Source organism: Prochlorococcus sp. MIT 1327, from assembly GCF_047304785.1.
Lineage (GTDB): Bacteria > Cyanobacteriota > Cyanobacteriia > PCC-6307 > Cyanobiaceae > Prochlorococcus > Prochlorococcus marinus_D.
The window spans coordinates 1,552,171-1,667,276 of record NZ_CP138972.1 but is presented as its reverse complement, the minus strand read 5'-3'; the positions used below and the strand labels follow the sequence as shown (position 1 = coordinate 1,667,276).

111 protein-coding genes and 3 tRNA genes (1 of these 114 running past the window's edge) are annotated in these 115,106 nt (G+C 46.9%); 52 read left to right on the top strand and 62 right to left on the bottom strand.

The genetic code is table 11. The annotated features are described in order from the left end of the window. Positions 1-5 precede the first annotated feature (5 nt). Positions 6-269, top strand: a complete 264-nt coding sequence (locus SIB80_RS08125) for a hypothetical protein (protein ID WP_328585655.1) — start codon at positions 6-8, stop codon at positions 267-269. Positions 270-401: 132 nt separating this feature from the next. Here the strand turns inward: SIB80_RS08125 and SIB80_RS08120 are convergent, their stop codons facing one another. Next, a complete protein-coding gene (locus SIB80_RS08120) occupies positions 402-1,508 on the bottom strand; it encodes a TIGR00341 family protein (RefSeq protein ID WP_063420298.1) in 1,107 nt (368 codons plus the stop codon). A 649-nt stretch (positions 1,509-2,157) separates the two neighbouring features. Here SIB80_RS08120 and SIB80_RS08115 point away from each other — a divergent pair. Together SIB80_RS08115 and SIB80_RS08110 are read left to right on the top strand one after the other, a co-directional pair. Then, a complete protein-coding gene (locus SIB80_RS08115) occupies positions 2,158-2,286 on the top strand; it encodes a hypothetical protein (protein ID WP_328585576.1) in 129 nt (42 codons plus the stop codon). Positions 2,287-2,426: 140 nt separating this feature from the next. Further along, positions 2,427-2,513: a hypothetical protein gene (locus SIB80_RS08110; RefSeq protein ID WP_328585579.1), complete on the top strand. Its 87-nt coding sequence runs from the start codon at positions 2,427-2,429 to the stop codon at positions 2,511-2,513. Positions 2,514-2,525: 12 nt separating this feature from the next. Here SIB80_RS08110 and SIB80_RS08105 read toward each other — a convergent pair whose 3' ends face one another. Both SIB80_RS08105 and SIB80_RS08100 read right to left on the bottom strand, forming a co-directional pair. After that, a complete protein-coding gene (locus SIB80_RS08105) occupies positions 2,526-3,623 on the bottom strand; it encodes a metallophosphoesterase family protein (RefSeq protein ID WP_063420297.1) in 1,098 nt (365 codons plus the stop codon). A gap of 1,337 nt (positions 3,624-4,960) precedes the next feature. Then, positions 4,961-5,194, bottom strand: coding sequence for a hypothetical protein (locus SIB80_RS08100; protein WP_236068998.1), 234 nt, complete (start codon positions 5,192-5,194; stop codon positions 4,961-4,963). 257 nt (positions 5,195-5,451) lie between these two features. Here SIB80_RS08100 and SIB80_RS08095 point away from each other — a divergent pair, with 257 nt between their 5' ends. Then, positions 5,452-5,646: a hypothetical protein gene (locus tag SIB80_RS08095; RefSeq protein WP_041384357.1), complete on the top strand. Its 195-nt coding sequence runs from the start codon at positions 5,452-5,454 to the stop codon at positions 5,644-5,646. A gap of 311 nt (positions 5,647-5,957) precedes the next feature. Continuing rightward, complete coding sequence (locus SIB80_RS08090) at positions 5,958-6,827, top strand: proton-conducting transporter membrane subunit (RefSeq protein ID WP_236066111.1); 870 nt, start codon at positions 5,958-5,960, stop codon at positions 6,825-6,827. A 485-nt stretch (positions 6,828-7,312) separates the two neighbouring features. Here SIB80_RS08090 and SIB80_RS08085 read toward each other — a convergent pair whose 3' ends face one another. The 4 genes from SIB80_RS08085 to SIB80_RS08070 form a co-directional block, all read right to left on the bottom strand. Beyond that, positions 7,313-7,543, bottom strand: a complete 231-nt coding sequence (locus SIB80_RS08085) for a photosystem I reaction centre subunit VI (protein ID WP_240951603.1) — start codon at positions 7,541-7,543, stop codon at positions 7,313-7,315. 1,239 nt (positions 7,544-8,782) lie between these two features. After that, the gene (locus SIB80_RS08080; RefSeq protein ID WP_063420291.1) at positions 8,783-9,226 is read right to left on the bottom strand and encodes a CopD family protein; all 444 of its coding nucleotides are present in this window, start codon (positions 9,224-9,226) and stop codon (positions 8,783-8,785) included. A 471-nt stretch (positions 9,227-9,697) separates the two neighbouring features. After that, a complete protein-coding gene (locus tag SIB80_RS08075; RefSeq protein ID WP_063420290.1) occupies positions 9,698-9,982 on the bottom strand; it encodes a hypothetical protein in 285 nt (94 codons plus the stop codon). Positions 9,983-12,323: 2,341 nt separating this feature from the next. Continuing rightward, positions 12,324-12,635: a hypothetical protein gene (locus SIB80_RS08070; RefSeq protein WP_063420289.1), complete on the bottom strand. Its 312-nt coding sequence runs from the start codon at positions 12,633-12,635 to the stop codon at positions 12,324-12,326. 535 nt (positions 12,636-13,170) lie between these two features. On the opposite strand from SIB80_RS08070, the gene SIB80_RS08065 reads away from it, so the two are divergent. From SIB80_RS08065 to SIB80_RS08055, 3 genes are all read left to right on the top strand, one after another. Further along, positions 13,171-13,479: a histidine kinase gene (locus SIB80_RS08065; protein ID WP_236066110.1), complete on the top strand. Its 309-nt coding sequence runs from the start codon at positions 13,171-13,173 to the stop codon at positions 13,477-13,479. Positions 13,480-14,100: 621 nt separating this feature from the next. After that, on the top strand, positions 14,101-14,556 hold the full coding sequence (locus SIB80_RS08060) for a hypothetical protein (protein WP_063420288.1): 456 nt from the start codon (positions 14,101-14,103) through the stop codon (positions 14,554-14,556). Between the two features lie 362 nt (positions 14,557-14,918). Then, positions 14,919-15,569: a ParB-like protein gene (locus SIB80_RS08055; protein ID WP_063420287.1), complete on the top strand. Its 651-nt coding sequence runs from the start codon at positions 14,919-14,921 to the stop codon at positions 15,567-15,569. Between the two features lie 12 nt (positions 15,570-15,581). Here the strand turns inward: SIB80_RS08055 and SIB80_RS08050 are convergent, their stop codons facing one another. Further along, positions 15,582-15,806, bottom strand: a complete 225-nt coding sequence (locus SIB80_RS08050) for a hypothetical protein (RefSeq protein WP_063420286.1) — start codon at positions 15,804-15,806, stop codon at positions 15,582-15,584. 364 nt (positions 15,807-16,170) lie between these two features. Then, complete coding sequence (locus SIB80_RS08045) at positions 16,171-16,701, bottom strand: hypothetical protein (protein WP_063420285.1); 531 nt, start codon at positions 16,699-16,701, stop codon at positions 16,171-16,173. A gap of 93 nt (positions 16,702-16,794) precedes the next feature. Here SIB80_RS08045 and SIB80_RS08040 point away from each other — a divergent pair, with 93 nt between their 5' ends. Both SIB80_RS08040 and SIB80_RS08035 read left to right on the top strand, forming a co-directional pair. Then, positions 16,795-16,920, top strand: coding sequence for a hypothetical protein (locus SIB80_RS08040; RefSeq protein ID WP_413351639.1), 126 nt, complete (start codon positions 16,795-16,797; stop codon positions 16,918-16,920). A gap of 128 nt (positions 16,921-17,048) precedes the next feature. After that, positions 17,049-17,633: a pyrimidine dimer DNA glycosylase/endonuclease V gene (locus SIB80_RS08035; RefSeq protein WP_236066109.1), complete on the top strand. Its 585-nt coding sequence runs from the start codon at positions 17,049-17,051 to the stop codon at positions 17,631-17,633. Positions 17,634-17,680: 47 nt separating this feature from the next. On the opposite strand, the gene SIB80_RS08030 is transcribed toward SIB80_RS08035, so the two are convergent. After that, entirely contained in the window at positions 17,681-17,905 is a 225-nt protein-coding gene (locus tag SIB80_RS08030; protein ID WP_063420284.1) for a hypothetical protein, read from the bottom strand. A gap of 531 nt (positions 17,906-18,436) precedes the next feature. Here SIB80_RS08030 and SIB80_RS08025 point away from each other — a divergent pair. Further along, the gene (locus SIB80_RS08025; RefSeq protein ID WP_063420283.1) at positions 18,437-18,709 is read left to right on the top strand and encodes a DUF1651 domain-containing protein; all 273 of its coding nucleotides are present in this window, start codon (positions 18,437-18,439) and stop codon (positions 18,707-18,709) included. A 78-nt stretch (positions 18,710-18,787) separates the two neighbouring features. Further along, complete coding sequence (locus SIB80_RS08020) at positions 18,788-19,579, top strand: transposase (protein WP_063420282.1); 792 nt, start codon at positions 18,788-18,790, stop codon at positions 19,577-19,579. 249 nt (positions 19,580-19,828) lie between these two features. Here the strand turns inward: SIB80_RS08020 and SIB80_RS08015 are convergent, their stop codons facing one another. Beyond that, the gene (locus SIB80_RS08015; RefSeq protein ID WP_236066108.1) at positions 19,829-20,098 is read right to left on the bottom strand and encodes a Nif11-like leader peptide family natural product precursor; all 270 of its coding nucleotides are present in this window, start codon (positions 20,096-20,098) and stop codon (positions 19,829-19,831) included. 95 nt (positions 20,099-20,193) lie between these two features. On the opposite strand from SIB80_RS08015, the gene SIB80_RS08010 reads away from it, so the two are divergent. Beyond that, a complete protein-coding gene (locus SIB80_RS08010) occupies positions 20,194-20,532 on the top strand; it encodes a hypothetical protein (protein WP_063420281.1) in 339 nt (112 codons plus the stop codon). A gap of 69 nt (positions 20,533-20,601) precedes the next feature. Here the strand turns inward: SIB80_RS08010 and SIB80_RS08005 are convergent, their stop codons facing one another. The 6 genes from SIB80_RS08005 to SIB80_RS07980 all read right to left on the bottom strand — a co-directional run bounded on the left by SIB80_RS08005 (position 20,602) and on the right by SIB80_RS07980 (position 24,163). Then, the gene (locus SIB80_RS08005; RefSeq protein WP_063420280.1) at positions 20,602-20,784 is read right to left on the bottom strand and encodes a hypothetical protein; all 183 of its coding nucleotides are present in this window, start codon (positions 20,782-20,784) and stop codon (positions 20,602-20,604) included. Between the two features lie 8 nt (positions 20,785-20,792). Continuing rightward, positions 20,793-21,059 carry a Nif11-like leader peptide family natural product precursor gene (locus SIB80_RS08000; protein ID WP_236066106.1) on the bottom strand — a complete coding sequence of 89 codons (267 nt, stop codon included), beginning with the start codon at positions 21,057-21,059 and terminating at the stop codon, positions 20,793-20,795. Between the two features lie 847 nt (positions 21,060-21,906). Then, a tRNA-Met gene (locus SIB80_RS07995) sits at positions 21,907-21,983 on the bottom strand. Positions 21,984-22,031: 48 nt separating this feature from the next. Next, a complete protein-coding gene (locus SIB80_RS07990) occupies positions 22,032-23,009 on the bottom strand; it encodes an asparaginase (RefSeq protein WP_063420279.1) in 978 nt (325 codons plus the stop codon). A gap of 157 nt (positions 23,010-23,166) precedes the next feature. Next, positions 23,167-23,535, bottom strand: coding sequence for a ribosome silencing factor (gene rsfS, locus SIB80_RS07985; protein WP_063420278.1), 369 nt, complete (start codon positions 23,533-23,535; stop codon positions 23,167-23,169). Then, positions 23,528-24,163, bottom strand: coding sequence for a DUF3318 domain-containing protein (locus tag SIB80_RS07980; protein ID WP_063400572.1), 636 nt, complete (start codon positions 24,161-24,163; stop codon positions 23,528-23,530). Before SIB80_RS07980 ends, rsfS begins: the two co-directional genes overlap by 8 nt. A gap of 120 nt (positions 24,164-24,283) precedes the next feature. Between SIB80_RS07980 and carB the strand changes: the two genes are divergently transcribed. Both carB and SIB80_RS07970 read left to right on the top strand, forming a co-directional pair. Continuing rightward, positions 24,284-27,592, top strand: a complete 3,309-nt coding sequence (gene carB / locus SIB80_RS07975) for a carbamoyl-phosphate synthase large subunit (RefSeq protein ID WP_063420277.1) — start codon at positions 24,284-24,286, stop codon at positions 27,590-27,592. A 35-nt stretch (positions 27,593-27,627) separates the two neighbouring features. Next, positions 27,628-28,302, top strand: a complete 675-nt coding sequence (locus tag SIB80_RS07970) for a DUF3386 domain-containing protein (RefSeq protein ID WP_063420276.1) — start codon at positions 27,628-27,630, stop codon at positions 28,300-28,302. Positions 28,303-28,841: 539 nt separating this feature from the next. Here the strand turns inward: SIB80_RS07970 and SIB80_RS07965 are convergent. Then, positions 28,842-29,078, bottom strand: a complete 237-nt coding sequence (locus SIB80_RS07965) for a DUF6447 family protein (RefSeq protein ID WP_063420370.1) — start codon at positions 29,076-29,078, stop codon at positions 28,842-28,844. A gap of 175 nt (positions 29,079-29,253) precedes the next feature. Further along, positions 29,254-31,011 carry an ABC transporter ATP-binding protein gene (locus SIB80_RS07960; protein ID WP_063420275.1) on the bottom strand — a complete coding sequence of 586 codons (1,758 nt, stop codon included), beginning with the start codon at positions 31,009-31,011 and terminating at the stop codon, positions 29,254-29,256. A gap of 37 nt (positions 31,012-31,048) precedes the next feature. Between SIB80_RS07960 and SIB80_RS07955 the strand changes: the two genes are divergently transcribed. The 3 genes from SIB80_RS07955 to folP are packed head-to-tail and all read left to right on the top strand — an operon-like array spanning position 31,049 to position 32,831. After that, positions 31,049-31,246 carry an RNA-binding S4 domain-containing protein gene (locus SIB80_RS07955; protein WP_063420274.1) on the top strand — a complete coding sequence of 66 codons (198 nt, stop codon included), beginning with the start codon at positions 31,049-31,051 and terminating at the stop codon, positions 31,244-31,246. Between the two features lie 33 nt (positions 31,247-31,279). Next, positions 31,280-32,011 carry a triose-phosphate isomerase gene (gene tpiA / locus SIB80_RS07950; RefSeq protein ID WP_063395962.1) on the top strand — a complete coding sequence of 244 codons (732 nt, stop codon included), beginning with the start codon at positions 31,280-31,282 and terminating at the stop codon, positions 32,009-32,011. After that, a complete protein-coding gene (gene folP, locus SIB80_RS07945) occupies positions 31,980-32,831 on the top strand; it encodes a dihydropteroate synthase (protein ID WP_370520994.1) in 852 nt (283 codons plus the stop codon). Before tpiA ends, folP begins: the two co-directional genes overlap by 32 nt. Positions 32,832-32,854: 23 nt before the next feature. Here folP and SIB80_RS07940 read toward each other — a convergent pair whose 3' ends face one another. Continuing rightward, positions 32,855-36,898: a magnesium chelatase subunit H gene (locus SIB80_RS07940; RefSeq protein WP_063420273.1), complete on the bottom strand. Its 4,044-nt coding sequence runs from the start codon at positions 36,896-36,898 to the stop codon at positions 32,855-32,857. Between the two features lie 115 nt (positions 36,899-37,013). On the opposite strand from SIB80_RS07940, the gene dapB reads away from it, so the two are divergent. The 4 genes from dapB to SIB80_RS07920 all read left to right on the top strand — a co-directional run bounded on the left by dapB (position 37,014) and on the right by SIB80_RS07920 (position 40,332). Beyond that, on the top strand, positions 37,014-37,865 hold the full coding sequence (dapB, locus tag SIB80_RS07935; protein WP_063414873.1) for a 4-hydroxy-tetrahydrodipicolinate reductase: 852 nt from the start codon (positions 37,014-37,016) through the stop codon (positions 37,863-37,865). Between the two features lie 17 nt (positions 37,866-37,882). Continuing rightward, entirely contained in the window at positions 37,883-38,539 is a 657-nt protein-coding gene (locus SIB80_RS07930; protein ID WP_011130191.1) for a hypothetical protein, read from the top strand. Positions 38,540-38,907: 368 nt separating this feature from the next. After that, a complete protein-coding gene (locus SIB80_RS07925) occupies positions 38,908-40,098 on the top strand; it encodes an FAD-dependent monooxygenase (protein ID WP_169189851.1) in 1,191 nt (396 codons plus the stop codon). Positions 40,099-40,119: 21 nt separating this feature from the next. Next, positions 40,120-40,332 carry a DUF2949 domain-containing protein gene (locus tag SIB80_RS07920; protein WP_011130189.1) on the top strand — a complete coding sequence of 71 codons (213 nt, stop codon included), beginning with the start codon at positions 40,120-40,122 and terminating at the stop codon, positions 40,330-40,332. On the opposite strand, the gene SIB80_RS07915 is transcribed toward SIB80_RS07920, so the two are convergent. Beyond that, positions 40,323-40,841, bottom strand: coding sequence for an adenine phosphoribosyltransferase (locus tag SIB80_RS07915; RefSeq protein WP_063420368.1), 519 nt, complete (start codon positions 40,839-40,841; stop codon positions 40,323-40,325). The genes SIB80_RS07920 and SIB80_RS07915 overlap by 10 nt on opposite strands. Positions 40,842-40,884: 43 nt before the next feature. On the opposite strand from SIB80_RS07915, the gene SIB80_RS07910 reads away from it, so the two are divergent. The 3 genes from SIB80_RS07910 to SIB80_RS07900 all read left to right on the top strand — a co-directional run bounded on the left by SIB80_RS07910 (position 40,885) and on the right by SIB80_RS07900 (position 42,633). After that, positions 40,885-41,484: a DUF3038 domain-containing protein gene (locus tag SIB80_RS07910; protein ID WP_011130187.1), complete on the top strand. Its 600-nt coding sequence runs from the start codon at positions 40,885-40,887 to the stop codon at positions 41,482-41,484. After that, the gene (locus SIB80_RS07905) at positions 41,484-42,101 is read left to right on the top strand and encodes a DUF4335 domain-containing protein (RefSeq protein ID WP_063420271.1); all 618 of its coding nucleotides are present in this window, start codon (positions 41,484-41,486) and stop codon (positions 42,099-42,101) included. Before SIB80_RS07910 ends, SIB80_RS07905 begins: the two co-directional genes overlap by 1 nt. Before the next feature lie 130 nt (positions 42,102-42,231). Further along, entirely contained in the window at positions 42,232-42,633 is a 402-nt protein-coding gene (locus tag SIB80_RS07900; protein ID WP_011130185.1) for a hypothetical protein, read from the top strand. Here the strand turns inward: SIB80_RS07900 and SIB80_RS07895 are convergent. Beyond that, entirely contained in the window at positions 42,630-43,145 is a 516-nt protein-coding gene (locus tag SIB80_RS07895) for an EF-hand domain-containing protein (RefSeq protein WP_063420270.1), read from the bottom strand. The genes SIB80_RS07900 and SIB80_RS07895 overlap by 4 nt on opposite strands. A gap of 151 nt (positions 43,146-43,296) precedes the next feature. Between SIB80_RS07895 and SIB80_RS07890 the strand changes: the two genes are divergently transcribed. The 5 genes from SIB80_RS07890 (at position 43,297) to SIB80_RS07870 (ending at position 47,503) form a co-directional block, all read left to right on the top strand. After that, positions 43,297-44,022, top strand: a complete 726-nt coding sequence (locus tag SIB80_RS07890; protein ID WP_205909676.1) for a response regulator — start codon at positions 43,297-43,299, stop codon at positions 44,020-44,022. After that, on the top strand, positions 44,022-45,356 hold the full coding sequence (locus SIB80_RS07885) for an ATP-binding protein (RefSeq protein ID WP_063420269.1): 1,335 nt from the start codon (positions 44,022-44,024) through the stop codon (positions 45,354-45,356). Before SIB80_RS07890 ends, SIB80_RS07885 begins: the two co-directional genes overlap by 1 nt. Positions 45,357-45,476: 120 nt before the next feature. After that, the gene (gene ppk2 / locus SIB80_RS07880) at positions 45,477-46,406 is read left to right on the top strand and encodes a polyphosphate kinase 2 (RefSeq protein WP_063420268.1); all 930 of its coding nucleotides are present in this window, start codon (positions 45,477-45,479) and stop codon (positions 46,404-46,406) included. 343 nt (positions 46,407-46,749) lie between these two features. Next, positions 46,750-46,899, top strand: coding sequence for a hypothetical protein (locus SIB80_RS07875; protein WP_169189850.1), 150 nt, complete (start codon positions 46,750-46,752; stop codon positions 46,897-46,899). A gap of 214 nt (positions 46,900-47,113) precedes the next feature. Then, positions 47,114-47,503: a carbohydrate porin gene (locus tag SIB80_RS07870; protein ID WP_236066104.1), complete on the top strand. Its 390-nt coding sequence runs from the start codon at positions 47,114-47,116 to the stop codon at positions 47,501-47,503. A gap of 448 nt (positions 47,504-47,951) precedes the next feature. Here the strand turns inward: SIB80_RS07870 and fldA are convergent, their stop codons facing one another. Beyond that, positions 47,952-48,476, bottom strand: a complete 525-nt coding sequence (gene fldA / locus SIB80_RS07865) for a flavodoxin FldA (RefSeq protein ID WP_063420266.1) — start codon at positions 48,474-48,476, stop codon at positions 47,952-47,954. 953 nt (positions 48,477-49,429) lie between these two features. On the opposite strand from fldA, the gene SIB80_RS07860 reads away from it, so the two are divergent. The 3 genes from SIB80_RS07860 (at position 49,430) to SIB80_RS07850 (ending at position 53,267) form a co-directional block, all read left to right on the top strand. Beyond that, the gene (locus SIB80_RS07860; RefSeq protein ID WP_063420265.1) at positions 49,430-49,843 is read left to right on the top strand and encodes a hypothetical protein; all 414 of its coding nucleotides are present in this window, start codon (positions 49,430-49,432) and stop codon (positions 49,841-49,843) included. A gap of 766 nt (positions 49,844-50,609) precedes the next feature. After that, positions 50,610-51,353 (top strand): type 1 glutamine amidotransferase, encoded by a 744-nt coding sequence (locus SIB80_RS07855; RefSeq protein WP_063420366.1) that lies wholly within the window; start codon positions 50,610-50,612, stop codon positions 51,351-51,353. A gap of 828 nt (positions 51,354-52,181) precedes the next feature. Then, positions 52,182-53,267 (top strand): fatty acid desaturase, encoded by a 1,086-nt coding sequence (locus SIB80_RS07850; RefSeq protein WP_063420365.1) that lies wholly within the window; start codon positions 52,182-52,184, stop codon positions 53,265-53,267. Positions 53,268-53,364: 97 nt separating this feature from the next. On the opposite strand, the gene SIB80_RS07845 is transcribed toward SIB80_RS07850, so the two are convergent. After that, positions 53,365-53,451 (bottom strand) — tRNA-Ser (locus SIB80_RS07845). A 474-nt stretch (positions 53,452-53,925) separates the two neighbouring features. Between SIB80_RS07845 and SIB80_RS07840 the strand changes: the two genes are divergently transcribed. Next, entirely contained in the window at positions 53,926-54,378 is a 453-nt protein-coding gene (locus SIB80_RS07840; RefSeq protein WP_063420364.1) for a hypothetical protein, read from the top strand. A gap of 43 nt (positions 54,379-54,421) precedes the next feature. Here the strand turns inward: SIB80_RS07840 and SIB80_RS07835 are convergent, their stop codons facing one another. The 3 genes from SIB80_RS07835 to nrdJ form a co-directional block, all read right to left on the bottom strand. Further along, positions 54,422-54,679: a hypothetical protein gene (locus SIB80_RS07835; RefSeq protein WP_063420264.1), complete on the bottom strand. Its 258-nt coding sequence runs from the start codon at positions 54,677-54,679 to the stop codon at positions 54,422-54,424. 357 nt (positions 54,680-55,036) lie between these two features. Further along, complete coding sequence (locus tag SIB80_RS07830) at positions 55,037-55,303, bottom strand: hypothetical protein (RefSeq protein ID WP_063394954.1); 267 nt, start codon at positions 55,301-55,303, stop codon at positions 55,037-55,039. A 172-nt stretch (positions 55,304-55,475) separates the two neighbouring features. After that, positions 55,476-57,818 carry a ribonucleoside-triphosphate reductase, adenosylcobalamin-dependent gene (gene nrdJ / locus SIB80_RS07825; RefSeq protein ID WP_268873946.1) on the bottom strand — a complete coding sequence of 781 codons (2,343 nt, stop codon included), beginning with the start codon at positions 57,816-57,818 and terminating at the stop codon, positions 55,476-55,478. Between the two features lie 126 nt (positions 57,819-57,944). On the opposite strand from nrdJ, the gene SIB80_RS07820 reads away from it, so the two are divergent. The 4 genes from SIB80_RS07820 to SIB80_RS07805 all read left to right on the top strand — a co-directional run bounded on the left by SIB80_RS07820 (position 57,945) and on the right by SIB80_RS07805 (position 61,782). Beyond that, on the top strand, positions 57,945-58,625 hold the full coding sequence (locus SIB80_RS07820) for a class I SAM-dependent methyltransferase (protein WP_063420262.1): 681 nt from the start codon (positions 57,945-57,947) through the stop codon (positions 58,623-58,625). Between the two features lie 412 nt (positions 58,626-59,037). After that, the gene (locus SIB80_RS07815) at positions 59,038-60,720 is read left to right on the top strand and encodes a peptide chain release factor 3 (RefSeq protein WP_370520991.1); all 1,683 of its coding nucleotides are present in this window, start codon (positions 59,038-59,040) and stop codon (positions 60,718-60,720) included. A 76-nt stretch (positions 60,721-60,796) separates the two neighbouring features. Then, on the top strand, positions 60,797-61,048 hold the full coding sequence (locus SIB80_RS07810) for a hypothetical protein (protein WP_063420261.1): 252 nt from the start codon (positions 60,797-60,799) through the stop codon (positions 61,046-61,048). Positions 61,049-61,086: 38 nt separating this feature from the next. After that, entirely contained in the window at positions 61,087-61,782 is a 696-nt protein-coding gene (locus SIB80_RS07805) for a CPP1-like family protein (protein WP_063420260.1), read from the top strand. Between the two features lie 377 nt (positions 61,783-62,159). Here the strand turns inward: SIB80_RS07805 and SIB80_RS07800 are convergent, their stop codons facing one another. Then, entirely contained in the window at positions 62,160-62,792 is a 633-nt protein-coding gene (locus SIB80_RS07800; protein WP_063420363.1) for an ABC transporter ATP-binding protein, read from the bottom strand. Between the two features lie 117 nt (positions 62,793-62,909). Between SIB80_RS07800 and SIB80_RS07795 the strand changes: the two genes are divergently transcribed. From SIB80_RS07795 to SIB80_RS07785, 3 genes are all read left to right on the top strand, one after another. Then, a complete protein-coding gene (locus SIB80_RS07795; protein WP_011130165.1) occupies positions 62,910-63,359 on the top strand; it encodes a DUF3531 family protein in 450 nt (149 codons plus the stop codon). 8 nt (positions 63,360-63,367) lie between these two features. Next, a complete protein-coding gene (locus tag SIB80_RS07790) occupies positions 63,368-64,144 on the top strand; it encodes a 16S rRNA (uracil(1498)-N(3))-methyltransferase (protein WP_063420259.1) in 777 nt (258 codons plus the stop codon). A 307-nt stretch (positions 64,145-64,451) separates the two neighbouring features. Beyond that, positions 64,452-65,204 (top strand): DUF92 domain-containing protein, encoded by a 753-nt coding sequence (locus SIB80_RS07785; RefSeq protein ID WP_063420258.1) that lies wholly within the window; start codon positions 64,452-64,454, stop codon positions 65,202-65,204. Positions 65,205-65,208: 4 nt separating this feature from the next. On the opposite strand, the gene SIB80_RS07780 is transcribed toward SIB80_RS07785, so the two are convergent. The 6 genes from SIB80_RS07780 to SIB80_RS07755 form a co-directional block, all read right to left on the bottom strand. Beyond that, on the bottom strand, positions 65,209-65,925 hold the full coding sequence (locus tag SIB80_RS07780) for a sigma-70 family RNA polymerase sigma factor (RefSeq protein ID WP_236066101.1): 717 nt from the start codon (positions 65,923-65,925) through the stop codon (positions 65,209-65,211). 166 nt (positions 65,926-66,091) lie between these two features. Next, positions 66,092-66,769, bottom strand: a complete 678-nt coding sequence (locus SIB80_RS07775; RefSeq protein WP_063404030.1) for a GDSL-type esterase/lipase family protein — start codon at positions 66,767-66,769, stop codon at positions 66,092-66,094. A 22-nt stretch (positions 66,770-66,791) separates the two neighbouring features. Further along, a complete protein-coding gene (locus tag SIB80_RS07770) occupies positions 66,792-68,357 on the bottom strand; it encodes a hypothetical protein (RefSeq protein WP_063420257.1) in 1,566 nt (521 codons plus the stop codon). Continuing rightward, complete coding sequence (locus SIB80_RS07765) at positions 68,354-69,097, bottom strand: ATP-binding cassette domain-containing protein (RefSeq protein ID WP_063420256.1); 744 nt, start codon at positions 69,095-69,097, stop codon at positions 68,354-68,356. Before SIB80_RS07765 ends, SIB80_RS07770 begins: the two co-directional genes overlap by 4 nt. After that, entirely contained in the window at positions 69,094-69,993 is a 900-nt protein-coding gene (locus SIB80_RS07760) for a putative selenate ABC transporter substrate-binding protein (RefSeq protein WP_063420255.1), read from the bottom strand. Before SIB80_RS07760 ends, SIB80_RS07765 begins: the two co-directional genes overlap by 4 nt. Before the next feature lie 23 nt (positions 69,994-70,016). After that, positions 70,017-71,195, bottom strand: coding sequence for a pyridoxal phosphate-dependent aminotransferase (locus SIB80_RS07755; protein ID WP_063420254.1), 1,179 nt, complete (start codon positions 71,193-71,195; stop codon positions 70,017-70,019). 309 nt (positions 71,196-71,504) lie between these two features. Between SIB80_RS07755 and SIB80_RS07750 the strand changes: the two genes are divergently transcribed. The 3 genes from SIB80_RS07750 to SIB80_RS07740 are packed head-to-tail and all read left to right on the top strand — an operon-like array spanning position 71,505 to position 74,720. Next, positions 71,505-72,104, top strand: a complete 600-nt coding sequence (locus SIB80_RS07750; protein WP_063406944.1) for a uracil-DNA glycosylase — start codon at positions 71,505-71,507, stop codon at positions 72,102-72,104. After that, positions 72,101-73,321 carry a (E)-4-hydroxy-3-methylbut-2-enyl-diphosphate synthase gene (gene ispG, locus SIB80_RS07745; protein ID WP_063420253.1) on the top strand — a complete coding sequence of 407 codons (1,221 nt, stop codon included), beginning with the start codon at positions 72,101-72,103 and terminating at the stop codon, positions 73,319-73,321. The genes SIB80_RS07750 and ispG overlap by 4 nt, the downstream gene beginning before the upstream one ends. A gap of 37 nt (positions 73,322-73,358) precedes the next feature. Further along, the gene (locus SIB80_RS07740) at positions 73,359-74,720 is read left to right on the top strand and encodes a S41 family peptidase (RefSeq protein WP_063420252.1); all 1,362 of its coding nucleotides are present in this window, start codon (positions 73,359-73,361) and stop codon (positions 74,718-74,720) included. Positions 74,721-74,813: 93 nt separating this feature from the next. On the opposite strand, the gene SIB80_RS07735 is transcribed toward SIB80_RS07740, so the two are convergent. The 16 genes from SIB80_RS07735 to recJ all read right to left on the bottom strand — a co-directional run bounded on the left by SIB80_RS07735 (position 74,814) and on the right by recJ (position 94,708). Next, a complete protein-coding gene (locus tag SIB80_RS07735; protein ID WP_255454360.1) occupies positions 74,814-74,936 on the bottom strand; it encodes a hypothetical protein in 123 nt (40 codons plus the stop codon). A gap of 129 nt (positions 74,937-75,065) precedes the next feature. Continuing rightward, positions 75,066-78,647, bottom strand: coding sequence for a transcription-repair coupling factor (mfd, locus tag SIB80_RS07730; RefSeq protein WP_063420251.1), 3,582 nt, complete (start codon positions 78,645-78,647; stop codon positions 75,066-75,068). Positions 78,648-78,793: 146 nt separating this feature from the next. Further along, a complete protein-coding gene (locus SIB80_RS07725) occupies positions 78,794-80,104 on the bottom strand; it encodes an aromatic ring-hydroxylating dioxygenase subunit alpha (RefSeq protein WP_063420250.1) in 1,311 nt (436 codons plus the stop codon). A gap of 893 nt (positions 80,105-80,997) precedes the next feature. Beyond that, a complete protein-coding gene (locus SIB80_RS07720) occupies positions 80,998-81,729 on the bottom strand; it encodes a hypothetical protein (RefSeq protein ID WP_063420249.1) in 732 nt (243 codons plus the stop codon). Between the two features lie 203 nt (positions 81,730-81,932). Continuing rightward, on the bottom strand, positions 81,933-82,967 hold the full coding sequence (gene fmt / locus SIB80_RS07715) for a methionyl-tRNA formyltransferase (protein ID WP_063406933.1): 1,035 nt from the start codon (positions 82,965-82,967) through the stop codon (positions 81,933-81,935). Beyond that, on the bottom strand, positions 82,964-84,352 hold the full coding sequence (locus tag SIB80_RS07710) for a TldD/PmbA family protein (protein ID WP_063420248.1): 1,389 nt from the start codon (positions 84,350-84,352) through the stop codon (positions 82,964-82,966). Before SIB80_RS07710 ends, fmt begins: the two co-directional genes overlap by 4 nt. Further along, a complete protein-coding gene (locus SIB80_RS07705; RefSeq protein ID WP_063420361.1) occupies positions 84,352-85,797 on the bottom strand; it encodes a TldD/PmbA family protein in 1,446 nt (481 codons plus the stop codon). The genes SIB80_RS07710 and SIB80_RS07705 overlap by 1 nt, the downstream gene beginning before the upstream one ends. A 168-nt stretch (positions 85,798-85,965) precedes the next feature. Next, entirely contained in the window at positions 85,966-86,475 is a 510-nt protein-coding gene (locus tag SIB80_RS07700; protein WP_063420247.1) for a DUF2996 domain-containing protein, read from the bottom strand. Positions 86,476-86,553: 78 nt separating this feature from the next. After that, a complete protein-coding gene (locus SIB80_RS07695; protein WP_063420246.1) occupies positions 86,554-87,087 on the bottom strand; it encodes a hypothetical protein in 534 nt (177 codons plus the stop codon). Beyond that, positions 87,084-87,692 (bottom strand): flavin prenyltransferase UbiX, encoded by a 609-nt coding sequence (locus tag SIB80_RS07690; RefSeq protein WP_063420245.1) that lies wholly within the window; start codon positions 87,690-87,692, stop codon positions 87,084-87,086. The genes SIB80_RS07695 and SIB80_RS07690 overlap by 4 nt, the downstream gene beginning before the upstream one ends. Positions 87,693-87,695: 3 nt before the next feature. Further along, entirely contained in the window at positions 87,696-90,089 is a 2,394-nt protein-coding gene (locus SIB80_RS07685; protein WP_063420244.1) for an RNB domain-containing ribonuclease, read from the bottom strand. 118 nt (positions 90,090-90,207) lie between these two features. Beyond that, positions 90,208-90,516: a TMEM165/GDT1 family protein gene (locus tag SIB80_RS07680; protein ID WP_063395925.1), complete on the bottom strand. Its 309-nt coding sequence runs from the start codon at positions 90,514-90,516 to the stop codon at positions 90,208-90,210. 8 nt (positions 90,517-90,524) lie between these two features. Next, positions 90,525-90,824 (bottom strand): TMEM165/GDT1 family protein, encoded by a 300-nt coding sequence (locus SIB80_RS07675; RefSeq protein WP_063420360.1) that lies wholly within the window; start codon positions 90,822-90,824, stop codon positions 90,525-90,527. Positions 90,825-90,876: 52 nt separating this feature from the next. Next, complete coding sequence (locus SIB80_RS07670; RefSeq protein WP_063395924.1) at positions 90,877-91,251, bottom strand: YkgJ family cysteine cluster protein; 375 nt, start codon at positions 91,249-91,251, stop codon at positions 90,877-90,879. Positions 91,252-91,445: 194 nt separating this feature from the next. Beyond that, positions 91,446-92,813, bottom strand: a complete 1,368-nt coding sequence (locus tag SIB80_RS07665; RefSeq protein ID WP_063420243.1) for a chloride channel protein — start codon at positions 92,811-92,813, stop codon at positions 91,446-91,448. Beyond that, complete coding sequence (gene recJ, locus SIB80_RS07660) at positions 92,810-94,708, bottom strand: single-stranded-DNA-specific exonuclease RecJ (RefSeq protein WP_063420242.1); 1,899 nt, start codon at positions 94,706-94,708, stop codon at positions 92,810-92,812. The genes SIB80_RS07665 and recJ overlap by 4 nt, the downstream gene beginning before the upstream one ends. 69 nt (positions 94,709-94,777) lie before the next feature. Here recJ and SIB80_RS07655 point away from each other — a divergent pair, with 69 nt between their 5' ends. Genes SIB80_RS07655 through SIB80_RS07645 form a run of 3 tightly spaced genes read left to right on the top strand, consistent with a single transcriptional unit; the run spans position 94,778 to position 96,889 of the window. Further along, on the top strand, positions 94,778-95,536 hold the full coding sequence (locus SIB80_RS07655) for an HAD-IA family hydrolase (RefSeq protein ID WP_063420241.1): 759 nt from the start codon (positions 94,778-94,780) through the stop codon (positions 95,534-95,536). Beyond that, complete coding sequence (locus tag SIB80_RS07650; RefSeq protein WP_011130137.1) at positions 95,533-95,868, top strand: DUF565 domain-containing protein; 336 nt, start codon at positions 95,533-95,535, stop codon at positions 95,866-95,868. Before SIB80_RS07655 ends, SIB80_RS07650 begins: the two co-directional genes overlap by 4 nt. After that, positions 95,858-96,889, top strand: a complete 1,032-nt coding sequence (locus tag SIB80_RS07645; protein WP_236066100.1) for a kinase — start codon at positions 95,858-95,860, stop codon at positions 96,887-96,889. Before SIB80_RS07650 ends, SIB80_RS07645 begins: the two co-directional genes overlap by 11 nt. Here SIB80_RS07645 and rpmF read toward each other — a convergent pair. After that, positions 96,853-97,029, bottom strand: a complete 177-nt coding sequence (gene rpmF, locus SIB80_RS07640; protein WP_063420239.1) for a 50S ribosomal protein L32 — start codon at positions 97,027-97,029, stop codon at positions 96,853-96,855. The two genes, SIB80_RS07645 and rpmF, sit on opposite strands and share 37 nt — an antisense overlap. Positions 97,030-97,115: 86 nt before the next feature. Here rpmF and ftsH point away from each other — a divergent pair, with 86 nt between their 5' ends. After that, positions 97,116-98,975 (top strand): ATP-dependent zinc metalloprotease FtsH, encoded by a 1,860-nt coding sequence (ftsH, locus tag SIB80_RS07635; RefSeq protein ID WP_063420238.1) that lies wholly within the window; start codon positions 97,116-97,118, stop codon positions 98,973-98,975. A gap of 32 nt (positions 98,976-99,007) precedes the next feature. Continuing rightward, positions 99,008-101,860 (top strand): UPF0182 family protein, encoded by a 2,853-nt coding sequence (locus tag SIB80_RS07630; protein WP_063420237.1) that lies wholly within the window; start codon positions 99,008-99,010, stop codon positions 101,858-101,860. Between the two features lie 22 nt (positions 101,861-101,882). On the opposite strand, the gene SIB80_RS07625 is transcribed toward SIB80_RS07630, so the two are convergent. Further along, positions 101,883-102,485 carry a peroxiredoxin gene (locus SIB80_RS07625; protein WP_063420236.1) on the bottom strand — a complete coding sequence of 201 codons (603 nt, stop codon included), beginning with the start codon at positions 102,483-102,485 and terminating at the stop codon, positions 101,883-101,885. Positions 102,486-102,656: 171 nt separating this feature from the next. Between SIB80_RS07625 and SIB80_RS07620 the strand changes: the two genes are divergently transcribed. After that, positions 102,657-102,950, top strand: coding sequence for a hypothetical protein (locus SIB80_RS07620; RefSeq protein ID WP_063420235.1), 294 nt, complete (start codon positions 102,657-102,659; stop codon positions 102,948-102,950). 346 nt (positions 102,951-103,296) lie between these two features. Here SIB80_RS07620 and SIB80_RS07615 read toward each other — a convergent pair whose 3' ends face one another. From SIB80_RS07615 to SIB80_RS07580, 8 genes are all read right to left on the bottom strand, one after another. After that, the gene (locus SIB80_RS07615; RefSeq protein ID WP_063420234.1) at positions 103,297-104,370 is read right to left on the bottom strand and encodes a peptidoglycan DD-metalloendopeptidase family protein; all 1,074 of its coding nucleotides are present in this window, start codon (positions 104,368-104,370) and stop codon (positions 103,297-103,299) included. 706 nt (positions 104,371-105,076) lie between these two features. Continuing rightward, a tRNA-Met gene (locus SIB80_RS07610) sits at positions 105,077-105,150 on the bottom strand. 37 nt (positions 105,151-105,187) lie between these two features. Further along, positions 105,188-106,195 (bottom strand): M23 family metallopeptidase, encoded by a 1,008-nt coding sequence (locus tag SIB80_RS07605; RefSeq protein ID WP_063420233.1) that lies wholly within the window; start codon positions 106,193-106,195, stop codon positions 105,188-105,190. A gap of 119 nt (positions 106,196-106,314) precedes the next feature. After that, positions 106,315-106,815 (bottom strand): tRNA (cytidine(34)-2'-O)-methyltransferase, encoded by a 501-nt coding sequence (locus tag SIB80_RS07600; RefSeq protein WP_063420232.1) that lies wholly within the window; start codon positions 106,813-106,815, stop codon positions 106,315-106,317. Beyond that, a complete protein-coding gene (gene cobU / locus SIB80_RS07595) occupies positions 106,812-107,372 on the bottom strand; it encodes a bifunctional adenosylcobinamide kinase/adenosylcobinamide-phosphate guanylyltransferase (RefSeq protein ID WP_063420231.1) in 561 nt (186 codons plus the stop codon). The genes SIB80_RS07600 and cobU overlap by 4 nt, the downstream gene beginning before the upstream one ends. Next, positions 107,359-108,507: a proton extrusion protein PcxA gene (gene pxcA / locus SIB80_RS07590; RefSeq protein WP_063420230.1), complete on the bottom strand. Its 1,149-nt coding sequence runs from the start codon at positions 108,505-108,507 to the stop codon at positions 107,359-107,361. The genes cobU and pxcA overlap by 14 nt, the downstream gene beginning before the upstream one ends. Before the next feature lie 10 nt (positions 108,508-108,517). Beyond that, positions 108,518-109,201, bottom strand: coding sequence for a photosystem II repair protein Psb32 (gene psb32 / locus SIB80_RS07585; RefSeq protein ID WP_063420229.1), 684 nt, complete (start codon positions 109,199-109,201; stop codon positions 108,518-108,520). A gap of 33 nt (positions 109,202-109,234) precedes the next feature. Further along, entirely contained in the window at positions 109,235-109,642 is a 408-nt protein-coding gene (locus tag SIB80_RS07580) for a tellurite resistance TerB family protein (protein WP_063420359.1), read from the bottom strand. A gap of 68 nt (positions 109,643-109,710) precedes the next feature. Between SIB80_RS07580 and SIB80_RS07575 the strand changes: the two genes are divergently transcribed. After that, positions 109,711-110,334: a cofactor assembly of complex C subunit B gene (locus tag SIB80_RS07575; RefSeq protein ID WP_063420228.1), complete on the top strand. Its 624-nt coding sequence runs from the start codon at positions 109,711-109,713 to the stop codon at positions 110,332-110,334. Here SIB80_RS07575 and lptC read toward each other — a convergent pair. Together lptC and metG are read right to left on the bottom strand one after the other, a co-directional pair. Then, positions 110,306-111,490, bottom strand: coding sequence for an LPS export ABC transporter periplasmic protein LptC (gene lptC, locus SIB80_RS07570; RefSeq protein ID WP_063420227.1), 1,185 nt, complete (start codon positions 111,488-111,490; stop codon positions 110,306-110,308). The two genes, SIB80_RS07575 and lptC, sit on opposite strands and share 29 nt — an antisense overlap. Continuing rightward, complete coding sequence (gene metG, locus SIB80_RS07565) at positions 111,490-113,034, bottom strand: methionine--tRNA ligase (RefSeq protein ID WP_063420358.1); 1,545 nt, start codon at positions 113,032-113,034, stop codon at positions 111,490-111,492. Before metG ends, lptC begins: the two co-directional genes overlap by 1 nt. Positions 113,035-113,734: 700 nt before the next feature. On the opposite strand from metG, the gene SIB80_RS07560 reads away from it, so the two are divergent. Then, positions 113,735-115,106: the 5' portion of an FAD-dependent oxidoreductase gene (locus tag SIB80_RS07560; protein ID WP_063420226.1), read on the top strand. The gene runs 440 nt beyond the window's last position; 1,372 of the gene's 1,812 nt are visible here — the first part of the coding sequence; it begins with the start codon at positions 113,735-113,737; its stop codon lies beyond the right edge, outside the window.

The following is a 115,106-nucleotide window of genomic DNA, read 5'->3' as shown; positions in this document are numbered from 1 at the left end:
GCCATGTGCTCGAAGTGGTTCGGCTAGTAGCCAATACCATGAGAGATAATAAGCAATGGAGTGATTATTTACTAGATGCTCCCGAGATCCTTGGGATTGATCAAGTGCAATCATCAGGTTGTTTAATACGTGTTTGGATAAGAACTCAACCCTTGGCTCAGTGGAGTGTAGGCCGTGAGTTTAGGTTGCAGATTAAAGAAGCTTTTGACCGGGAAGGAATTACACTTGGCGCTCCTATTCAAAATGTGTTTTTTTCTCGACAAAAATGATTGAATTTAACCACAATATATAAATTCTACATCAAACCAATCTTCTGCCAAATTTATCTTTTGCATATGTGATAGTTGGAGTCTTCTTGAATATTAAATTGTTAGCTTATAACTTCCTAGGCTGAGATGACATTACTTAAGAGTCTCTCTGTACTGATGAACTCGTGAAGGAACGATTCTTGTGTCTACATCGAGTTGTCGAACCCCAAACTCTTTTATTGAATCAAACAGTATTTTATTAATAGAGGCTACTTTTTCGTCTGTCAGTGTGCCTTCAGGGACATTGAGTACCAGATCTAGAACAGCACGATCTTCTTTTAAATTCACATACATATAACGGATCTGCATCTTTTGCTTAATTCCTGGCATTTTTATATTTGTTGCTCCCTGCTCTTGTTGAGTTGCCCCGATGGTTGAGAGTTCCATCTCAATCTTCTTTGTAATGTAGAACTTTCTTAAGGAGGAATTTAGAGGGATGCAAATAAGAATGATCAGTGCTAACCATGCTAATAATGGAAGCCATGAGCGCTTGATCGATCCATAGGACTGACTTAGAAAGGTTAGTGAAGCGGCAAAGGTGATGCCTATAAGGTTGGCCAGAAAAAGTATGAACGACCCTGTGGCAACCTCATGGTTGAGCCCCCTTATTACCCCTCTAGCAAATCTGGCACTGATCTCTGGATCAAGCGTCATCCCAATTCCACTAACGCAAAGTGGAGGCACAAGCGCAACGGCGATTGCGACCCCAGCTATAGAACTCGCAATACGCTTGCGGGTCAGAGAAAATGCACCAGCTATTCCGGCCGCAATAGCCACTAGCAGGTCGATCAGATTTGGTGATGTACGAGCCAGTATCTCTGAGCCTAAGACTCTTATCGGCATGAGCGCTGCTATTAATGCTGCTGTGATAACAACGACTCCAGTACCTATAATCAATGTCACTAATGATCGTCGGATCAACAGGCTGCTTGCAATTGATATTCCATACGCCATGCTCAAGATTGGATTCATTAATGGAGCCACGATCATGGCTCCAATTACAACGGCAGTGTTGTTGGCAATAAGTCCAAAGGTTGCGATTATTGTTGACGTGATAAGTAATACAAAAAATCCAAAGGAAGGCAATGAGTTGGCAATGCGTTCTTCATCAAGCACTTCAATTGGAACAGGTTGCTCCAAAAAAACAGACCATTGCCCTGTTAGTAAATCAAAGGCGCGATGCAAGGGATTCTTTCTCATTTCGTGATTAACTCGAACCTCGATGTTCAGACTATGTTATCCTTGTTCTAATTTCATCTTCCAGAAACTTTTCAAAATATTTGACCCTGTTACTTGTTTTTGTTTTATTAGCCTATCCATCCCCATTCTTCTTTTTCGGTTTAAGTTGTTATTATTTCAAGTGAGATTTTCTTTGTGCCTTTCTTTCTTTTGCTAACGAATGATAATAACTTCGATCCCTATCATTGCTTTGGCTTAGAAGCAAGATTATTTAATATTTATATTGATCGACTAAATTAAATTTTACCCATCTCTCTGCATTGGAACCAATCTACCCTTTCCGCCTGTTTGTACTGGTATCAATATCTCCATTTGCATCGTCTCTTTGTCAATATCTGCGAATTTCTCAGTTCCAATCTGTAGGTAGCTATTGATAAGTCTTTGTTGTAAGTGAGTCCCCCTCATACTTTTAGCTGGCGTTTATCAGGCCACCATCTCTTTCCCATTGGGTCTTGGTAGCTTGTCTTAACTGCTCGATACGTTTGCTCATGAATTTATGTCTAGCGGCTTGTTTATCTGGTTGCCAGGTCGGTCACCAACCCGCTGAAAACCTGTCGAGGGCCATCCAGATGTTTGTTGTGCCAGTTTTCTTGCTCCAAGTATTGGAGGTTTGCTGGTAGTTCTCAATGGCCGATTGGTTCGCATTATTGATCGTTCTCGTGAGCTTCAAGCTTTGACCCAGAGCCGGGATACACCTGTCTCATCAGAGCGTGAGAGCAAAACAGAGTTAAAGAATTGAAGAGGCGCATGGCGTTGGTGATGAAAGCGATTGAACTTCTCACCATCACGATTCTATTGGTTGCACTGGTTGTAGCTGTTGTCTTTATCAGTGTGGGCACTTAACTTGATCTTGCCTTACTTGTGGTGCCTTTGTTCGTTATGGCGATGGTATGCCTAATGGCAGCGGCCCTTCTCTTTCAACGCGAGGTGCAGTTGGCCACTACTAAGGTTAGACGATGGTTTTAAGCCTTTTTCTAATTAAGTTTTAACCGAATGCTTTGTTTTGTTGGCAGTTGATTTGTTGTTGAGATTGATTCTGGTTGAGCGCAGGTCCAGCCTTGGGCCAATGCTTGGTTGTAATGAACTGGGTAGTAGTTGTTCTGGTAAGACTTGCAGGCCATCGAGTTCAATAGTGGTCTCTACAAGTTCGCCCTGTTGGCTGAAAAGGTCGAGCAAGGTGATGGTCTGTTGTGGGGGGGTTCTGTCGTTGAGTCTTTGACGGGGTCCACTACCCATGCAACCTAGACTAAGCAGATTGGCGGAACCCACATGGCTCGGATACCAGGCGTGATGGTGGCCACTAATGTATAGATTTACATTTTTGCGCTGAAGCAGTTGCTGCAGACGTTCTGGTTCGTGTAGCACTTCGCCTGCACGATCGCGTCCCTTTGAAATCGCATAAGGCGGCAGATGGCCCATCATCATTCGCAACTTTGCCTGGCGAGCTTCTGATCCGTCTAGCTGGATCTCGGCCCAGGCCCAGTCATCCGCTGAGATGTTGGCAGAAGAGGCATCAACAACTAGCAAGAAGATTTCTCCATGACGAATGCTGTATCGGAAAGGGAATTGATGGGCATCAACAAATGTGAGTCCAAGTGATCCTTGGCGAGCACGCCAGAACTTTTGAGCATGCAGTCGATCGAGCTCAAACACATATCGCGAATGTGTGCGGCTGTTTGATGCATCATGGTTGCCCATGGTTGGAGCGAAAGACTCTTCTACAGTTCTTAGGGGGTGCAGTATCTGCTCATTAAAGGCAGACCACATTGCATCGAGCTGGTTTGAAGTGAGCCCGAGCTTCTGTCCCGCAACCATATCGCCTGCGCAAAGGACAAGATCGGGTTGCAGTTTGATTAAAAGCTCTAGGCCACGATGAACTTGAGACACGTAGCTGGTTGATCCGTAACTTGAGTTGAGGTCGCTGATCAGTGCGATTCGCTGATCTCCCCTTGGCAGGTCAGACAAGAGAGACTTTGACGGAGCACTGACCAGGTTTGCGGCAATGGCCCTATGAAGAAACAAGCTGGCCATTCCTGCTCCGCTAAGGCCTAGGAAGTCTCGGCGGTTAAGGGACATAGCGTTGAGGTTCAGGCCGTTGTTTGGTCATTCTGGCTTGATAGCGCAAACTTGTATTTGCCGTTCAACCTTCGCTTCTCTCTCTAGTTAGCCCTTTTGCTCCACATTTCCCCGCTGTCGATCACGATCGGCCAGTTAGTGTAGAGGTGCAAGCGATTTCTCTACCGATAAATAGAATATTTCCATCAATTTCTTTGCTCGACTTAGAGGTGAATTTGTTGTTATCGAAGCTCTTTTCGGGGCCTAATTTCCACACCTGCTCCAATCATACGAATCCATTGCTCGTATTTGTGTAGTTTCTTGATTCGTTATTTATCGTACTGTTGGAGCTTGTTTTTTTGGAGGCTTTCTTGTCAATCGAGTCTTTTTCAATAACTGTTTAGTGAAGAATAAAGACTATTGCTAGGACTGTGGAGTGGCTGGCAATTTAGATTTTTTTGTTAGATTTGTGCAGTTTATAGTTCTCTGCAGATCCATTTTAGGGCGATCAACTTTTAATCTTTTGTCTATCTTTTCTAAATCTCTATGATGACTTTGTTGCTAGCTAGGATTTGGAGTATGGGTCATTGTTGCTAAACCAAGCCTTGTAAGTCTTAGCTCCAGTTCCTGTATGCTGATCTTTTCACGTATTGATTGGATACGTGGTGTGGCCAAAGGCTGTACTGCACCAGTCGTACCAGCAAAAGATTGGCGCATAGAAAGGATTTTTGTGAAGCTGGCTTCTAAGCCTATACTTATTTGCGCAAATGCATCTTAAGCAAATATTAATATCGTAGTCTTGTCTGGGATAGGGCTGTCTCTCCCCAAGCCTTCTGTCAGTGGCAGTCAATGGTCTGGCCGTGAAGTCTGAACAGCTTCTTGTTGTTTTCTTTGCATAGGGTTGTTGATCACATGGCGATTCAACGCTTTTAATCGCGTAAGGGATAAGGGCTTTTGTGTGCGCTAGCGATATGGAGAGTAAGAGCAGCAAAAATCAGATCAAATTGGCCTATCCATAGCGATTATTGCGACCTAAGCCCCAATTTTGACTAGGAATGATTTGCTTGAAGCTGGTTCGAGCGCTTTTGGCGTCTCTGCTTTGATCGTTGAGTAAATATACCCAACTTGCGAGCTGTTCTGGGCTTGGGTTGCTTCAGTCGTCTCTTGCGTTGAGCGACTCGTCGTCGATTTCAACGGGTTTTAGGAGAGTGAAGTCTTTGATGGCCTCGGCAATCGTCATTCGAGAGCCTCTATGCGTTAAATCCTTTGCATTGAAACCGTTTTGCTGGGGGGCACCAGCACGGTGCTCTGCTGTTGGCTTTATCCCCTTAAAGAACTGCTGCAGAGTGTTCCTGTTCTTAAAGCTGACAGTGGAGGTTGAGACAGTCGTCCAGTTGCTTCTCTCGATGGTCCATCAAGGTGTCAAGCCATCTCGCTGCTTCGACGGGAGCAACCGTTCGATCTCGCAAGAAGTTGCAGATCAGGCGATAAAGCGGGCCTGCATCGGTCTCGACTCTTATTTGCTCATCTAGCGCTAGAAGCTGCTCAGGTGTACTGCAAGAACGAAGTTGATCCACGATGGCTTCGCGCATTCTGTTGATCATCATTGGCGGCAAAGTTACGCCTGTTCTCATCCTGCCATCTCATGCCGCTTTGTTTGCACCGATAACGGCTGCCTAAGGGGCTCTGAATTGTTCCTTGTTATGGCAGCTTGCTGATATGGCTTGATTTTCGGCTAATAGGCCTTCCATTTCAAGACATACAGAAAGGATGAATAGCCTCCACATTTATCCGCCGGCTTCTGTTCCCTGCTTTAGCATCGACATTGAAAGATCATCTGAGTATTGCGGTGGATGCAACGCCAAAGGACAATTCAGAAGCCAACGCTCGGATCTCTCCACGCGAGAAAAAGCTTGGCATAGCCGTTTCTGTCTCAGTATTTGCTTTGAATGCTTTAGTGGTACTGATCTTGATACTGGATCGCACGGTGCCCTCGTTTCACCAGCTTTTGATGGGTATTTTGGATTGGATTAACTCACTGTGATTCAGAATCTTGTTGGATATTCGGCTGATTTCCTTCAAGCTTGACTGAATCCTTATGCAGTCGACGTGCCTTTTCATAGTCTTGGCCTCATGTCCAAACGCTAAGGATCTATTTGGCGGCTTGCTCAGGCTTTGCTACCAACAGGGAAACTCGTCCTATTAGTGATGGATGAAATTCTCCAATTTCCATGTTTGGTGTCTTCGGCTTAATTTGCTTGGTTGGACTTGACGACCTGACAAAGGAACTTGCAACTTCTAACTTCACTAAATTCGCTAATGCCTTTACCTTCAGAACTTGCTTGGTTAATTCCAGTGCTGCCTTTGGCAGGTGCATGCTTTGTAGGATTTTTGTTGATCAGTTTCAAGCTCACCATGAACCGGTTGAGTAAGCCGGTTTCATTCCTGTTAGTTAGCTGTGTTGGTGCAGCAGCTGTACTCAGTTACGCACTTCTGGCGGAACAAAGGGCTGGAACTGCTGCCAGTAAGGTGATCTTCGACTTGCCAGGCTTAACTGATCTCAATTTACAGATTGGTTTTGTTGTAGATGGCATTGCTACCGAGATGCTTGCACTGATTAGCACTGCAGGAATGTTGTTGATGTTGTCCGCACATATTTATATGGTGGGCAAAAAAAACTATGTGAGTTTTTTTACTTATCTAGGCTTTTTTACTAGTGCCTTATTAGGTCTAGCCCTAAGTCCAAACCTATTAGAGATGTTTGTCTTTTGGCTGCTGGTTGGGATCTCTTCATACCTTCTAGTTGGTTTTTGGTACGACACCAATGGCTCTTCCAAAACAACCCAAAAGATTTTCCTGGTAGACCGTGTTGGTGACGTTGGATTTCTACTTGGTAGTCTTGGTTTGTTCTGGGTGACCAGAAGTTTTGGATTTGATGAAAGTGGCCCCCTTCTCGAAGAAGCGATTATCAGCGGTAAGCTTTCAAATCCAACGACTCTTCTCCTTTGCTTCCTTATGATTATGGGACCAATTGCAAAACTAATAGAGTTTCCATTGTATATCTGGCGGCCTGATGTGTTGAAAACACCCGTTCCTGCCTCGGCTCTCATTCATGCAACAACCTTAGTTGCTGCAGGTGTTTTTGTCGTTGCCAGGCTTGAACCAGTTTTGACTGCTGGAGCTAGGGCCTTGCCTGGAACGGTTTTGGCCAATTTATTTGTTTGAGTCATTATATTTAGTTTGCAGGGAGAGAGTATTGATAGTGATTAAGGTTATCCGTAAGAAAGATGATCAAGTCTTTAAGATCGAGGTTAGAGAGAAGTCGACGTTGCAATCTCGATGCTTTTATCGAATGCAATTGCATGCTAATAACCTTAAGGATATTATGGCTTAGAATAGTGCATCTATGTGCAAATCCTGTTTTTAATACTACGCATATTTCTACTTTGCATATTAGCTAAAGATTAGTTGAGGTTACTTAATTCATTTGATCGATTGGGGTCTTGGAGATGCTTCGCCAGCACTATTCATACCTGAGACTGTAACGCTAATTGTGTGAGTATTGTCAAAACCGTGCTTTATCAAGTGAGCCTGCCGTGCTTTTGCAAACAAGCTCAATATATATACTGAGTAACTATTTCATGAACCAATAAACCATTATTGCAATTTTATTATTTTTTGAAACCATTCTTGCCTAGAGATATATTCTTTTACTGCTTTGTCCAGATGTAGGTGATCAACCAGGCCAGCCCCGCTGCTGTGAAAATAGGCGTTACAACACTGGTAAGTGCTCCTAGGAACCCTGGAAGCACTGTAAACATCAGATTTATAATGTAAGGCAGAATCATGATGACAGCTGTTGCAATTCCAGCTGTTAGGGCAGTTTTTGCCGGGAGTTTCATGTCGTTGATTTTTGGCAATAGTAATGGGATCTGAGGCATAAGCTTAATGGCGGTTACTGGTTTTTGCTTTATATGCATAGCACCAATATATTGACATTGGCCAAAGTTAGCACTATTTGCACCGAATAAAAAAAGGATTTTGCCTAAGGCCTAAGGCAATAATGACTCTTGTCTGCTGAGGTTTTATACAAGTCTATTGGTGAAGATTATCCCGATTGGGGCTTGTGTAGCGGGGTTTGGCCTGTGATGGTGAGCAAGTCAATGTCAAGGTACTTGGACACCTGTTTCATACAAAGAACAATGATGACAACACTAAAATCCTCCCACATGAAAGATTCTCCCTTTTTCAAAGCTTCAGATATTAAGAGTTCATCTGTTTGTATGCGTTGTGGTGGTGTTGGCTATTTAAAGTCTTCGCCTGTTACATATCACACTTGTTTGACTTGCCTTGGCCGAGGCGTAAAACCCATACATACTTAGCCTTCGGTTCGATTTATATTATTAGAATGAATGATAGCAATCAACAATTAATTCCTTAAATAATTAACTCCTTGATATTGTCTCAAGCCATTTTTGATGATTAGAATCCTTAATTTACTTCTTTCTCTTAATTAGAGATAAGCGCAAAGACTCTATTGTTGAAAATAATCATAACTAAGTTTAGACAATATCAATGGGTGCGAAGTGGTTCTTTTTCAGTGTGTAATCAAACAATCAACGCGGGCCTAAATACATTACATGAATAAGTATTAATATTGATTCATGCTCTTAGTCTAATCCTTGCTTACCGGTCGAATAGTTGGTGTAGACGAACCCATCAAAATTCACTATGACGTGCTTGACGGCGAGCGCGCAGGCACTCTTCACACATACATGGAGGACCCTCTAGCCAGCGGGTATGAATTGTCCACGGGAGAAGCTCAGCAAGCTCCATATCTAACAATTGTTGAGTCATATGGAGGGATAAAGTAATTGGCTTTAACTTTGTAGTTGTTGGGTTATTAATTGATTTTCAAGAATGTCAATAGATTCATGGGCGACGGTGAATGTTTTGGCTGGAAAGGAATGGTACTTATTCAGTACCATTTGGTCATGAGCAATGGTTGTGTCAGTTCTATCAACACATGCTTTTCAGGGCTAGCCAGTATCTTGTAACAGAAGGGAGGGTATCTAATCGCCTAGCCCTTCACTCAGCCAATTCACTATCTTGCCTTAATGTCTGATTAGATATCCTACAACTAGAATTGGTAAACGATACTATTTATGATCCTCGTAAACTCAGAATCCTCCTAATCTGATACCTGCACCGACAATCACAAAGGCAATTGATACTGTTGTAATGCTACGAATATGCCACGATAATTCAATAAGATTGTCGTCGTTGAGATTAGGAATGAGTCTTATTTGTGCATGCAGAGCCAATGCAAAAGCGATCGCCAACAAGATCAACTTTGTTGTTAGTAGGGATGTAATTGGTGTCTGAAATGAAAAAAGTCCTCGGCCTCCTGGTAGATAGATCCATGTTAACCAGAGCCCACTAATCACTTGAATTGCTAGTGATGTCACCCTTAAGGGCTCGAACATCTTTTCAAATGATCGCACCTGAGACACACTTTTTTCTTTGAGAGCATCTGGCAGGACCCTTAGATTTAAAATCAACTGTCCTCCAGTCCAAACCGTAGCTGCAAGGATGTGGAGTATGACCAGGACTGAGAACAACATTGATGCCGAGTGTCTAGCCAACAATAATGGCTTGAATACCAATCATTCTTGCAGGGATTAAAGCAAATGTCTACTTTTGATCCAATATTACTTTTTTTCGCTTTTTTATTCTTCCAGATCTGAATACTCTTTGATTGCAATAGGCTTCCAGTTCTTCGAATCACAGATTTTATAATCCATAGATTATTTTTGGCGATAGCCATGGCATTTAGAAGAAACACTCTAAAGCGAATTATTCTTGCCTTCTTCAAGTTACTATTTTTTGTATTAGTTTTTTTAGTTAACCAATTAACTAACGCAAATGCCTTGTTTTTTTGCATTTTCCATTTCTTGGTGGTTGTGTTGAATAATATTTGTATTGCTGACTTAAAATTATCACTAATGGCCTGTGAATTATTCTGCTCCCTTCCTGCTCTTGCTAAAACCTATTGCCAAATCACTTTGCTTCCTATCTTTCTTTTTAATTCAAAGCTACGCCTTGATGGTTTCTTTTGTAGAATCAGATGAATTGGAAACTTTCTTCTTTATTAGAGATAGAAGTGCGACAACGATAGTCTTTAAATAGCGATGGATATATGCTCTGTAAAATTTACCCAATGAGTAGCCAGCGGAATAGGTGTTACGGATTAGTCCTGCAACGAAGTTTAGAATCCAAAGGATCGCTAAAACAGTAATAATCCCGCCACCTACCTCGTAGATACGCCCAACAGAGTTAAGAAAAGGCTCTAAATTGTCGAGAATGTGAATAGTTGTCATTGGATTGAGCTAGAAATTCTGGGTGCTTGGTTGTATGCTTGTTAAGCTTGGATTGTTTTGAGCCGAATGGGTTAGCCTCTAACTCTAGTGTAGACGATATCGTTGTAGCTCTTTAGTTTTGCCTTGATATTGCTGAAATAATCTTCAGTGCATATCAATGTTCCTAAAAAAAAATATTAATCTTTTGAAAATCTCGAGATGTCTAGAATAGTATCCCAGTTAGCTCAATTGTATGGTATTCTAATGGATCACAGATAATTTGCGAACAAATCTCTTATAAGTAATCAAATTTATCTATAAGTTATACTTCCCTCTGCAAGAAGCATAGGCCTTAACTGTTTTCTCCAAAAAATAGTCAAATGGTTTTATTTTTCTTACAATTGAGAGGTTTTGGCTTTGCTACTGTTTAACAACTTAGCATTATTGTTGTTAATTCACTTTCTCTCAGTTGTATATTATATACTCTTGTTGTGATTGAAGTACAACCAATACATGCTACCGCTAAGACAGTATCTGTTGTCTATAAGAACTGAGCTGTTCATTAACGCGTTACTTTCGTTGAAAACTGAATATTAGGTCTATGATACTCCCTTTTAGGGTTGTAGTTAGGATATTTTCCTATTCTATAGGCCCTTTACAAGGAGCTAAATTAATCTAGCTTTTTGATTTCTAGACAACGTTCTTTATTTTCTGCTTTTACATCTCATTCTGGTTACTCGATTTTCATTTCCATAATTGATTTCGAAAAGACGAGCTCATGCTCTAATGTTTTACTGTATATATATTGTTACGAGCTTCCTTTTGCTGGTTTTCGCGCCATTCGTGGCCTCTCGTTGATAACCATTGTGGTTTGAAATCTACTTTTGGAGGATCAAATGCCTAATATCAATGAGAAAGACAACGGAATGAAGATTCTTGCGGTTGCTTGGATGTAGCGTCCCAGTACCTAGAATCGTTGATCTGATGCAGATGCTCGCTTATTTCATTGCAACAGCTGCAGCAACTTCATTGATAGTTTCTTTGCTATATCTAGCAACATTCAAGGCGAGTGATAGCACTTATCCCCCCAGACGCGATAGTTTTGAAAATGTACCTTGAAAAGACATTCCCCAGATTCATACTTGAGACCGATGCCAGGATTAACCGACCGATTCCCTGAAGCAACTTGATTTTATGTTCTAAGCAGAGCAATGGTTTGCTTGTGCTTCATTCTCAAATTAATTTACTAGTCGAGAACTCTTTTTCAGAGGTATCCAATTGGTTCGTTAGGCAGTCTCGGGTATGCCATTTAACTTCAGGTTGTTGACTAGAGATATTTGCCATTATACCCGCAACTCTGCTAGAGCTCAAGAGCAAAAAGCTTCTATGATTCAAGCTTTGCGTGCGCCTTTTCGGCTTTGCGTATGAGCCTTTGAGCTTCTTCTCGTGTCGCGCATAGCTCGGCTTTTTCCGCCAACCTTACGAGTTTTTTATGTTGCTTGGTCTTACCCATCATTGAAATCAAATTCATATTATTATAACGTATTGCCCAGCCAATAAGTGTCGTCTTGGCTTTATATCTGATTAGAACTGCTAAACAGTGCTGTTAGCTTGCCTTATTTCTAGTCAATCTGCATAGTTATTTCTATCTTGATTGCTTCATTGTTTAGGTAATTAATAATATTATGTTCCTTTCTTTTCTCTCCCTGAAGTTATCGCTAGCACAATCCCTTTGCCTCAAGCTCTTGTGCTAATCAATCATTCGTTTCTTCCTTTTCATGATGTCAATCCGTTCTCGTTTCCCAGTTTACCAATGGCTATCCTTCTAGCACTTGCTTTATATGAGCTTTCAATCATGTATTTGCCTGAAAAACTTCGATATGGTTAGAAGTTGACAATCTTACGTTTTTTGGACGATCATACGTGCATTAGAAATGACAGATCTTTCTCCAGATTTTCTTTCATTGTATAAGTTGCATCTACTAATGACGAGTGCTGTGTTCCATCGGTTGCACCTTCGCATCTCCCGAAGACTCTAGTTCCAGAGGTTAGTTGCTTATGCTGATATAATTCCTTTTAAAATTTAACTTGATGTTAAGACAAATTAACTTACTTAGCCATTGTAAATGGATTAATGTGATTAACTTTCCCGGATCATAGAGGATCTAGCCTTTATACTTCAGTGGCAATGACTAGGATCAATCTATTTATTGTATTGGCCTACTCTATCTATTTGATTTCCTTTAATGGATCCCTTGTTGATAATCTGTTGTTAGTAGTAAATTTTCCATTTGCCTAATGAAATGATGCAGCATATTGAACTATTAGAGCTCTTGTGTTCTTGGTAACAAGAAATCTTTTACTATTTTGAGTCCATATGAAGCGCTTTCCTGAAACTTCTAATGATGCCCTCTACAGTATCAATTGCATTGATAATCACTGGTTGAATTCTTTTAGCAAGTTTATTTAAATCGTTTGCCAGTAATCCAATCTCATAATTGTTTATTTTTAATCGATTCCTAAAGTCGTTCCATAGATCCTTCCTTGAGATTACTTTTATGCCCGGAAGGCTTGTATTCACAAGTCTCACCTGCTCTGAATGCGAGCTTCTGGGTATCAGCTGGACTTTGCGTATGCTGTTTTTATTGGCTGGACCGGACTTGGTTACAGTCATGATTCATTCCATGGATAAATGCAACCCCCCTCATGGAGAGGGCAATTGTTACAGTATCTACGTATTATAGCCTACACTGTCAAATTCTTGTCCATAGCATATTGATTTGTTGATTTTGTCTGCCCAAACCAACAATATCCTTCGACATCTAATTGCTTTTCCCTCTAGGCGGCAAGGTTTATCCATTGGCGACTGACGATTCTGTTGAATTAGTAATCTTTTTTTGTTCCTCAGTCATCATTGAGGTGTTTGCGCTAATGCGAAATTAAACTATTGGATATAATTTTTATGCTTATAATTTTTTGCCTATATTTAATATAGGCGAATCTAAAATTTCAGTTTTTTGTTCTCCTAGGCTTGTTCTAACGATCTTCTTATTGTAGCTCAGCCAATCTTTCTTGATAGCCACCATCTCCGCGATCTAGCTTAATCAAGTCTTCAGATGGGTGTGTCTAGTGTTCAGATGCTCACAGTCCACACAAGTTCTTGTTCAGGTCTGTATCACTAGTAATGATTACCAGTTCAACCTCAGGCAATGAGGATCCCAATTTCAGAAGGATCTGAGCAACTTCCAGCAATGAGGCTTCTAGCAGTAGAAGGAGCGCAGGCTCGGGTCGACACTACTGATGACCCTGAAGAACTTCGTCTGCTTATTCGGGAGTTGCTTAGTGGCTTCGATTTTGCGCCACCTATAGGCAACACCAATATTGAAGAAATCGAAACGAGCAACAGTGAGGAGATCTTCGCAGAGATTTATTGCTCTGGATGCGGTGAAGTCGAGACCTGCGAGTGCCCGGATCCCAGTGAACCGGATTTGCCCAGAACCCCCAGGCCTCTGCTATGAGTTCTAAGCAGGTCGTTGTTATCATTGCCCAACTTCTGAGCGCAATCGTTGCCGGTGCTGCTCCTCTGGTTTGGGCAATCGCTGCTCATCCAGGGCTCTAACTTCATCACCCCCGCACAATTTTGTTCAGCTGAGATCAACTCTATAACGTTGTTTAAGCGATCTTTGGCCAGCGACGAGATCCTCCTGCGATGTTGCCAATCCAAATCACTGCCTTAGAAATCTCCTTTCGACTGGCTAAGCATGCTCTCTCCCCATTGATCTAGCGACCAATCACAGGCCTAATCGATGCAAGGCAGCTTTCTACTGACTTGTTTGTTTGCGTGGATCTCAGCGCTGTCGACAAGAGTCATATGCCCTCAGACTTTGATCAGGTAGTTCTCCCTCCCCACCTTCATCACTAAGCTCATCCGATGTGATCACGCCCATGGTTCAGTTCATAATGGTTATGTTGTAGATGTGATCCACAATGGTGCTGATCTATCGCTGAGGAACTATCAGGAGGTCTAACTCTGCTGGGAATTTCTTTAGTGCATAAACAACTGTAACCATGCTTTGTCTGATCTCATCCGCCTTCGATTTGAACTTGTTTTATTTAAAACATAGTATTTGATTCTACTTATGCAAAATTGTGGAGTCTGTGAACACCATCGCAGCGCTAGTGATCAATTTAACTATGAAATTGTTCGCACAACTCATTGGGTTTTTCGCCATCATCCAGCACCAGCACCTTTGCTTGGTTGGCTCTTGCTCGATTCACGTCGTCACTTGGCAGGACCTATTGATTTCCAACCCGATGAAGCAGCATCTTGGGGTAAGGCAATGCAAATTGCTAGTGGGCTTGTCCAACGGCTTACCAAGTGCGACAGGGTTTATGCCATTGCTTTTGGAGAAGGAGCTCATCATTTGCATTTGCATCTGATCCCACGCTTCCAGCTTGATCTTCACACCACTGCTTGGGCCGTTGCCGATCATTACCGTGCAGTCAGTAATGGACAGCGAGTAGCAGTTGATTCAACCCAGATTGCTGAATTTGTCAAACAAGCTCGACTTCTTGCAAAATCATTAGAGCTCTAGGCTTGATCTTAAAATTGACAATTAGGCTTCTCTGTGGATAGTGGCTTTTTCAACTGAAAGAACTTTTTACCCATTATTAATATTCTGTATCTCTATTGTACACGCTTAATTCCACGCTAAAAATAAATAAAACTCCTACGATTAGAGGCGAATACAAGCATTGATCAGGTGGCAGTGGATTGGCAATGAATCCGTACAAAGCATCATTCCACAAACCCGTTCTAATCATTTGTGCCTACACAAGATGCTTATGTCACTTTCATTTCTTTACCTCACTCTGAGAGGTTCTGGCCTGCCTAGCTGAGTAAGTCCAGAGGCATTTTGGGGGGCTTTGTCAGGATGATGGCACCTGCCATAGGTGTTTGTCCTTTCATCTGCCCAGCTATAAGCGGATCCCCGGTGCTGATGAAGGCTTTGAGCTTTTTGAGGTTTCCGTTGCTCAACTCCAGCCTACCCAGTGGTGCGTGGGCTTAGCGGAAGTGAAGAGTCGGCAGCTCGATTTCCGTGGAAAAAGCCCTAATGATCAAAAAAAATATTTGAAGGGTAAGCCCGTTCCCCTTGTAGGTAACGGTTCAGGTTCACTGTGGATGATTGATCGCCATCACCGCCTACGAGCACTATTGGATCTTGACCAAGACGCCACCACCTTTGGATATCTGATCGAAAATTGTCCTACCGAGGATGATTTAGAGAGCCTTCAGCTTTTGGCCGAGCGTGGTTGGTTGTATCTCTACAACGGACGAGGCCATGGCCCCCTTTTGCCGCAGGGTTTACCTAAGAGCTTGTTAAAGCTTGAGGACGACCCTTACCGAAGCCTTGCTTGGAAGCTCAAAAGTGAAGGGCTGATACGCCCTGAACCATTGATCCCATATCACGAATTCCGCTGGGGAACCTGGCTGCGCAGTCGTGCGTTACCGCCTTTTTCTAGTAAGTGCCTTGAACCGGCATTGCCGGCTGCTCGCAGTTTGGTGCGTTCCAATGCTGCCTCCCACCTGGATGGCTGGATTGGGTGATTTCACCTTTCATCAGACGAAAGTCATGCAGAAGACGGAAGTGCTCGACCAGACCATCAGCTTCTTGAGTGGCTCAGTTTTTCTGTTTGCCTGAACGCCATCAGGACGTTCTGGCATTTCGAGTGGCCATTCTTTTGATCCGAAGTGATCGAATCTGTCGGTGATCGCTTCCTTCCGTTTCGCCTGCGGACTCCACTTCAAGTGGGTGCGCTGATGAACTCCAACACCGTGGAACATTTGAGACCTTTTTAGGCTTCAGCGCAAATAAAGACCGTGTTGCAACTAATGCTAAAAGTTGGTGCAAATACAGCAAACCCAGCAAGTTTGTCCTCTCCTGTTAATTTCCGATCTCATTTGCAGGTCAACATCAACCTCCTCCCCCACTTTTAAGTGGTGGTAGCGGGGTGGAGGTTTGAACTCCCGACCTTCGAGTTGTGAGTTCGAAGATATTGGCCCAGATCCAAGTGATTTACTGCCTCAAGTTTTTAACTCTCTCACCTGACTGGTTCTGTACATCTGCTTCGACCTGGTAGTAGTTGGGTGTCGTTGTCGTTCATTTGCGGAACGTTTTTTTATCTAACCAAAAGTTGCTGGAATGAACTTATCGCGGCACAGCGATGAAGGAATCACCTCGCTCTTGCTTTTCGCGGAAGGAACTCATGTTGATTGGCGCAATGAATGCCGCATTGGCCCGCACAACGCAGGTGAGAGGCTTGCTGCGCTGTGAAGGTGGCCGTCTGTCGTGCACCGTGATCGGTGATGCCATCTGACGACGACCCATGTGACTGTCCTTCACTGTTGTATTCAACCAGGGCTTTCCGCTGTGAATCACGATCGCATCACCGGCTGGATTCGTGACAAAAGACTCGAGAATGGTTCCGTATGCGAGGCTCACAGGAGCATCTTCGTTATCGGCTGCCAATCGGCAGTTGAGACCGTCAGGATCATTGGCGATTACAAGCCACAGCAACTGGTGATATTTCTGACGGGTGCCCTGCAAATGGGAGCTAACGAAATCACCGCTGGCATCTGGGCGCGGGGTATTGGCGATCTGCGCAGCAGCCGGACAGGGCATCAGTGCGGCGATCACCAGCAGTGATGCTGAGAAGGAGGTGCAGCGTTGGACCTTCATTCACTGTTCAACGTATTTCAGTAATCATGCCTCTTGTTTTGGTGCATGAGGAAGCTGAACTACTTGGCCAGGCGCACAGGCCATCTGACTCTGATGTTTTTGTCTCCTCAGTTCAATGATGTTTTACGTCGCAGTCAGCTGGATCGTCATATTGAAGTGATCAATGGTCGATCGATGGAAATCAACAGTCCCTTGGAGGGCTCTTCGTCAGTTCAGTGATTGATTGAGTAGAAAAGGGCTACTGACAATCAACAGAATGATCCATCCTCTAGCTACCGTGTTTGCCGCTCTATTGCTTTGCACTCCCGTTCACGCGATGGGGTGTTCTGGAGATCACTCTCTCAAGCATGACGGTGTTTCAACAGAGAAGACGACTGAGTCGACTGACACCACCAGCAAGACAAGCATCGATGCTTCTAAGGCCAAAGTTTCAGAGAGCTCGAATAACTGAACTCTTTTCAAATAAGATCTTTTGTATGACAAGAATCAATTTGGTCAAGCCAAGTGAATTATCTGATCAACATTTAGTTGCGGAATATAGAGAAATTTTTATGGTTGGCTCCGCACTCCAACGCTCATTAAAGTCAAAAAACTGGCAGAGAACCAAAGAACAGCTACCCAAAGAATTCACCTTAAATATTGGACACGTTAAGTTCTTCTACAACAAAGGTAAGTATTTGCATAAAAGATATTTAGACCTGATAAACGAAATGAAAAGCAGAGGTATGCGTCCAGATCCAGAACGTCAATTCAAAAAAGAGCAGTGGCCAAGTGACTTTTATAAAGACTGGGAGCCTAATGCAAAAGACATTGAGCTAATAAGAAAAAGAATCGAAGAAAAAATCAATCAAAAGCCCACTTGGTATCGCTGGACAAAAAAACAAGATGGTGATTCACCAGGGAATACGTCTGAGTCTGGGTTTTTGCTTTAGAAGATAGGTGCTGATTCGCGGATCTCGATGCTGGGTGCTGCGTGGTGTCAGCGTATGGGTCTGGGCTTCAGCACCTCAACCACAGGCAGCCTAGTGGCAGCGTGGATTCTTTCCATCTCATGCATGCCTTCCAGCTGGCGATGGATGCAACGTAATTGATGCCTTAGAGACTCAGCGTCTCCTAGGTGAGCAACACCAACCATTGCTGCTTCGATGTGGTTTTTTGATTCGATCAGATGCAGGCAGGTCGCCGATCCCATCTCAACGCTCATAGCTCTCCTTTGGTTGCCCCTATTCAGCCAAACTTTTTTGACTTATGTTGTGACAACGATCACGAAATGGTGTTGCTCGTGGCCAATGTCTGGAGGTCCTCATAAAGGTTGTCGTAAGTCAACCTTTTTTTGGTTGTCTTTTCTCACTTAAGTGTACCGGGGTCTGATTGTTCTGGTAGGCGCAGCTACCAGGCCTACGGCGATCATTTGGGTTTTTCCTGTCCTTTTAGCAACAGTTTGCTGGATCCTGTCAGTCTTAGAGCCTCGCAGTTCAGGTCAATAAAACAGGGCCTTTTGGGGCCCTGTCTGGTGTTTGTTTTGGTGGTGGGGGTGAACTCCCGACCTTAGGGTTATGAGCACGAAGAACTATGGTCAGATCCATTGGTATTAGAGGGCCGAAAAAATGACTGTGGTTCCTATCTGTGGTTGAGATACTTGCCCCCTCCCTACTCTGGCCCGGGGATCAGCTCTCTTGCCTTAGCTATTCCGAGGCTCTTGCTGTAGGACATAAGTACTGACCGATGACGCTCGATGCTGGGGGCTGCACGTCATGGCCAGACGCACTGGCTATCTGACCCTGAGGGGTATTGGTACCTCAAGTTCAAAGATGTTTTAGGTGGTAGTTATCTGGATCGTCGCATCGAAGTGATCAAAGGTCGACCAATAAAAGGTGAGCCAGATCTCTTAAAAACCAGGACGATTTATCACCACGTTGATGATGCAAGAGAGTTATGGAAAAGACTTCAACGCGAAGGTTCGAGGGTTACGTCAGCCCAAAAGCATTTATCCGCAGAGCTTTGGTGACGCTGGCTGTGCTCTCAGACGACGAGTGATTTAGCGATCAGTGGAATAACAGCACTGATGCTGTAGATGTTCGAGTAAATGAGGGCAAAGGTGAGAGCAAAACGCTTACTGCCGTCTGGCTGCAGTTTTCATATCACGCTGCGTTGCAATAGCAGGCAGTTCTTGATTGCCAAAGCCCTTAGGCGAGATGTGTTGTTGGCAGTGCTCAATAAAGCCCAGCAGAAATTTGCCGTGAGGGTGTATGGGCTCTGCCTGATGGCTAACCACCTTCACTTACTGCTTAAACCAGAGGATGCAAAGGATTTACCCAGGTTGATGCACTGGTTCGCTTGGTATTCAGCCATGGCCTTGAACCGCTTGAGTGGACGTTGCGGGCACTTCTGGGAGGCCAGGTATTTCTCAACGCCGATCCACCCAAAAGACCACAGAAGAGAGTTGAATACCTTGAGGACTATCCATGCCAATCCCAAAGCAGCAGGGGTAAGGAAAGGATTCTTTGATCCCTATTCCAACTATGGCCACTACAGCAGGCTGCAATCAGATGGCATCAGTGAATGGAGCCCAGCCTTTTTAAAGCTCTCGGCAACGCTCGATGGTTGTGCCAAGCGCTATGAGCGTTTCTGCCAGCACTATCGCCATAAGAGTAAAGGCGCTCCTAAGTGCCACTGGGGCAGCCGCATGCTTAAACGACTAGTGAGCAGTGTAAGAACTAGAAGCAAGGAGAAGAGGATCTCACCAGGCCAACAACGATTGCCATGGGCTTGGGATATTCGCCTCAATCAAATTCCTGAGGATTGGCATCAGGTTGCGGTGAGATTTAGAAAAACAAATGGAATCAGAGATGGAGATCAAACTCTCAGACTGTGGTGATTAAGTTAGGAATATAAGTAGTTTTAGGGCAAAAGGATTTAGAGGTAAATTTGTGATGAATACGAAAAACTATTGGTGGTTGTTGCCTGCTAAATAAGACATCAAGGTAACTTTTTGCAAGTCAATGGTGCCAGGTATCGGATGCCGTTTTAAGCAAATATGGAAGTCGTTGATGAAATAAAAAGCCCCTGCTAATGCAAGGGCTTTGAGTGTGTAGGCTGTGGTATGTAGTAGGTACTGTGATGTGCCTTAGCAGGGTATGTCTACACAGGCAGAGTATACTATGGTATAGGCTGAATCGCATTGATCGCGAGTATCCAGGCCCCCCCCCCCAGCCACACCTTCCAGCTCAGCATCAGACAGGGTTTGGCGCTGAGTGTTTAAGTCTTCTGTGGTGATCGAGAAGCCTGCAGCTTTGGCAATAGCAACAGGGTCAGCGCCTTCTGCTTTGAGCTGTTCCTGCAGTGAAGTATCGGCTTGAACCTTGGCGATGAATGCCTTGAGTTGTTCTTCTGACATCAGATGTAGTTGTCTATACTTTATGTATAGCACAATCTAAGGCTGATGAATGCACAAGTATCGATTGAATTGTATGAAACTTCAACTACATCAGGTTGCAATCAGACGGCATCAGTGAATGGAGCCATGCCTTTTTAATGCTCTCGGCAACGTTCGATGGTTGTGCCAAGCGCTATGAACGTTTCTGCCAGCGCTATCGCCATAAGAGCAAAGGCGCTCCAAAGTGCCACTGGGGTAGTCGCATACTTAAACGGCTGGTGAGCAGTGCAAGAACTAGAAGCAAGAAAAATAAGATCTCACCAGGCCAACAACGATTGCCTTTGGCTTGGGATATTCGCCTCAATCAAATCCCTGAGGATTGGCATCAGGTTGCGGTGAGATTTAGAAAAACAAATGGAATCAGAGATGGAGATCAAACTCTCAGACTGTGGTAATTAGTTGGGCAATATAAGTAGTTTTAGGGCAAAAGGATTTAAAGGTAGATTTGTGATGAATGCGAAGAACTATTGCTGATTGGCACCAGCTGAATAAGACATCAAGGCAACTTTCTGCAAGGCAATGGTGCCAGGTATCGGATGCCGTTTTAAGCGAATAGGGAAGTCATTGAAGAAATAAAAAGCCCCTGCTAATGCAAGGGCTTTGAGTGTGTAGGCTGTGGTATGTAGGCTGATGTACCAACAGTTCATTCCTTTTATCAACAGAACTTCTCTCCCTTAGAGTAACAGCAGTTTGGCCCCGTAACCCAGTTTGGTTCGTAGGAATTGCCCCCCCCCCCAGCCACACCTTCCAGCTCAGCATCAGACAGGGTTTGGCGCTGAGTGTTTAAGTCTTCTGTGGTGATCGAGAAGCCTGCAGCTTTGGCAATAGCAACAGGGTCAGCGCCTTCTGCTTTGAGCTGTTCCTGCAGTGAAGTATCGGCTTGAACTTTGGCGATGAAAGCCTTGAGTTGATCTTCTGACACTTGTTTTTAGTTGGGTCGCTTTTTCATATGCATAGCCTAGCCTAAGGCTGATGAGTTCAAGTATCGATTGAATTGTATGAAATTTCCACAACAGCTTGAGAACAGACGGCCTCAGTGAATGGAGCTCTGATTTTAAAGCTATCTGCCTCTCTATTAGATTATCTCTGGATGTAAGCTCTCTGCTTCTCTGGATTGATGCGCTAATCGCTTTGGCGTTTCTGCCAGCGCTATCGCCACAAGAGCAAAGGCGCTCCCAAGTGCCATTGGGGTAGTCGCATACTTAATCGGCTCGTGAGTAGTGCAAGAACTAGAAGCAAGAAAAAGAGGATCTCACCAGGTCAAGAACGATTGCCTTGGGCTTGGGATATTCGCCTCAATCAAATTCCAGAGGATTGGCATCAGGTTGCGGTGAGATTTAGAAAAACAAATGGAATCAGAGATGGTGATATACAGTTCACGTTCTGAGAGTGAGTTGAGGAGATATAGGTATTGGCTAGAGGCAAGAAGTTGAAGGTTAGCTTTTCAGTAGCGCATGACTATTCTCAGAGCCTGCTTTTATCAATTACACGCCTTTTCAGGCATCTTATTGGCAAGAAGGTGCTAGGCATCTGTAGCCTTCAAATCGGCCACAAGGCGGTCCCAAGTGCTCTGAGATCTTTTTGGTCGTCCTTGTGCCATGCGCCTCTTAAAGCCCCTTTTTAGCCTTCCGTACACCCCCACTTAGTGGGGGTATAAACGTTAAAACTGGGTGCAAATAGGAGCAACTAGAACAGGTTGGGCCTTCCTGTCAGTTTTAGAACTTCCTAGTCCAGGACATTAAAAAACCCCTCAGAGAGGGGCTTTTAAGTGGTGGCGGGGGGGAGATTTGAACTCCCGACCTTCGGGTTATGAGCCCGACGAGCTACCAGACTGCTCTACCCCGCGGTGACCCTCAAAGCATACCTTTTGAGGCTTGTGCCACTTGGTCTTTGTTTAGGTTTCCTGGTATCGAAGAGCTCCGGCCACTTCTAGCTGCACACCTGGAGCAATGAGCAATACCTGTTCCTCTAATTCTTGGAGTCCGGTTGGGGTGAGCCAATCAAGTTGGCGAAGTAGGTGGAGCGCTACAGCGTGTTTTGCTCGTTTGGATCCGTCTTCTACTTTGATCGCCACACCCATCCCTTCACCAACGCGGCTTAGACATTGGACACCTTCTGCTCCACCCTTGCTCACGATTTGTCCGTGAGCTCGTTGCATGAGCTCAGTGTCAAATCGGCCTTCCCCTGCTACGAGTTCAGGATGGGCCAACATCGCCCTGATCACTTGTTCCATTTCTGCCTGACGTGATGCCCCGAGATGGGCATAGAGCAGAGCGATTTGGTCTAGCCGTAGGCGAAGGGTTGGTGCTCCACAGTCATCCCTGGCAGCTACGAGCTCGTCGGCCGGTAGCCCAAGCAGTTCGGCTATGCGTCGATTCACTTCCACTTGCAGAGGATGGTTGCCTTGCAGGTATGAATCAAGGGGCCAACCCATTTTCTTGCTCGTCGCAAGAAAGCCAGCATGTTTCCCTGAGCAGTTGTGCTCTAGCGGGCTCGTGCCTCCCCTTGGAATGGGGCATTGCAGCAGGCTTGGGTCTAGCTCGGCATTCCAAAGCAACCTGAAGGCTTCGCGGGCATGGGCGGGTGTCCCTGAATGGGATCCACAGCAGATTGCTAATCCTTTTTCCCCACAGTTCATTTGCTCTGCTGCACCACTACTCAAAAATGGCAGTGCTTGAAAGGGCTTTAGAGCTGAACGGATGAAGGTTTCAAAGTCTGCACAACCCGCTCGCATCAGGACGCGCCCTCGCCCATCGCAAACCACAGCATGCACGCGATGGATCGACTCCACGCTGGAGCCACGCTTAAGGCTTACTTCAAGAGGCGTTGTGCCCGAACGCTGGGAGCTTCCGAACCAGGTTGGAAGATTCATGCTCAAGCAGACTTTTGGGCTTCAGAGAGCCTGGCAGAGACTCGCCCCCTTGGATGATGAAGCTTGTGATGAAGTCCATGGTTCGTGCCAAATAACCAAGTAATGGAACTTCGAGTTGGTGTTAATTGCTACGCATTCAAAGTGTTGTTTTTAAGTCTCAGGATGCTTGAGAGAGATTCGAGCTCATGAAGCTGTGATGCTTTCCATGACTCCAGAAGGCTTCCAGGTCGTAAAAGCCTCGTTCGCTTGGCTGTAGAACATGCACGATTAATTCGCCGTAATCGAGCAGAGCCCATTTCCCTTCATTAAGACCTTCACTTCTCAATGGCAATCGATCGGCTTCTACCTCAAGGCGATCTTCCACAGATTTAGCAATTGCTCTTACTTGGACTTCAGATAGTCCTCCGGCAATCACCATCCAGTCCGCCAGGCTGGAGACCTCATCGATTCGGATCAGTTGAATGTCTGTCGCTTTGCGATCGTCGCAGGCCTCAGCGGCCATTTCTGCTAGCTGTTCACTATCCATAGACGTTTTCACTGCTTACGGATTGGCGAGATCCTTCCTGTTCAGCCATTTCTGCTCGAGCTTTTCCAGCACTTTTTCTAAGGGCTTCCAATCGATCTTCATAGAAGCTTCGCTTCTTCTTTTTGCGGGTTTGTTCCACAAGCTCCTTTAGCGCTCCCCCGAGGCTCTTGTAGGCATTCGGCACGCTGTAATTAAAACGACAGGCCAGATCGATAGCCCGTTCATCGGCAGCGATTGCATCCTGAAGCCGCTTTTCAGAGTTGTTCTTTAAATAGAGCCGATATCCAGCGAAGCCCGAAAGACCTAGGGCCATTAATAGCAACAATCCGTCTTGAACCCAGAGTTCACCAATTGCACCGCCGAGGCCGATGGCTAGAGCAGCCATTTCCCAGCCATCGCGAGGAATGGTGTCGTTCTGGACTCGACCCACTTCATGCCAAAAGAGCAAGTTGCGATGGTCGAGCGCGAAATTGTCCCATTGTTCGAGATCGATTTGGATCTCGACCTCATCGCGTCCGATTTCCTCGAGGGTGATGAGCGGTGGATCTACCGCTGCTGCCGCCTCCACGAACACCCAGCTCTGCATCTCTGGCGGCAGCTGCCCCTTAAGGCGCTGGAGTTCGCTCATGGTCTTGATCTCTCTCCGTACTCATCAAGCTAGCGACTACATGGCGCCTGGGTGTTTTTCCTGAGCTATCTCTGACGTTGCATGGGAAGCTAGTCGCGTTTGGCCAACACCCGAAATTCCATGCCCCGTAGGTCTGATCTGCGTCGCATCCTGCTGCTGGGGTCAGGTCCGATCGTGATTGGCCAGGCCTGTGAATTTGATTATTCCGGCACTCAAGCATGCAAGGCCTTGCGGGATGAAGGTTTTGAGGTGGTGTTGGTGAATTCCAATCCGGCCTCAATCATGACGGATCCGGAGATGGCTGATCGCACCTATATCGAGCCGCTCACACCCGAGGTGGTGACTCGCGTCATTGAGTTAGAGCGCCCTGATGCGTTGCTGCCAACCATGGGCGGCCAGACGGCTCTTAATTTGGCGGTGGCATTGGCTGAAAATCACACACTCGAACGTTTTGGCGTTGAGTTGATCGGTGCAGATCTAGCTGCAATTCGAAAGGCCGAAGATCGCCAGCTGTTTAAGCAGGCGATGGAGCGTATAGGCGTCAACGTTTGTCCTTCAGGGATTGCTTCCAGCCTCAAGGAGGCAGAAGAGGTTGGTGAAGTGATTAATAGTTTTCCGCGCATCATCCGACCAGCCTTCACTCTTGGTGGCAGTGGTGGTGGCATTGCTTACAACCCTGAAGAATTTGCAGCGATCTGCAAAAGCGGTCTTGATGCCAGCCCGGTTTCTCAGATCTTGATCGAAAAGTCGTTGTTGGGTTGGAAGGAGTTCGAGTTAGAGGTGATGCGTGATTTGGCGGATAACGTTGTGATCGTCTGTAGCATTGAAAATCTCGATGCAATGGGTGTTCATACAGGAGATTCAATCACTGTTGCTCCTGCGCAAACTCTCACCGATCGTGAGTATCAGAGGCTTAGAGATCAATCCATTGCCATTATTCGTGAGATAGGTGTTGCTACGGGGGGTAGCAATATTCAGTTCGCGATCAATCCAGATGATGGCGAGGTGGTTGTTATTGAAATGAATCCGCGCGTTAGTCGATCATCAGCGCTGGCAAGTAAGGCCACGGGGTTTCCAATTGCCAAGATTGCTGCTCGTCTTGCTGTTGGTTATACCCTTGACGAAATTATCAACGACATCACGGGTAAGACACCAGCGTGTTTTGAACCCACAATTGATTATGTCGTCACGAAGATTCCACGATTTGCATTTGAGAAGTTTAAGGGCAGCCCTGCTGTTCTTTCTACGGCAATGAAGTCTGTGGGAGAGGCAATGGCGATCGGTCGCTGTTTCGAAGAGTCTTTTCAGAAAGCGATGCGTTCTCTAGAAATTGGGCGGGCTGGTTGGGGTTGTGATCGTCAAGAGCCAGAATTTACGCCTACAGAAATTGAGCGTTTGTTGCGCACGCCTTCTCCTGAGCGGATCATGGCAGTGAGAACAGCGATGTTGGCCGGACGCAGTGACCATGATATTTACGATTTGAGCAAAATTGATATTTGGTTTTTAGCCAAATTACGCCACATGATTAATATTGAGACAACGCATCTGCATGGCCGCGCATTAGATGAATTGGATCAGGAGTCTCTACTCTGCTTGAAGCAGCTTGGCTATTCCGATCGTCAGATTGCTTGGGCGACAGGTTCTGACGAGCTCGCTGTACGTGCACATCGTGAACTGTTAAATATCAAACCTGTTTTTAAGACAGTCGATACTTGCGCTGCTGAATTTTCATCTACTACTCCATATCATTATTCAACGTATGAGCGACCCCTGTACCGTCTTGATTCTGATGACCAATTGTATAAACTTGAGCCGGAAACTGAGGTCGTTACAGACAGCCGCGCAAAAGTGATGATTCTTGGCGGCGGTCCTAATCGCATTGGCCAAGGAATTGAGTTTGACTATTGCTGTTGCCATGCTTCATTTGCTGCGCAGGGCAAGGGATTTGTCACTGTGATGGTTAACAGTAATCCCGAAACTGTCTCCACTGACTATGACACTAGTGACAGACTTTATTTCGAACCTCTTACTCTTGAGGATGTACTCAATGTGATCGAGGCTGAACGGCCTAATGGTGTCATTGTTCAGTTTGGTGGTCAGACCCCACTCAAGTTGGCGATTCCCTTGCTTCGTTGGCTAGAGAGTTCGATCGGAAAGTCAACAGGCACACGTATATGGGGTACATCACCAGAATCAATTGATCGGGCTGAAGATCGTGAACAGTTCGAGGCGATCCTGCGGCAGCTTCAAATTCGCCAGCCTCGTAATGGCTTGGCTCGCAGTGAGGAAGATGCCCGAGCCGTAGCACTTCGCATTGGTTATCCCGTTGTTGTTCGTCCCTCTTATGTGCTTGGAGGCCGAGCCATGGAGGTGGTGTTTGATGAACAAGAGTTGAATCGCTATATGGCTGAAGCGTTTCAGGTCGAACCTGATCATCCAGTGCTCATCGATCAGTATCTGGAAAATGCTGTGGAAGTTGATGTTGATGCTCTCTGTGACTCTGATGGAGTTGTCGTGATTGGCGGTTTGATGGAACACATTGAGCCTGCTGGAATTCATTCTGGAGATTCCGCTTGCTGCCTTCCCTCCATCTCTCTTGGTGAGCAAGCCCTTCGCACGATTCGTCTCTGGAGTGAAGCGTTGGCCCTTGCGCTCAAAGTTCAGGGGTTGATCAATCTGCAGTTCGCTGTCCAGCGGGATGAAGCGGGTGATGAACAAGTGTTCATCATCGAGGCCAATCCTCGTGCTTCTCGTACCGTTCCTTTTGTGGCTAAAGCCACAGGAGTACCCCTGGCCAGGATCGCCACTCGGCTCATGGCAGGAGAGACCTTGGCGGCTATTGGACTTACGCATGAGCCTCAACCGCCTCTTCAGTCTGTCAAGGAAGCCGTATTGCCATTCCGTCGTTTCCCTGGGGCCGATTCGGTGCTTGGCCCGGAGATGCGGTCCACTGGAGAAGTGATGGGTTCAGCTTCCAGTTTTGGCATGGCGTTTGCCAAGTCTGAAATTGCAGCTGGTGATTCCCTCCCAATTCGTGGAACTGTCTTTCTCTCTACTCATGACCGGGATAAGCCAGCGCTAATACTTGTCGCTGAAAGGCTGATTGAACTTGGCTTTGATCTCACGGCCACCTCCGGAACTGCTCAAGCCCTTAATCGGGCTGGATTGAACGTTCAGCCAGTACTTAAGGTTCATGAGGGACGTCCCAATATCGAAGATTTGATTCGCTCTGGTCAGATTCAGTTGGTGATCAACACACCTATTGGCCGTCAGGCCGCTCATGACGACAAATATTTGCGACGAGCAGCTCTTGATTACTCCGTGCCTACCCTTACGACGATTGCTGGAGCACGAGCCGCTGTCGAGGGAATCACGGCACTCCAGCAACAGTCATTATCCGTAGCGGCCCTTCAAGACATCCATGTTTGATCTCCCATTAGGCTTGCTCAACTGAAATTCTTGCCGTGATCGCTAACGCTTCCCCTATTGTTTTGGCTCCTGGTAGTGATTGTCGAGAACTATTTCAGGCGGCTTATGACAATCGCTACACCTGGGATCCGGTCTTTTCTGGTTATCGGGGTCGTTGTCTGTGGGTCACGGATGATCGCGTCGTGGAAGGGCAGTTTGAGTTGGGGGCGGATCTCAAGGCCCATATTGATGGTATAGAAGATGAATTGATCGCCAAGGCTGTCTCTTCCCAGCTATGGGAAGTTGCCATACATCGAGTACGACGCAGTTTTGAAAAGACCCATGGTGAAAACACTTTTACCGCAGGTGATAACGATGATGTTGGCTTAGAAGTGATCGTTGGAGGTAAAAATCTTGGTGATCGTTATCGCATCAAAAATGATGTGGTGACGATGGTTCATCGCCATATTCATGGAACAGTGGTGACCATTTTTACAAAAAGTACGACGAATACAGGTTATGGCTACCTAAGTCATACATACAGCAGTCAATACCACGACCCAAAAACAAACGAGCCTACCAGTGGCATCAGTCAATTCACTGATACTTTTGTGCCCTTGGCTGATGATGGTTTATGGGTATTGAGTGAAAGGTTAGTGGAAAAAGATGCTTTTGCTGGAATGGCTGCTGAACGGCAGTTGTTTAAGTTCGTAGAGCTTGAGCAGCTTTAAAATAAGTGACAATGGTTGCCAATTGATTTGAGACTAATAATGCAACCTTTGTTCGACTGGTAAACTAATTCTGTTCATTTTGCGGTAGAAGATAATAATTCTTTTAAGCTCGTCTGTTTTTAGGTACAATTAAGACTATTGTAAAAAAGGAAAAAGTTAAATTTACGATTGGTTGAGTAATTATCATCATTATCTCGCTAACAACTAGATTGATGATGCTAGGTGTGGACTTTATGTCTTTGTTGGAGCTTTGGCATTGCTTGTTGGTAATGCTGTCTCCATCTTATTAGGCAAGAAAATATCTCAATGGCTGGTAACTTTGCTGAGATTGATTTTGTAAAAAAAATAAGAAGACAATGTCAATATTGCCTGCATCACTAAGCTGAAGACGGCAGGCCTAGGATATTGTTTGCGAACTTAATTGTTCGTGGATTTGCCTAGTCAGATTGAATTTATAGATGATCATATTAGGAACATCCATTAGCTGCAGAGACGCTATTAATTGAAAAAGGGTTAGTAAGGTATGGGGAAAAAGAAAGTCAAGATGCGTCTGGGAGAGGGGTGACGTCTTTGAGCTTTTCATTCAATTGCATTGCCAGAGTCTGACGACCTACTGCCAAAACTTTTAGGGTGTCTTCGTGCATGCGTAGTTGGGCATCAGCAACTTGCATGCCACGGATTAGTTCCTTCAGTTCATCTGGTAATGAATTCAGGTCGTAGCGCTTGCCTTCAAAAGTGAGTACGGGATCAGGCTTGTTTGCTGCTGAGTCAGTCATCGGAGGTGAGTTCTGTTCTTGAGTGGCATTTGTGCTTTCGGACCTTCCGAAGGGCCATTTCGGAGGCATTCGTTCACCAAAAGGTTATCCAGCTCTTTCTAAAGCATGAGAATGAGATTGTCTATAGCTCACCTAAAATCATATCGTAGGAATTTGCCCTGGCGGCTCGTATCCCTTATTGACTCGGACAGTCTCTTTTTCTATCGCGAATAATTTGTCGTTCGCAGAGATCCCTGTAGCGACCAGCTCGACTCATTAGTTCGTCATGATTGCCACAATCACAGATTCGCCCTTTTTCTAGTACAACAATATGATCGGCCTCCTGAACAGTTGCAAGACGGTGGGCTATCACTAGAACAGTTCGCCCCTGCATAGCTTGTTTAAGACCTAGTTGTACGGCTGCTTCCGCTTCGGCATCCAGCGCACTAGTGGCTTCATCTAACAGCAGCACGGCTGGATTGCCGAGTACGGCTCTGGCAATGGCGATGCGTTGCAGTTGGCCACCAGAAAGGTTTGTGCCGCGTTCTTCCAATTGAGTGGAATATCCTTCCGGTAAGGACATGATGAAATCGTGAGCGTTGGCAAGGATTGCTGCTTCTTTGACCTTCTCTTGACTCACATTTCGACCGAAAAGAATGGCTTCTTCGACGCTGCCAGAGAAGACTGTTGTTCGTTGCGGCACCAAGGCCACCTGATGTCTTAGCTCCTGGGCTTTGACCTGGCTGAGCTCATGACCATCTAGAAGAATCTTTCCTTGCTGGGCCGTGTTGAAGCGTAAAAGTAATGAAAACAGAGTGCTCTTTCCAGCACCAGATGGACCCACGAGTGCAACGATCTGGCCAGCCTTCACTTCTAGAGACAGATCGTGTAGCACCTGTTTCTCATTGACATAGGCAAAACTGACGTGACGAAGCACTAGATCACCTTTTAAGCGACCCAGTGGTTCAGCCTCGTCAATGTCAGGAGGTTCCTGTGGTTCGCGTTCAATTTCTCGCAGGCGTCGTAGTGAGGCCTGGCCTTGCTGGAATTCATTGAAATTCGTGGTGAGGTGGCTAATGGGATCGATCAGCATCAGCAAGGCAGCCACATAGCTGCTGAAACTTTGCCCATCCATTCCGCCGGTTTGAATCCGAGCGGCACCAATCGCCAAGACTGTGAGGATGCCAGCGGCTTCGATGAAGCCCACGACAGGATGCTGTAGAGCGAGCAGACGCAGGGTTTGGTATCGCGCTTGACGATGAAGATCAACTTCGGCATCAAAGCGCTTCTGAAGCCAGGGTTCTGCAGCAAAGGCTCTCACCAAAGGCAACCCTTGGATTGCTTCGCCAAGTAGCCCTGCAAGATCGCTCACCTGACGCTGGCTGCGTTCGGCAGCTCTCATGACTCTGGCACCAAACTGGCTTACCAAGATCGCCACCATTGGCGCTAGCAGCAGGGTGGCTAGTGATAGTTGCCAGTCAAGAAAAACCATATAGCCAAATACCGCTACCAATTGCAGAGCACTTGGTGTGGTGTCTTGAATGGTCTTGTAAATCACTTCTCCCACCCGATCGGCATCCTCAGTGAGGCGATAGGTCAGGTCTCCTGAAGACAGTTTCTCGAGGGCCCCTAGTTCGACTTGTTGCAGCTGTGCAAACAAATCACGACGCAGGTCTTGGCTCACTCGCAATGCTGGCCCGGCAAGCATGGTGTCCTGTCCGAATTGAGCCAGTTTTTGAACCAGAAAAACAGTGAGTGCTATGGCAATCACTTGGACGACCTGGGCCAGCTTGCCTGCCCCGATCGCTGGAATCAGCTGCCCAGCAAGCCATGCCAGTAGCGGCCAGCATCCTACGTAAATCAGCATGCACACACCTCCCCAGATCAGCCTGCGCAGGTGAGGGCGTAAGAGGGGAAGCAGTCTGCGGAAGCCGGCTTCGGAGGAGGAAAACATCGAGTCACACTAGTTGCGTGAACGCTCTGCTTATTCAATGAAGTTGGATCAATTTCTTAAATGGCAGGGCTGGGTGGCCACTGGAGGCGAGGCGAAACAGCTGATCCAGTCAGGGCAGGTGTTTGTCAATGGCTCTGTTGAAACAAGGCGTGGCCTCCATTTGAGTTCAGGCAACCGGGTTCGATTGGGCACAGATGAGGCGGTCTTTGTCGGCAATGCTTCGACAGGGCCGTAAGTTAGCCCCTGCGGAACTTCAGAGGACCCGAGCGTGCGTAAACCCGTGATCGCTGGCAACTGGAAGATGCACATGACCTGTGCTCAGGCACGGGAGTACACGGCCATGTTCCTGCCATTAATCGAAGCCACTCCCAATGATCGTCATGTAGTGATTGCCCCACCATTCACCGCTATCTCCTCAATGGCAGAGTCCGTAGGCGGCAGTCGTCTGGAATTGTCAAGCCAGAATGTGCATTGGGAGGATGATGGTGCTTATACCGCAGAGGTTTCGCCAACGATGCTTCTGGAGCATCAAGTGCGATACGCGATTGTTGGCCATAGTGAACCGCGCAAATACTTCAGTGAGAGTGATGAACAGATCAACCGTCGTGCTCGTTCAGCCCAAGCGCATGGTCTGATCCCGATTGTCTGCGTGGGTGAAAGTGATGAGCAGCGTGAACGAGGAGAGGCTGAGCGTGTGATTCGACGACAGGTGGAACAGGGACTGGAAGACACCGATCCAGACAAACTTGTGGTTGCTTATGAGCCCATCTGGGCCATTGGCACGGGCAAGACGTGCGAAGCATCGGAGGCGAATCGTATCTGTGGCCTCATTCGTCGTTGGGTCGGGGCTTCAGAACTAATCATTCAGTACGGCGGTTCGGTCAAACCAGGAAATATTGATGAGTTGATGGCAATGAGTGATATCGACGGAGTGTTGGTGGGTGGTGCTTCCCTTGACCCAGAGAGTTTTGCTCGCATTGCCAATTATCAAACCAGTTAAATCTCCTTGGCCTCAGGGTTGGGGACAGCGAACGAATGTGATGGGTGTGATTAATATCACGCCCGATTCATTTAGCGATGGTGGCAATTATCTAGAGCCTGCTAGTGCCCTCGCACAGGCAACTCTTCTTATACAGCAAGGGGCTGATGTACTAGATCTTGGTGCTCAGAGCACGAGGCCTAAGGCCGAGGAGGTTGGCTGGCACGAGGAGTTGAACAGAATGATGCCTGCTCTTCATGCAATACGTGCAGCTCACCCGCAGGCGTTGATCTCTGTGGATACATTCCTTGTGGAGGTGGCGGAGGCGGCTCTGCAAGCAGGTGCAGATTGGATTAATGATGTCAGCGGCGGCAGGCGTGACCCTGAGTTGCTGAGGGTTGTTGCCGAAGCAGGATGTCCCTATGTGTTGATGCATAGCCGTGGCAACAGTCAATCCATGGATCAACTCGCTACTTATAGCGATGTGATTGAAGAGGTTCGTCTTGGACTACTTCGTCGAACGGAACAGGCTTTGGCGGCTGGTATCCGATCTGAACAGTTGATTTGGGACCCAGGCTTGGGTTTTGCTAAAACCACTGAACAAAATCTGATTTTGTTGAAGCATCTAGAGAGGATTTGCTCTGAAGGCTTCCCTGTTTTAGTTGGGCCCTCAAGGAAACGCTTCATCGGAGATGTTTTGCACCAACCGGACCCAGAGGCTCGTCTATGGGGTACTGCCGCCGTGGCCTGCCGTTGTCTGCAGGCGAAGGCGGCAATGGTGAGAGTGCATGATGTGGGCCCAATCCATCAGACCCTTCAAATGGCTAGAAGGCTGTGGTAATAGGGGCTTTAGTTACTATTTAATCATTCGCCAGATGATTGGTTGTCTGGAGTTGTTACTCCTTCAATTCGATCTTCTATTTCCTGGTAAAGCTCTTGCAATTGCTGGATGTTCTCATCAGATGTTTCCCAATATCCTCTGCCATTAACTTCTAATAAGGTACCAACAATACGACGGAAACTATGTGGATTAAGTTCCATGAGACGCTTACGCATCTCTGGATCATTGATGAAGGTTTCGTTTGACTCTTCGTAGACAAAGTTATCTACCTGTCCGCTAGTTGCGCTCCATCCGAGGGTAAAGTTCAGGCGCTTGGCGACTTCGCGAACGCCTTCATAGCCTGAGTTGACCATGCCTTCATACCATTTTGGATTGAGTAACTTTGTACGGGAGTCCAATCGAATCGTCTCGCTCAGAGAGCGGACCTGCGCATTTGCTGTTGTTGTATCTGCGATGTAACTCGTTGGAGCTTTGCCATCATCTCTAAGACCCTTGATTAAATTTGTGGGGTCTGAGTCGAAGTAGTGGCTGACATCAGTAAGTGAAATTTCAGCAGAATCAAGGTTTTGGAATGTGACATCTGCTGTTTTCATCACAGATTCAAACACTTCTCTGTTTTGGTTCATCTCTCCTGGGTTGTCAGCATTAAAAGCAAATGTCTTGCGTGAAAGATACATCTCTTGAAGTTCATTCTCTTCTTCCCATGTTGAGTTCTCTACTGCAAGATTTACGTTTGAGCTATAACTTCCACTTGAATTAGAAAATACACGGCAAGCGGCATCCCTAAGGCTTGTGCCTTGTGCCTTTGCTTGTTCAAGGGAGTGTTTGCGTACGAAGTTTTGATCCAGTGGTTCATCGGCCTCAGCTGCCATCTTGACGCCTTGATCGATTAATGCCATTTGGTTGATAAACAGATCTCGAAATACTCCTGAACAGTTCACAACCACATCAATCCTTGGTCGACCAAGCTCTTCAAGGGGAATGAGTTTTAGCTTGTTAACACGGCCTACAGAGTCTGGTACTGGATTTACACCAATAAACCAGAGAATTTGCGCAAGTGATTCGCCGTAGGTTTTGATGTTATCTGTACCCCAAAGAACACAGGCAATTGTTTCTGGCCAATCGCCCTGTTCTTGGCGTTGACGTTCAATTAATTTATCGACGACTCCTTTTGCTGCAGCAACGGCAGCTCTGGTAGGAATGGCCTGTGGATCGAGAGCATGAATGTTTTTGCCACTTGGCAGAACCCCTGGATTTCTAATTGGGTCTCCACCTGGACCAGGAAGCACATATTCTCCATCGAGGGCACGCAGAAGGCTCTGCATTTCCATGTCTGCGCATATCTTTTCAAGGCAACCGCGCAAATAAGCAAACAGTTTGTCAAGCTCAATGGAATCAATGTTGCCGAATCCAGCTTTTCTACAGGCTTGCAACCATGCATTGGGGCGTGTTACACCAAAACGCTGAAGTAGATTAAAAAACCAATCCAAATACCAGTTGGAATTATCTTTCATATTCACGCGTCCGTCTCGTCCCGTGAGAGATTGCACCATCGCTCTAACGGCGACACGAGATGCCTCAGTGATAGTGCGATTGAGCTCTACATCAGCAAGAATGCCGTCATCATTTCCTTTGTAGATATCTTCTATTTTGCGATCTATCGCTTCTGCTAACAGCCCAGGAAGCGAACGAAGACCATCGTCTTCACGTTCAAGGGCGGCGATGCTTACCAGTGTTGCTATCGCTTCTTCTGCCGTGGGTGGTTTGCCGATCGTGTGAAGTCCACATGGCAGAAGGCGACTCTCGATTTCCATCAATTGGCTATACACCGCGCCTACAACGGCATCCCGTTGGTCGAGATCTAGCTCTGCCGAGTCTTGTTCTGGCAGGTCTACGTCGCGATCAAGATTGCATTGGCGTGCGGTTTCAATGATGGTATTGACGATTTGCACACCACGACCGCCTTCACGCAGTTGCTGGTAGGACCCCACCAGTTCGCCCAGTTCCTTGAGGCCTTTATAGAGGCCTGCATTTTCTGCTGGAGGAGTGAGGTAGCTGATTGTGGAGGCATAACCACGCCTTTTTGCAATCGTTGCTTCGGAGGGATTGTTCGCTGCGTAGTAATAAAGATTTGGCAGCCCTCCGATCAATGAATCTGGATAGCAGGTTTCACTCATGCCCATCTGCTTGCCTGGCATGAATTCGAGAGAGCCGTGGGTGCCAAAATGGAGCACAGCATCAGCTTTCCAGATTTTTTCGAGATAGGTGTAGTAAGCAGCAAAGCCGTGATGAGGACTGGCGCTTCTTGAGTAGAGCAAGCGCATTGGGTCTCCTTCGTAGCCGAAGGTGGGTTGAACGCCTACAAAGACGTTGCCGAAGTGACGTCCATAGATCAGTAGGTTTTGACCATCACTATTGAGTTCTCCTGGCGGCTTGCCCCAGTTTTCTTCAAGGCGCTCTGAATAAGGTGTCAGGTGCTCGTACTCAGCCACACTCATACGGTGTGCAATGGCCAGTTCTGGTGCTCCTTCTAGTGCTTCAGGATCATTGATTACCGCCTCCATCAGTGCTTTGGAGTCTTTGGGGAGGTTTTGGATGTCGTAGCCCTGAGCCTTCATTTCCTCCAAAACACGATGGATGGAACCAAAAACATCGAGGTATGCAGCACTGCCAACATTGCCTTTATCTGGAGGGAAACTAAAAATAGTAATTGCTAATTTTTTCTCAGCTCTTGACTTGATTCTTAGAGATGACCAACGGATTGCTCGTTCAGCAATCGCATCAACCCGGTCTTGAAGTGTGTGGGCTTTGCCAGTGGCATCATCCCTACCAGAGAGCACGATTGGCTCGATGGCTCCATCTAATTCTGGGATGGCGATTTGTAGTGCAACCTGAACTGGATGCAGGCCTAAGTCACTAACTTCCCATTCCTGAGTTGTTTGGAAGACAAGCGGGAGCGCAACCATATAAGGGCGGCTAAGGCGCTTGAGAGATTCGATAGCCTTGGGGTGATCCTGTCTGGCAGGGCCACCCACAAGGGCAAATCCAGTGAGGGAAACCACCCCATCGACTAGGGGTTGGTCAGGGTTGACTGGGTCGAAAAAGAAGGCATTGACAGGCTTAGAGAAATCAAGCCCACCGCAGAAAATGGGGAGGACACGTGCACCACGGAACTCAAGCTCTTGAATGACAGCGACATAGTGGGCATCATCACCAGTGACGATGTGGCTTCGCTGCAGGACAAGACCGATCATTGGGCCTTTGTGGGCTTTCTCTGAGAGATCCGTGCGGCTGGTCGTCCAGTTGAGGTACTCCTTGAGGTCTTCAAACATCGACGGGGCCATCGGATGCCAGATGCCCAGGTCTGGGAAGATCTCTGGCTCCACGATGTCTAGTTTTGGACGATCTTCCCCTTCTGTCGCTGGAAAGACATACTTATCCGCCAGCATTAATAGGAAGTTGCGCAGGTTGTCTGGCGTACCTCCTAGCCAGTATTGAAAGCTGAGCACGAAGCTTCTTGCATCTTGTGCTTTATCAACTGGCAGATATTTAAGAACGTTGGGGAGTGTATTTAATAGTTTGAGCATTGCGTCTTGGAATCCAGCACCGTTTGATTCCTTTCGCTTTTTCATGAAGTTGGCGATAACACTATCGCTCTGTCCCAGCTGGGCCATTGTGAAGGTGCCAAGCTTGTTGAGCCGCATCACCTCCGGCATGGAAGGGAAAACAACAATGGCTTTGAGCCGCTCGCGATGGGGGGTGACAGCGTCCACCACTTTCTGAGCTAGGTCTTCAATGAAAATCAGCGAGGCGATAAAAACATCGGCTTCGGCTACATCGGCTTGGAAGTCTGCAAAGTTGCTTGGATCGCGCAGTTCTTCGATGAGGTAACCACTCAGTTCAACGCCAATGGCTCCATTTTGTGCATTGAGGCTGTTTGCGGCCTGGGAAAGCGCACTTTGGTACTGAGGTTCGAGTACCAAATACACCGCTTTCATGACAGCTTGATGGCTGTGGTTCTCCGCAGGAGCAACTCGGCGATCGGCTGAGCGAACCTGCGTGAACATTGGAGTACTGCAAAGTAATTTGATGAAGCCTAGGTTGTCTGGGGCTCAGCGTGAAGTTCGCTGCCTGGGTGTTACATGAGTCGACCCATAGGCTTTATTCAGCGATCGCCCTCCCATGACCTCAGTCCCTCCAGAGTTGATTCCTGTTGTGGTTGCTGGCGCACTGGGCCGCATGGGGGCTGAAGTCATCAAAGCTGTTCATCTCGCTTCGGATTGTGAGTTGGTTGGTGCAGTCGACACAACGCCAGGCAAGGAAGGTGTGGAGATAGGCGAGGAGCTTGGAATTGGTGTTCTTGATGTTGCTTTGACGTCCGACATTGAGGCTTGTCTTTGTTCTGTCAGCCAGTCTTTTCATAGGACTGGCCCTGGACAAGGCGCTGTGCTTGTTGATTTCACACATCCTTCAGTGGTTTATGAGCACACCAGGGCGGCGTTTGCCTATGGGGTTCATCCGGTCATAGGAACCACAGGACTCTCACATCAGCAGTTGGTTGATCTCAGTGAATTTGCAGCAAAAGCGTCGATGGGAGGCGCTGTGATTCCAAATTTCTCTGTTGGCATGGTCTTACTGCAACAGGCAGCAGCAGCGGCTGCACGCTTTTATGACAATGCAGAACTGACTGAGCTGCATCACAACCGTAAGGCTGATGCTCCGAGTGGCACATGTATCAAAACTGCAGAGATGATGGAGGAGCTCGGTAAAAGTTTTAATTCGCCTGAAGTTGATGAGCATGAATCGCTGACTGGTTCCCGTGGTGGCTTACGAGCTAGTGGCTTAAGACTCCATTCGCTTCGTCTGCCTGGATTGGTTGCCCATCAGGAAGTGATGTTCGGAGCTCCTGGAGAGAGCTATACACTCCGGCACGACACCATTGATCGTTCGGCCTACATGCCAGGTGTGTTGCTAACCGTTCGTAAGGTGCGACAGCTTCAAGGTCTGGTTTATGGCCTTGAACGCCTCATCTGAAATTCATTTGCGTGTCGATGTTGGTCCCTTTGCGTCCAGGAGAGCTTCAGAGGCTTATCCCTGCAGTGGCCACCAGTAATCAATTTGCAGCGGCCCTTGGCAACCCTCGCAAGATTCTGCAGAGGGTCATGATCGCCGCCATTGGAGGTGTGATCACATTATTGATTAGTCAGAGTCAGCTGGCGAGTCGATGGGGTGCTGTCTGGCTTGTTGTTGGAGTGGCTCTTCTGCTTTATGTGCTTTGGGGCCCAATCGTTGAAGCGGGTCAGCGCAATGCAGGCCTTCGTCGTTATCCGGCGGCGGCCATCTTCGAAGGTGAGGTGGCCAATGTGTTCACCCGTGAACGAGTGCTGGACCGTCATGAGCAAGCGAACAAGCTTGGAGAGTTGGAGCTTGTTGAGAACAGACGTACTTGGATTGTTCTTGAGTTAGAGGATGAAGATGGATATTTGGGTCAACTGAGCTTTCCGATGTCCAAGAAGCATCAGTTCATCCGAGCTGGATCTCTCATTCGTTGCCTTGTGCTGAGCGATCGCAAGGATTTCAGCCGTATCGCTGCACTGACTGATGCATGGTTACCAGGGCAGCGGTTGTGGGTCGGGGAGTATCCCTTTTTGCTAAGGCCTGCATTTGAGGAGCTGTGTCAGTTGCGTTTTGCTCGCCAGACCAGCTGAATCGCGCTAAGAGATTTTTCTTGCCACTAGCTTGAAAAGTCTTAGGAGTGCAAATGGCATCGTTCGTTTGACTTATACAATTACTCGATTGCTCTGAGGTTCTCAACAAGAGAATGGTTGATCAATCAATACTTTTTACGATTGAACACTTTTAGGATTTGCCACTGAAATACCGGGGGGTGCCTGCCAGTTAACATCTCTGTGGAGGCTTCGCCATGCTCAGGGATATTGCATTGCCCTTCACTTTTTGCAGAGATGGTTGGGAAACTGCTTTGAGGAGCTTTAGAACATGATTGATCAATTCACAGCTATTGGCGAACTTGCAGCAAAATCACTAGTGATCTGTTTCTCATTTTCTGGTTGACCACTTGAACCGGTTCCACTCTGCAGCAAAAGGGTCTTTGCCAGTTGACATACGAGTGAAGATCCTTGGCGCTGGTCCCACTGGGACCCTTTTGGCGCTTGCTCTTGCTCGGCTAGGTAACAGCGTCACCCTCTGTGACCCCTTAACAGTTGAAGAGTTGCCAGCACGAAGTAGAGCCTATGCGCTTACGCATTCATCAAGGCGATTGCTTCAATCACTTGATCTATGGGCCTCACTGATTCCTCATCTCGCTCCATTTACAAGATTGCGGCTAGATGATCAGGAGCTGAATCGTCATACCTATTTTGAGGTTGATGATCTTTCCAGCCAAAATCAGCTTCACGGTGCCGTCGGCTGGATTCTTGACCATCGACCATTAATGGAATTGCTGATTGATCGTCTTCAGACATCTCCAAAGGTGCTTTTGAATTTGGGGAGGTTTGATGATCATCATCTCGATGGGCACGATTTGGTTGTTGCGGCTGATGGTCCGAGATCTCTTACCCGCCAGGCATGGGGTATCAACACTTGGAACCATCCTTATCAAAATGGGTGTTTAACCGCCAAGGTGCTGCTTCGGGGTGCTGATCATTTGATGGCATATGAGCTTTTTCGTGCTGAAGGTCCTCTAGCTGTCTTGCCAATGGGAGGTGAGGTCTTCCAGATGGTTTGGAGTGGTCCTTTGAGACGATGCCAAGAACGTGCTGGTCTGTCTCCTTCGTGCTTTCTTGATCATCTTGCTGCGGTGTTACCAGATGGCCTTCAGCCAGATGTGCTCTTGGATCGTCCTGCGGCATTCCCTCTCCAACTCGCCTTTGCCTTTCGTTTGCAGCGAGGTCGTGGCGTCCTTGTGGGTGAATCGGGGCATCGTTGTCACCCTGTCGGAGGACAAGGGTTGAATCTTTGTTGGCGTGACGTAAGCACGTTGATGAACCTTGTGAAGAATGTCGATGAGGGCAAGTTGCCTGTTGAGAAGTTGCCTCAGGTCTATGCCCGCAAGCGCATTTTTGATCTCGTGTTGGTTGGTTTATTTACTGATCTGATCGTGCGCTTTTTCTCCAGTCGAAACATCCTGTTGCTGATGGTTCGACTGCCGCTGATGTTTCTTCTGGCTCGCCTCTCGTTGTTGCGTCAGTTGCTTTTGAAGGCCATGACAGATGGACCGATCACAGTCATCAGATTGTTGCCAGAATGATCGTCTACTGCAGTTGGTTAAATGGTGATCAGTAGCCATCCGCAGCCCTCATTCTCACCCCAGTTACTGCAGTTTTTGCAACAGAAACTCGGCCTTAGCGAGAACGCTCTGAACTTGGGCTTGCGTCAGGCAGAACTTGAGCAAGCACCTCTGCCGGTCGTGCTTTGGAGTTTCGGTTTACTCAGCTTGGCTCAGTATCAGCAGGTTCTCGATTGGGAAAATGATCAGGAGTAGATAATCAGTGACTTCACTGGTATCTCAACTGGAAGTTGCTGCCGCCCGCCGAGAGCGGCTAATTCGATCACAAAACCACATCCCACCAGATCGCCACCAGCTTTCTCGATTAACTCGACTGTGGCTCTTGCAGTTCCTCCAGTCGCCAGAAGGTCGTCCACCAATAAGACACGGGGATCACCTTGCAGAGCATCCGCATGAATCTCGAGCCGATCGCTGCCGTACTCCAGGGAATAGTCGATGCCAAGAACATCACCAGGCAATTTGCCAGGCTTCCTAACCGGAACAAAGCCGATTTTCCGATTCGTTGCTAACGCTGTTCCCACAATGAATCCACGTGATTCGATTCCGACAATTAAATCGGGTTTGAGTTCTGTGCAGAGATCTCCTAGCTGTCGCATCACTTCATCCCAGCCATCGGGATCACGCAGCAGGGGACTGATGTCCCGAAAGAGAATTCCAGGTTTTGGAAAGTCTGGTACGTCTTGAATGAGGTGGCGAAGATCCAAAGAGTGGTGACGCAGGGGCCTTAGGCCTGGCATCATCGCAGCCATGATCAATGCAACAACCACTTCAGATCCTTCATCAACTGTTCAGCCACAGAAACCCTTTGAGCAAAAGCAGAGCGGCGTGCAGAACAACACCGTTCTTGGCAGGAGAGGACTTGAGCGTCTAGACCTTCTCTTGCTTGTGGTCGAATCACTTGATCTCAATGGTGGTGAGGCGATGCTCTGGGCAACCAATCAGTTGGGTTTGCAGAAACAGTTCCCCAACCGGGTTGAGCTTTGGAAGCGACGTTGTCACAATCCACTGAGACGCGCTACCCGTCGAGGTGACCTCAGTTCTATTGATACTGAGGCTTTGCTTCGCCTGCTTTGTTTTATGGCAAGCCGTCTTTATCCCCTTCTTCATCAGCTGCTTTCTTCACGTGAACCAGAAGAACTCAATTTGCAGCGCTGGACTTTGCTGGATCAGCGACTGCGCGATCTGATCGAGGAGAGGATGAATCCTCGGCGCGGAGCTGTTCAGCGTCTGTTGAGGCCAGAGCAATCTCAGCCTATTCAGCGTGAGCTGGTGCTTACGCTTGCTCTTGCTGCTGGTAATGGAGGAGTCGATCGCCTGCGCGCCAGCCTGCTTGATCCGACACCCTGATGCTGAACCTCTCTTTCCGTTATGACCAAACGGCAGTCCGCCTTCAGGTGGAGGGCCTGCCAGATTTCTCCGCAGGTCACGGGGATGGTGTTCTAGGCATCCTGTCGAGTTGGCGGCTGCAGTTGGTTGGTTCACCAGAGCTAGAAGGCAAGCGTGAACATTTGCAGGCCTTGATGGCTGCTGTGCTCCCCTATTCACGCCACCGCATTTCTGGTGTCAGTCGAGCTTTTGGTGACGAAACCAGTGTGGTTGTTATGTCTCCTGTTGGGGACAGACATCAACTGCTTTTGCGTAGTAGTCAGCCGAATGTCCCTCCTCTCACTCTTAACCTTGATGATGCAGAGCTTGCTGATCTCGTGCGTTGTCTGGATGAACTTCGTCTTGACTCACGAGTGCAGGTGCACTGGGAGTTGCCAATTGATTACCCATTGCCTCGACAGGAATTGGCCGAGCGAGTCCCTCTTGGCCAACGCTTAGGGGCTCCATTGATTGGTGGCGCAACATTGGTTTTGATTGCAGGTCTTGGTCTGTTGCTGCCTGTTCCACGCAATCCAGATGGAACGCTGTCCCCTGCCACTTCTAATGCGCCAGAGTTGCAATCACGTTCTGATCGTTGACGAACAGATCTTGCAGGCCAGAATTACGTTCTATTGAAAACACTTTTATACCTCCCATTGGCAGGTATGCAGGCTTGAAGATCGAATTAATCGTGTCCTGTTGAAGCGGACCCCCCTACTGACTTATCCCATGAGCAGTCCTCTTCGAAAATTCAATAACTCAGATCGTCAACGACAGGTTTTCCGCAGATCTCGACCCAGAAAGGTGCTTCCTCTTTGGCGTCAATGTGTTGAATCGATGCTGATGTTGGTTGGCGGCATCGGTTTATTAGCTTTTTTGAACTGGATTCCTCAACGACTCGATGGGGTGGTGATTGTCAGCGAAGCAATCGCTGATCTGATTCGCGGTATCACTCATCTGCTTGAGGCCCTTTTGGGTCTTGGTTCGGTGATTTTGTTGGCTGGACTCGTGATGCTTGGACTAATCCTTCTCCTTGGTGGCAGCTGGCGGATGTTGAGGTTTTTTACACAACTATGGAGTAGGCCGAAGAAGGTTTCCAGAAGGCCAATCCGTCGCCAGATGCGTCGTTAGTGCTTGCGAGGATGAGGATGCGGCGCCAGTGATCTTTGCAGCATCCAAAGTTCCTCCATCGTTATATCTCTATCGTTGTTTAAATCCAGTTTGTTGAAGTTGTTGGCCAGCCAGCGGATTGACTGAGCTTCATCGCGATTGAGTTTCCCATTGCCGTCGATATCGGCTTGCTTGAAACGTTGCTGGAGACGTTTACCGTTTGGATGAGTGCCGGGAGGTCGCAAGTCCTCTAAAACTAAATAACCTCGTGAATTCTTTCTATTCAGCCTTCTTATCAGGTAAGTCTTTTCTCCAACCTCGCTTGCATCCAGCCGACCATCGCCGTTGAGGTCCAGTCGTAAGAACATGGCTTCCATGCGCTGGCCGTAATACTCAATGCCATCTGGTAGTGCTTCGGCAGCGGTTTGGTTCAGCAGAGCTCCAGCGCTGATCAGTCCTGCAGTGATCAACCTGAAAACCTTTGACTGCAATGATTTCGGCCAGCAAAGAGGGGGCCTTGGCTGATTTGTCATGCAATCAGCCTATGGATCGTGTCCAGCAATGTCGATGACTGAACTATGACCAAAGCTCTTTGAGCTGTGACATGCTCCAACCCCTTTAAAAAAAGCGATAGAGATTGTCTATACCATCGAGGAACAGTGGCTTCTAGAGCACGCAATAGTGATGGAACGCTCCTCGATGATCTGGGTTGTGGACGATGACCCAGAACTGCGACAGATGGTGGGTACCTATCTGATTGACCAGGGTTATGACGTTCGCTGTCTCAGCGATGTCAAGCAACTGGAAGCACGGTTGGAATTTCAACGACCTGATCTTGTCGTCCTTGACTTGATGCTGCCGGGTGATGATGGCCTTTCCGCTCTGCGTCGTTTGCGTGATGCAGGGGATGATTTGCCTGTTGTGATGCTTACCGCGAGGGGGGAGGCCGTTGATCGGATCATCGGTCTCGAGCAAGGTGCAGACGATTACCTCGGCAAGCCATTCCTTCCACGCGAGCTTTCTGCTCGTATTGAAGCCGTTTTGAGACGGCGCTGTGCGCTTCCCGCTGGCACCCCTTTAGCAGAGGGTGGCGATGTGGTTTTTGGTGGGAATGTGTTGAATCTTTCCGCTCGTACCCTGACCCAAAATGGTTCTCCAGTTGTGATTACGAGTGGAGAATTCAGCTTGTTGTCCGCCTTTGTACAACATCCTCATCGCCCTCTTTCTAGGGAAAGATTGATCGAACTCGCTCGTGGGCCAGCTTGTGATACGGATAGTCGAAGCATGGATGTTCAGGTTTCGAGGGTGAGAAGGTTGGTTGAAACTGATTCCAGTCGACCTCGCTATATCCAGACGGTATGGGGCTATGGATATGTTTTTGTTCCTGATGGTGAGCCCAGGTCTCGCTGATGACGCGGACACAACGCAGGTCGGCGATCGTGTTCACTTCTTTGGGCTGGAGTGGCGTTGTTCTTGGCAGTTGGGCGCTTTGTTTATTGGTTTTGCAGGTGCTCTTTGGTCGACAGTTAGAGATGCTTCAGACCGTTCAACTTGGTCGTGATCTATCACTCAACGTTCGTCTTACTGAGTTAGCTCTTGAGCGGTATCCCCCTGGTTTGGTTTCTGAGCTAACAGGGCTGGATCTAGCAGTGATCGATCGACCACCAGATCCGCTCCGATTTGATCATTCTCTTCAGCGGCAAACAGATGCGCTTCAGAGGCAGCTATGCCAACGACTCTCCCATTGTCCAATTTTGGTTCCTTTCTCGGCTGAAGGTGCGCAACGTGGAGCTTGGATTGAACTAATTTCCCCTTTGGAGCCCGTTTGGCTCCGAGTTGGACTGCGTTCCGCGTTTGGTTGGCCACCGGAGCCAATCATGTTTGGGCTGGCTTTGGTTGGTGCCGTGGTGATTTGTGGTGGTCTTTTTCTTCTCTTTCAGGTTGATCGACCGTTGAGGGGTCTGGAAAGGGCTCTCGCTCGTGTTGGTGATGGTATTGATCCTGAGGCTGTAGCAGCAGTGGGAGCTCCTGAAGTTCAACGCCTCACACAACGTTTCAACGCCATGCTTTTACGCTTATCGGCCAACCGCCTTGAAAGGGCAACGATGCTTGCAGGCATCGCCCATGATCTGAGAGCCCCCATAACTCGACTCAGTTTTCGGCTGTCTTTGCCATCCCTCAGTGCTAATGATCGTGAGCAATGTTCAAGGGATTTAGAGTCTCTTGAGAGAATTACTGGCCAGTTTCTTCTTTTTGCCGGTGGTGGTGATAGCGAAGCCTTGGTGGAGCTGCCTCTAGATGCGTGGATGGCTGAGGTCTGCGCTACTCATTCTGCCGATTTGCTGAGGCTTGATCTTCAACCTCTTATGGCCAATGTGAGACCTGTTGCCTTGGGACGAGCAGTTGTCAATCTCATCGACAATGCATTTACCTACGGTTTAGCCCCCGTGACTGTTTCGCTGCGTGGCTTTGAACACAGCTATCACATCGAAGTTTGGGACCAGGGAAAAGGCATGCCAATGGATCAGTGGGAGCGAGCCGTACAACCTTTTCAACGCTTGGATGAATCACGCCGGGAACAAGGGCATAGCGGCCTCGGGTTGGCGATCGTTGCTCATGTTGTTAGTCGACATGCAGGCCAACTTAGCTTTGTTGCTTCTGATGGAACCAGTGAAGATCAACCTGGTCGCTTTGCGGTAAGGCTTAAATTGCCTTTTGACCCTCCTGAAAAGTCGTTGCAGTAAAACGCCGTTGATACTCTCAATGTTTTTTGTAAGATTGCTCAAGGATTGAGAAAGCTTGATTCATGGTTTCTTTTTGTCACTTTAGGAGGTAATATAAGTTTGCTTTGCTAGAAAGTTGAGATGGGCAAAGACAAGAATAAGAAACTGAAGAAGGCTTCCGTCTCATCAGACAAAATCAGTGAAATGGATTTGGAAAGTCTTGATGGAACTGATCAAGACATCAAACAACCATCAGCATTTTCAGATGGTCCTCATTCAAGTTTTCAACGTCTCAACAAGAAGCTATATGAATCTGAATTGAAGAAGCTTCAGTTAGATTTGGTGAGGATGCAGTACTGGATAAAAGCCACTGGTTTTCGCATGATTGTGCTGTTTGAAGGCCGTGATGCAGCTGGTAAAGGGGGCACGATCAAACGATTGACAGAAGCTTTGAATCCCCGAGGTTGCCGTGTTGTGGCCTTGGGAACTCCATCAGATCAACAAAAGACCCAGTGGTATTTCCAGCGATACGTTGATCATTTCCCTAGCGCTGGAGAAATTGTCGTGTTTGATCGCAGTTGGTATAACCGCGCTGGTGTGGAACGGGTCATGGGTTTTTGTACACAAGATGAGCTAGAGCGCTTCTATCAAGCTTGTCCTCAATTTGAAAGGATGCTCGTACAAAGTGGCATTCTTTTACTCAAGTATTGGTTTTCAGTTAGTGACGTACAACAGGAGGCCAGATTCCAGTCAAGGATTAACGATTTTACGCGTCGTTGGAAGCTTAGCGAGATGGATCTTGAGGCTCGTAATCGTTGGGTTGAATTTTCCAAAGCAAAGGATGTGATGTTGACTCACACCAATATTCCTGAAGCTCCATGGTTCACCGTAGAGGCTGATGATAAACGTAGAGCTCGTCTAAATTGTATTCGGCATTTGCTCGGCAAAGTCCCCTGGGAAGACATGACACCGCCGGCCATCAAACTTCCAGCTAGGCCTGAACAGGGTGAATATGAGCGCCCACCAATTAATGAGCAGTTTTTTGTACCCAATGCCTATCCTTATGATTGATCTTATTGGACTCCTCCCCTTAATAATGTTTCTATCATAGTAGTCAGTACTCCTCAGTCTCAATACTATCTTGCAGAATTTGATGGCGTTGCCTATGTGTCGACAGTTTTATTTTTATAAGGCTAGCTTTCAAGTCTAACCAATAATTAAGACAGGTCTTTCGTAGAGATTCATTGATTAGAGCGCCTTCAATTGCATGTCAAGTATTACATGCAGAATTCGATGCTTGATCTTGATACTATCGCAATTTCTGTCGGTATAGGCACTAATAGTCTTTCAAAGGCTAATGCTAATAACAGATCATTATCATCCGCCTTTCTCCCCTATCTGTGTGAGGAACCAAATGAAACTCTTCCAGCAATTGCTGGTGGCACCTGCTGCCTTGGGCCTGATGGCCCCTATGGCTGCTAATGCCGCAGACCTAGACATCAAAGGTGTGTCCGATTATTCGGCCTCCAGCGAGCAGGTCACCAGCATCTCCCAATTCCAATGATGATCTTTGTGGTGGCATAGCTAATGATTGTTCTGCTGGAACAGGAACTGCTCAAATTGGATATATCGATCAGCAGTGGGGTGTCGCTGCGACCTTTAGCTATCTTCAAAATAATGATCTTGTCCTTTACTCGAGTATGGATGTAGTTGATAGCTACGGATTCACTTCTGGAACCGATAGCTATACAAATGCCTTCGCATTGTCTGTATACTGGATGCCTCAAGAGAATGGTTGGATCCCATCAGTTAGCCTTGGCTGGGGCATCAATTCAACCAGCTTTGAGGATGACCATGATGTTTACGAGGGAGAAGTTTCTCAGTCGCAGTCCTGGATGGTTGGTCTCGAATGGAATGATCTGTTTGTTGAAGGTAACGCTGGTGGTTTCGCGATCGGCCAGGCACCATTCGCAACCAGGCTTAAAGGTGGTGGCACACCTCATGATGGAAACTATGTTTCAGACCTTTGGTATAAGTTCCAGGTGACTGACCACATTGTTGTTACCCCAGGCCTCTTCTATCTGAGCCGCCCTGCCTCAGGGCTTATGGATACTGATGAAACACTCAACCAGTTTGGTGGTGTATTGAGAACGACATTCAGCTTCTAGATCGCAAGCTTTTACTTGCATCAACAGCTTGATATTTCTAAGTTGTTCAAGAAGATAATCCAGAGCATCTTTTACACTCTTTCATATGTAATTGTAGATTGCAAAAGGCGTTTGCAATTTTTACTTGATCAACTATTTGTTTAATCCATATAGGCATTACACATTTCACGGTAATAGAACCTAGCGAATTTAATGTTTAATAGAGTTTCCTGCTTATCGCTTTAAGGCACTAGCAGGCCTGATTAAGCTCGCGAACAATCTAATAATCTCAGAGCAAAGTATGAATCAGAGATATTTGATTATTTTGTCTTTACTGTGGGGATGAAATATGTTATTTCTTCATCGATTAATAGCAGGCTATTAATCGATCGATGAGATGTGAAAAAAGAGTGGATGAGTTGTTTGCAATTGTGATCTCTCGTTTAATAGAGATATCTTGTAAGCATCATTAATTTAACGCAGGTATCTCTTGCTTGAGCTGAATTGCCCATGACATCAGTCGATCATCCGTCATGTCTGATTCGCTGTCTTCATCGAGGGGTAGACCACAGAACTTGTCCCCTATTAAACTCTTTGAATCTTCAAATGTATAACCATCTTTTGAGACATATCCCACCATTGTCGCTCCTGCATTTTTGAAGCATTGATGCAGCTCTTCAATAGCATCACAGAAGTTTTCGGTATAAGTCGATGAGTCTCCGAGCCCATAGATTGCGACTTGTTTACCACTAAGGCTTAGCTTGGAGATGCCTTCGAGCATTGAATCCCACGCTGTACCAGATCGTTCACTATCTGCACCTGTGTTCCATGTTGGAATACCGCAAATAATCGCATCTAAATCGTTTAGCGGGCTTAAGTCCTGTAGATCAGCTAAATCCTTAGGTGTATTACTGCCATTGAGGAGAGGATGAAGCCGATCAGCGATATCCTCAGTTTTACCTGTTGTTGTTGCAAAGTAGATGCCGACAGCCATGGATTCAATAAATGCAAACCAGTCTTAATGCAGCGAGGTTTGTTTATGTCGTCCATTATTAACTCAATGTCGTGCTTATTTATACAATATATTGATTGTTCTAGATGGTTCTATGACTTTCCTTCTCAAGCAAGCTCTGCTGCAGACAATTTTGATTGAAGGAAATGCGTTTTTTCTAGACATTTGGGTTCAGAGTAGGCAATGGTTTGTTAAAACTTGTCTCTTTAAGAACCTAACCGAACCATTGGTCAGGCTTTTCAATTGAATATTACTCTGGCTAGATCAGCCTTTAAACAGCTTCAGAATTTGAATTAAATCAGTGATATATGTTACGTCAAACACATATTCTATATGACTTCAGCATGCTTTTGCGGCTTCGTCAGTATGTGTTAGTACGACTTTCTATTTATTCTTAAATTAATGATAATCTTTTTATATTATAGACCTCTGCCGATAGTTTTTATTCAATATCGCTGGTTTGTTTGATTTCTAATGCCTTGAATTCAATAAAGCTTGTATTGAGCTTATTCGATTCATGTCTCATGAATAATGAAATCAGGATCATATCATTGGTTGTGGGGATTATTGTTAAAGGATTCTTTTGAGCTCTGCTCTATAAGCAGCATATCTCTATACCTTTGTGCTTTAACTCAGATGATGGCTTATCCGTTGAGGCGTTCCATCCAAAATCCGGCTAACTGCCAGCTGGTCCAAAGAAATATACCTAGGAATGCCCAGTTCATCCATACAGGCCGTTCTGGGTTGTCCATCTTCGTACTCATGATTAATTAAAATCATGGCAGCTTTCTCTCATGATTCAATCTGGATGAAGGAATTGATGCACTATCTGCATTTGGCAATGTCTCCTTAGAGTGATTTCAATACAGCCTTTTTGCTTTTCTTGTCATTGCAGGCCTGTTAACCCGTCATGATGGAGGATCCGATGATGCCTTATGGCTGATGCTCCCTATCTAATTGCCTTGGCCTTGCTTGAGCAAAATGGTAAGCGTGCACTACCACTTTCAGGTAAATCACAGTCGCTTCCACCGAGCAATGCGGACAGTGGTGGACAACAGGCGCGTCATGACATGCCATCAGATGATGGCAAGGCCCTTGCCTTGGAATTATTGCTGCGCATATGGCAACGTACAGATGACGGCCCCTTGAACCGAGCTGTTGGAGCAAACAGCTTCCTACTTGTAGAACTGCCAATGGAGCGTTTACCGGAGGATCTACCCGCAATCAAGGCTGCCTGGATCCAAAGCGGGGACTTCTCGAGCTTCCTTCTGGATTTGAAAAAAATAGCCGAAAGGGGCTGGACCCTAGAGTTTGCCAAGTATCAGCCAGTTAGCTTCAAGGCTTGGTAATGGATCGGCTAAGCAAATATATTTTGGGATTATTTGCGATTACGATTTTAGACTTTATCACTATCAATCCTGTTTTTCTTGGACTATGCATCGATGTTGAACTTCTTAGTAAGATGCATTTTATACTTTAAGAAGCATCCCTATAGAAGCTTTTATTCGATTGCGAATTGTCGATCATAGATGCTAGATAAAAAATGATTTCTGCTTTGAATCCTATTTATTTTTCATTGACTACAGTCTTTCTATTATATATTAAGTACTTAGATCATTTGGCCTTCATGATCTGCGAATAGAAGTTACTTTTAAAGCCCGATATTGAAACAAACTCCTACTGATTCTATATCTTATTTTCCCAGTGAACTTTACTCGAACTACTCGGTCATTTTTGACCAAATTCTTTTTCTACACTTTGTAGGTCTAAGATCATTCATGCTCATCATGATGCTGATTAAATCCTCCAGACAGACGCTGAATTATTATGTAATCAGCAGCTTATATTTTTTTATGGTTGAAATGCTGTGCGCAATGCTTTCGTCCAATGACCTTATTGCTTTTCGTGATTCTAGAATAAATCAAATCTGCCTGTTGTAAATGTCATTGATAACCACAAGGGCTAATTTTATAGCCACTGTTTTTTCTTGCTTTAGTTGCATTTATTTGTTTATTGAGCTCGTTTCAGCAGTCAACCCTTATCAATCAGGCTGTTGGTACTGCTGTAGCAGTTAACCTCAACAATATTAGTGTGACAAATTCATTTTCTATTCAAATGACACGCCTCTTTGTTGTTCAACATTTAGACCGTGAAACTCCTGGTTTGTTTCAAGACCTTGCACAACAACACGGGATGGCAGTCCATGTCATCCGTGTGGACCTAGGGGAACCTTTGCCTTCTTTGGTTAAAGGTGATGGTTTGCTTGTCCTAGGAGGGCCGATGGGCGTAGGCGATCTGCATAACCCAGCCTTCCCATGGTTAGAGGATGAGGTTCTTTTAATTCAACAAGCCTTGGAGCATCAGATCCCTTTTGTTGGTGTCTGTCTTGGTGCACAGTTACTTGCACATGCTTGTGGTGGTGGCGTTGAACCTCTGTTGGGCGGAGATCCACCGCGACCACTTGCGGAGGTCGGGTGGGCACCAATTACATCAACGCTCGAGGCAGCAAATCAGTCACTGATAACGTCTTTAATGCAGCCGCTGGATGTTTTGCATTGGCATGGCGACAGGATAATTCTGCCTGAAACCGCCAACGTTCTTGCCTGTAGTGTTCGCTGCCGTGAGCAATTGTTCAGAATTGGCCCATTGGCTTATGGCCTCCAGTTTCATCTAGAGGTCGAGGATGAAGATGTTTTTCGTTGGATTGCTGAAGACAATGATTTCATCTGTGCGGCCCTTGGCGAGAATGCAGCAGATATTTTGCGTGATCAGCAGCGATTGTATAGCAGTAGTAGTAGACCTAGACGTCTAAAATTGCTTGCAGATATATTTCGCGAGCTTTGGCCATCACATTTTTAGACCATTAAATATTCTTCAATCTATTACTACGTAATCTCAAACTAGTGTTGTTTAATTGATCAATTAAAATTTAATAAATCAGACTCTATTTTTTTTATCTATTTAACGATAGTATTCTTAGTAGACTTTATGTAGAGCCTTTGTTGCCGCTATCATTGTTTTCTCGCAAGTATTCGCTGGTTTCCATCCTTTTCACTTTGTTAGCTTGATTGATGCCTGCATGTATTTCTTTAAAACAGAGAAAACTCCGCAAAAGTTTTAAGACTCGCTTTCGTTGTTTTATTTGCGTATCATTCTATTATTGCCAACGGTTATTGCCTATTGATCATGTTTAACACTATGACTTGTGCAGGCCAGTAAGGATTCCTTTCGTTTGTTGATTAGGTCTTTGTGACTTTGGTTTGCTGTCTCAGCATGAATTCCTTGGATATTTTAGCTGACAGCCTAATTCGCATTAATTAAAATAATCACAGTTGATTTTGTCCAGATTTCTATAGTTTTAAATCATGATACCTTATCGTCAATATATTTATTTGATGAGTATTTGGCTTCAATGGTTGCTACTCTTTGATTGTTACTCAATGAAGCTCTCGATACCTTTTTTGGGCGATGCTCGCCTAGTCATCATCAAAAGATCGGTGGCCTGAAATGTGTTGAATAAACTTAGCGATTTTATCCACCTCTATGCAAAGCCCCAGCTTGCCGATAAAAGTGGCATATTAGAGGGACACTTCAAACGTAAGTCAGATCTCAACACAATCCTACGATCCACCAACTCGACCAGTGGACAGGCCTCTAAACAGGACTGATTTCGTCATTGAGCCCTATTTGCAACGCAGCGACCCTTGGGCTTGTTGGCAGTTGTTCTCCACTCTTGTTCCGATCTCAGCATTATGGCTGATGGTGTCATTGATTGGGCATGGAGCCTCTCCAGTTGGCCTGAAGGCTGCTCAATTATTCATTGTTCTTGTCCTGTTGGTTTTGCTGTCGTCTCGCTGCTTTTCTTTAATGCATGATTGCGGACACGGTTCTCTGTTTCACTCCCGATTGCTCAACCGCTCGGCCGGTTTTTTTCTTGGAGTGCTTAATGCGATACCTCAACACCCTTGGTCACGAGGGCATGCTTATCATCATAAGCACAATGGAAATTGGCAGCTTTATCGAGGCCCTTCAGCTTTATTAACTCTTGCTCAGTATCAATCTCTATCTAAAACTAACAAGATTATTTATTTTATAAGTCGCCATCCATTGATGTTATTTCCTGGTGGTTTCTTTTACCTTATTATAAAGCCTCGATTGGCCTTGATTCTGGGATTAACAGAATATTGTTGGTCTAAGTGCCGTCAATTTGTTGTAGGTCTTCGAGATGAGGGCTGGAACAGTATCAATAGTTTTAGCTCTCAATTACTGAAGCATCAGTCAAGTTATTGGTATACCTCTGGAGAATTAGCTGATCTTCTGGCAAACAACCTCTTGGTACTAGTAAGTTGGATATTAATGAGTCGATGGCTCGGAGTCGGTCTGTTTTGGACTTGTTACTCGTTGGTGATGACAGCTTCGGCAGCTATCTTTATTTGCATCTTTTTTGTTCAACATAATTTCGAGGGTTCCTATGCTCATGGTAATGACGACTGGAGTTACTTTACTGCAGCAATTGAAGGGAGTAGCAATTTAGATATTCCACTATGGCTTAATTGGTTTTTTGCAGATATTTCTTTTCATAGCATTCATCATCTTTGCGAGAGGATACCTAATTATAGATTGAAGGCATGCCATACACATAATCAAGCACTTCTGCATGGAGCAAAGAAATTACGCATTACAGAGATACCAGATTGCTTTGCTTATATTCTTTGGGACTCAGACTCCAATAAGTTAGTCACACTTGCAGAGGCAAATCTACAACCTGTTTGACTAGGCCATAATAAACTTAGTTATTATAATTGTTTTCACAACATGCAATATAGAAACTCTTTTGAAATCTAATAACCTGCTGTTATGGTAACTAAAACGGAGAGGGTGGGATTCGAACCCACGATGCCCTTGCGGACATGCTGGTTTTCAAGACCAGAGCCATCAACCACTCGACCACCTCTCCCTCAACTGACTCTAACAAGTCAGCTTTGATATTTTAAACCATGACATTGAATGGATCATGGCCATGCTCGTATTTGAATCAGCCTCTAAAGTCTTGTGTCTGCCTCGGCAAAAGTGATTCACTCGTCATGGCAATCAAATCTTTTCCATTATGTGTGAACTCGTCCGCGATGGAACTATTGGATTCACGAAACAATTAGCCAGTTCAGGATTTTTCATTCAGGCAGCCCCAATTCCCTCCTTTTTGTGAAGTGAGCTTTTCGATGTATCAACAGTCTGATTCGTTGCACAAATCTCGCTAAACCATCAGCATCAATATATTAACCGCATTATTTAATCATTCGCTGTTCTCAATCCTATAAGACCATCACGGATATCGTGACTGTCCAATGTTTCAATGCTGCCAAGCATTCCGTTGCAGCTTGGATTCCAGAGATCAATTATATTTGTCCAAGCATTACTTGTGAAGTTACTCATGCCTAGTCAGCCTCGAGATCGGCTTGGAGAAGTTTATGGACGCCTGACTGTTGTTCGTGCATCAGGTCGCCGAACAGCAGCAGGCAATTCCTATTGGTGGTGCCGTTGTAGCTGCGGCAATGAACGTGAAGTTCCGAGTGACTCTTTATCTCATCGCTTGAGAAAGAAAAAAAATATTACCGAATGCATTGAATGTTCTCGCGAAATCACAACCGAGGCTGTTTGTGACAAGAATGATCGTGAGGAGAACTTAAGAAGAAAGCAGGCGCTAATTAATCGCGAGAATCTTGTCGGTAAGGTTCCAGATCAATGGCTAAAACTTCCCTTAACTGATGCTCATGCCAGGGAAATAGGAGTAAAGAAATTTTTCAGAGGCACTTATTGTCTCAATGGCCACCTTTCTCCTTATCGAATCAATGGTGGTTGCTTAGCTTGTAATAGAGCTGAATAGGATTCCTATTAACCAACATTCTATGCACTCTGATTAGTATTGCTTACCAAGCACCCATAACATTCATTCCCGCAGCCCATATCCCCATGCCTACCAGGCACACGCTAATGGCTCCCATACCAACGCAGCCAATGCTCACTAAACCCATGGATACAACCCCAATACTCACAAGGCCCATCGGCACGATGCCGATTGCAATGATTCCACGAGGAGCAATACCAACAGCAAAAATCTTTGCTAAACCAGAAAACTCTTCTTCTTGTTTAGATTGATTTGCTCCATCAGCAATATTAGGCTTCATGCTTGAATAGCTGTTCGTTAATAGTAATATCCTAAAGCTACTTGCGTATCTCTAGCCATCGCAAACATGAATCAACTAATTGGATAGGAGGATTGTTAATGTATTTGTGCAGCGATTGAGACCATATCAGTTGTTTTAAATGTGCTCTTGTGGTTTATTCGAGGCATGTGATTGATAGGTTTTCTTACCTAGATATAACCGATGAAAATGAAGAATGAAATCTATGCTCCTTAGCGACTCTGCTTCATGCTTGTTGGCAAATGCCTATTGAAACGTTGTTAACTTTTGATTTGATGGCCTATCTCTCATTCTTCAGGTTAATGAGCATCGTCTTTATATGTATCTAAGAGCACATTTTTAGGCTTTTACACTCACCATCCGAAGCTTATTTTCGCGGTCTTCAAGTAGTGTCTTTAGCCACTTGGCGGCAATCGCACGAGAGATGGTGCGATTATGTAGAAATTCGCAAATCACCAGATATAAGGGGCCTGTATTAGATTCAATGTTGAATTGAGCATCGTATGCAAGTAACTGCTCGTCTGTTTGACAAGCCCTAAGTTTGTCGACTATTGCTTCTCGTGTGCTTTTACTCATCGCATTGACCTGGATCTTGGCAGTGCTCATTGGCTTAAGGAGGTGGAGACCGAACTTGCCTCACTCCATAAATAGCCACCTATCGCTTTTGGTTGCAATGGTCTTTACCAATCAATTGATGTGGTTTCGTCAGAATTTGATGCCCCTTGCCATGAGACCCGCCCTCGAGAACCATCCAGGGCGGATTCCATCAGCGTTTGAGTCAGCTCCCAGGTTTGGCCAGTGGAAGTAGGCATTTGTCTGAGTCACATCCCGCTGGCCCCGCCTCCATCAGTTCACCTTGGTCATAGGAGTGAAGAGCTTCGAAGAAGTTGCTCCTCACCCTCCGATTAACCACCTCTGCTTGCAGGCGCTCGAATGTGTTTGCATTGATCGGCTCAAACGGCAAGCGAGGGAAGGTGGCATTGTTGGCATCGAAGCGAGCAAGCAGTGCAGCAGAGATGTACCCCTCACTGTTGTCAATGGCCTGATGCAACGCTTCTCCCAGACTCTCTATCTCATCCTCACGCAGTTCGATCGTCGCTGAAGTGTTGTGGGCCGTGTAATGGCTTTGCACTTGCATGTAGAAATCAAATTGAGCCAGTGCTGAGAAGTTATTGATATTGACAGCATCGGCACCAGGAAGATTGGCCCAGCTGACTTCTGTGGGAATTTCAACCAACCATTCGCTGCAGCGTGGATCAAATGGATCATCCAGCAAGCGACCCTGCTCATCTTTATCAGATTGAGACGGCACAACGGTGTATCCGTAGTCCATACATGCCATCGCCACTGGATCATTCTTTCGGAAGGTAATCCGACGAATGAAACGCTGGGCTTTAGGAGGATGCCATCCCGGTGCTGCTCCTGTAAGCAGACTTTTCGTTCCGGCTGGTTGAACTGTGGTGCAACGGCTAGGGCGACGCAACTCGTGGCGATCGCAATAGTCCCATACCGTTTGGTTGACTATTTTTTTCCAACGGATCAAAAAGGATGCTTCCTTTTGCTTGAAATGGCGACCTTCATCTGTGTCAGGTCGCCCGTTTTCCCACCATCTGAGCCAGTCAGTGCCGAAGGCATGGACGAAGAAGTCAAATAAACCAGTAAAACTCACACCCACAATTGGATCCCAGGCACGGCTTTGGCGATATCTGGGGACTTCAAAGCGATGGTTTAGCAGGCAGGCAACCGATAGAGCAGCAGCTTTGAAAGCATCGGCTTGACCGTCTTCATCACAAGGGTCGATTTGGTTGAGATGGATCTCGGCCAAATTGCAGTGAAAGTCGGCTCCAAGAATTTCCCCGCATGGGTTTAGGCCATAGCGGCCTAGTCGATGCTCTAGTTCGTTTGCATCGATCGGACCGTGGTTGGTCTGTAACCAGCGACCTGCTTCGTCTCTTCCTTGATCGCAGTAGATCCCAATGAATTCCTGGCGTAATTCTTGTGTGGTGAGCAGGTCTGCATTGGAGCGGGCAATGGCCTCTGGTGCGAATTGAATGGCACCCTCTCCAGAATGGAATTGTTTTCTTACGGCCTCAACCACAATCGATCGGCTCGGTCTGTTGTGGTAAACCCTGGTGTGATTGGCCATGCGTAGCGCATCTTTTTCGGGATCGATCCGCCAATTACCGTCGGCATCTTGTTGCCAGAGATTTTCTTTGGCATCTGCAGCTGCAAGATCTTCCGCCGAGAACTGACGCATTCCAGCACTGCGGCGGATGTTGCCTGCAACGATCGTTACTGCGGCTTCGTCGATTAGAAGGCAACACTCCACTGATGTAAGGCGACGGCCTACTGCTTTACCAAGCAGCCGAGCGACACGGGTATAAAGATCCTTCAGCTTCACTGGATTGGCCATTCCACCAAAGCCCTTGAGGGTCTCGCCTACTGGCCTTACGTCTGAAAGGTCAATGCTCACATTGATGGTTCGTCCAGCGAAGCGTTCATCGCTGCATAGTTCGAGTAATAACTGATAGCTGTCAACCCAGCCACGCCGTGTGTCTCCAACCTTGATCAAGACGTTGTCGTTTTCAATGCTGTGCGTTGTCTGCTCTTGTCTTTGATGTGCTGCTGTTAGGCCAATATCTGTGACGCCAACGATTTTGATGGGGTTGCGAACCACCGGGAGCTGATCAATCAAGTGAGGTTCAATGACAGCACCAGTTCCGCAGCCCATCATCGCAAGGTCCATCATTAGACCAAAGGCTTCCCAGTCCACCAGGTTGGTGGATGTGCAGTTGTAGGCACCTGAGAAATTCTCCGCTTTTTCGATCCAATCCGTTCCACCGATCCATAGCCAGCGTCCAGAGGGGAGAGCCTTTTTCTCGGCTTGCATGCGCGACATCAGCGCTACTTCCTCAGCTCTGAGTTTGCCGAGTTGCTGCAGTCCTTGGAGGTTGCGTGTGCTGACTTCGTTCCAGCTTTCTCGTCCCGACGAGGTGCGGCGGCTGTAAGTGCGATAAAAAACCGGGTTAGCCGCTGGAGCCGTGGCAGGGAAATCACCACGCTGTCCGCTGGCTTCTAAGGCTGTCATTGCTATCTCAGGTCTGCTCGAAGTCAGGGTCATAGGTTGGCTTATGCCGATAAGTATGGGAACGCTACCGCCACTCATGGTGTCTGCAAGCTTTAGTAACACCATCGACAGTGCCTGGTTGAGACTAGTGAGAAATCTGATTGAGATCTTGTGAAGCGTTTGCCTGAGCCGGAGTTAATGGATGATCCGCTTCAGGCCAGGGCCTATGCCGAAGCAGATTTTTCCTGTGGTGATGAGGCATTGATCAATCGCTTACAGGAGTATCTGATCAGCTTGTGCAAGATTCCTTCTCCAGGCAGCATGATCGTTGATCTTGGTTGTGGACCTGGAAATATTTGCGAGCGTCTCCAGCGGCTCTGGCCTGAAGTGATGGTGCTTGGCATCGATGGTGCTCAAGCGATGCTTGATCACGCTTTGCAACGGCAAAAAGCGATGGCCGCTGAACTTAAGCGACTGACCTATCGCTGTTCCAATCTTTCATCACTCGTGAACCAATGCGTCGATTTGAAATGTTCGGCTGCTCTTGTTGTTAGTAATAGTTTGCTGCACCACCTTCATGACCCCAATCTTTTATGGCAGGTCACTAAGTATTTAGCAGCCCCAGGTGCGTTTGTTTTTCATCGCGATCTGCGTCGACCCTTATCGACTAAACAGGCTATTGCGCTTCAACAAAAACACATGCAGGAAGCACCTTCTATTTTGATTCGTGATTATTTGGCGTCTCTGCACGCAGCCTTCACCTTGGAAGAGGTGCAGTCACAGCTTGGTCATGCAGGGCTAGATCATTTGCATGTGATCGAAGTTGAGGACAGGTATCTCGACGTATTTGGTACGATCTAAATGCATAGGATCAGTTTGATTTATGAGGCCTTCTCGCCCTTTCTCACAAGTGCGGGCGCAAGTCTTTTCCCATTGAATTGAGTTGTCGCTGAAGAAAGTATTGAGATCAAAGTTGGTGTTGGCGCCATAGCCCTCAGGAAGGGGTCAGTACTAGAAACCGATGATCTTGGTTGTGTCGATGGATCAGGAATGATTGTGAACGCTTAAGCACTTTGCTCGAACAGTTTTTCTCACTGAGATGAGTAGAGATTGCAAAACTGATCACAATCAATCATTGACAGAGGCTGAAATATCAGCATTGCACCTGCCGCGAAGTGAATTCCTTGTCTTATCAATCTCAGACGCAGTCAAAGGCTTGATCATTTATCGCACCTTTAATATGCACTTGCACCCGCCAGATCTTCGTCACCGCTTGACCTCTCTTCCCGATTCCACGAGCCCGCCGATTGATTCGGCATCTTCAATTGATATAGATCAAGTCCTTGAGGCCTCGTTGGCTGAGGCCATTAGCCGTCGCCGCAATTTCGCGATCATTTCCCATCCAGATGCGGGGAAGACCACCCTTACAGAAAAATTGTTGCTTTACGGAGGTGCGATCCAGCAAGCAGGGGCTGTTAAAGCCCGTGGTGAGCAGCGCAAGGTGACCTCCGATTGGATGGAGTTGGAGAAGCAGCGGGGTATATCGATCACCTCCACCGTGCTGCAGTTTGATTATGCAGATAACACAATTAACCTTCTTGATACCCCCGGACACCAGGATTTTTCAGAAGACACTTATCGCACCCTGGCGGCTGCAGATAATGCAGTGATGTTGGAGGATGCAGCTAAGGGTTTAGAACCTCAGACCAGAAAATTGTTTGAGGTATGTCGCATGAGAAACATTCCAATCTTTACTTTCATAAACAAGATGGATCGTGCAGGGCGGGATCCTCTGTTGCTGTTGGATGAGATTGAAGCAGAGTTGGAACTAATACCTTGGGCCGTGAATTGGCCTATTGGCAGTGGGGAGTTGTTTCGGGGTGTTATTGATCGTCGAACTAGAAATGTTGTTCTTTTTACAAGAGCGGAAAGGGGCCGGCAAGCCAGTGAACGCCACCTTCACCTTGACGATCCGGAATTGCCAAGCCTTGTCGAGCAGGAGCTTTTGGACCAAGCTTTGGAAGAGTTAGAGCTCTTGGAAGCAGCAGGTGCAGAGCTTGATCTGGAATTAGTCCATGCAGGCGAGTTGACACCTGTGTTTTTTGGTTCAGCAATGACCAATTTTGGGGTAAGGCCTTTCCTTGATGCCTTTCTTGAGATGGCGCAGCGTCCGGTAGCTCGTTCTACAAGTGAGGGCCCTGTTGATCCTCTGCGACCGTCCTTTAGTGGCTTTGTTTTCAAATTACAAGCCAATATGGATCCTCGTCATCGTGATCGTGTCGCCTTTGTAAGGGTCTGCAGCGGACGTTTTGAAAAGGATATGACGGTGCGCCTAGCACGAACCGGAAAATCCATACGTCTATCTCGACCACAGAAGTTATTTGGCCAAGAACGTTCGGTCGTTGATGATGCCTATCCAGGTGATGTTATCGGTCTAAATAATCCTGGTATGTTTGCGATTGGTGATACTCTGTATACAGGCTCTAGAGTTGAATACGAGGGTATACCATGCTTTAGTCCTGAGATATTTAGCTGGTTACGTAACCCGAATCCTTCAGCATTTAAAAATTTTCGTAAAGGAGTCAATGAGTTAAGAGAGGAAGGTGCTGTACAAATTCTCTACGATACTGATCAGAGCAAGCGGGATCCGATTCTTGCTGCAGTAGGTCAGTTGCAGCTTGATGTTGTTCAGCATCGTTTAGAAAACGAATATGGCGTTCAGACCCGTCTTGAACCTATGGGGTTCCAGGTGGCACGGTGGGTCAGTGATGGTTGGCCTGCTCTAGATGAGATGGGACGGATCTTTAATTGCAAGACCGTTCAGGATGCCTGGCAGCGTCCTGTTCTCTTGTTCAAGAACGAGTGGAACCTCAACCAGCTTCTTGATGATCACCCTGCTTTGGAACTTAGTGCTGTTGCGCCTGTGGTTAGTGGTGTAGAGCCGATCAGCCTTTGAGCGTTGGGCTTAAATCTGCTTTCCTGACGAAAAGAACTCGCGATTCACTGCTCTAGTTAGCCAGAATCGTTAAAGAATGTTTTCAGTGGTAGTGGACAACCATTGGCTGATACGCCCCTGTGTTGATGGTGGCACTGAGTACGTTTGCTTTCGTGCCGCAAGCTGCAATGATCAACCTGAAAGGGTTGAAATGCTTGTTGGCTTCCACCTTCCACCACAGATGCCTTTGCTCAAGAGTAGGCAGTGGATGGGACAGCAAGAGGCTTTGGTTTGTTGCAAACAGCTCCAGAACAGCCATGGCTATCGCTACGGTTCACCCCTCTTTTGAGCTGGTCTCGATACGCTCAGAGTAGTTCTCGTAGATCCATGGCCTCGGGCATCGGCTCCAGTTCGAATCCAGGGTCGCAGGATCCCTACTCCATCCTTGGTCTTGAACCAGGAGCCAGCTTCGAATCTGTGCAACAAGCAAAGGAAAAGCGGCTTTTAGAGGTAGGCGATGACCTTCAAGCCAGGGCAAGGGTTGAAGCGTCTTATGACGCTGTGCTCATGTCCAGTCTCAAGGAACGCCAGCTTGGCAAAGTGAGCAATGCTGCAGTTAATGCCTCTCAGCGAGAGGAGCTGCAGGTCGAGACAGCTGCTCGTAGTGGTGGAAGCAATGCTCTGCTTACACGCCTACGCAATATCAATTCATCAGCTGCTAACACCAAATCAGGAGAATTCTGGCCGAATTTCTCTCTACCTGAAGGACAGGGCCTCACGGTTCGATTGGTCTTGGGAGGACTTGCCTTATTGCTTGTGATTGTTGCTCCTGTTGGAAGTACGGAGCTTATCCTTGCTGTATCAACAATTGCTCTGTTTCTCAGTCAGATCAGACGAGGTCGTCGCCCACTTGCATCATTGGGCTGGAGTGTTCTCTTGCTTGCTAGCGGCTTGATTCTTGGGGGACTCCTCCTGCAAGCCATGACAGCTTTACCAAGCATTACCCTGCCGATTACAGGAGACCAGCTTGAAGCGGTGCCAACAGTGTTGTTGCTTTGGGCTGGTGCACTCCTTTTGGATTGAGTAGATAAGACCCATGCGAACAATGGCTTGCTTTCTCGATATAATTAACTGATAAAAAGCTCTTATTTTACTTTTAGCTAGCAATTAAATATTCCTTTTGAATTGTTATTTAATTCAATATTGCGAGCTTCCTGAAGAATGCTTTTGAGTTCTTCAGCAAAAAGACTTAGTGTTGCAATACTTGTCGCCCCTCAAGCCGTCTTGGAAGTAATTTTTTTACTTCAACAACTACCTATTGATTCAAAGATCAAGACATATTTATAGATCGCTGACCCAATTCGCTTTTGAAGCGTTACTTATCAACGGTTGGCCATTGTGAATTGCTTTTCTGTGACTTTCGATTGCGAAGGCAGCTAGTTATCTAAGTTGATTGAGAGTTATTGAGGCAGCTTATGAAGCCGACCTGAATCGAGCCGATACGCTGCACTTGACAAGCCCACAAAGAGTTCTGGCTCATGAGTGGCCACGATTAACAACTGTTCTCGTGCAAGCTTGGAAAGCAGTTCCAATACCTCATCACGTACTGACCAATCAAGCCCGGCGGTGGGTTCATCAAGCAGCAAAATGGTTGGCTTGCGCAGCAACTGAACAGCAAGGGCAAGCCGTCTTTGTTGACCTCCACTGAGATTTTCCGGTGCTTGCTTCATGTCGATTTGAGCCAGTCCCACCTTTTGTAGCGCTTGTGTTTGTTCCACACTGGTGAGTCGCCGATGCCCTAAGCGCAGCTCCTGGGCAACAGTTAAACCAAGAAAGTGCCGCTCTGGGAATTGAAAGACGACCCCACACATCCAGCGTCGTTGACGCTGATTTAAGGGTTTGTGTTCCCAGTAAATGGCGCCTTGTTGAGCACTTGCAAGTCCACTGATCACCTCGAGCAGACTGGTTTTGCCACTTCCACTAGCGCCAGCTATTACAACGGGTTGGCTCGCATGAGCAAGGAGATCAACTCCCTGCAGCACAGGTTCTTCAGATGTTGAGGGACGGTATTGAATGTCTTTCAGCTCCAGCACGAGCACCTCACTTCTCTGCTCACAGCAGCTAATGATCCTCCAATTTGATTGATGAATGCTTGCTTATGCAGACGGATCTGTCGAATGCCGCGATGATGCAGCCATCGTCGAGCTTTCATGGACGTTCGTTTCCGCGAGGTTGATCCATTCAACTGTTGGCTATGGCTTCACTTTGCCGATGTACCAAGCCAGGGTGAGCAAAATTACGTCGATGGCATCTTTGATAGTTGGTACGTGATTGGCCGTTTGGGTGGATTTAATGCTGAGAACCTACAAGTCCATGAGGAAGGTGCGGATCTCAGCTGGATCACTTACGACAATGAAGACGCCAGATCCGTGATCCCTGCGCTGATGCACAACATGGGCCAGTTGGAATATCAAGGCTGCTGGGCACGTTGTTGGGTTGATCTTGGTACAAGTGATGCTGTTGCACTTGATGTCTTGATCAACGCTCTCCAACAAATTGACTCCGATGTGGTGCAGTTGGATGAAGTGTTGATTGGTGGTGTCAATGATGACTGGCCTGTTGAGCCCCATCCCGACAGCATCTTTCCTGTGGAGGCCTAAGCAGTCTCTTGGCTGAGCTCAGGCGCCTTTTGGTTGAATCGCAGCGGTTTGATGCAATCACTGCTTCTGACTATTTGTTATCTCTCAAGCAAGACGAAGTCCATTACCTGCGCAGAGTGCTTCGCCTTCGCAATGGGCAAGCGGTTGCGGTTGTTGATGGTGTTGGTCATTTCTGGGAGGCCCATCTACAAGCAGGTGATTTTTTAAAACTTGACACGTCACCTTCGTCTCCTTCTCTACAACAACCTCGCCATCGTCAACAACTCGGTTTGGCTGTTGTTCTCCCAAAGCGTGGCTTTGAGGAGGTTTTGAGGATGAGTTGTGAACTAGGCGTCAACCTGATTCAGCCTCTACGTTCTGATAGGTGTACTCCTCAGGCTGAGGAGCGACCATTGCGATGGAAGGTGATCCTTAGGGAAGCAGTTGAGCAATCTGAGCAGCTTTGGCAGCCAGAACTTTTGCCCATAGCAGAAGCTTCAGCCTTGTGGAAAAGTCCACCAGATCATGCAGTTTTTGCTTTGGCCACCACTCGTCGGCATGGACTGATTGATCTACAACTTTTGATGGAAGGATTGACCCCAGAAATCAACCAAGTCACAGTTGCGATTGGTCCTGAGGGTGGTTGGAGCCCACTTGAAGAGTGTGCCGCTGAGGCCGCGGGTTGGGTGCCTGTGGCGTTGGGAGATTCAATCCTGCGCACTTGCACAGCTGCTGTGGCAGCAGCTCAAACAATGGTTTCAAGTCGACGGATCAGCTTGTCAAGAGATCAGTCAAGATCTGATTGAATTCCTGCAGGCTTGTTTTTGATCTACGCGGCTGCATTTTTATTCACGAATGTCAGCGCTTCTCGGCGTCTTTTTCAAGCAAACCTTCATCTCATAGCGGCTTCCTTTGGCTCGAGGGCTTGGACTTCTTCAGTGATTTTCTGCACAGTCTTTTGAGGTGATAATTTTCTCAATGCTGAGATTGAGAAGATCAAAATCGTAGGCTGTTTTTTCTGCTTCATGCTCTGGTCTGCCAGACAGCGTCAAGCAATAGCCCACGCTTGCTGTCTCTTGTCCAATCTGGCCAAAGGCAGCGCTATCAAAGTTGATGCTTTTTTCTAATCCGACTCTGGTTCAATGGCTCTGGGCTTTTGCTCTCAATGCTCTATTGATTGCGCTGGCCCAGAGGCTGCCATTACTCACTTCCTCCGGATGGATTCATGCCGGGGCACTAGGCACAATGCTCTGGGGGTGTCTGGGCTGGCGTGGGTGGCTTGCGGTAGTGATTTATCTCGTACTGGGATCGATGGTCACCCGTCTTGGCATGGCCCAGAAGAAACTCGCTGGCCTTGCTGAGGGACGTGGTGGCAGGCGTGGGCCTGAAAATGTCTGGGGATCTGCAGCCACTGGTGCTGTAGTGGCAATCCTGATCAAACTGGGCCTTGGTTCCCAGTCTTTGCTGATGATCGGTTTCGCAGCAAGTTTTGCTGCGAAACTTGCTGACACCTTCGGCAGTGAGATAGGCAAACTTTGGGGCCGAACCACTGTGCTCATCACCACGCTGCGTTCTGTACCTGCTGGTACGGATGGAGCCATCAGTCTCGAGGGCACTCTCGCAAGTGCCCTTGGCAGTCTTTTGATGACCTTCGTGATGGTCTCCCTCTCTCTGTTGCCTTTTGGTTTCCAGGCGATCTTGGTTGCTTTGATTGGCTTATTGGCCACTCTTATGGAGAGCCTTTTAGGCGCAATTGCTCAGAACAAAATTAGTTGGCTGAGTAATGAACTTGTTAATGGTTTACAGACAAGCTTTGCTGCTATTTTTGCCATCGCAATCGCCGCTTGGCTTGGTTTGGCTGCTTAACCAGCTAATCAGATTTCTTTGTGGACCAAAGTTGAAGTTGTTTAATTAAACCTCGCAAAACTCTTCGCAGCTTGTTCTCCTTCATCTTTTCGCGCTTTGCTAACTGTCTCAAGCTGATGTCATCGATGTAATGGGCGTAAAGCAAGTGTTGCTGGTGGTATGTTAGACGCTGAATAGCCTTTTTTACCCATTGGTATTGCAGATCCGGTTCTTGCTGCTTTGGTGACTTGAGTCGTTCCATTAATGGGACTCTCTTCTCAACATGATTGCCACCTGTTGAACTCTCTTTGGCATCCAGAGATACAAGATGTGTCTGCCATATGGCTTCCGCAGCTTGATGCCAGCGGTCTGAACTTACATTTAATTGTGCAGCCAGTTGCTCTTCGGTGAGCGGTTTTAAGCCATCATTCTGCTGCTTCTGCTGGAGTCTCATGCCGCGGGTATATAGGTCTCTCAGTCGCCAGGGCACTCTCACAATCTGGCTTCTGTCTCTGCGGAAATGGAGGATCTGGCCGTTGGCACGGGCCATTGCATAGCTACTTACTTTAAATCCAAGATTGGCATCGAATTTCTCCATCGCCATGATTAATCCCAGCCTTGCTTCTTGAATGAGATCATCCAGTTCTTCTCCGCCACGGGTGGCTTGGCGAGTTGCTGCAAGGTGCGCCAATCCAAGGTGTTCAACTACAGCCTGATTGCGTTTTTGTATCGATTTGGGCAATGAAAATGAACGCTGATTCCCAGAGCACTCTGCTCTCTTTCTTCTCAAGGTTTTGCAAGAAGTTTGCGCCATGACTTGACTTTCTATTGACATCCTTAACTTTCTGCTTTTCTGCAGCACTGGTAAACCAACTAAAGGATGAACATCGGATTCCTTAGGGGTGATTTCAGCCAACCGTAGGAGTGAAGTTTGTTAGTGGTTCGAGCTGTGCCCACTCCAGCATCGATGTCCATGCCATCACCCGTTGGTGGATCCAGTCATGTCCCTCTGAGTTGAGATGGATACCATCGGGTTCGATCCAGCTGAGCCAGGCAGGTTCATTGAGCATGGCGTTGTGCAACGGCAGAAATGGCACATCAACCTCAAGACAGGCTTCCTCAAGCTGGGCTTCATAAACCGACCCCGATTGGTTTGAATACCAGAGGCATTGCGCAAATGGCATTACAGCTTCATCGACAGGAGTGAGGCCCATCACCATCACCTTGGTGAGGTGTTTCATCTCTGTCAGCATTTGCTGCAGGCCAAAGCGAAAGGCCTCTGCCGTGAGTTGGGGCCGGCCATCGGGGCGTCCAATACGTGCTGTGTCATTGAGGCCTACCGCCACAAGAACTGCATCAGGAACCTGACGACGGAGTTCGCCTCGACTTTGCCATTCCTTTTGCCAGCGTTTGGCAACACTTTCCAGTCCATCACCACGAATTCCAAGCTGGTAGACCACTGGGGCATCAGGGAGGCTCATCCATTGGCATCGCAGACGTTCACACCATCCGCCACCCTCTCGATCTCCCCATCCATAAACACCACTGTCACCTATGACAACGAGTCTCTTGTATGTATTGGCCATCACATCGAGAAGTGGAACCTGATCAGCTTTGTAGGTCTACAACCATAGGTAGCTTTTTAGTTGAACCAGTCCAGTGATATCGCAAGCGATCAGTGATCGATTCTCCGATCAAGGTCAGAGCTGTGAACACCGCGATTAGGACACTGACCTGTGCCCAGTTGAACGAACCAAGAGATTCGATTAACTGCCAACCCAGTCCAGTGCCTCCAACCATGCCAACTACCACGGTTTCTCGCAAAATCACGTCCGTTCTGTAAGCGGCATAGGCTAAATAGCTACGGCTTTGGCCGCTAAAGCATCCATAGAGCCAAGCCGATCGTGCTCCAGCGCCAGTCGCGCTTAAGGCTTTCAAGTTGTTGTCGCTTTGTTGGTCAAGCCCTTCTTTTAAGAGGCGACCCATCACTCCAATGTTGTGGGCTCCAAGTGCAAGAGCAGCAACAGCCACACTCGGTTTGCTGAAGAGCAGCAAAAATAGAGCAGTAAGAGGGGTTGGCATCAGTCTTAGCAGGCCCCAGATGATTCTTTGTATTGCTATTCCCAGTCGGCTTGGCCAAAGCATCATTGCTAGTGGCGGTGTTCCGATAGCGATTCCTGCTGCTAACACTGTTAGCAACATCGTGCTGCTGATTAATTGGATCCATGGGAGAGTGTGAATAGCAATTATTAGCTCATCAACGGTTGGTAATGGAAGGGGGTTCCAGTGAAGAGGTTCTCCTAGATCAATATCAACTGTATTTAGCCAGGGAATACTTAGTGCGCATAGAATCAATAAGACAATCAATATACTGGCAACTTGCCAAATCCCATTCTTGGATAATTTGAAATATCTACGTATCAAACCTAATATCTGCTCAAGACTAAACATTACTGCTGCTAGTAACCATAAAGCTGTCCATACGTCATGGAATTGAAGAGATTGAAGTGCCAGTTGAAGGTCAGTGCCAATACCACCCAATCCAAAAACCCCCAACACGGTTGCACCTCTTAATGCACATTCAAGTCGATATCCGACATAACTCAATAAGACAGGTCCCATCGCAGGGCCAAGAGCTGTAATTAAGGCGGAAGAGGAGCCCGCCCCAGCCTGTTTTAAGCCCCTTAGGGCTCGACGATCACGGGTGTCAAGTTGATCACTTAGGACTCGAGCAACAAGTGCAGAGTAAGGAATGACGATTGCAACAATTGCTACCCAAGGGCTCAGTCCAACCATTTGAAGTAACAACAAACCCCAGAGGAGTTCATGAATTGCGCGCGGGATTGCCAAAAGTCTGCGAATCACAAGCGCTGGCCAGCTTCTCCCTAAAAAGGTCTCCCATACCACCCTGGCGCTGGCTATGCCAAGACAAATTCCAAATATTGAACTTATTGACCAGCTAAGAAGAGCTGTGGCCAAAGTGATCTGTATTCCTCTAAATGCACTTTGAACGACCTCTGCTTGAATAGATGGATGAACGGCAGCGCAAATAAACTCCCATAGGAGAGTGACTCCACCATTGTGGAAACTTATTAGTATAGAAATAAGTACAGGCAATAAAGCCAGTGCTGGCAAAAGGCTCAGGATTGGAGGAGTTGGACTGAGGCGACTCATGCAGATCCGTAGATCAAGGCTAAGGCTTCTTCATCAAGACATTCAGCAGGTTGATCAAAGACAACTCTCCCAGACTTAAGTGCGATTACCCTGTCAAAGTGCCGAAAAAAGGATGGTTGATGCAGGCTCATCAAAAGGGTTCTTTCTTCGCCCATATCACTAGTCATCGTGTTGTCCAAGAAAAGATGGAGGATTTCCTCTGCAAGGATTGGATCGAGACTGAATAAAGGTTCATCAGCGAGAATGAGTTCTGGTTTTTGACGTAAGAGGCGTGCTATTGCCACTCGCTGTCGCTGTCCCCCCGAGATTTCGCTTACCATTGCAGAAAGGATGCTCGATGAAAGACCTACTTTTTTAAGACATTCACTGCAGGCATTTAATTCGATTGGCTTGAGTAAATTAGCTAGAGCCCATAGTAAATTTCTGTTAGCTAACGCACCACAGTTGATGTTTTGTGCAACGTTGAGCTCTTCTACGAGGCGAAGATCTTGCCATAGGGTTCCTATTTTTTTTCGTTGACGTTGCCCTAAGTTTGAGGTTGAATAATTTTGCCAAATCACCTTCCCCGAATCAGGAATAAGAGTTCCGTTGGCTACCGCTAATAAGCTACTTTTTCCTGATCCGTTGCTGCCTACAAGTGCAACACGCTCTCCAGAAGAAATGCTAAGGTTGATATCATTAAGCCGATTCCCTCTACTACTGTGAACAAATACGCCCCTTATTTCGAGCAACCTTCTCACTGAATCTTTCCTAGTTGTCTGCCTATTTTTTCGATTGTTATGTATTGATTTTGGTCTGCATCTACAAAACTACTTGCCCCAAAAAGTTCAAGTATTTTTTCTTGTGATTTTGAACTTTTCTTTAACCCAGTTAGAGTAGACTTTAGTTTTTCAGTGAAACCATCGCCAAACTTTTTGTCGAGATTGGGTTGTGCTAGCCAGTGATAGTCTGCATATGGGGGCGTTCTCCAAATCACTTTCACTTTGGCAGGATCGATGCGGCCATTTTTTTGAGCCGACTCCCATACACTTTCGTTCAGGGAGCCAGCATCAAAAGAACCACTTTGCACCAAAGCAATTGTTGCATCATGACTGCCACTGAAACCTGGTTTGCCTCCAGAAAAATCATTCATTTGCACACCTGCTTGCTGAAGGAAGTGCTGAGGCATTAATCTTCCAGAGGTTGAACTTTCGGAGCCAAAAGTGAAGCGCTTCCCATTAAGTTGCTGAAGCCCAGATTGGCTTTTTAATGGCTTAATTCCGCTCTTTGTATTGGCTATGAATACACTTGTGAATTTGGCATCAATATCTCTTTGCGCGATAACTTCTGCTCCTGGCTTTTGCAACCTAGCTTGTACACCTGTTAGGCCTCCAAACCAAACAAGATCAAGGCTGTCGGTGCGGAATGCACTGACTGCGGCTGGATAGTTCGTGACTGCTTTGTAGCGAACTGGCACATTTAATTCTTTGCTCAGTTCAGACGAGAGTAGGCCGTATAAACGGTTCAAACGCTCAGGATTCTGATCGGGAATTGCCCCAATACGAAGTGTCTTCTCAGTTTGATTAGTGCAGCTCAGCAACCCAATGAAGCAGATCAATGAAGTGCGGACCAACGCCCCGCCTGGTCTTGAAGGCATGTTGTCTTTATTGCGTTTGTTGTTCAGCTCTGTTTGAGAGCTTTGTGGAGACGTTCTAGTCCATCGCAAATAGTTTCTGGTGAAACCGCACAGGTGAGGCGTACGCAACTGTCGTCTCCAAATGCTGCACCTGGAACCATCGCAAGCCCATGGTTTTCAAGAGCTTGCTCACAGAAACTTACTGAGTCGAGGCTTTCAGGTGGCAGTTTTGGGAAGGCGTAAAAGGCACCTTTTGGAGGAACCAGGCTCATTCCCTCAAGGCTAAGCAAGCCAGAGCTGAGGAGTTCGCGGCGGGTGTTGTAGCTCTTGACCATCTTTTTCACACACTCCCTTGAGCCTTGCAGCGCGGCCAAGGCTCCACGCTGAGCGAAACTGCAGACATTGCTAGTGCTCTGGCTTTGAAGGGCAGTAGCAGCTTTTACAGCATCAGCGGGGCCGGCTAGATAACCCAAACGCCAACCGGTCATTGCCCAGCCCTTGGCAAAGCCGTTAACGATGAAGGTTCTGTTTGAAAGATCTGGTGCTATGGCCGAGAAGCTGTAATGCTGTTGCCCTTCTTCAAGAATGAACTCGTAGATCTCATCACTCATGACCAGGATCTGGGGATGATCTCTCAGCAGATCAGCCAATGTTTCCAGCTCCTTGCGTGCCATCACACGGCCGGTTGGGTTGCCAGGGGAATTAAGTAATAAAAGACGGGTTTTAGGGCCGATGGAGGCTTCTAGGTTGTTGAGATCTAGGCAGAAACCGTTTTCTGGAGTGGAGGGAAGTGTTGTCACCTTTGCACCAGCTAAGCGGGCCATTTCTGGATAACTCAGCCAATAAGGAGCAGGGATTAAAACCTCATCGCCCGGATTGAGGATCACCTGAAACAAGTTAAAGATTGCTTGCTTGCCTCCATTTGTCACCAACACTTGCTCTGCATTGGTTGGCACAGTGTTTTCTTTGCTGAGCTTGGTTGCTATTGCCTCACGGAGTTCGGGATCTCCGGCGGCAGGGCCATAACGGGTGATGCCATCACGGAGTGCCTTCACCGTGGCATCAATGATGAATTCAGGGGTATTGAAATCTGGCTCACCAGCACTCAGGCTGCAGATGTCGCGGCCTTCTTGCTGAAGGGCCTTTGCTCGAGCACTGATTGCCAGTGTGAGTGAGGGCTGAAGGGCAACGACTCGGTCGGAAAGATGAGGCGGGAGTGGCATTGGTGCCGCATCCCCTTGCGGGATGCCCGTAAGGACCACATCTTGCCTGATGCTCTGACATGGACAACCAACATCTTTCGATTGGCTTTTTAATGCTCATGGTTGACTTGGGTCGCACAACCACTGTCCTTTGAAGGTCAATCGATCTTGCCAAGAGCTAGTTTTTGGAGACTCTTCGCGGTTTTTTAGTCTGAATTCGCCTAGATCTCCTCAACGCAAGTCGATGCTTTCCATCAGAGCGACGTTGCAGCTGTTCGCAATTAATTAAAATAAAACTCACAAGGATTGACCCATGTCTATGGGGCTCATATGGAGCGCACTAATGGCTGTGGTTCCTGTGACTTGCCTGTTAACCAGCCTCAGGTTGTTGTGAGTCGTGGAAATCCACATGCCTCTTTGATGCTGATCGGGGAAGCGCCAGGCGCTCGCGAGGATGAGCTAGGGAAGCCCTTTGTAGGACGTTCTGGTCAACTTATAGATCGTTTGATGGAGAGTGTTGGCCTTGACCCTCAAACTGATGCCTACATCTGCAATGTTGTGAAATGCCGGCCCCCTAAGAATCGGCGACCGACACTTGTTGAGATTGCTTCTTGCCGTCCCTGGTTGCAACAACAGATTGAGCTGGTTGATCCCTGTGTGATTGCCTTGGCTGGCTCGACAGCAGTCGAAGCCATCCTTGGTATCAAGGGAGGAATTACCCGTCTTCGTGGTCAATGGCAGCATTGGCAAGGCCGTTTACTGATGCCGCTTTTGCATCCTGCCTACCTCCTTCGCAATCCATCTCCAGTAGATGGTGCTCCTGTTGCCCTCACCAGAGGCGATCTGCTCGAGGTCCGCCAAAGGCTCATACAAGTCAATAGGTGCGCTGTTGTGCCAATGTTGGATTCATCTAGGCGCCGTCTGCCATGAGTGCAACCATGGCTGAGTATCAATCCAGCACATCCAGGAGATACGACACCCAGATCCACCGACGTGTAACGCGCACTGTCAACGTAGGAGGTGTCTTGATCGGTAGTGATCATCCTGTCAGGGTGCAGTCGATGATCAACGAGGACACCCTTGACGTGGAGGGTTCAACAGCAGGCATACGACGCTTGCATGAAGCTGGTTGTGAAATTGTTCGTCTAACTGTTCCATCTCTCGGCCATGCCAAGGCCGTCGGCGAGATTTGTCAACGGCTTAGGGAGACCTATCAACCGGTACCCCTTGTGGCTGATGTCCATCACAACGGCATGAAAATTGCCCTTGAGGTGGCAAACCATGTCGACAAGGTGAGGATCAATCCTGGCCTTTTTGTGTTTGATAAAGCTGATCCAGATCGAACCGAGTTCAGCGGCGAAGAGATTGCTTCTATCAGAGAACGCATTGCCGAGAATTTTGAACCGCTTGTCACTCGTCTCAAGCAGCAAGACAAAGCCCTTCGTATTGGCGTGAATCATGGTTCGCTTGCTGAACGCATGCTCTTTGCCTATGGAGATACTCCTCTTGGCATGGTTGAGTCAGCAATGGAATTCGTGCGAATTTGCGATTCGCTCGATTTTCATAACATCGTGATTTCGATGAAGGCCTCTAGAGCGCCTGTGATGTTGGCGGCTTATCGATTGATGGCTGACACGATGGATCAAGAGGGTTTCAATTATCCCCTTCATTTGGGCGTAACCGAGGCTGGTGATGGGGATTATGGAAGGATTAAAAGTACAGCGGGCATCGCAACGCTTTTAGCAGAAGGTCTAGGCGATACCATCCGAGTTTCATTGACAGAGGCGCCTGAGAAAGAAATTCCAGTTTGTTACTCGATTCTTCAATCCATCGGGCTGCGCAAAACGATGGTCGAGTACATCAGCTGCCCAAGTTGTGGCCGAACATTGTTCAACCTTGAAGAGGTTGTTCAGAAAGTGCGCGATTCCACATCCCATCTTGTTGGTTTGGATATTGCGGTGATGGGTTGCATTGTGAATGGCCCAGGTGAGATGGCAGATGCTGACTATGGTTATGTTGGTAAAGGGCCAGGAGTCATATCCCTCTATCGGGGCAGAGATGAGATTCGCAAGGTTTCTGAGTCTGAGGGTGTAGATGCGTTGATCCAGTTGATTAAGGATGACGGTCGATGGGTGGATCCGCCATGAAGTCGTTATTGTGTGAGATCAGTCCAATTTGGACGCTATGCCTATCTCTAGAAGTCTTCGCTCATTAGGCCGCCAGCGCAGTTCATGGCTGGTCCTTCTGGGCGCGGGAGGAGCAGCTACTGCAATTGCACTTGCCTCTCCAAGTTTGGGTTTGCCAAGCAGTTCTTCTTCCGCTATTAGTGATAGCCCCAAAGAGGTGATTGATCAGGTCTGGCAGATTGTATATCGTGACTATCTTGATTCCACAGGTAAATATAACCCTGAAGTTTGGAAGGGACTACGCAAGGACTTATTAGCCAAGAACTATTCAGCCACTTCAGAATCCTATGAAGCCATCCGTGGCATGTTAGCGAGCTTGGATGATCCCTATACACGATTCTTAGATCCAAAGGAATTTAAGGAAATGCAGATCGATACCTCAGGAGAATTAACAGGTGTTGGCATCCAGCTTTCTCTAGACAAGGATACAAAAGAATTAGTTGTGGTTTCACCAATCGAAGGAACTCCTGCATCTAAGGCTGGTGTCCAACCTAAGGATGTGATCGTTTTCATTAATGGACAATCCACTAAGGGCATGTCTACAGCGGATGCTGTTAAGTTGATTCGTGGTAAAGAAGGTAGTGAGGTCACCCTTGGTCTGCGTCGCAGGGGTGAAGTTATCCAGGTCCCGTTGATACGTGCACGCATTGAGATACAGGCAGTTGATATCCAGTTAAATACGACAGTAAATGGTACAAAGATTGGTTATATCCGCCTGAAACAGTTTAATGCCCATGCAGCTAAAGGAATGCGAAGTGCTATCAAGAATTTAGAAAAAGAGGGTGCGCAAGGCTATGTACTAGACTTGCGTAGTAATCCTGGAGGTTTGCTTGAAGCCAGTGTAGATATCGCACGCCAATGGCTTGATGAAGGTACAATTGTTCGAACAAAAACTCGTGATGGCATTCAAGATGTACGCCGAGCGAATGGTAGTGCCTTAACCCAACGCCCTGTTGTGGTTTTGGTGAATGAAGGCTCAGCAAGCGCAAGTGAGATCCTCTCTGGAGCACTACAAGACAATCATCGTGGTGTACTTGTAGGACAGAAGACCTTTGGCAAGGGCTTGGTTCAATCAGTTCGAGGCCTTTCTGATGGCTCTGGTCTTACTGTCACGATCGCTAAGTATCTCACTCCAAGCGGATCGGACATTCATAAAAATGGCATCAAGCCAGATATTAAGGCCGTGATGTCTGAAAAAGAAATCAATAATCTTAAGCTTGAGGATCTTGGCTCTGGGAAGGATAGTCAATACAAGGTGGCCGAAACAACACTAATTAAAGCCCTAAACAAAATACTTGATGGACCAATATATAAGCCTGTAGGAGTTAACCTTCCTCAAGCTATTCCATCAACGCTATAATGTCTAAACAGTTAGACTTTCTGTTAAATGATGATTAATCTATGATCTTGCAGGATATGTACGAGCGCATGATAATTACGCCCCGTTGGATCTCTAAGTAACAGGTTGCATTAAGCCACCATCTCCACCTGAATTCGAGTCGTCGTCATCGTTTTCTGCTTCGCTTTGAAGAACAGCAAAAATGGCAATGGCGGCGAGACTCAACAATCCGCTCATCAATCCCATCATCCCCTGATTGCTCCCGATCTCAGTGAATTCCCCCAAGGCACTTTTCGCTATTTGCGCAAATGTAACGAAGAATTGCGCTTTTGTAAAGACTTCTTAATATAGTTGCGCTGGAAGGGCTTAGGGGGTAATGACGGCCTCGTCTCGCTCTATGGCTTGCTGCTTTTGCTGAATTGCAGTTAATCCATCCTCGCAAGGAATCTGTGTGGCCATGAGACGCAACCACTCCATCAGTTGTTCAAGCTGTTTTTCCATAGGCAAGACGCTTAGACCTCGTGCCAGCACCTTGGCTTTATTTCCACTTCCAGTCTGGTAAATCAGTCGGCCGTGCAGGTGTTGCGGTAAACCTTGCCTAAGTAGCCGGAAGGCGGGCTCCTCCATCGGCGTTTCCATCGCAATATTTGGCTTTTCTGGCTTAATTCTCGAGATCCCGCAGCGACGAGCTAAGAGTTTGAGCTCCATGAGTTGAAGAAGTGATTGCACAGGACCAGGAATGGTTCCGTATCGGTCTGTCCAGCTAGCTGCCAACTCAATCAGTGATTCATGAGAAGCACAATTTGCGGCAGCTCTGTAGGCAGCGATCTTTTCGTCACCATCAACAATCCATTCCGCTGGCACGAATGCTGTTACCGGCAGATCGATTTGAGTGTCATCTACAGATGGAATGCCCTGTCCTTGGATTTCAGCAAGTGATTCCTGCAACATTTCCATGTAAAGATCGAAACCAATGGTTTCCATTTGGCCGCTTTGTTCAACCCCGAGAAGGTTGCCCACACCACGGATTTCCATGTCTCGCATCGCTAGTTGATAGCCACTTCCTAGCTGTGCAAATTCCTGGATTGCTCTTAGGCGTTGTCTAGCGGCATCACTGAGGGATGCGTCACCCGGATAGAACAACCATGCATGAGCCTGAACACCGCTTCTACCCACACGTCCACGTAGTTGGTAGAGCTGTGCTAGTCCAAATTTATGAGCATCCTCAATGAGAATAGTGTTCACACGTGGGATATCGAGGCCACTTTCAACGATCGTGGTGCATAGCATCAAGTCGGCCTCCCCTGCATTAAAGGCGACCATCGAGCTCTCAAGTTCGCCTTCTGCCATCTGACCATGGGCTACCAACAACTTCAAATCGGGCAGCATCTGTTGAAGTTGACGAGCTACATCTTCAATACCCTCAACACGTGGAACGACATAGAACACCTGTCCGCCGCGATCAAGTTCCTGGCGAATAGAACTACGAACTGCTTCTTCATCAAAAGCGGCTAGGTGGGTTTTGATAGGCCGGCGTAATGGAGGAGGGGTTGTGATCAGACTCATTTCCCTTACCCCTGAAAGGCTCATGTATAAGGTTCGCGGAATTGGTGTGGCTGAAAGTGTCAAAACATCTACATCCTTACGAAGAGCTTTAATCTTTTCCTTTTGATTGACTCCAAAACGTTGTTCCTCATCAACAACCAACAAACCTAGTTTTTGGAATGTTGTGTTTTTACTGAGCAGCTGGTGGGTACCGACAACTGCATCGATTGTCCCTTTTTTGAGGCCATCAAGTATTGATTTTCGTTCTGAGCTTGTTCTAAATCGGTTCAGTAAGGCGACCTTGATTGGGTAGGGAGCGAAGCGGTCTGAAAGTGTTCTCCAGTGTTGTTGGGCTAGCACTGTTGTGGGGGCAAGCATGGCTATCTGGCGTCCAGACGTAATTGCTTTGAAGATCGCTCGTATTGCTACTTCCGTTTTTCCGAAACCAACATCTCCGCACACAAGCCGATCCATAGGTTGTGCTGCTTCCATATCGCGTTTTACATCAAAGACTGCCTTGACCTGATCAGGTGTTGGTTCATAGGGAAAAGATTCTTCTAGTTCAATCTGCCATGGTCCATCTGGTGGGAAAGCATATCCAGGGGCCTGGAGTCGCTCTGCATAAAGCTTGACCAGATCCATCGCAACTTTGCGAACTAACTTTCGGGTCCGCTCTTTAACTTTTTGCCACGCTGTTCCTCCCATGCGATTAAGTTTTGGTGGTGATTCACTTGTTGATCGATACCGACCAAGGCTGCCGAGCTGATCGGCGGCCACGCTGAGTGTTCCATCCAAATACTCGATAACTAAATAGTCACGGACCTCACCACTGATGGCCAGTTTTTCTAATTTCAGAAAACGACCGATGCCGTGATTGCGATGCACGACGAAGTCACCAGTGCACATTTTATTGGGGTCAACCGTACGACTCGCTGCCCTTCGTCGTCGTCGAACATAACCGGTAGAGCCAAGGGTTTTTTGACCAAAAAATTCACGGTCAGTCATCAAAACAACACGCCAGGCTGGTAAGATCAGCCCCTCTAAATCCACAGAACCGGTAGTCTTTAATGCTACTGGGGTGTTTTGCTCGAGCAAACGTTCAATGGCTGGGTGATCTTTAGCGTTTGGGACGAAGCGTGTGATGCAGTCATGCTCCTCAAGAAGAGCCACAGCACGGCTTGGTTGTGCTGATAAAAGCCAAACGGGATGATGTTCTTTTTGATAATTTTTGATTTGCTCTCCTAACCTGCCGAACTGGTTTGGGTTGGCTGGAATTGGCCGACTGGCAAGATCAAAACTATTTGCATAACCATCGTCTTCATGGAGTTCGGCAAGATCAATGCCAGCAAAGCCATCTGTGGTTGCATAGCTTTCTTCGATGCTGCGATGAAGCAATGGAGGCCAATACTTTTTTTGTTCATCAGTCGACAAGCCCATTGATTGACCCACATCAATGTGATGTTCTTCTGCATGTTCAAGCCATAGTTTTCCATGTGCAGAGCCATGACGCTTCTCATCTATTGCGATAAAGGAGTTGGTAGGAATGTAGTCAAGTAGCGAGGCAGGTTTGGTCCATGCAATACCCATTAACCTTCTTATACCATCTGGTGTAGAACCTTCGAAGAGTTGATCTAAAGTCTCCTCACTAACAAGACGCTCAAGCCCATCGGGCATTGACTCTAGTAGTTGATGAGCAATTAATGGACTAAACCCTGAAGGGGTTAGGCAAAGCTCATTAACTTCATCCAGGGAACGTTGACTGACTGGGTCGAATTCTCTTAATTTATCAAGTTCATCGCCGAATAACTCGAGGCGAACTGGTAATTCACTGCTTACTGGAAATATATCAACGATGTCACCACGACGACTCCAGGTAGCTTCCTGATCTACGGCTGTAACTCGATCATATCCAAGCTTGGTAAGAGTATTGGCTAAGCTTTCCAGGTCTATATGCTCTCCACGACAGAGTATTTCACACTGTGATGCGAGTGCATCAACAGGAGGTAGATGTGGCTGCAAAGCTCTTTCTGTGGCCACAATGGCTCGATCCCAACTTCGGGTTGATTCTCCTAGGAGTTCACTTAGAACCTGCAATTGCCCCCATACGATTTCTGTTGTGGGGTCAAATGGCTCATAAGGTGATCCTTCACTTGTTGGGTAGAGATGATTATGCGACCAACCCATCATTGCAAGCAGCGAAGACCAGCGATTGGCCTCTTCTAGTGTCGGTACGATCACAACCAGTGGACGGCTCTGCTTACGAGCTATTGCACTTGCAATTAATGCGCGCCCGACTCGCCCGGCTCCCCGCATCAGTAAGCGGTCGTTTCGATTACTTCTATCCACCAACTCACCAGTGAGAGTCGACTTCTGAAGCTGACGAACTAATGAGCTCAGAGGCATGGTTGCAAAATAATCATAAAAATTGACACGTTATAAATATAGCTTGTGAGGTCCAAGTCAAGTGTTTTGTTCAATTGTTAGGCAAGGCCTAATTCTTGAACAGAACTCATATCAATAAAAATCAAAATCTCTAGGAAATTAGATCTTTATTCTTGAGTTCCAACCATGGGCATTGAAACATTGCCAGACTTTATTTGTTGAACTAAGTCTGGCGCAAAAATTAACGCAAGTATGATCAGTATTATTGAGAATAGTCGAACAGCTACTTTACGATCGATTATACGATTAATATCATGAGATAGCTGTGGGTTTGCGGGAGGGTATAGCATCAACATATCTTGATGAATTGTATTAGTATGTGCGGTTGTGGGGTGTATATCCCATGGGTGTTCTTTCTCAAGTGAGTGTTGATGCCAATCCCAAAAAAGATTAATCATCTTATCTTCTGCTAAAAGTTTGGCTTGACCTTGGTTCAAGTAGCCCATTTGCTCATTAAACGTTTGAGTTTGTAAGACGAGATAGTCTTCAGAGAAAATTTTATAAAAAACTTTTTGCTGCCTTTGTTTAAAGAGAAGTAATTTGCACAGAAGCTTATTCCTGAGAAACTTTCTATAATGACGAACAATGATTCGTGCTCTATTATGTGACAAGGGGATATGATCTAAAACTTGTACATATCTTGCCTTCTCAGTTGCTCCCTTGAAAATAATCACACGGCCAGGAGGGATAAAGATTTGAGAAATAAATTCTTCCTTGTTATTTTCTTTCTCATGATAGACGCTTCGAAGATGATATTGGTCTTTATTAATTAACTGATTGAAGCTTTTAATTGTTTTTCTGTTAACGTCATTTCCTGGCAATGTATTCCCATGTAACCAAAAGATATGCAAGATGTCTAAATGATTTTCTATGATGCGAGACCAATCGCATTTAAAGTCTATAAACACTTCTTCATATTCGTAATCTTTCAAGTCAAAGCCATATGCCTCTGGAAGACTATTCTCTAGGTGGGATTTTATCTGAAAATCTTTTGGGCTAGGCTGTGCTTCTCCTGTATAATAAATATATATATAGTCATCTTGTTCTATACAGGGATATTGCCTGAGGTGTAAATGTTTCGCGAAGTTATCATAATGAGAGTCAATAATATGGTTGCATGTTATTCTATCTGATCCATCCTCATTGCAGGATGTCGTATAGCGAGCTCCATGATATGGACAAACAATTTCACCGTTTTGATTTTCTCCTCCACGAAAAGATGCCGATCTATGCGGGCATGAATCTTTGATACATCTCGGCTTGTTATTCTTGTCTCTGTATATCACTAATGGCTCATTAAACATGGACAGATGATATAATTCATTTTCTTTTAATAACTTACTGGCACAGACGGAATACCAACCCAGTAGGCCTACTGAAGGACGTATGGCTTTCTCGATTGGAGACTCAACTGTCAACTTGGTCTTTTTTTATTAATTCGATTTTATCGTGCAGGCAACTGGTTTGTAAATTCTGCAGTTATGGCGTAATAATATTGATATTCTGGTGAGCTTCTCATTGGCCTCTTGGATGCGACGTTAAGACTCATAAACCCTTGCGCTGCAGTAGATCACACTGGTTACCCCTGGGCCTCACCCCCCCCCCCCTGACAGGACCTTCGTAGCACTTAGCTCACCGCTTTCTGGTAGATCTTTCCTGTCTTGACGGCACGGGTTGCGGCATCTTCGTATTTTGACGACTCAGTTGATTATTCAGGCTAAAATTATTTAACGCTAACAATTTATGCAATATACCAACGCAAACTATTCAGCGAACAGACTAGCAGTATCTCTTCCTGGATTTCAATTGGCAGTTTAACTCTTATGTCGTCCTCCTAATTAAGCTCCCACTGATGACAACAACTTATTGTGGATCTTTTGACAGCTTAAGAGTTTTAGATTCATAATATCGTGCAAGATGCTATTCCCTGAGGCCTGATTCTGTGCCATTGATTCTTTCCGATGCAACAGGATAGTTCGGTCTAATTGTCGCCGCATGCTCAACAGCCTTATTTTATAGGCATCCAATCCTCCTTTCAGGCTTCCAATTCAGATTATCTATCAAGCTCATGTTGACCTAGAGTATTGATACCTCTTGAATTTATCTTATGGACCTTTAGCGTTTGTGTATATTAATTCCGAACAAACTTAAAAGCCATACTTAATTGGTCTACATTGATGCCACTCTATAGCTTTTATACAGCCTTTGCGATATATTTATCATCGACTGTCTCGATGATCGCTAACTTTAAATTTTTTCTTTATCAAATAGTCAATATATACGAATCATGCAGACAATATATTTATGTCGATTATTGCCCATTTGATATCAGCTCTGCTTCTAGAAGCATGTTAAAACTCAGCAATTGTTGATCATTTAATTGTTGTCGACTTCTCGCTTTTAGTTGCTCTTGTAGGTATCTTCTGCCTTGCTCTGGTGTCCATCTAAGTTTCTCGAGCAATTGATCACATTGGCTCAGAAGATCTGTTCGGCGTAATGGTTGGTTAGCCTCATTAGGGTCTTCTCCAGGCTTTAATCCTTTAAGTAGATTAAGATAGGAATTTAACTCACTGTAACGAGTGATGCGATGACGACTTGAGTGACCAAAGCACTTCTGCAGGTAAAGCATCTCTTCTTCTCTATCCCATCCGACTCTTTGTAGCTCATGATCTATTGCTGCCAATTCATCACTCCAGTCTTCGGGATCTGTTAGAGCCTCTACTTGTTGCTCTGATGTTGATAATTGTTCTTTATTATTTGCTTGATGATTCTTCTCATCTTTTTTGAATGGCACGCTGATTAATCTTTTATTAGTGCTTGAATCTGAATCAGTTTCTTGAGTCTCAACTAAATCACTATCATTGAGATGGCTTGTCTTGTTGGCTAGTCGTTGGATCAGTCTTCCTATGGCTCGGTCTTCTGCAGACTCAGCTGTCGGTCCCTCTCCTAAGGCACTTCCCAGAGGATCACCACCTTCCCAACCCGAAACGTGCACAATGCAACGATTTGGGTCTGTGTGGCACAACTTTACCTGGATCTGCATCACCAACGGCTAATGCCAGTCTTTCTAGGCATTATTGACCGCACCAACTCATAACTGCGCTGTTTGTGATTTCTCTATTCCTTTCGCCTTTTGACATTGGTCTTCTAAGCATGCTCCTGTCAGGATTGGTCAAGTCTGGTTTGAACCTATGACAATTTTTGAAACACGCTAAAGGAGGACATCTGGCAATGATAACCCTTGAGTTAGATGTTGAACCCCACTCCAAGATCCTGGCCAACAGTCGCTTGCAATTGTTGTATTAACACCTCTCCAAGCGCCTTGCTTTTGCCTTCCAATTGGCCTTGTCGAATGAGTAAAGGGCACGTTTTTGTACTTACGACTAGGCCCAGATCGGATTCGCAGGCCAGGATCTTTCCTGGTTCATGTTCTCCATCTTGCCAGCGTCCGACCAGTGGCCTTACTTCTTCAGAAAGCTTGGATTTCAATTCCTCATCAAGTGGCTCAGTGGCTTGTACTTTCAGCCTTTTGTTATTCCAGCTGCTGAATGCGTTTGGATAAAGGCCCATAACCCTGCGATGCAAATCCATTGCAGATTGATTCCAATCAAGAATGTGGTCTTTTTTCGAGAGCATTCGGGCATATGTCGGGTCACCTTCAATCTCTTCCTGCTTGATGACTTCCAATTGTTTCCAACGTTCCGATTCGACTCCAGGGCCTGCTGCTGCAATCCTTGGCATTGATTCTAAAAACAATTTTGCTGTTATCGAGCTCAAACGATTAGACAGCTGATTCGCATTTTCGAGTAAGCCGATAGCAACCCTTTCTTGGACTAAAACAGGGCCTGTATCAAGCCCCTCTTCCATTGCCATGATTCCAACGCCTGTCACGCTGTCACCACTTAGCAAACTCCATTGAATCGGTCCTGCTCCTCGCCAGCGGGGTAGCAGCGAAGCGTGACCGTTCCAGCAACCGAGAGGAGGTTGATTGAGAACTGTTGAAGGAAGAAGCTGCCCAAAGGCGACTACAACAGAAATATCAGCCTTTAGTGATTTTAATTCTGCTTGAATGTTGCCCTCATCCCTAATCCGTTCAGGGGTGAATACACGCAACCCCTGATCCATTGCTCGTTGTTTGACGGGTGACGCCATTTGCTGATTACCACGCCCCCGACGACGATCAGGCTGGCTCACCACGCCAACAATTTCATAGCCTGAGTCATTTAAGGCATCCAGAGTTGGCACTGCATAGCTGGGGGTACCCCAGAACAGCACCCTCATGCTTCACCGGTAATTGATAAGCCTTCGACCCACACATGAGGAGATACCCCACCAGGTGTGATCACCTGTTCAGCTTCCATATTCACAATGCTATTCAACAGCGTACGGATGTCTCCAGCAACTGTCGCTGCTTCGATCGACACCCTTTCCCCTTTGATGACCAACCAACCATTAAATGGCAGAGAGAATGAACCCTGACTCGCTTTAACCCCAGCATGTAGAGCATTTAACCCTTCGATTAACACGAAGGTTTCTTTGCTCCTGCTGTGTTGCAGATGAGTATTTGCACTGTTTTGACCTTCAGTTTTGCTCACTTCAAACCAATCGGGTCCCACTGATACCTTTGCTCCCAGTCCGGCATGGCCAGTTGGTGGTACACCAAATGCCCTTGCGGTAGCTTCCGAGTGCAGGAAACTCTCAAGTCTTCCACCGTTGATTAAGCAAAGTTTTTGAGTAGGTGTGCCTTCACCATCGAAACTAGAGGCCCCTACATGTGCAGGATGTAGGCCATTATCATGAAGGGAGAAGAATGGAACGGCGATATTTTTGCCGATTGTTTCTCGTTGGCTGAGGCTGACGCCATCGAGCACTGCTCTGGCATTGAACATGCTGCTGAAGGCACCGATCAAGTCTAGGAAAGCCTCTGGTGTAAAGCAGACGAGATAACACCCAGTGTCGATCGGCTGATAGTCAAGATGACTGATTGTTCGTTCTGCTGCTTCATCAATACATCCATCAATATCCAGATCGTGACTACCTAGAGCAAGGCGAATTGCACCACCACTGCGTGGTTTACGTCCACTTTCTTCTGCGCGGGCAAAAAGGTAAAGGCTGGCTTGACTACGCTTCATTTGACGAAGCGCACCATCGCTATTGAGATAAACTCGTTCGTAGGTTGCTTCTCCTAGTCCGTTGTAAGGAATGCTCTGTATAGCAGGATGTCGACTAAGAAGATCAGCTTCGGCCTCTTTAAGAACCTCAAGCATTCGTTGAATTCCCTGTGCTGGTCTTAGAGGTCGCTCTAGCTTTGGTAACGGAGATTTAGCGAGTGTTGAGAAGGCAGGAACGTCATCGGCGTTGCCAAAGTCACTTGCCTGACGAGCACCAATAAGCGCTTTCTCTATTCCTTTTTCTGAAAGATCTGACGTGCTTGTGATTCCTACAAGCCCTTTGTTGTTCCATACACGTACTGTGATTGAGCTGCGTTGCGCACCCTTCATTTGCTTGGCTTCGCCATGATCAATTTGAACAGAACTATCTGTGCTGCATGCTGCTCCTAAATCCCATTGGTGGATACTCTCGCGGCTAGCAAGTTGACTTAGTTTATCCCGTAGAGAATGAGTGTCGAGTTCGATTGCATTTGCTGCTTGTATTTCGGACATCATCAACGCCCTCCCACGGTGATTGAATCGACTTTGATATGAGGCTGCCCTACGGTGACAAAAATGTTACCGCTTATTGACCCGCAGAAACCGGCTGCCAGCTCAAGATCCTTGGCACACATCGAAATCCGTGGCATCACATCTTTTGCTTCGCCAATCAGAGTGGCTCCTTTAACAGGTTTGCCGAGCTTGCCTTTCTCGATCAGATAGCCCTCTTCTACAGCAAAATTAAATTGACCTGTGGGTCCAACGCTGCCTCCACCCATTGATTTGCAGTAAAGGCCTCGGTCGATCGAGGCGATGAGTTGTTCCGGTGAGTGCTGGCCGGCGGCGATATAAGTGTTGCGCATGCGGCTAGCTGCAGCGAATGTGTGGGACTGACGTCGGCCGCTGCCTGTGCGCTGGTGACCGGTACGGAGCTCACCGGCTCTATCGCTGATGAATTGCTTGAGCACACCGTTTTCAATTAATACCGTTCGCTGACTTTCCATGCCTTCGTCATCCATGCTCAGGGAACCGAAGGCCCCATCAGTAATCCCCTCATCGATTGCCGTTACAGCTTCATGGGCGATCGATTGGTTCAACTTGTCGCTGAAAGGTGTTGTACCGCGCTCGATCTGAGTTGTCTCGAGCAAATGCCCACATGCTTCGTGAAAAATCACACCGCCAAAGCGGTTGGCGAGTACTGCTGGCATTTGACCGGCGTCCACGTAATCGGCATAAAGCATCGTGCCTGCGCTTTCGCAAACTTCCTTGGCGCTCGTTTCGGCATCCCACTTGCGAAGGTCGTCTGGACGTCCCGATGTGCCATAACGGCGACCAATGCTTGAGCGGTGCTCGCCATCTGTAGCAAGGACATTAAGTCCTATGGACTGATGCAAACGGATGTCGCGTCCAAAGGTGCCATCACTTGCAGCCACGAGAACCTCCTGCCAGTCGCGGGCATAACTGCCTCGCCGCACCTGCAGATGGGTTCCATATTGATCAAGCAATTGAGTTCCATTTAGAAGGCGATCACTTGCTTCATACAGCTCTGGGCATTGGTTGAGCCAGTCGGCCTTATCGATTGCGAAATCACGAAGGTTCGGCAGACCATTAAATGATGAGCGACCAGCCTCATTAACCTCAAGCCCAAGCATGCTGAGAGCTTGCTCTAATGCATGCTTCAGGCCTGCATCTGAAAGATCATTGGTACTGACAAAGCCATCTTGTTTGCCCAGGAACACCCTGATCCCAGCACCCCTGCCGAAGGATGGAGTGACACTGGTAATGGTGTCTTGTTCAGCAAGGACGCTGAGATGATCAATTTGCTCCAGGTAGACCTCCACCAGATCAGCACCGGCAGTTCGACCACGCGCTAGTAGTAATTCCAGTTGTGGTTGCCAGTGCCTATTCAAGGCTTCTGCCTTATGCACCAGGCTTTGATCTGGGGTGTAGGTCGAGACCAACCATTTCTCCTGCAGCTTGCGTTGATTATGGAGAGAATTTGCGTAGATATGTAGATGGACAGCGCCGATCCAGGCGAACCGCAAAAAAAATGCTTATTTCGTTCTCTGCATCGTGGCTTCGGAAACGCCGAAAATACGTTTAAAAGCCTGAACAGGCTAATAAGTCTCTCAGTTTGCAGTCAACCATTTCTGACCATTGAGCCGCTGCAACAGACGTGAGCGCAATAAAGTCAATGTCATCTTTTTTTCATCAATTAGGAATGGCTCTATGAGACTTGGTTCTGTTCCAGTCTCAGCTAGAGAAATAGTCTTTTTAGAAGCGATTGAATCACTTGCAAAGCAAAGCCAAAAGCGACGACCGAGGGGGATCTCACCACAGACCATCCAGCAAGGATCACCGACAACTGGTCGATCTCCCTGAATCAGCTCAAGAGTTGATGGTGGCATACCTCTTTCAGTAAGTGCTTGTTTTATGTTTGGAAGAAAGTCATCACGAATAAAGGTCTCAAAAGGTTTGTCTTCTACCTTTGGAGCTGGAGGTTTGGCGGTTTGGGGCTTTGCTCCCTCCTGTTGATCTTCAGTGGGGTTGGTTTTCACTGGATTCTCTAGAGTTGGTTTTTGTTCAGCTGGCTTTTGACCATCAGCATTAGGATTTACGCGGTTGTCGTTGTCGTTCACTGGATCAGTACAGACGAATGAACTTTAAACAGCTTGGCGACGAACTCAACGATCCGTTGAGTTCGATGCGCTATTGGTTTACCAGTCCTCACTGAGTGAATCTCCCCAAGAATCATTTTCTGTTGATGAATATCTATGTGGAACGTTGCTCTCGACAGGTGGACGCTGGGGCGATTTCTCAGCATGCGTTTGCCGCCTTACTGATGATCTTCGTACGACTCGGAATGGCACAGCCACCGTGGGAGATGGATCTCTTAAATCCCGTTCTGGGTTCTCATCATGCTTTGGTCTTGATTGGGATGGTTCATCGTTGGCTACCTGCCAATTTCGTTGCCACGTGGTGCTGGTATTGGGCGAAGCCTCTCTTACCCCTTGATGGAAATGATCATGTAAGGGGTCTCTGCTTAGTGGTAAGGAGAGACTTGTGGTTAGGGCGAAAATTGCCCCTGCGCTGCTGCCAAGGACCATCCACCCACCTAGTGTCCAGGTTGGAGATCGCCAATTCAATATCCGTAGGTTGACAGGTTGGTTGAGATTGAAACCTGCTACTACAACCACAGCCAGCAGAGGACTCAGGCAAGGCAAAAGTAAGTACTTTTGCAGTCTTGTCATTGTGAAGGACCATTCCAGCGGTTAATGGGGGCGAGCCTTTCATCAAAGAGGTCGAACAATCTCACAACAAGAAAATCAACCATCTCTTCAATTGTGTTTGGTTTTGTGTACCAGGCAGGAATTGGTGGCGCAATTTTGGCTCCTGCTTCTGCAAGTGATGTGAGGTTGCGAAGATGAATGATGCTCCAGGGCATGTCCCTTGGCGCAATCACCAGAGGCCTCCCCTCTTTGAGGTGAACGTCTGCACAACGCTCGATTAGATCGATTGATACGCCAGCATTGATTCGACCAATTGTGCCCATACTGCAGGGCACGATTGCCATCCCGCGGGTGCGGAAACTACCGCTTGCGATGCAGGCAGATTGATCATTCCAGCGATGGCATGTCAGATTGCCATTGTTTACTTGTAGATGATCGCGCCAGAATTTCTCCTGATCAGAAGGATCCACTGGAACTTCAATTCCTCTTTCGGCTTTCCACACTTGAAGAGCCCCGTGGCTGAAAATCAAATGGACGTCACGGTTGTTTTCAAGCAAGAGCTGCAGCGATCTTTCCGCTAGAGGTTGAGCTGAAGCTCCAGAAACGGCAAGGACATAGGGATCCACAAACTATGCCTCACTTGAGCTGACTAGTTGTTCATTATTCTTGGTGATTTTGCCTTTGACCTCACTTTTTTTTGTTGTTTTTGCTTGATTGGTTAGATCAGAATTAACATTCATATTGGCTTCAACAGTTATTGCTGATCCATTAACTTCGAGGTCAATTTGGTTCCTTAAGGCGTCAACTTTGACAACCTTCACGTTTACTTGATCACCAAGTTGATAGATCTTGCGATTCTTCCGACCCACCAATCGGTTTTGACGTGAGCGATATTCGTACCAATCGTCATTTAAAGAGCTGACGTGGACAAGGCCCTCTGCCATAGAAGGTGGAATTTCCACAAAGAACCCATAACTCTGCACTCCGCTTATCACCCCCTGATGCTCTTCCCCAACAAGGGGTTCCACGATACGTGCCTGAACCATAGCGATCAGGTCTTGTCGAAGCTCTTCAGCTTGACGGCGCAGTGTGTTGAGGCGATGCACGAGGCTTTTACTGCAAATTTCTTCTAGGTTCTTTGCTTGGCTAGTGCTGAATAGTGGCCATTTGATTTGTTGCCAGCATTCACGGGACCCCAGAACCACTTTTTCCTTTTGTCGGACATTTGGACGATCTTTACCGTTACTTAAAAGTGACACTATGATCTCTTGATTAACAAGATCGGTGTAATGGATAGTTGGACAGCACCAAGGTGATTGTAGGTTCGAATCCTTTGTCTTTGTGTCTTCATGGTCGGATTCAATGTTTTCATTCTCTTTCTGACTATCATTAATTCCCAGTCTTAACAAAGTTTCTGGCAGTGCATGGCGTAGTTGCTGATCCAGCACTCTTCGACAGGCTGTTGTCGAAAATGCTTTTGCAAGCTCTGTGGCAGCAGGTCTACCTTCTTCATCAAGTTCCAAGGCAATATCAAGAGCTAATGCTGATTTAGCAACGTCGTTCAAGGTGTTGTTGTCTGCTTCTGATGCCTCAATCACCAGGCCAGGGAGTTGCAAGTTCTGGGCATGTTGCGCCCAGGCACGATGAGCAGCTCTAATCATTGGGCTCAAAACTGATTGGGGGTCAGTTTGATTAAGAGGAAGAGCCCATTGATGATGATATGAATCAGGGTCTGCCCAGCGGAGGTCGCCAAGACATTGAAGTTCTGGAACAGCCAGATCAAGCTCTATAGAGCCACTGGCCTGTTCTCCCATTTGCAATGTACGAGCACAAAAGATTAATGTCTCGAGTTGGGCTAAGTGATCCTTAACGGGCTTCAGAGCAGCAGGGACTGTTCTTGCCTTTGGTTTCCTGTTGCTAAGAGCTGTGAGGGTCTTAGGTTCGATTTCGGCTACTGGCTTGATTGAACTAAGGCTGAAATGCCAATTAGTTACCTCACCATCTGCCGAGATGTCGAGAGCAACGCTTACTGCATCGTTGATTTCCCCAACTTTAAATGAACAGGCTTTTGAAAGAATTTGGCCGAGTAGGGGATGCCAAAGTTCTCCAAGGCAGAGAGCTTCCGCTCGATCTCTTAGCCAGAGATCCAGGTTGTTCCCAATACTCAGACGTTCTGCTACAGCAGGCGCATGAATCCACAGACGTGTGCCACCTGCATGGGGCTCCACATAGACCGCTGGTAGGGGTGGCGCATCAGATACCTGCCAGCTGCGCAGTAGCAACGCTGGTTGCGAGCTCAGATCTTGCCGATGTTTAGCCGTTGGGGTCTTTAGGCTGCTGCGTGGTGGAGCAGGTCGATCTTGAAGGTTTGCTTTGGTAAGAAGAAGATCACGATCACTTGAGGGGCCTCCATTCAAGGGAAGTGACCGTGCTACATGCCCTTCAGCGGGGAACTGGGCAATGGGATAGCGATCAAGCTTCACCTCCACCACGCTTGTCTGCTCCCCATCATTTAGATGGGCTTGATCACCATCTGGCAGTTGGATCGTTGCAAGGATGCGGTCATCAAGAGGTATTGCAAGGATATTTTGATCTTTGCGTTCAACATGACCAAGCAAGCTGGTGGTGCTCCTTTCGAGGATGCATTGCACCCCACCTTCTGGCGATCTTCGACGTCCCCCATCTCTTGTGATGCGGACTAGTACCCGATCTCCGTTCCAGGCATGGTTGAGCTGATGATCGCGAATATAGATATCGTCTCCCCCATCATCTCTTAGGGCAAAGCAAAATCCTTTACTGCTGCAGCGCAAACGAGCTTCAATCAGTGACTCGTCATCACTACGCTTTATTGCACCGGCTTCTTCGTTGTTGACAATGCCGAGCTTCAAGAGAGCCTGAAGGGCTGTTTCAAGACCGTCGCGATCGGCCTTTGTGGTGAGCTTGAGAATTTTTTCGAGTTTTTTGATCTCCAGTCCCCCAGTGGGGGGTAACTGGTCAAGCAGGTCAGCGACCGTGAACTTCATTGAGATAGGAAGGTAGAAGACCAGTCTTCATGACCGGCGGTGCCATCACCAAAGAGGAATCCGAAGACAGCGCAGAGTCAACATTGGCTGTGAGTTAATTCTAGACATTTAATCGCATTTATTTCTCAGGGGCTTCCTCCTCTGCAGAAGAAAGACTCAGGTTTGAGAACATAAGGCGTAGGCCAATGATCAGAAAGCCTAACGAAGCCAGCAATTGCAAAAGGTTTTCAGGGATTAAAGCAGCCATCGATCCTCCGGCCATGGCCCCCAACAGGCTTGCAAAGACCAAAGCACTTGCAGAACCAAGAAAAACAGCAAAAGGTCTGTTTGTTGTTCCACTGATGGCTACGGTTGCCAGCTGTGTCTTGTCACCGAGTTCGGCAAGGAACACTGTGATGAATGTCGATAACAGCAGGGTGAAATCCATAGACTTAATTATTGGCTTGCGATTAGCAGAGACTGTGTTGCTTGTAGTCCAAGCCATATCCCCAAGCCCACCATCAGCACCCCGGCCATTTTTTGCAGGCGTTCTGGTGGCAGGATTCCAGCCAGCCAGCGACCCACCAAGACGCCCACCAAACTGGAGGAGATGAGAGCTAGGGCAGCCCCGAGAAACACAACCCATGGTTGGCCTGACTGAGCTGATAGCAAGAGGGTTGCTAGCTGGGTTTTATCGCCAAGTTCAGCCAAAAAGACTGTGGTGAATGTCGTTAACAACACCGTTGTGAAACCCATTGCTCCGTTCTCAGGAGCAGGTTTTGCAATTGTGTCCTTAGAAGTTGGTGCCTTAACCATCTTTTTGAAATGGCAGGCGCAGGCTACGTTCAAAGGTTCGTAGCTCTCTGCTTCTACCGCCATAGACAGATCGAATCTGCTGGCGGCAGCAGTGGATTGCAAATGATTCTGATTTGTCCTGCGGCAGATTGAAAAGTGATGCCAGTAAACCAACCCTGCAGAAATCAGGGCGGGAGTTATAGATGCGACAACGACGTCCACCAGTGTCGTAATGCTTGCACCAGCCGTCGGGGTTGACCATCCCGAAATAAATCTCTTGCTGCCTTTCATTCAGTACTGCGATCGCTTCTCCTCGATCAGTGGGATCTAGACGGCAGCAGGCTCCGCAATTTTGAATGCATTGCCACTTCGTCCAGGCATCGCTCATCCTTCATGCTGTGACAAGGCATCACAGAGTCGGTAATCAGTCACACTTTATGTGAGGGCAATCTCGTATTCTCTACCAGTCAAAAGGGATCATCTCTAAGTCGCTATGGACACTGCCATCCGCATTCTCGAGATCTTTGGGCCACTTGGCGCAGTCGCCCTAGCCGGTCCAGCAATTATATTTCTATGCTTCTATCAAAACCGATTAGGTCTTTGAAGTTCGGCAAGAGCGTGATAGACGGGCTTACGTGCCACCAAACGTCCTATGTAGGCGGCCAGCACTGAACAAAGAATCACACCTGCAAAAAGTTGCTGATCGCCAACTAGTCTCCAGGCGAACACAATCGAGACAAGGGGAAGCTGTGTGGCACCAGCCAAACCAGCAGCCATACCAAGCGCTAGGCCGAGATGAGTGCTTGAACCAACCAATCCACAGAATGTGTAACCGAGGAGGCCTCCAAACGCAAGTGAAGGGTCAATAAGGCCTCCAGGTACACCAGGTGAAAGTGCAATCATCGGAGCCAAGACGCGAACCAAGGTGATCCATATAGACGTTATTCCTTGTGAAATAGAACCACCATCAGCGAAATGGTTCGGCATGCCTTCTTGAATCAACAATTGCAGAAGCCCCTCTCCATCACCTGTGCTTGTCCCCCAGCTGGTTAGAGCCAAGGCGCTTAGGCATATTCCAAGCAAAAGCCCAGTGCGGATTGGTCGTTGACGTACCCATGGTTCAAGAAATGAAGAGCACCAGACAAGGCCTCGATTAAAGAATCCCCCCACAAGCCCAGCCAAAATCCCAATTGGAATAGCAATTAAGAGCTGCTCGGATTCTGGAGCCATTACATTGATCATGCCAAGACCGAAGATTGGTTCTCCGCCAACGCTGCTAAACCAAGCCGCGGAGATTCCAATCACAAGAGCAGGCCAAATCAAAGTGAGGGAATATTCAGTTGTGAGTTCCTCAATCATGAATATTGGTGCTAGTAGAGGCGTATTGAAGCCTCCTGCAAGTCCGGCACCGCCACCAATAGCGACAATCTGACGCTCATTCAGTGAAGGGAGCCAACGCTTAAAACGTTTGTGAATTGCACGTGCAACAGCTGCTCCTACATGCACCACTGGCCCTTCCCGTCCAAGAGGGAAAAGGGCAACCGTTGCAATAGTCCAGAGAAAGCCACGTTGAATCGTTCTAGGTGCAGCGAGAGCAGGTGCTAGCTGTGAGTGATCTTCAAGAGCATTCATCGTCTGGGGTATCCCAGAGCCAGCTGCATCTCGCCATGGCCCCCGCTGCAGTAACAAGAGGATTGGCATCACTCCTATCGGCAAAAGTGCCAATATCAGACCAATGGGCCGCCATGCACTTCCTGTTGTTGCTGGTAACTGGTGAAATAGCGACTTTTGAATTCCATCAATCAGGTTGAGTGGCAGGCATGCAAGGCCGATTAGAAGGCCAATAATCAAAAGACATAAAAGATGTTGAAAGAGCTGAATAATCTCAGATTGTTTTCTTCCAATCACTCCTGGGATTAATTGTTCGAGCCGTCGTAGATCAAAACTCATGGGCGAAGTCCCAGACCTATTAATCCCTCTTCGATCAGGTTATGAATGTAAGGATGTCTAGCTCGACTGTCAGAGCATTTAAGCTTTCCATTGCTTGACAAGATGGCTTTTAGAACCTCACCTTTAGGATTAACTAGTACCATTTGACCTTCTTTGTCGATAAGGCAGCGATAGGTTTTATCTTTGCGATGAAGGTTGATTTCAGGGCAATATGCCCGTAGGGCGACAACCTCCATCTGCAGGCGGTCCTCCCCTTGCCAGTGGTTCATGTTGATTCGAAATGCTACGTCAATCCGTTCAGGAACTTGGGCTTCGCTTATCCATCGCCACGCAATTGCCCTTCTCTGGCAGTCACCTTGGGCCAAAATTAGTTGCAGGTGACCACCACGCATTCTGTGCTGGTCAACAACAAGACAATTCCTTGCCCAGAACAGTGGAACTGGGTGACCAATGCCAAAGGGCTCTAGTTGCTGAAGGCTATTCCATAGATCCAAGTTGATCTCATGAAGCTTTAAAAGTGTTTCTGGTGAAATAGAGACCCCACCACCAACAGTTGCATGCCAATTGCTAGCCAGCTTATTTAATGCTTCATGCAGTGCTCCTACTTTTTCAGCTCGAATCGTAAAACCACCTGCTGCTGAATGGCCACCAAAGCGATCAAGATGAACAGCACAGGCCTTGAGAGAATCATTCACAGCGAACCCAGATGGTGCACGTACAGAGGCACGTAGTCGTCCGTCTCCCTCACCAGCAAGTAATGCAGTTGGGCGAAAATATCTTTCCATTAGACGAGCTGCCACGATTCCGATCACGCCATGGTGCCAATGATTCTGAGCAAGCATCAAAAATGGTGGAGGTGTTGCACCCTCGGCCTCAACCAGGGCTATAGCTTCTGCCTCAATGGCATTACAGAGATCCTTGCGCTGCCGGTTGAGCTGGTCACATTGACGAGCAAGGGTCATGGCCTCGTCTTCGTTATCGACAGTCAAAAGTTTCACCACGAGCTGCGGATCACCTAGACGCCCTACGGCATTGATCCTTGGGGCTAGCTGGAAACCGATGTCTTCGGCTTTAAGGGGACGTTCTTCTATACCAGCCAGCCGTTGGAGAGCTCTAAGGCCTTTACATCGGGTTCGATGCAGATTGTTCAGACCTTCTTTCAAGAAGGCTCGATTTGCACCAGTGAGCGGTGCCATATCCGCTACTGTGCCAATACAGAATAAATCTCTTGCAGGCCCTATAGCTTCTTTGCAATCCATCGCTTCAGCAAGAGATGAAGCAAGCAGGTATGCCAGACCTACGCCTGCCAGGCATCGGTAGGGTGAGTCTTGAGGTGTTACTGATGGATGAAGCAGGCAGAGCACATTAAGAGGTGAGTCTGGGAGCGTGTGGTGGTCGGTGAGGATCACCTCCATAGAGAGGTTTTCTGCCTGTTGCAGTGCCTCTTGGGCTGTTACACCGTTGTCGACGGTGACAATCAGTCGAATTCCCTGTTCATGAAGCCTTGTCACCATGTCGCGATTGAGACCGTAGCCTTCACTTTTTCGGTTCGGGATCGCAGCTATTGGTTGAGCGCCAAGACACTTCAACGTCACCATTAGCAAGGCTGTGCTGGTCATCCCATCGGCGTCGTAGTCGCCACAGATGGCGACTGATTCTGCTATTTGACAGGCTCCCTGCAGACGCACAATGGCCTTCGCTAGATCAGGAAAGTGATCGCAAGGATCTGGTGGTTTGGGTGGTTCCAGGATCGTTGTAGCTGTAGAGGAATCCAGCACGCCTCTGCGAACCAGCACGGCCCTTAGAGGCAAAGGAAGAGGAACTTCTGGCAGAGGGTCAGAGGGGATGGGCCTCGGCAGCTGCCAGCTCCAGGTGGGATGTTCGGATGATGACAATGGTCCTAGGCAACCTTTTGCATTTTTAGCGTTGCTTCAAGCTGTCAGGGAGTTGTATCGCCGCTAGACATGAACAAGCTTTGTTCAGTGTTCTGGGACGTTGATGGCACCCTTGCTGACACAGAAATGGAAGGCCATCGCGTGGCCTTTAATGCAGCGTTTGTCGAGGCGGAACTTGCTTGGTTTTGGGATCGCCACCTCTACGCTGAACTTCTACGAATACCAGGTGGGAGACAACGTGTTGAGACCTATGCTGGGCGCCTGGGAGAAGAGTTCAATGAAGAGTTTTTGGCTCAGTTGCGTAGACGTAAACAACACCACTACATCGAAAGAATACGTTCTGGATACGTCCCTTGGAGGCCGGGTGTGCGGCGTCTTCTCACGGAACTCCAACTGAATGGAGTGGAGCAATGGGTGGTAACCACAAGCGGTCGCGACTCTGTTAACGCCTTACTTGAGGTGAATTTCCCTCATGGTGATTCACCATTCCAGGGATGCATCACCGCTGAGGATGTTTGCCTTGGCAAGCCACATCCAGAGGGCTATCTGCATGCACTTTGCGCGAGTGGTTTCAACAAGAATGAGGTGATAGTGATCGAAGATTCTGCAGCTGGACTTGCTGCCGCTAGAGCTGCAAATCTGCCATGCCTGCTCACCCCATCCCCATGGGATCAGGAGCTGAAATCACAGTTCCACCAAGCCAATGCGGTGTTCGACCATCTTGGTGACAAAGGGTTGCCCTGCAAAGTGCTCGTAGGCCCCCCTTGTGTTCAAGAGCTGGTCAAGCTGGAGTACTTACAAAGACTCATCGATATGGCTCCTTCATGAGCCTACAAAACACACGCTTTGCACGATTCCAGCGTCAGCTGTGGGGGCATTTTGCTCAAGCTTGGCTTGGATCATGGCGGCGGCGCAGCATTGCTCTGATCGCTTTGTTGCTTGGTTTTTATCTCGGTAGCAACCTCACTGTCTATTACCTGCAGAAGATTGATATGAGACCGCTTGTTGTCATTGTGATGGTTTTGATCATTGAGCTATTGGTCTTCTTGCGCAGCCGTGTTGAGATTGAGCCTTGGCCGTTGCACTGGTTGGCTTTGGACAACCTGAGGATTGGCGCGGTTTATGCAGTTGTCCTCGAGGCCTTCAAGCTTGGTTCTTGATCATCATCAAAATAAATTTTTAACGCCTTGGTCTGACCCTGCCGACCCCCAGATTCTCTTTCCAATTCAACCTCTTGAACAGTTACTCGTTCAATTGGGTTGGCCTGATCCACAAGCTTGGCTTATCCATTGGCAAAAGCGAGGCGGCATCTCGCTAAAAAGGCCTTTCTGGCATCCATCTACCCGCACCGATTGGATTTGGGGGCTTGGTTTGCCGTTACTCACACTTGTGGAAGGGTGTCTTGGCAAAAGCGATCGATCATTGCTTGGTATAACAGGCCTTCCGGGTTGCGGAAAGACGAGCCTTGGTTGTTGGCTCGAAGCCGCTGCTGGAGAACTTGGTTGGCCGATCAAGGTGATTTCATTGGATGATTTTTATTGGCCATTCCCTGAGCTCGATCGAAGCATGAGCGGTAATCCCTGGAGAGTGCCTAGAGCGCTTCCAGGCAGCCATGATCTCGATTTGTTGGCCAGTGTGCTGGATACATGGCAGTCAACTGGTCACTTAAAAGCACCGATCTTCGACAAAGCGCTCCGCCATGGTCGAGGTGATCGAGATGGCTGGCACCTTTCTCATCCAAAGGTACTTGTCATAGAAGGATGGATCCTTGGTTGCTTGCCTTGCAAATTTGCAGAGGCAGGCCAATTTTCGGATCAGCTCGTACCACCGCTGAACAAGCTTGAGCATGATTATCGCCTTGTTGTCCAAGAGGCGTTGAACGGCTATGTGCCGATATGGGACCGTTTAGATACTCTCTGGCACCTGAAAGCAATCGACCCAAGCTCTACACGAATTTGGAAAGCTAACCAGGAGAGCTTGATGCAACTAAATCGTGGTGTTTGCCTTGATCAAGAATCGTTTGAGGGTTTTGTGCGCATGATCCTTGCCTCTATTCCCTTAACTTGTCTCGATGGGATAGAGGCTGATGTCGTCGCTACCCTTACGCCTGCACGCCAGTTGATGTGGGTCGGTCAGAGGGGATATCAAGACTCATCATCATCAGACTCTTGCATTGGATAAACAAATCCTTGTGCTCGACCACTTAGAACCGATTTGCCGATTGATAGAGCGCGTTGAGCCGCTGTGGCGGCTTTACCTTTCCAGATGGCATGACGCTGATTACGTTTGCCTTTGGAGGTTTTTTTCTTCGGTACAGCCATCTCAGGCAGGAACAGCCAAACGATAATCCTCCCCTTTAGTAAGGCCTTGCGTCAAATAGCTAGGCTCTGGACACCGCAACGATGCTGTGAGTTCAGGTCCATCGGCACTGCAGGGGTCGCCATCTCTGAAGCGTTCATCTCTGGAAACAGATCAGTCTCAGCATTCATCTGAAGCTGTATCCTTTGCGCCCTTCAAGCAGAAACCCACAATCAGCTATAGCCAGCTGCTCAATCAGATCAAAGAGAAAAAGGTTAAGTCGTTGGAGTTGATACCAGCTCGGCGAGAAGTCTTGGTGGTTTTCAAGGATGGACACCAGGAGAAGGTGGCGATCTTCGATAATTACCAACAAATCCTACGAGTCTCCGAGGCTGCTGATACCTCTCTGACGGTGAAGGACATTCGTCAGGAACAGGCATTTGCAGGAATGGCCGGCAATCTTGTATTGATCTTGATGGTTGTTGTTGGCTTGACGTTTCTTTTTCGTCGTTCTGCTCAAGTGGCAAACAGAGCAATGGGATTTGGACGTAGTCAACCTCGGTTGAAACCGCAAGAGGATCTACCTATTCGCTTTGATGATGTAGCGGGGATTAAAGAAGCGAAAGAGGAGCTGCAAGAGGTGGTTACTTTCTTGCGGCAACCTGAGAGTTTCATCAAGCTTGGCGCCCTGATCCCAAGGGGTGTTCTTCTAGTGGGTGCTCCTGGAACAGGGAAAACCCTCTTGGCCAAGGCAATTGCTGGTGAGGCAGACGTGCCTTTTTTCTCTATGGCGGCCTCTGAATTTGTGGAATTATTTGTTGGCGTGGGTGCTAGTCGAGTAAGGGACCTATTCCGCAAAGCTAAAGAGAAAGCCCCATGCATCGTGTTTATAGATGAAATTGATGCTGTGGGGAGACAGCGAGGGGCTGGCATCGGTGGTGGAAATGATGAACGAGAACAGACTCTGAATCAACTTCTGACAGAAATGGATGGGTTTGCAGATAATTCTGGCGTCATTCTTCTTGCAGCTACCAATCGGCCAGATGTGCTTGATGCGGCACTGATGCGGCCTGGACGCTTTGATCGTCGTATTGAAGTTTCCCTTCCTGATCGTCGGGGTCGTAAGGAAATCCTGGCTGTTCATGCTCGAACTCGACCCCTTGCTGAGGAGGTATGTTTGCAGGATTGGGCACGTCGAACGCCTGGTTTCTCAGGGGCAGATCTTGCCAACTTATTGAACGAAGCTGCCATCCTCACAGCAAGGCAGGAGAAAGCATGCATTGGCACTGAACATCTTGAAGCGGCGCTTGAAAGGATCACGATGGGACTCTCTGCAGCACCTCTACAAGACAGTGCAAAAAAGAGGTTGATTGCCTATCACGAGATTGGACATGCCTTGGTTGCAGCTTTAACCCCTCATGCCGACCGTATAGATAAGGTCACACTTTTGCCTCGTAGCGGAGGCGTTGGCGGATTTACTCGTTTCTGGCCAGATGAGGAAATCCTTGATTCAGGCCTGGTCACAAAGGGATATCTCTTCGCAAGGCTTGTGGTTGCCCTTGGCGGCCGGGCAGCAGAGTTGGTTGTTTTTGGACTCGATGAAATCACCCAGGGTGCAAGTGGCGACTTGCAGAGCGTTGCGCATCTGGCTCGAGAGATGGTGACGCGGTTCGGCTTTTCGAGCCTTGGGCCTATCGCTTTGGAGACAGAGGGCTCAGAGGTTTTCCTAGGACGTGATTTGATCCATACACGCCCGAGCTACGCGGAATCGACTGGAAAAGTCATAGACGAGCAGATACGAGCTTTAGCGGTTGAAGCCTTAGAGCAGGCAATTAACTTGCTTTCGCCCAGAAGGGAAGTGATGGATCTGTTGGTTGATGCTCTGATTCAGGAGGAAACTCTCCATACTGATCGTTTTCTGCAATTGGCTGGATTGACTGTTGATCAGTCACAGCCAGTGGGCGTGTAACTAGAACGACTTAGCCTGTGTTGATTGAGTCGATGGGCTTGGCTGGTTTCGCCCGACCCTTGCAATGGTGCAAGAGCCAATGGCTTTGGCTCTTGCTCTCTATTGCAGCTTTCTGGTTGTTGATGCGGGTTCAAGTCGAATGGTTGTGGTTTGGTCAATTTGATTGGCAAGGGATGCTTCTCCGCCGTTGGCTCTGGCAACTGGGAGGACTTGTCCTCGCCCTTCTGGTCGTCGCGACTTGTCAGCTTTGGCAGCGCAACTGGATCAAACTCGAAGGTGGAAGCAACTTGGGAGAGTCATCCCTTTCCCTGCATGGATGGCGTTATGGCTTGGGGCTACTTGGCTGCTTCGCGGTGTTGGTCGGTGATCTTGTATTACTCAGTCGATTGGCGTGGTTAGCTTGTTTCAAGCCATTTGACCTTGGGCATTGGTGGAGTGAACCTTTTGAAGACATTTGGGCGCTGGTGATTCCGCTGTCCTGTGTGTTCATCTCAATTTGCGTGATGCTTGGCAATGCCCGAGGGGGAAGGATTGCTCATTTAATGGGTTGTTTTTGCTTCAGTATCTCGATTGCTAGAGGCTGGGGGCTATGGGCACTCGCCCTTGCCATACCTCCTACAGGTATTAAAGAACCACTACTGGGTGGAGATGTAAGTTTTGGGCTCGGCCAATTTCCAGCACTAGCCTTTGCTTTGGTTGTTCTGTTGGCCCAGCTAATCTTAACAACATGTACAACTATATGGATGAAGTTAGCCCAGCCTGAATCGCTTTCGGATTTGGTTTTCAAAGGTTTATCTCCTAGACAGTGCAATTTTTTAAGGCCACTAATCGGCATCATACTTTTAACACTTTCAGCACTTTTATGGTTATCACGTCATGAACTTCTGTGGACGCAGAACGGTACGGTGGCCGGAGCTGGTTGGTTGGATGCTCATCTGATACTTCCTCTACGAAGTTTAGCAAGCTTGGCCATTTTGGTTTTCGCATTTCTGGTAATTCCATTTCCATGGATACAACAAAGGAGTCTATTGAGATTAATTGCTTCAATTATTGGCGTAGGAGCAATTCTTCTCGAAATACTTTTGGCTCCGTTTGTCCAGTGGATGGTCGTAAAACCTAGAGAACTGAAACTAGAAACCCCTTACATCATTCGAGCAATTAAAGCCACAAGGAAAGCATTTCAGCTTGACTCGATAACAACCACACTTATTAATCCTCAACCTCAGTTAACTCAACTTGATCTTGAACAAGGTGCTAGCACACTAAGGAATATTCGTCTATGGGACAGTCAGCCTCTATTGGCAACCAATCGTCAATTACAGCAATTGAGGGTTTACTATCGCTTTTCAAATGCAGCAGTAGATCGTTATCGCTTTGTGCCTGACGTAGCGAACCGTCAACAGGTCATGATCACAGCACGCGAACTTGATCAGGCTGCACTTCCAAAACGTTCACGTACTTGGTTGAATCGTCATTTTGTATTCACGCATGGATATGGCTTTACTCTCAGTCCAGTCAATACAAGAGCACCCGATGGTCTACCTGACTATTTCATCAGTGATCTAGGAACCTCAACACGTCTTGAAGGTAGTTCTGAGCTAGGCATTACTCGTGATGAGGTCAAAGAGGCTGTCCCTATTGGGAGAGCAGCTCTCTATTTTGGAATGCTACCCTCTCCTTATGCTCTTGCTCCGAGCAAACTAAAAGAACTGGATTATCCAGTAGGTGATAAGAATATCTACAACCACTATTTGGGATCAGGAGGTGTGCCGGTGGGGCATCCCTGGCAACAACTAGCAGCAGCTATGTACCTTTTTGAACCTCGTCTTCTTAATACAGGGTCGCTAACGATTAATTCCAAACTTCTTATTAGGCGCGAAGTAAGACAAAGAGTGAGGGCAATAGCGCCATTCCTTGAAGTCATTGGTGACCCATATCTGGTTTCTACTTCAGTTGATTCTAAATATCTTGATTATGAAGCTAAGCAAAACCAATACTGGATTGTTGAAGCTTATACAAGCTCACGCACATACCCCTACGCAGCAAACCTACCAGATGGTCGCCCGCTGCGATATTTACGTAACTCAGTCAAAGCTATTGTCGATGCATACAGTGGTCGTGTTCACTTGTATGTGAGTGAACCGCGGGATCCGATAATATTGGGTTGGAGGCGATTGTTTCCAGATCTTTTCAAACCTCTTGAGGAGATGCCTTCAAGCTTGCGAGAGCATCTCAAGGTGCCTACAGATTTGTTTAATGTACAGGTACAGCAATTACTTAGATACCACGTTACTGATCCTCGTATATTCTATAGCGGTGATGATGTTTGGCAGGTTCCAAAGGAACTCTATGGTAGGCGGCAGGTTCCTGTTGATCCCTATCACATCACTGCACAATTAGGTACTCAGGAAAGTTCAGAATTTCTATTATTACAACCACTAACACCATTGGCGCGTCCCAATCTTTCTGCGTGGCTCGCTGCTCGCAGTGATGGTGAGCATTATGGAAAATTGGTCTTGCTACGTTTCCCAAGTCAAACGCCAATCTTCGGTCCTGAACAGATTCAGGCCCTTATTAATCAGGACCCACAGATCAGTCAACAGTTTGGTCTTTGGGATCGTGCTGGATCTGAAGTTGTGCAAGGGAACCTTCTTGTTGTACCCCTAGGCAAGGCACTTCTTTATGTAGAACCTGTTTACCTAAGGGCACGTCAAGGTGGTTTACCAACACTTACCAGGGTTGTGGTTAGTGATGGCAAAAGGATTGCCATGGCTGAGGATCTCGGCGAAGGCCTAAGGGCCTTGGTTGACGGATCAAGCAAAAAAGCAGTGTATTTAAATAGAAATGATCTGCCACCGATTATGGCAGCAGATCAATCAAATTAATGATGTATTGATAGATTAATGATTAGTTTATTGAGGCGAAGAACTCCTTACTTCCAACTGGGTCAGGTTTCATTGTTTTCTCTCCTGGTGTCCAATTAGCTGGGCATACCTCATCTGGATGTGACTGTACATACTGAAAGGCCTGCAGCACACGTAATGTCTCATCCACGTTCCTTCCTACTGGTAAGTTGTTAATTGTTGAATGCATTATGACTCCATCTGGGTCAATGATAAACAATCCACGTAGGGCTACTCCAGCATCATCATCTAAAACGTTATAGGCTGTCGAAATCTCTTTCTTGAGATCAGCTATCAGTGGATAGTTGATGTCACCAAGACCTCCTTCCTTACGTGATGTCTGGATCCATGCAAGATGGCTGAACTGACTATCAACTGAAACACCTAATACCTCTGTATTTCGGCTTGAGAAATCAGTGTAACGATCACTAAATGCTGTAATTTCGGTTGGGCATACAAAAGTGAAATCTAGAGGATAAAAGAATAAAACCACATACTTCCCCCTGTACTGGGAAAGGCTTATTTCCTTAAACTCTTGATCAACAACAGCTGTAGCGTTGAAGTCTGGGGCCTGCTGACCCACCCGTAGGCATTCGTTGGTCGTCATGATGGAGAGTTAAGAGTTGATGGCTCTGCAAGAGATGTGCTTAATCAGAGCTAAAATGAAGTCGGTATGACTTCTAGTTGGCTACTCAAATTTATCATGCCATGCCTGTTTTGATCGCTAGCGCTAAGCGTAATCAATATGGCTGAAACGGGAATCATCTAAACTTCTTACATGCTCAAACAAACAACAGCCTGGGACCAAGCCTTACTACGTAAGTTCAGTAACACAGGCCATTTTCGACTTCTCAATCAGCTTAGGGCTGAACTTAAGCTCCAACCACTAATTCGCGATCCCAACACTAGAAAGCTAACCCTTCAGGCGATGCCGATTCGATCTGGGAGCCACCGAGGTAATAGGCGCCCCTACACGCCTGAGGTCTCCCAAAGCGATAAAACACAGGTTGTAGAAGCTAAGGAGAACCAGAGTTCATTTCGACAAAGACTTAATGCAATTGAAATGCGTTAGAGTTTTGCCTATAAAATATTTAAATTTACTGTGACAAATGCCAATATAAATTGATTCATTCATGATAACCTTATTGAAAAAGCAATTGCCGTCCTCGGAGCATGTCAATTATGGTTTGAGCTAGAATCTGGATCGTCCACTTATAGTGATCGAATAATGAGAACAGGCATAGTTGTTAAAGTCGGAAAATAATCTTACGAAATATCTTTCACTATCTGATCAGTATTATGTGCACTTATCTGCTGCTTGAATACAGACTAACAATAGAGACTTGTAAATGTTAGTTTCCCTATATTCTCCTGATTAAGATAGGATAAGCGCTCTGATTAAAGCATTATATATCTAATCATGCATGATGTTCGTGGAAGGATTTGTGATGATAGCAATAGTGAAGATTGGGCGCTATTGTTACTATTTTGGAGGGTAGGAGTGTTGCTGGATTGATTGCTGTTCCACTCTTCTTCCTTATCTCAAAGTGTAGGTGAGGACCGGTGCTACGTCCTGTGCTCCCCATTGTTGCGATTGTGACTCCTTGGGGTAAGATCTGCCCCTTTTTAACAAGTAGTCGATTGTTGTGAGCATAAAGAGTTGAATCACCGTTTACATGTGCTATTTCTACAAGATATCCGTAAGCTCCTTTCCAGCCCGCATAGGAAACAATGCCGCCTTTGGCCGAAAGGATAGGTGTATTGACCTTATTCGCGATATCAATACCTTGATGCATTCTTCCCCAACGCCAGCCATACCCTGACGTGATTACACCCTTTGTCGGCCAAATATAAGAGTTCGTGTCACCTAGATCTATCCATCCAACTCCATTACTGATTAGAGATAGGGATTCAAGGTTGTTACTGCCAAGACTTGTAGTTAATGTCCTTTTCTGAGGACGTTTTGCCTTGGCAACTCGAATATTCCCACCCACTGTGAGTTGATTGAATTCAAGACCTGGATTTAGCTGTCGAATCCTCTGATGTGTTTGTCCATGCTGCTTGGCAATTGATGCAATCGAGTCTCCGCTTTGTATTTTGACCACGCTTGAAGGTGGAGCGGGGGCGGTCACTGGCGGTGGGTTGGGGCTCACTGATGCTATGTCTAGATTCTGAGACCGCTTCAGGCGAGATTTGGCTGATACAGGTAAGACAATCCAACTGCCAGGCTTTAGGCTGTTTCCTGATGGCTGATCATTGATTTTTGAAATCTCAGATAAGGAGATGCCAAGCTGATGAGCAATGAATTTAATCGTTGCTTGTTTGTTGATTTTGACCCATATCTGTCCATCAGGCTGAGGGAGAACAGGTGGTGGTAATGGATGGGAGGAGGGATGATGATATTTGCTGGCTTCACCAGGCAGGTGGTTGAGTGTCCCCAGTGCAAGTACTGGCGCGGCGATGGTTGAGATCAGCAACGGCAGCGAGTTCATGGTGGCCAATCAACGTGATGCACCCCTTAGACATTCAGCCTTGAGGAGTTCGCGCGAAAATTAACGTCTGAATTAGAGATACGCAAGGGGTGCTTGATTGGCTATTGATGATTTGATCTCATAGGGAAGCTAGACAATTTCCCGCAAGGGCAAAACTGAGCGAAACGCGGTTAACCCCTGGGGCGAATCAATACCTTATAGGTGTTTATACTCACAGGCAGTAGTGGTTGATTTGGCCTGCTTCCCCTTGTCAGGATAAAGCCCTTGATGTTTCATTTAAGGTGAGTGTGCTTCTGAATCTCTTGTAGAGGCTGACACAATGGCCAAGAGCCTCAAGCCTGGCTAATCATCTCTCTCCGGAGGTTGATATCTTTTTTCACTCGACGTCAGTTCGATCTCGATATTTTCGATGATCTTGCCGACGTTTACCTGTATTCAATTTCTAATTACCCTTGATTTCCGCTTAGGCCTTGTGGAATGAAATTCCCTTTATTATTTGGTCTGATTTGATCTGTTGTGTGATGAAGGCTCATTGGTTTCTTTGAACAAGGTATAAGTCCTATTCGTCAGCCGTTTACATTTTTGTTATATGAAATCATTGAGATTCAGATTTCGTTTCAAGCTATACTTGTTATTTAGATTAAATAACACAAAAATCAACACAATAAATAAATTAGCAGAAGGTTGACTATTTGAGAAGATAAAATGGCTCGGGGGAGACTTGAACTCCCGACCTTGGGGTTATGAATCCCACGCTCTAACCAGCTGAGCTACCGAGCCTTGTCGTTAACAACAATAAACGATGGACCTTCTCTGGTCAGACATTATTCGATGGAAGCAACGTGACTGGATTCATTGCTAAGCCACCCTTCTTTCTGATCTCAAAATGGAGATGTGGACCAGTGCTGCGACCAGTGCTGCCCATCTTAGAGATCGTTGCTCCTTGCGGTATGAACTGACCGGTGTGCACCAAAATCTGATTGTTATGGGCATAGCGGGTTGTGGAGCCACCACCATGTGCAATTTCTACGAGGTAGCCGTAGGCCCCCTTCCATCCGGCATAGGTGACGATTCCGTCTTTTGCTGCAAAAACGGGAGTGCCAACTTTATTGGCGATATCAATGCCTTGATGCATTCTCCCCCACCTCCATCCGAAACCAGATGTGAACACACCTTTAGTAGGCCATATGTATGAATCAGAATCAATGCTTCCTAAATGAAGCATATCATTACCTCTGGTGTATAGATCTGCTGGGTTCACTGGTGATTCAACATCTAAGCAGGTGGGGCAGTTGCATGGAGACTCAAGCGAACACTCCTTTTTAAGGATGTTGTTGCTAGTTATTTTTGTTTGGATCTGTACTTGATTTTTATTCGTATTTAGATCATTGAACGAGTAAAACGAATTTTTATTCTTAGTTTCATCAAGCAGTCTATTCAAGCGATTGGTTTTTTTATTTGAGTTGTCGAGCCTTTTACTAGGGTCATGCAGCAGTACCTCATCTGAATCCAGGTAACTGATTCGACCCAAGCGGCCATGAACAGATCTTGGCAAAACAAGCCAACGGCCTTTGTTCAGTTCTGTATCTGATGAATTTTTATTGAGTTTTGACAGTTCAGTCGCTTTAAGTCCGAGCTTGCCTGCAAGTTCCTCTATGGTTATAGGCAGGGCAACTTTGATCCATATCATTTGCTTTGAGGTTGTGCTTGAGATCTTGACCTTCTCCCCTACAGCACTATCTGCATAGCCAGGTAAGGACCCAAGGTTTCCTAAAGCAAGCACTGGTGCTGCAAAGGAAGAGATAAGCAACAACAGGGGCTTCATTCAATAAAGTCGATGTTCAAAACCCCTATCAAGCCGAACTTGGCCGGAGTCCGGGAGAAGTTAGCTGATCTCCCCTCGATTAGGCAAGGGGTCTCAGAAGCAAGCTTGGTTCGGTTTACTCACCACAGCCCCAGTTGCCAGCCAGCCTCAAAGCTCACGATGGCGCAAGCCACAGACAGGTTTAGGCTCCTTACTCCGCCCTGCCCCTGTTCACTTGCTGCTCCAGGCATGGGAATTGTCGTGATCTGATCACACTGCTGACGGATCTTGCTAGGAAGACCGATGTCCTCACGGCCGAAAAGCAAAACATCTCCGGTTTGGAAACGCATCGAACGGAGGGGGATTCCTCCAAATCTGCTGCAACCGATCAGACGATGATTAAATGGCAGGCATGTGCGAAATGTATCCAGGTCAGAATGAACTGATAAATCTACGTGAGGCCAGTAATCAAGTCCTGCTCTACGTAGATAGCGATCATCAAGGCTGAACCCAAGAGGTTCAATCAGAGCTAGTGGAATGCGGAAGGCTGCACAGGTCCTGGCGATATTTCCTGTATTAGGTGGAATACGTGGCTCGTATAGAGCTACGCGTAATGGTGAGCGTTTATTTGGATCGTTCATGGCACCGCAATACCAAGATGTTTGAGATTCAATGCTCGACCCTGTATGACAAGCCAGCTGTTTGATGCCAACGGTTCCAGTTCCTGAGATAGCTTCCCAAGACGATCTCTAAATAGACCTCCATTGGATGTAATGGGTACAACACCCCAGCCAGTTTCCTCAATGACAATCACGATGGATGCATCATGTTGTTTAATCGTTTGCAGGAGATCGTTCTTCAGGGCTCTCCATTTGCTCGAAGGTTGGTCGAGGTGCCATGCAACAAAACCACCCAACGCTTCAATTAAAACAACATCTGATCTTGGCATTTGAATGATTGCCTTTTTAAGGTCTGGGCCTGATTCAATTACTGACCAGTGCTTTGGTCGACGATTACGATGTTTTTCAAGCCTTTGCTCCCAATTCTGATCGCTAGCTCTTGTCGGCGAGGTGGCGATATAATTTACAGAATTGAATTGTTTGACCAAGTGTTCAGCCCATCGACTTTTCCCACCTCTGCTTGGACCTGAAACTAGGGTAAGACCTTTAAGTATATGTATAGTGTTAGCCACTACCATTCATTCCGCGTAGGGTTGCAACAGAAGAGGGAGAGACGCGATTGAGATAACGGAAAATCCAGTACTTAAAGATGGTTGCAAGTATCACAGGGAAGGTGGCAATGAATAAAAGTATGAAATTTTCTCGAGCTGGAAATCCAAAATGATTTGCAATCCCCTGCAATAATACCTGCCATCCTTCGGGACTGTGGAAGCCTACAAACATATCTGTAAAAAGAATGATTGCGAATGCCTTTGCAGAGTCACTTAAGCCGTAAATTGCTTCGTCTAGGAACCCTCGGAGAACTCTCAACTCTTCCCGATTAATTATACAAACAAAAGCAAAAGCAATCAGTGCTGCGAGATCTGCTAGGACATTTTTTATTGCATGTGTGCTTTCTTTATCAGCTTCATTCTTAAGTTGAATTGCTTTTATTGCCAGAGCTTTCTGTAGTTCGTCTTGACTTGGGATTGAATCACCTTTGAGTAAGGCATCAAACTCTATCTCTGCCTTAAATACTCTAAGTTTTTCAACGGCTTGTTCTTCAAGTTGGGGTTTGGGATAACTCAGAAATGGCAGCTCTGGGGCCAAGTAGTCAATCGCCGGGGTGATGAGATAAGTTCGGCTGATCTGTTGCACCAGTAACGGCACCAGAATTAGCAGCAAGATGATCTTTAATGAGATCAGAGTGGAATCGCGACGGCGGCGAAAACCTGCAACCAATGTCGCCTCGGATGTTGGATCAAGCTGTCGTCGCACCTTATCAACTAAACCAAGAAGTGATCTGGGAAGAGGGTCGGGTGCCCTGCTTATAGATGTTGATCTTGAAGAACGCTTCGGGGCATAGCGATTAACAATCGTCTCAATTAACTGAAATTTTCGATATTCTTGACTGTCAAGTTGGCTGATATTAGGCTTAATAGCCTCAAACGTTAAGCGACAGATATTTACAGCCGTATGGAATTTGCGCAATATGGTTGACTGTAATGATCGAGGAACAGAAAGTTGCAGGTTGGGTCTTATAGGCCGATCGCCGTAGTATTCAAGCTCAAGTGTCTGGATCAGAAGTGCTGCTTCGTAACCACGTTCAAGGTCATTATTGATGTCTATCGATCGAGCTTCCCCAAATGTTCTCATCCAGTCCCTAAGCGTCATGGTGTTTGACTCAGCGAGAGAACACCCACCAAGTGGCCATCGGAACGATGGTGCCTACAACCATCAAGACAACGACCACTAGGGTTGCATTACTGTTTTGTGTTTGTTCTTGTGATGGGATATTGGTTTGCTTAATTGCGCTAAATGTTTCTATAGGAGGTCCTGGGTCCTCCCCTCCATCCAATACAACTTGTAAGCGAGTAATTGCATCAAAGGATGCTTGCTGGTAGCGCTCGCCTCCCACTACTGGCTTGTTCATTGTCGTACGGCCAGTGCTCTGCAAAAGGGCGTCCGGTAATTTGCTTTTTAAACTTGTATCTGCCAAGACAACAGTTTGCTTGGTTTGTGCATCTATCAAAATCACTAGCAGAGGCAGCTCTTTTTCACCAGCGCTTGTGGACCATCGATCGATCAGCGAACTGCCGAAGTTGGAAAGGGAAACACCATAATCAAGTTTACGAAGAGTAATCAAGCGAGCATCAAGTCTTTCGTTTCCGAGCTCAACAAGACGTCCTTCAATCTGAGAACGAGACACTCTGCTGAGGACATCAGCAGAATCCACAACATGGCCTTCAGGCCTTGCAACAGGAAAATCTTCTGTTGTTATGGCAAAGGCTCCTGGTACAAGGAGAATCAGACTCAGGAGGATGCTGATCAGAACTCCGAGAAAGCGGCTTGATCTCAGCACAGGCATCGGTTCAACAACAGCTCATATTGCAGTCTGACGTCAGCTGAGCAAGCTGTCTCGATTCAGAGCAGAAATTGCTTGAATCACAATCCTTGCTCGATCAGAAGGTAAGTCAAGCTTGCAAGCTAGATCCTCCAGGAAAGCAGCTTCCTCCTTTGAGACCTCACGATCTGAATGGACTAGTTGGGCGGCAACTGCCAAGGCACTTTCCTGTTGAAGCGAAGACAGGGCAGGTATGGCTTTGCTAATCAGTCCATCTACACCCTCCTGGCGCAACAGGCTTAGGAGTTGGTCAAAAAGCTCGCCCATAGCGGCTTCCGAGCTCTCCCGATAGGGGTATCTGAATTCAAGTAGGCGACGAAGGGCATGGGCTTCGTCGCGACCGAGAGCCCCGTCACAAGAAACGGCAGCGAGGGCTACTGCTGCAAAGGCTTCAGCGTCGGTCATGAAAGCTGGAACAACACAACCCATTTGAGCAAGAGTGCGTGTATCTGACATCTCTTTTGTTTCGTTCGATGCGACCAGTTGCGCTTATTTCCCTGATTGCCGGGCTGTTGACCCTGTCTTTGGCAGTATTTAATGCTTTGACTGTGGACCTTGTTACGCCGAGCTTTCAGCGTGCTGAGGTCCTGGCTGGCGTTGCCGCCGTCGGGTTGATGCTTATGGCAGTGTTATGGACACAAGCGAGCCCGATGGCTCCCAGTAAGCAGATCCTTGAGGGAAATCAGAGATTCGAATTAGTAGATGGATTGAACGATGGATTACAAAAAGAACTTGCCTGGGGAAGTCATTTATTACTTACAGCAACCCCAGCGGCAGTGATCCTAGTGTATTGGAATAATCAGGTTCTTTTACGTCGAGGAATAAGTGGTAATGGTAAATTCGTTCCAGGTGAGATCTGTAGACAGGCTAGAGATCGAAGCGAATTGATTTCATTAGTTAACACATCATTGTTTCCTGGGAGAATCGAATTTAATCCAATTATTGAAAACTTGCCTGCTGTTATGGTCTATCCATTAGCATCTAATGGTTGGGTTATTCTGGGGGGATGTTCCGAGCGATGTTTTAGTCGTTCAGATGAACTCTGGTTGATTGGATGGTCGCAACGTCTTAGAACTGAATTGGAGGAGAGGACTTAGAGGAAAGGATCGATTTTTCATTACCTCCTTCAATTGTTAGTTGTGATCTCACTTTAGAATCAGATGATGAGAAAGACACTGTTCCCTCTTCTCCAATTCGTCCTTCTAGTTTATCACTTCGAGTAATATGATTATTTGCTTCTCGCTTTAAGATTACATCGCCAATTGCCTGAACCTCCTCCGTGCTCCAATTCCAAATACATTTTTCAGCCTTGAGTTGTTCGCCAGGTTGACTAAGTTCACACTTCTGAGGAATTTCTACTTCAGTACGGGCAAGATCAACTTTGAAACTGCTTCCGCGATAGGTTGAACTTTCCCGAGTTGCGGTGAATGGTTGATTGCTTTCAATCTTTTCGCTATTGAACTTCCAACGCGTTGTCTGTGCAAGTAAACTTGCTTTTTGTTCTGGAATCGTAAGTGTAACAGGCGTAATTAGATCGAGGTAACCCTTTTTCGTGTTTCCTTGCAACCTTGTGGCTGTAAGTTGGTGTGGAATATCACTTTTATTTACAATTCGGTGGCCAAGGATTGGCCCCATAGCATTAAGTTTGCCGCTGTCTAAATTCCAACGGCCATTGCGTCCTTGGATCACAATGGAGGGTTCAAGATTGTCATTCCGTTGTTTTTTCCAACGTTCAAATTTTGTTGGACCTTTAAATACTATTTCTTGGGTTAACTGTTGAAACAATACTGTCTTGGCACTAATTCTTGAAAGATTATCAAGAGCTTGGGGTCGTTGCTCAATCACCATCTTCGATTCATTAGGTGTCCAACGCAAACGATCACCAGTGATCAACACTTTTTCTCCTTTAAGCTGCTGAACCTTTACATTTCCTTCAAGCAGAACTATCTCACCATCTTTTAAAACTGTGGCGGCCTGAGCACTAACTTCAAATGATGGTTTGTTTTCTTTGTAAAGAACACCCTCTGGGTTGCGAGCCCTTACAACTCTGCTACCTAATTCATAGCGAGCTAAGGGGCTGTTTAGGTCCCAGTCTCGTGATCCATCAGCTTGCTTGTGGCGAAGCTCTAGAGATTTAAATACGAAAGGAACTGATGATTTCTTCTGTGGTGATGGGGATTCCTGACATCCCACCATCGTTAAGATCAGCAGCAGACTGCCAAGATGACGTAATGGTAGAAGGTTGAATCGCATTAGAGGGAGGAAGAGAGTTCTAGTCTTTGCATTACGGGTTGAGATGGTGGCAATAAAGCTCCACTTTGCAATTGTCCCCAAGCTAAACATTTAGACCAATCGTTGCTATCAATACTTAGTCCCAATTGGTTGAGCAAGCGTTCGCTTAGAGAAGGTAGAAGAGGATTAATTAATAGTCCTACAAGTCGGCATGCCTCCAAAACTGAGTAAAGATCATCAGCCACTTCGGCTTCATTACCAGGCGTCTTCATTCGACTCCAAGGAGCAGTCTCATTGAGGTAGACGTTGGCTGCAATAGCCAATTTAAGGATCGCCTCAGCTGCATCATGAAAAGCCATGGATGGCATTGATTGACGTACGATGGTAATAGTTGTTTCAGCAGTAGTCACTAAGGGATGAGCATAATCTATTTCATTGCGATGTGAAGGTACAGATCCTTCAAACCATTTTCTTGCCATAGTCGAAGTTCGGTTAAGCAGATTTCCGATTGTATTTGCTAAGTCGTTATTGACTAAATCCATAAATCTTTTCTGCTGAAAATCACCATCATGACCGAACTGGATGTCACGCAATAAATACCATCGAACAGCATCTTCACCACACTCCTCAAGCAGTTTCTCTGGATCAAGTACATTCCCTAGTGATTTACCCATCTTTTGACCTTCACGAGTGAGAAAGCCGTGGCCAAAAACTTGTTTTGGCAAGGGTAAGCCAGCTGATATCAGCATTGCGGGCCAGTAGACTGCATGAAACCGGAGGATATCCTTGCCAATTAAATGTACTGATGCAGGCCACCCACACTCTTCAAGACGTTCTATTCGAACATGGCCACCATCATCTAAAAGAGCACTCAAATAGCCTACAAGCGCATCAAACCAGACATAAAAGGTGTGTTTTGGATAACCAGGTACTGGTAAGCCCCAATCAACATCAACTCTTGAAATTGAAAAATCTCTAAGACCCTGAGCTACAAAATTCTGTATTTCTTTCCGGCGACTGACTGGCCAGATGAAATCTGGCTGTGAAATGAGATCTTCGATTTGTGATTGGAAACGAGAAAGTCTGAAAAAAAGGTTCTCCTCATCCCTCCATTCAAGAGGCTTCTGATGAATAGGGCAGGAGGGTGACTGGGCTTGCGGAGGTTCGTCCTTGTATTCTTCACAATCGACGCAATACCAACCCTGCTGCCGACCAAGATACACATCGCCGGAGGTCTCGACACGTTGAAAAAAAGCCTCGACCAGTAACTGATGGCGGTGGCTGGTTGTACGAATAAAGCGATCATTTGAAATATCCCAGCGAGACCATAGATTTTGATAACTGCTTGTGATCTGATCACAATGTTGTTGGGGGCTGATGTTATTGACTTCTGCTGTGCGTTGAATTTTCTGGCCGTGTTCATCGACACCTGTAACAAACATCACCTGCTTTCCTTCTAGTCTCTGGAAACGAGCCAGTGCATCACTGGCCATGGTCGTGTACAGGCTGCCTAGATGGGGCTTGTCATTGACGTAGTAAAGAGGGGTCGTAATGGTATAGGTCATCATTGTGGGGAGTTTCTGCTGCTGCGCAGAGCGGCCGGATCCTAACCAGAACAACTCATTTCGGCTTATTGATCGTCTGCCGTCATCTCTCAGACCAAGCCACGCCTCCCTAGCGTTGTGTTTATCACCAGCTAGAGCAAGCCGACGGAAATTTTGCCCTCCTCAATCCTCAACGTCTTGCTGAAAACCTAGCTGAGATGCAGCCGGAGGCATCCCTTGACTGGGATTCTCAAGCAGCACACGATACAAAAAACTCCTCAAGCACTTTGCGGCGGCACCGATTCATTCCGCAGAGATTCTTCGTACAACGATTGTGGGAGCCAATGGTAGATATGGCCATATCAGAACAGAAGAACTGACTATGGTTAAGGTTTTGGCATCAGCGCTTGATATTCAGATGTTCTCAGTCTTGGCCTGGTGAAAGTGATCAAGACCTTCGACCTTTAGCTTCCATCTGGCACTGGCTTGATAATTTGATCCTGATGCCCCCCTTATATCACCAAATTCAACGTGCACATGAGAGTGGGGCAATGTTCTTTTGAGAGTGACAGCACAATGCTGGGCTGGAGATTTTTCTTATTTCGACGATGATCAAGTCAAATCGCCTCTATCAACAATTTGTTGCGCCTCGCCAGCGTTGTTTAAGCAACCTTTGTTATGAAGCTCAATTGCTTTTTGGCAAAGATGATTTTGTTTTGGGATGACAGTGTCTGCTAACAAAATTTGTTCCACTACGCAGGTGCCCTTGGTGGTCTGGGGTGGAGGCACAGGAGGCGTCGCCTCAGCCGTACAAGCTGCTCGACAAGGAATTAGAACTCTGCTGCTAACACCAGGTGCGTGGCTTGGTGGAATGGTCAGTGCAGCAGGCGTTTCGGCTCCAGACGGCCATGAACTCAGTTGCTGGCAGACAGGCTTGTGGGGGGCCTTCCTTCAAGACATCGCCAAAGTTGAACAGGATGGACTGGATCAGAACTGGGTGAGTTGCTTTGGTTTTAATCCCGCTCGCGCAGAAGAGGTTTTGCGGAGCTGGGTTGTAGATCTCCCCAATCTCGAATGGTGGCCTGACGTTCAGCTCAAATCACTGTTACGTGAGGGAGATCGCCTTGTTTTGCTTGAGCTGGAGCTTGAAGGGCGACAGCATCAACTGCGCTTTGACTTATTCATTGATGGAAGTGATTTAGGCGACAGCTTTTCCCTCGCAGACATTTCTCACCGCTGGGGTTGGGAATCACAAGAACTCTGGAATGAGCCAAGCGCCCCTTCGGCAAAACAATTGAATTCCGATCCATTCTTTGCCAGCCAGCCTGTTCAATCCCCTACTTGGGTTGTGATGGGTCAACTCGATCAACATGCACAATCACCTTCATCACCAGGGTGCTTGCCTCGACCATTCGAAGCTGCAACTCAGGCGTTTGGTTTTGAGCGCACCGTTACCTATGGCCGCCTTCCAGGCGGTTTAGTAATGCTCAACTGGCCCCTTCATGGAAACGACTGGCATAAAGGCTTGGAGCGTATTCGCAGCTCAGACGTCAAAATTAAAAACCAGCTTGCTGTTGAAATGCAGCTGTATAGCTTGTCATTCCTACAGGCTCTTCAAACAGTTAGTGAGGGTTGGCTTAATCCTGGCAAGGTGTTTCCAGGGATCAATCAAAGCCTGGCATTGATGCCCTACTGGCGTGAAGGTCGACGCCTTAAAGGTCAATACACATTAGTGGAAGGAGATCTTCTGCCATTAGCCTCTGGTACAGCCCGAGGACCAATCCCCTTAGATAAACAGGGACGTTGCACCAGTATTGCTGTAGGGACTTACGCTAATGATCATCATTATCCTGGTAAGGATTGGCCGTTAGCCTCAAAAAGTTGTAGATGGGGTGGGAGATGGACAGGTACTCCATTCTGCATTCCTTACGGGGCTCTACTTAGTAGCGAAGTGGAGAATATTCTGATAGCTGATAAGGCCTTTAGTGTGAGTCATATAGCAAATGGTGCAACTCGATTACAGCCAATGATTTTCAATCTTGGCCAGGCTGCTGGAATGGCAGCAGCTATAGCCTTGAAAAAGAGGCTTCAAC

Bases quoted from the DNA above. Each gene is read 5' to 3' on its own strand.
- SIB80_RS08120 (WP_063420298.1), bottom strand. From the start codon at position 1,508: ATGAGAAAGAATCCCTTGCATCGCGCCTTTGATTTACTAACAGGGCAA.
- SIB80_RS08110 (WP_328585579.1), top strand. From the start codon at position 2,427: ATGGCGATGGTATGCCTAATGGCAGCGGCCCTTCTCTTTCAACGCGAG.
- SIB80_RS08105 (WP_063420297.1), bottom strand. From the start codon at position 3,623: ATGTCCCTTAACCGCCGAGACTTCCTAGGCCTTAGCGGAGCAGGAATG.
- SIB80_RS08100 (WP_236068998.1), bottom strand. From the start codon at position 5,194: ATGCGCGAAGCCATCGTGGATCAACTTCGTTCTTGCAGTACACCTGAG.
- SIB80_RS08085 (WP_240951603.1), bottom strand. From the start codon at position 7,543: ATGCCTCAGATCCCATTACTATTGCCAAAAATCAACGACATGAAACTC.
- SIB80_RS08080 (WP_063420291.1), bottom strand. From the start codon at position 9,226: ATGTTGTTCTCAGTCCTGGTCATACTCCACATCCTTGCAGCTACGGTT.
- SIB80_RS08075 (WP_063420290.1), bottom strand. From the start codon at position 9,982: ATGACAACTATTCACATTCTCGACAATTTAGAGCCTTTTCTTAACTCT.
- SIB80_RS08070 (WP_063420289.1), bottom strand. From the start codon at position 12,635: ATGACTGTAACCAAGTCCGGTCCAGCCAATAAAAACAGCATACGCAAA.
- SIB80_RS08065 (WP_236066110.1), top strand. From the start codon at position 13,171: ATGAGGATCCCAATTTCAGAAGGATCTGAGCAACTTCCAGCAATGAGG.
- SIB80_RS08060 (WP_063420288.1), top strand. From the start codon at position 14,101: ATGCAAAATTGTGGAGTCTGTGAACACCATCGCAGCGCTAGTGATCAA.
- SIB80_RS08050 (WP_063420286.1), bottom strand. From the start codon at position 15,806: ATGTTCCACGGTGTTGGAGTTCATCAGCGCACCCACTTGAAGTGGAGT.
- SIB80_RS08045 (WP_063420285.1), bottom strand. From the start codon at position 16,701: ATGAAGGTCCAACGCTGCACCTCCTTCTCAGCATCACTGCTGGTGATC.
- SIB80_RS08040 (WP_413351639.1), top strand. From the start codon at position 16,795: ATGTTTTTGTCTCCTCAGTTCAATGATGTTTTACGTCGCAGTCAGCTG.
- SIB80_RS08035 (WP_236066109.1), top strand. From the start codon at position 17,049: ATGACGGTGTTTCAACAGAGAAGACGACTGAGTCGACTGACACCACCA.
- SIB80_RS08030 (WP_063420284.1), bottom strand. From the start codon at position 17,905: ATGAGCGTTGAGATGGGATCGGCGACCTGCCTGCATCTGATCGAATCA.
- SIB80_RS08025 (WP_063420283.1), top strand. From the start codon at position 18,437: ATGCTGGGGGCTGCACGTCATGGCCAGACGCACTGGCTATCTGACCCT.
- SIB80_RS08020 (WP_063420282.1), top strand. From the start codon at position 18,788: ATGAGGGCAAAGGTGAGAGCAAAACGCTTACTGCCGTCTGGCTGCAGT.
- SIB80_RS08015 (WP_236066108.1), bottom strand. From the start codon at position 20,098: ATGTCAGAAGAACAACTCAAGGCATTCATCGCCAAGGTTCAAGCCGAT.
- SIB80_RS08005 (WP_063420280.1), bottom strand. From the start codon at position 20,784: ATGAACTGTTGGTACATCAGCCTACATACCACAGCCTACACACTCAAA.
- SIB80_RS07990 (WP_063420279.1), bottom strand. From the start codon at position 23,009: ATGAATCTTCCAACCTGGTTCGGAAGCTCCCAGCGTTCGGGCACAACG.
- rsfS (WP_063420278.1), bottom strand. From the start codon at position 23,535: ATGGATAGTGAACAGCTAGCAGAAATGGCCGCTGAGGCCTGCGACGAT.
- SIB80_RS07980 (WP_063400572.1), bottom strand. From the start codon at position 24,163: ATGAGCGAACTCCAGCGCCTTAAGGGGCAGCTGCCGCCAGAGATGCAG.
- carB (WP_063420277.1), top strand. From the start codon at position 24,284: ATGCCCCGTAGGTCTGATCTGCGTCGCATCCTGCTGCTGGGGTCAGGT.
- SIB80_RS07965 (WP_063420370.1), bottom strand. From the start codon at position 29,078: ATGACTGACTCAGCAGCAAACAAGCCTGATCCCGTACTCACTTTTGAA.
- SIB80_RS07960 (WP_063420275.1), bottom strand. From the start codon at position 31,011: ATGTTTTCCTCCTCCGAAGCCGGCTTCCGCAGACTGCTTCCCCTCTTA.
- SIB80_RS07955 (WP_063420274.1), top strand. From the start codon at position 31,049: ATGAAGTTGGATCAATTTCTTAAATGGCAGGGCTGGGTGGCCACTGGA.
- SIB80_RS07940 (WP_063420273.1), bottom strand. From the start codon at position 36,898: ATGTTCACGCAGGTTCGCTCAGCCGATCGCCGAGTTGCTCCTGCGGAG.
- dapB (WP_063414873.1), top strand. From the start codon at position 37,014: ATGACCTCAGTCCCTCCAGAGTTGATTCCTGTTGTGGTTGCTGGCGCA.
- SIB80_RS07930 (WP_011130191.1), top strand. From the start codon at position 37,883: ATGTTGGTCCCTTTGCGTCCAGGAGAGCTTCAGAGGCTTATCCCTGCA.
- SIB80_RS07920 (WP_011130189.1), top strand. From the start codon at position 40,120: ATGGTGATCAGTAGCCATCCGCAGCCCTCATTCTCACCCCAGTTACTG.
- SIB80_RS07910 (WP_011130187.1), top strand. From the start codon at position 40,885: ATGATCAATGCAACAACCACTTCAGATCCTTCATCAACTGTTCAGCCA.
- SIB80_RS07905 (WP_063420271.1), top strand. From the start codon at position 41,484: ATGCTGAACCTCTCTTTCCGTTATGACCAAACGGCAGTCCGCCTTCAG.
- SIB80_RS07900 (WP_011130185.1), top strand. From the start codon at position 42,232: ATGAGCAGTCCTCTTCGAAAATTCAATAACTCAGATCGTCAACGACAG.
- SIB80_RS07895 (WP_063420270.1), bottom strand. From the start codon at position 43,145: ATGACAAATCAGCCAAGGCCCCCTCTTTGCTGGCCGAAATCATTGCAG.
- SIB80_RS07890 (WP_205909676.1), top strand. From the start codon at position 43,297: ATGGAACGCTCCTCGATGATCTGGGTTGTGGACGATGACCCAGAACTG.
- SIB80_RS07885 (WP_063420269.1), top strand. From the start codon at position 44,022: ATGACGCGGACACAACGCAGGTCGGCGATCGTGTTCACTTCTTTGGGC.
- ppk2 (WP_063420268.1), top strand. From the start codon at position 45,477: ATGGGCAAAGACAAGAATAAGAAACTGAAGAAGGCTTCCGTCTCATCA.
- SIB80_RS07875 (WP_169189850.1), top strand. From the start codon at position 46,750: ATGAAACTCTTCCAGCAATTGCTGGTGGCACCTGCTGCCTTGGGCCTG.
- SIB80_RS07870 (WP_236066104.1), top strand. From the start codon at position 47,114: ATGCCTCAAGAGAATGGTTGGATCCCATCAGTTAGCCTTGGCTGGGGC.
- fldA (WP_063420266.1), bottom strand. From the start codon at position 48,476: ATGGCTGTCGGCATCTACTTTGCAACAACAACAGGTAAAACTGAGGAT.
- SIB80_RS07860 (WP_063420265.1), top strand. From the start codon at position 49,430: ATGGCTGATGCTCCCTATCTAATTGCCTTGGCCTTGCTTGAGCAAAAT.
- SIB80_RS07855 (WP_063420366.1), top strand. From the start codon at position 50,610: ATGACACGCCTCTTTGTTGTTCAACATTTAGACCGTGAAACTCCTGGT.
- SIB80_RS07840 (WP_063420364.1), top strand. From the start codon at position 53,926: ATGCCTAGTCAGCCTCGAGATCGGCTTGGAGAAGTTTATGGACGCCTG.
- SIB80_RS07835 (WP_063420264.1), bottom strand. From the start codon at position 54,679: ATGAAGCCTAATATTGCTGATGGAGCAAATCAATCTAAACAAGAAGAA.
- SIB80_RS07830 (WP_063394954.1), bottom strand. From the start codon at position 55,303: ATGAGCACTGCCAAGATCCAGGTCAATGCGATGAGTAAAAGCACACGA.
- nrdJ (WP_268873946.1), bottom strand. From the start codon at position 57,818: ATGACCCTGACTTCGAGCAGACCTGAGATAGCAATGACAGCCTTAGAA.
- SIB80_RS07810 (WP_063420261.1), top strand. From the start codon at position 60,797: ATGTTTTCAGTGGTAGTGGACAACCATTGGCTGATACGCCCCTGTGTT.
- SIB80_RS07805 (WP_063420260.1), top strand. From the start codon at position 61,087: ATGGCCTCGGGCATCGGCTCCAGTTCGAATCCAGGGTCGCAGGATCCC.
- SIB80_RS07795 (WP_011130165.1), top strand. From the start codon at position 62,910: ATGGACGTTCGTTTCCGCGAGGTTGATCCATTCAACTGTTGGCTATGG.
- SIB80_RS07785 (WP_063420258.1), top strand. From the start codon at position 64,452: ATGCTTTTTTCTAATCCGACTCTGGTTCAATGGCTCTGGGCTTTTGCT.
- SIB80_RS07775 (WP_063404030.1), bottom strand. From the start codon at position 66,769: ATGGCCAATACATACAAGAGACTCGTTGTCATAGGTGACAGTGGTGTT.
- SIB80_RS07770 (WP_063420257.1), bottom strand. From the start codon at position 68,357: ATGAGTCGCCTCAGTCCAACTCCTCCAATCCTGAGCCTTTTGCCAGCA.
- SIB80_RS07760 (WP_063420255.1), bottom strand. From the start codon at position 69,993: ATGCCTTCAAGACCAGGCGGGGCGTTGGTCCGCACTTCATTGATCTGC.
- SIB80_RS07755 (WP_063420254.1), bottom strand. From the start codon at position 71,195: ATGCCACTCCCGCCTCATCTTTCCGACCGAGTCGTTGCCCTTCAGCCC.
- SIB80_RS07750 (WP_063406944.1), top strand. From the start codon at position 71,505: ATGGAGCGCACTAATGGCTGTGGTTCCTGTGACTTGCCTGTTAACCAG.
- ispG (WP_063420253.1), top strand. From the start codon at position 72,101: ATGAGTGCAACCATGGCTGAGTATCAATCCAGCACATCCAGGAGATAC.
- SIB80_RS07740 (WP_063420252.1), top strand. From the start codon at position 73,359: ATGCCTATCTCTAGAAGTCTTCGCTCATTAGGCCGCCAGCGCAGTTCA.
- SIB80_RS07735 (WP_255454360.1), bottom strand. From the start codon at position 74,936: ATGAGCGGATTGTTGAGTCTCGCCGCCATTGCCATTTTTGCTGTTCTT.
- mfd (WP_063420251.1), bottom strand. From the start codon at position 78,647: ATGCCTCTGAGCTCATTAGTTCGTCAGCTTCAGAAGTCGACTCTCACT.
- SIB80_RS07720 (WP_063420249.1), bottom strand. From the start codon at position 81,729: ATGCAGATCCAGGTAAAGTTGTGCCACACAGACCCAAATCGTTGCATT.
- fmt (WP_063406933.1), bottom strand. From the start codon at position 82,967: ATGAGGGTGCTGTTCTGGGGTACCCCCAGCTATGCAGTGCCAACTCTG.
- SIB80_RS07710 (WP_063420248.1), bottom strand. From the start codon at position 84,352: ATGATGTCCGAAATACAAGCAGCAAATGCAATCGAACTCGACACTCAT.
- SIB80_RS07695 (WP_063420246.1), bottom strand. From the start codon at position 87,087: ATGACAAGACTGCAAAAGTACTTACTTTTGCCTTGCCTGAGTCCTCTG.
- SIB80_RS07685 (WP_063420244.1), bottom strand. From the start codon at position 90,089: ATGAAGTTCACGGTCGCTGACCTGCTTGACCAGTTACCCCCCACTGGG.
- SIB80_RS07680 (WP_063395925.1), bottom strand. From the start codon at position 90,516: ATGGATTTCACCCTGCTGTTATCGACATTCATCACAGTGTTCCTTGCC.
- SIB80_RS07675 (WP_063420360.1), bottom strand. From the start codon at position 90,824: ATGGGTTTCACAACGGTGTTGTTAACGACATTCACCACAGTCTTTTTG.
- SIB80_RS07670 (WP_063395924.1), bottom strand. From the start codon at position 91,251: ATGAGCGATGCCTGGACGAAGTGGCAATGCATTCAAAATTGCGGAGCC.
- SIB80_RS07665 (WP_063420243.1), bottom strand. From the start codon at position 92,813: ATGAGTTTTGATCTACGACGGCTCGAACAATTAATCCCAGGAGTGATT.
- SIB80_RS07655 (WP_063420241.1), top strand. From the start codon at position 94,778: ATGAACAAGCTTTGTTCAGTGTTCTGGGACGTTGATGGCACCCTTGCT.
- SIB80_RS07650 (WP_011130137.1), top strand. From the start codon at position 95,533: ATGAGCCTACAAAACACACGCTTTGCACGATTCCAGCGTCAGCTGTGG.
- rpmF (WP_063420239.1), bottom strand. From the start codon at position 97,029: ATGGCTGTACCGAAGAAAAAAACCTCCAAAGGCAAACGTAATCAGCGT.
- SIB80_RS07630 (WP_063420237.1), top strand. From the start codon at position 99,008: ATGGGCTTGGCTGGTTTCGCCCGACCCTTGCAATGGTGCAAGAGCCAA.
- SIB80_RS07625 (WP_063420236.1), bottom strand. From the start codon at position 102,485: ATGACGACCAACGAATGCCTACGGGTGGGTCAGCAGGCCCCAGACTTC.
- SIB80_RS07620 (WP_063420235.1), top strand. From the start codon at position 102,657: ATGCTCAAACAAACAACAGCCTGGGACCAAGCCTTACTACGTAAGTTC.
- SIB80_RS07615 (WP_063420234.1), bottom strand. From the start codon at position 104,370: ATGAACTCGCTGCCGTTGCTGATCTCAACCATCGCCGCGCCAGTACTT.
- SIB80_RS07605 (WP_063420233.1), bottom strand. From the start codon at position 106,195: ATGAAGCCCCTGTTGTTGCTTATCTCTTCCTTTGCAGCACCAGTGCTT.
- SIB80_RS07600 (WP_063420232.1), bottom strand. From the start codon at position 106,815: ATGAACGATCCAAATAAACGCTCACCATTACGCGTAGCTCTATACGAG.
- cobU (WP_063420231.1), bottom strand. From the start codon at position 107,372: ATGGTAGTGGCTAACACTATACATATACTTAAAGGTCTTACCCTAGTT.
- pxcA (WP_063420230.1), bottom strand. From the start codon at position 108,507: ATGACGCTTAGGGACTGGATGAGAACATTTGGGGAAGCTCGATCGATA.
- psb32 (WP_063420229.1), bottom strand. From the start codon at position 109,201: ATGCCTGTGCTGAGATCAAGCCGCTTTCTCGGAGTTCTGATCAGCATC.
- SIB80_RS07580 (WP_063420359.1), bottom strand. From the start codon at position 109,642: ATGACCGACGCTGAAGCCTTTGCAGCAGTAGCCCTCGCTGCCGTTTCT.
- SIB80_RS07575 (WP_063420228.1), top strand. From the start codon at position 109,711: ATGCGACCAGTTGCGCTTATTTCCCTGATTGCCGGGCTGTTGACCCTG.
- lptC (WP_063420227.1), bottom strand. From the start codon at position 111,490: ATGCGATTCAACCTTCTACCATTACGTCATCTTGGCAGTCTGCTGCTG.
- metG (WP_063420358.1), bottom strand. From the start codon at position 113,034: ATGACCTATACCATTACGACCCCTCTTTACTACGTCAATGACAAGCCC.